This window comes from Streptomyces sp. NPDC021020 (assembly GCF_044333285.1).
Taxonomy (GTDB): domain Bacteria; phylum Actinomycetota; class Actinomycetes; order Streptomycetales; family Streptomycetaceae; genus Actinacidiphila.
The window spans coordinates 183892-298225 of sequence record NZ_JBIRQQ010000011.1 but is presented as its reverse complement, the minus strand read 5'-3'; the positions used below and the strand labels follow the sequence as shown (position 1 = coordinate 298225).

Annotated in this window: 97 protein-coding genes and 1 pseudogene (1 of these 98 cut by a window edge); 50 read left to right on the top strand and 48 right to left on the bottom strand. The window is 74.0% G+C overall.

Annotation, left to right across the window (positions count from 1 at the left end):
• Window positions 1-4: 4 nt before the first annotated feature.
• Window positions 5-418 carry a VOC family protein gene (locus ACH4SL_RS30400; RefSeq protein ID WP_398451375.1) on the bottom strand — a complete coding sequence of 138 codons (414 nt, stop codon included), beginning with the start codon at window positions 416-418 and terminating at the stop codon, window positions 5-7.
• Between the two features lie 5 nt (window positions 419-423).
• Window positions 424-849: a helix-turn-helix transcriptional regulator gene (locus tag ACH4SL_RS30395; protein ID WP_398451373.1), complete on the bottom strand. Its 426-nt coding sequence runs from the start codon at window positions 847-849 to the stop codon at window positions 424-426.
• Between the two features lie 152 nt (window positions 850-1001).
• Here ACH4SL_RS30395 and ACH4SL_RS30390 point away from each other — a divergent pair.
• A pseudogene (locus tag ACH4SL_RS30390) lies at window positions 1002-1598 on the top strand (helix-turn-helix transcriptional regulator); the annotation flags it as partial.
• Between the two features lie 161 nt (window positions 1599-1759).
• Here ACH4SL_RS30390 and ACH4SL_RS30385 read toward each other — a convergent pair.
• Complete coding sequence (locus tag ACH4SL_RS30385; RefSeq protein WP_398451371.1) at window positions 1760-2779, bottom strand: LacI family DNA-binding transcriptional regulator; 1020 nt, start codon at window positions 2777-2779, stop codon at window positions 1760-1762.
• A 234-nt stretch (window positions 2780-3013) separates the two neighbouring features.
• Between ACH4SL_RS30385 and ACH4SL_RS30380 the strand changes: the two genes are divergently transcribed.
• The 5 genes from ACH4SL_RS30380 to ACH4SL_RS30360 all read left to right on the top strand — a co-directional run bounded on the left by ACH4SL_RS30380 (window position 3014) and on the right by ACH4SL_RS30360 (window position 9368).
• Complete coding sequence (locus ACH4SL_RS30380; RefSeq protein WP_398451369.1) at window positions 3014-5299, top strand: glycoside hydrolase family 3 N-terminal domain-containing protein; 2286 nt, start codon at window positions 3014-3016, stop codon at window positions 5297-5299.
• A gap of 146 nt (window positions 5300-5445) precedes the next feature.
• Window positions 5446-6237 carry a pyridoxal 5'-phosphate synthase gene (locus tag ACH4SL_RS30375; RefSeq protein WP_398451367.1) on the top strand — a complete coding sequence of 264 codons (792 nt, stop codon included), beginning with the start codon at window positions 5446-5448 and terminating at the stop codon, window positions 6235-6237.
• A 99-nt stretch (window positions 6238-6336) separates the two neighbouring features.
• The gene (locus tag ACH4SL_RS30370; protein ID WP_398451365.1) at window positions 6337-6900 is read left to right on the top strand and encodes a Clp protease N-terminal domain-containing protein; all 564 of its coding nucleotides are present in this window, start codon (window positions 6337-6339) and stop codon (window positions 6898-6900) included.
• 12 nt (window positions 6901-6912) lie between these two features.
• Window positions 6913-7893: an EamA family transporter gene (locus ACH4SL_RS30365; protein WP_398451363.1), complete on the top strand. Its 981-nt coding sequence runs from the start codon at window positions 6913-6915 to the stop codon at window positions 7891-7893.
• A 425-nt stretch (window positions 7894-8318) separates the two neighbouring features.
• Complete coding sequence (locus ACH4SL_RS30360) at window positions 8319-9368, top strand: DMT family transporter (protein ID WP_398451361.1); 1050 nt, start codon at window positions 8319-8321, stop codon at window positions 9366-9368.
• Here ACH4SL_RS30360 and ACH4SL_RS30355 read toward each other — a convergent pair.
• On the bottom strand, window positions 9280-9996 hold the full coding sequence (locus ACH4SL_RS30355; RefSeq protein WP_398451359.1) for a pyridoxamine 5'-phosphate oxidase family protein: 717 nt from the start codon (window positions 9994-9996) through the stop codon (window positions 9280-9282). The genes ACH4SL_RS30360 and ACH4SL_RS30355 overlap by 89 nt on opposite strands.
• Window positions 9997-10031: 35 nt before the next feature.
• Here ACH4SL_RS30355 and ACH4SL_RS30350 point away from each other — a divergent pair, with 35 nt between their 5' ends.
• Window positions 10032-11369 carry an aminotransferase class I/II-fold pyridoxal phosphate-dependent enzyme gene (locus tag ACH4SL_RS30350; protein ID WP_398451357.1) on the top strand — a complete coding sequence of 446 codons (1338 nt, stop codon included), beginning with the start codon at window positions 10032-10034 and terminating at the stop codon, window positions 11367-11369.
• Here ACH4SL_RS30350 and ACH4SL_RS30345 read toward each other — a convergent pair.
• The gene (locus ACH4SL_RS30345) at window positions 11360-12343 is read right to left on the bottom strand and encodes a DMT family transporter (RefSeq protein WP_398451355.1); all 984 of its coding nucleotides are present in this window, start codon (window positions 12341-12343) and stop codon (window positions 11360-11362) included. The genes ACH4SL_RS30350 and ACH4SL_RS30345 overlap by 10 nt on opposite strands.
• Window positions 12344-12415: 72 nt before the next feature.
• Here ACH4SL_RS30345 and ACH4SL_RS30340 point away from each other — a divergent pair, with 72 nt between their 5' ends.
• Window positions 12416-13318 (top strand): LysR family transcriptional regulator, encoded by a 903-nt coding sequence (locus ACH4SL_RS30340; RefSeq protein ID WP_398451353.1) that lies wholly within the window; start codon window positions 12416-12418, stop codon window positions 13316-13318.
• Between the two features lie 27 nt (window positions 13319-13345).
• On the opposite strand, the gene ACH4SL_RS30335 is transcribed toward ACH4SL_RS30340, so the two are convergent.
• Window positions 13346-13837, bottom strand: coding sequence for a Rieske (2Fe-2S) protein (locus tag ACH4SL_RS30335; protein ID WP_398451351.1), 492 nt, complete (start codon window positions 13835-13837; stop codon window positions 13346-13348).
• A gap of 194 nt (window positions 13838-14031) precedes the next feature.
• Here ACH4SL_RS30335 and ACH4SL_RS30330 point away from each other — a divergent pair, with 194 nt between their 5' ends.
• The 5 genes from ACH4SL_RS30330 (at window position 14032) to ung (ending at window position 17813) form a co-directional block, all read left to right on the top strand.
• Entirely contained in the window at window positions 14032-14898 is an 867-nt protein-coding gene (locus ACH4SL_RS30330) for a HipA family kinase (RefSeq protein ID WP_398451349.1), read from the top strand.
• Window positions 14898-15281, top strand: a complete 384-nt coding sequence (locus ACH4SL_RS30325; protein WP_398451347.1) for a DUF3037 domain-containing protein — start codon at window positions 14898-14900, stop codon at window positions 15279-15281. Before ACH4SL_RS30330 ends, ACH4SL_RS30325 begins: the two co-directional genes overlap by 1 nt.
• 158 nt (window positions 15282-15439) lie before the next feature.
• Window positions 15440-16201 carry a 3-oxoacyl-ACP reductase FabG gene (gene fabG, locus ACH4SL_RS30320; RefSeq protein WP_398451345.1) on the top strand — a complete coding sequence of 254 codons (762 nt, stop codon included), beginning with the start codon at window positions 15440-15442 and terminating at the stop codon, window positions 16199-16201.
• Between the two features lie 22 nt (window positions 16202-16223).
• On the top strand, window positions 16224-16991 hold the full coding sequence (locus ACH4SL_RS30315; protein WP_398451343.1) for an SDR family oxidoreductase: 768 nt from the start codon (window positions 16224-16226) through the stop codon (window positions 16989-16991).
• A gap of 132 nt (window positions 16992-17123) precedes the next feature.
• Entirely contained in the window at window positions 17124-17813 is a 690-nt protein-coding gene (gene ung / locus ACH4SL_RS30310) for a uracil-DNA glycosylase (RefSeq protein WP_398451424.1), read from the top strand.
• A 63-nt stretch (window positions 17814-17876) separates the two neighbouring features.
• Here the strand turns inward: ung and ACH4SL_RS30305 are convergent, their stop codons facing one another.
• Window positions 17877-18263, bottom strand: a complete 387-nt coding sequence (locus ACH4SL_RS30305; RefSeq protein WP_398451341.1) for a hypothetical protein — start codon at window positions 18261-18263, stop codon at window positions 17877-17879.
• Window positions 18264-18453: 190 nt separating this feature from the next.
• On the opposite strand from ACH4SL_RS30305, the gene ACH4SL_RS30300 reads away from it, so the two are divergent.
• Window positions 18454-19359 carry a Gfo/Idh/MocA family protein gene (locus tag ACH4SL_RS30300; RefSeq protein WP_398451422.1) on the top strand — a complete coding sequence of 302 codons (906 nt, stop codon included), beginning with the start codon at window positions 18454-18456 and terminating at the stop codon, window positions 19357-19359.
• 157 nt (window positions 19360-19516) lie between these two features.
• Here the strand turns inward: ACH4SL_RS30300 and ACH4SL_RS30295 are convergent, their stop codons facing one another.
• Entirely contained in the window at window positions 19517-20113 is a 597-nt protein-coding gene (locus tag ACH4SL_RS30295) for a histidine phosphatase family protein (RefSeq protein ID WP_398451339.1), read from the bottom strand.
• Between the two features lie 287 nt (window positions 20114-20400).
• Between ACH4SL_RS30295 and ACH4SL_RS30290 the strand changes: the two genes are divergently transcribed.
• On the top strand, window positions 20401-21846 hold the full coding sequence (locus ACH4SL_RS30290) for a dihydrolipoyl dehydrogenase family protein (protein ID WP_398451337.1): 1446 nt from the start codon (window positions 20401-20403) through the stop codon (window positions 21844-21846).
• Between the two features lie 111 nt (window positions 21847-21957).
• Here ACH4SL_RS30290 and ACH4SL_RS30285 read toward each other — a convergent pair whose 3' ends face one another.
• The gene (locus tag ACH4SL_RS30285) at window positions 21958-23445 is read right to left on the bottom strand and encodes a DHA2 family efflux MFS transporter permease subunit (RefSeq protein WP_398451335.1); all 1488 of its coding nucleotides are present in this window, start codon (window positions 23443-23445) and stop codon (window positions 21958-21960) included.
• 109 nt (window positions 23446-23554) lie between these two features.
• Here ACH4SL_RS30285 and ACH4SL_RS30280 point away from each other — a divergent pair, with 109 nt between their 5' ends.
• The 9 genes from ACH4SL_RS30280 (at window position 23555) to ACH4SL_RS30240 (ending at window position 36051) form a co-directional block, all read left to right on the top strand.
• The gene (locus ACH4SL_RS30280; protein ID WP_398451333.1) at window positions 23555-24139 is read left to right on the top strand and encodes a TetR/AcrR family transcriptional regulator; all 585 of its coding nucleotides are present in this window, start codon (window positions 23555-23557) and stop codon (window positions 24137-24139) included.
• Between the two features lie 353 nt (window positions 24140-24492).
• The gene (locus tag ACH4SL_RS30275) at window positions 24493-25695 is read left to right on the top strand and encodes an ROK family protein (RefSeq protein WP_398451331.1); all 1203 of its coding nucleotides are present in this window, start codon (window positions 24493-24495) and stop codon (window positions 25693-25695) included.
• Between the two features lie 562 nt (window positions 25696-26257).
• Window positions 26258-26761 carry a flavin reductase family protein gene (locus ACH4SL_RS30270; protein ID WP_398451329.1) on the top strand — a complete coding sequence of 168 codons (504 nt, stop codon included), beginning with the start codon at window positions 26258-26260 and terminating at the stop codon, window positions 26759-26761.
• A 65-nt stretch (window positions 26762-26826) separates the two neighbouring features.
• Window positions 26827-27894, top strand: coding sequence for an ABC transporter substrate-binding protein (locus ACH4SL_RS30265; RefSeq protein ID WP_398451327.1), 1068 nt, complete (start codon window positions 26827-26829; stop codon window positions 27892-27894).
• Complete coding sequence (locus ACH4SL_RS30260) at window positions 27891-28799, top strand: ABC transporter permease (protein ID WP_398451325.1); 909 nt, start codon at window positions 27891-27893, stop codon at window positions 28797-28799. Before ACH4SL_RS30265 ends, ACH4SL_RS30260 begins: the two co-directional genes overlap by 4 nt.
• Window positions 28775-29710, top strand: coding sequence for an ABC transporter ATP-binding protein (locus ACH4SL_RS30255; RefSeq protein WP_398451323.1), 936 nt, complete (start codon window positions 28775-28777; stop codon window positions 29708-29710). The genes ACH4SL_RS30260 and ACH4SL_RS30255 overlap by 25 nt, the downstream gene beginning before the upstream one ends.
• Complete coding sequence (locus tag ACH4SL_RS30250; RefSeq protein ID WP_398451321.1) at window positions 29694-31088, top strand: LLM class flavin-dependent oxidoreductase; 1395 nt, start codon at window positions 29694-29696, stop codon at window positions 31086-31088. The genes ACH4SL_RS30255 and ACH4SL_RS30250 overlap by 17 nt, the downstream gene beginning before the upstream one ends.
• A complete protein-coding gene (locus ACH4SL_RS30245) occupies window positions 31085-35017 on the top strand; it encodes an ABC transporter ATP-binding protein (RefSeq protein ID WP_398451320.1) in 3933 nt (1310 codons plus the stop codon). Before ACH4SL_RS30250 ends, ACH4SL_RS30245 begins: the two co-directional genes overlap by 4 nt.
• A complete protein-coding gene (locus ACH4SL_RS30240; protein ID WP_398451318.1) occupies window positions 35014-36051 on the top strand; it encodes an aldo/keto reductase in 1038 nt (345 codons plus the stop codon). Before ACH4SL_RS30245 ends, ACH4SL_RS30240 begins: the two co-directional genes overlap by 4 nt.
• A 78-nt stretch (window positions 36052-36129) precedes the next feature.
• On the opposite strand, the gene ACH4SL_RS30235 is transcribed toward ACH4SL_RS30240, so the two are convergent.
• From ACH4SL_RS30235 to ACH4SL_RS30215, 5 genes are all read right to left on the bottom strand, one after another.
• Window positions 36130-37047 carry an NADP-dependent oxidoreductase gene (locus tag ACH4SL_RS30235; protein WP_398451316.1) on the bottom strand — a complete coding sequence of 306 codons (918 nt, stop codon included), beginning with the start codon at window positions 37045-37047 and terminating at the stop codon, window positions 36130-36132.
• Window positions 37048-37090: 43 nt separating this feature from the next.
• Window positions 37091-37825, bottom strand: coding sequence for a GNAT family N-acetyltransferase (locus ACH4SL_RS30230; RefSeq protein WP_398451314.1), 735 nt, complete (start codon window positions 37823-37825; stop codon window positions 37091-37093).
• A 130-nt stretch (window positions 37826-37955) separates the two neighbouring features.
• Window positions 37956-38567 (bottom strand): TetR family transcriptional regulator, encoded by a 612-nt coding sequence (locus ACH4SL_RS30225; protein ID WP_398451312.1) that lies wholly within the window; start codon window positions 38565-38567, stop codon window positions 37956-37958.
• Window positions 38564-40216, bottom strand: a complete 1653-nt coding sequence (locus tag ACH4SL_RS30220) for an MFS transporter (protein WP_398451310.1) — start codon at window positions 40214-40216, stop codon at window positions 38564-38566. Before ACH4SL_RS30220 ends, ACH4SL_RS30225 begins: the two co-directional genes overlap by 4 nt.
• A 97-nt stretch (window positions 40217-40313) precedes the next feature.
• Window positions 40314-41282, bottom strand: a complete 969-nt coding sequence (locus ACH4SL_RS30215; RefSeq protein WP_398451308.1) for a Ku protein — start codon at window positions 41280-41282, stop codon at window positions 40314-40316.
• 38 nt (window positions 41283-41320) lie between these two features.
• On the opposite strand from ACH4SL_RS30215, the gene ligD reads away from it, so the two are divergent.
• Window positions 41321-42205, top strand: a complete 885-nt coding sequence (gene ligD, locus ACH4SL_RS30210; protein ID WP_398451306.1) for a non-homologous end-joining DNA ligase — start codon at window positions 41321-41323, stop codon at window positions 42203-42205.
• Between the two features lie 7 nt (window positions 42206-42212).
• Here the strand turns inward: ligD and ACH4SL_RS30205 are convergent, their stop codons facing one another.
• A complete protein-coding gene (locus ACH4SL_RS30205; protein WP_398451304.1) occupies window positions 42213-42866 on the bottom strand; it encodes a hypothetical protein in 654 nt (217 codons plus the stop codon).
• Window positions 42867-42994: 128 nt separating this feature from the next.
• On the opposite strand from ACH4SL_RS30205, the gene ACH4SL_RS30200 reads away from it, so the two are divergent.
• From ACH4SL_RS30200 to ACH4SL_RS30180, 5 genes are all read left to right on the top strand, one after another.
• Window positions 42995-45175 carry an alpha-galactosidase gene (locus ACH4SL_RS30200; protein ID WP_398451302.1) on the top strand — a complete coding sequence of 727 codons (2181 nt, stop codon included), beginning with the start codon at window positions 42995-42997 and terminating at the stop codon, window positions 45173-45175.
• Window positions 45176-45296: 121 nt separating this feature from the next.
• Window positions 45297-46652 carry a M20/M25/M40 family metallo-hydrolase gene (locus tag ACH4SL_RS30195; protein WP_398451300.1) on the top strand — a complete coding sequence of 452 codons (1356 nt, stop codon included), beginning with the start codon at window positions 45297-45299 and terminating at the stop codon, window positions 46650-46652.
• Between the two features lie 119 nt (window positions 46653-46771).
• Entirely contained in the window at window positions 46772-48220 is a 1449-nt protein-coding gene (locus tag ACH4SL_RS30190) for a YfcC family protein (protein WP_398451420.1), read from the top strand.
• Window positions 48221-48378: 158 nt separating this feature from the next.
• Window positions 48379-48618 carry a DUF397 domain-containing protein gene (locus ACH4SL_RS30185; RefSeq protein WP_398451298.1) on the top strand — a complete coding sequence of 80 codons (240 nt, stop codon included), beginning with the start codon at window positions 48379-48381 and terminating at the stop codon, window positions 48616-48618.
• 83 nt (window positions 48619-48701) lie between these two features.
• A complete protein-coding gene (locus ACH4SL_RS30180) occupies window positions 48702-49604 on the top strand; it encodes a helix-turn-helix domain-containing protein (protein ID WP_398451296.1) in 903 nt (300 codons plus the stop codon).
• A gap of 64 nt (window positions 49605-49668) precedes the next feature.
• Here the strand turns inward: ACH4SL_RS30180 and ACH4SL_RS30175 are convergent, their stop codons facing one another.
• The 8 genes from ACH4SL_RS30175 to ACH4SL_RS30140 all read right to left on the bottom strand — a co-directional run bounded on the left by ACH4SL_RS30175 (window position 49669) and on the right by ACH4SL_RS30140 (window position 59621).
• The gene (locus ACH4SL_RS30175) at window positions 49669-50484 is read right to left on the bottom strand and encodes an SAM-dependent methyltransferase (protein WP_398451294.1); all 816 of its coding nucleotides are present in this window, start codon (window positions 50482-50484) and stop codon (window positions 49669-49671) included.
• A 145-nt stretch (window positions 50485-50629) separates the two neighbouring features.
• The gene (locus ACH4SL_RS30170; protein ID WP_398451292.1) at window positions 50630-52549 is read right to left on the bottom strand and encodes a coagulation factor 5/8 type domain-containing protein; all 1920 of its coding nucleotides are present in this window, start codon (window positions 52547-52549) and stop codon (window positions 50630-50632) included.
• 417 nt (window positions 52550-52966) lie between these two features.
• On the bottom strand, window positions 52967-53506 hold the full coding sequence (locus ACH4SL_RS30165; protein WP_398451290.1) for a GNAT family N-acetyltransferase: 540 nt from the start codon (window positions 53504-53506) through the stop codon (window positions 52967-52969).
• A gap of 555 nt (window positions 53507-54061) precedes the next feature.
• Complete coding sequence (locus tag ACH4SL_RS30160) at window positions 54062-55429, bottom strand: MFS transporter (protein ID WP_398451418.1); 1368 nt, start codon at window positions 55427-55429, stop codon at window positions 54062-54064.
• Between the two features lie 679 nt (window positions 55430-56108).
• Window positions 56109-56612 (bottom strand): GNAT family N-acetyltransferase, encoded by a 504-nt coding sequence (locus ACH4SL_RS30155; RefSeq protein ID WP_398451288.1) that lies wholly within the window; start codon window positions 56610-56612, stop codon window positions 56109-56111.
• 266 nt (window positions 56613-56878) lie between these two features.
• Window positions 56879-57850, bottom strand: a complete 972-nt coding sequence (locus tag ACH4SL_RS30150) for an SGNH/GDSL hydrolase family protein (protein ID WP_398451286.1) — start codon at window positions 57848-57850, stop codon at window positions 56879-56881.
• Window positions 57851-58004: 154 nt separating this feature from the next.
• A complete protein-coding gene (locus ACH4SL_RS30145) occupies window positions 58005-58430 on the bottom strand; it encodes an SRPBCC family protein (protein WP_398451284.1) in 426 nt (141 codons plus the stop codon).
• Between the two features lie 30 nt (window positions 58431-58460).
• Window positions 58461-59621 (bottom strand): AraC family transcriptional regulator, encoded by a 1161-nt coding sequence (locus ACH4SL_RS30140; protein ID WP_398451282.1) that lies wholly within the window; start codon window positions 59619-59621, stop codon window positions 58461-58463.
• Window positions 59622-59871: 250 nt separating this feature from the next.
• Between ACH4SL_RS30140 and ACH4SL_RS30135 the strand changes: the two genes are divergently transcribed.
• From ACH4SL_RS30135 to ACH4SL_RS30120, 4 genes are all read left to right on the top strand, one after another.
• The gene (locus ACH4SL_RS30135; protein ID WP_398451280.1) at window positions 59872-61491 is read left to right on the top strand and encodes a cellulose binding domain-containing protein; all 1620 of its coding nucleotides are present in this window, start codon (window positions 59872-59874) and stop codon (window positions 61489-61491) included.
• A 195-nt stretch (window positions 61492-61686) separates the two neighbouring features.
• Complete coding sequence (locus tag ACH4SL_RS30130; RefSeq protein WP_398451278.1) at window positions 61687-63060, top strand: cellulose binding domain-containing protein; 1374 nt, start codon at window positions 61687-61689, stop codon at window positions 63058-63060.
• 246 nt (window positions 63061-63306) lie between these two features.
• On the top strand, window positions 63307-64533 hold the full coding sequence (locus ACH4SL_RS30125) for a nitrous oxide reductase family maturation protein NosD (protein ID WP_398451276.1): 1227 nt from the start codon (window positions 63307-63309) through the stop codon (window positions 64531-64533).
• Between the two features lie 82 nt (window positions 64534-64615).
• On the top strand, window positions 64616-65710 hold the full coding sequence (locus tag ACH4SL_RS30120; protein WP_398451274.1) for a methyltransferase: 1095 nt from the start codon (window positions 64616-64618) through the stop codon (window positions 65708-65710).
• Between the two features lie 77 nt (window positions 65711-65787).
• Here the strand turns inward: ACH4SL_RS30120 and ACH4SL_RS30115 are convergent, their stop codons facing one another.
• The 9 genes from ACH4SL_RS30115 to ACH4SL_RS30075 form a co-directional block, all read right to left on the bottom strand.
• Complete coding sequence (locus tag ACH4SL_RS30115; protein ID WP_398451272.1) at window positions 65788-66498, bottom strand: class F sortase; 711 nt, start codon at window positions 66496-66498, stop codon at window positions 65788-65790.
• Between the two features lie 186 nt (window positions 66499-66684).
• Window positions 66685-67086, bottom strand: a complete 402-nt coding sequence (locus ACH4SL_RS30110; RefSeq protein WP_398451270.1) for a hypothetical protein — start codon at window positions 67084-67086, stop codon at window positions 66685-66687.
• A gap of 182 nt (window positions 67087-67268) precedes the next feature.
• On the bottom strand, window positions 67269-67610 hold the full coding sequence (locus tag ACH4SL_RS30105) for a TcmI family type II polyketide cyclase (RefSeq protein ID WP_398451268.1): 342 nt from the start codon (window positions 67608-67610) through the stop codon (window positions 67269-67271).
• A 78-nt stretch (window positions 67611-67688) separates the two neighbouring features.
• Window positions 67689-68159, bottom strand: coding sequence for an SRPBCC family protein (locus ACH4SL_RS30100; RefSeq protein WP_398451266.1), 471 nt, complete (start codon window positions 68157-68159; stop codon window positions 67689-67691).
• Between the two features lie 3 nt (window positions 68160-68162).
• A complete protein-coding gene (locus ACH4SL_RS30095; protein WP_398451264.1) occupies window positions 68163-68420 on the bottom strand; it encodes a phosphopantetheine-binding protein in 258 nt (85 codons plus the stop codon).
• Window positions 68421-68476: 56 nt separating this feature from the next.
• On the bottom strand, window positions 68477-69736 hold the full coding sequence (locus tag ACH4SL_RS30090; RefSeq protein WP_398451262.1) for a beta-ketoacyl synthase N-terminal-like domain-containing protein: 1260 nt from the start codon (window positions 69734-69736) through the stop codon (window positions 68477-68479).
• Window positions 69733-70998: a beta-ketoacyl-[acyl-carrier-protein] synthase family protein gene (locus ACH4SL_RS30085; RefSeq protein ID WP_398451260.1), complete on the bottom strand. Its 1266-nt coding sequence runs from the start codon at window positions 70996-70998 to the stop codon at window positions 69733-69735. Before ACH4SL_RS30085 ends, ACH4SL_RS30090 begins: the two co-directional genes overlap by 4 nt.
• On the bottom strand, window positions 70995-71447 hold the full coding sequence (locus tag ACH4SL_RS30080; RefSeq protein ID WP_398451258.1) for a cupin domain-containing protein: 453 nt from the start codon (window positions 71445-71447) through the stop codon (window positions 70995-70997). The genes ACH4SL_RS30085 and ACH4SL_RS30080 overlap by 4 nt, the downstream gene beginning before the upstream one ends.
• A 107-nt stretch (window positions 71448-71554) precedes the next feature.
• Window positions 71555-72682, bottom strand: a complete 1128-nt coding sequence (locus tag ACH4SL_RS30075; protein ID WP_398451256.1) for a SchA/CurD-like domain-containing protein — start codon at window positions 72680-72682, stop codon at window positions 71555-71557.
• A 314-nt stretch (window positions 72683-72996) separates the two neighbouring features.
• Here ACH4SL_RS30075 and ACH4SL_RS30070 point away from each other — a divergent pair, with 314 nt between their 5' ends.
• On the top strand, window positions 72997-74817 hold the full coding sequence (locus ACH4SL_RS30070; RefSeq protein ID WP_398451254.1) for an FAD-dependent oxidoreductase: 1821 nt from the start codon (window positions 72997-72999) through the stop codon (window positions 74815-74817).
• Window positions 74818-74921: 104 nt separating this feature from the next.
• On the opposite strand, the gene ACH4SL_RS30065 is transcribed toward ACH4SL_RS30070, so the two are convergent.
• The 4 genes from ACH4SL_RS30065 to ACH4SL_RS30050 are packed head-to-tail and all read right to left on the bottom strand — an operon-like array spanning window position 74922 to window position 80381.
• Complete coding sequence (locus ACH4SL_RS30065) at window positions 74922-77297, bottom strand: beta-glucosidase (RefSeq protein ID WP_398451252.1); 2376 nt, start codon at window positions 77295-77297, stop codon at window positions 74922-74924.
• Window positions 77294-78112, bottom strand: a complete 819-nt coding sequence (locus ACH4SL_RS30060; RefSeq protein ID WP_398451250.1) for a carbohydrate ABC transporter permease — start codon at window positions 78110-78112, stop codon at window positions 77294-77296. The genes ACH4SL_RS30065 and ACH4SL_RS30060 overlap by 4 nt, the downstream gene beginning before the upstream one ends.
• Window positions 78112-79068, bottom strand: coding sequence for a carbohydrate ABC transporter permease (locus tag ACH4SL_RS30055; RefSeq protein ID WP_398451248.1), 957 nt, complete (start codon window positions 79066-79068; stop codon window positions 78112-78114). The genes ACH4SL_RS30060 and ACH4SL_RS30055 overlap by 1 nt, the downstream gene beginning before the upstream one ends.
• 14 nt (window positions 79069-79082) lie before the next feature.
• Window positions 79083-80381 carry an ABC transporter substrate-binding protein gene (locus tag ACH4SL_RS30050; RefSeq protein WP_398451246.1) on the bottom strand — a complete coding sequence of 433 codons (1299 nt, stop codon included), beginning with the start codon at window positions 80379-80381 and terminating at the stop codon, window positions 79083-79085.
• Between the two features lie 142 nt (window positions 80382-80523).
• Between ACH4SL_RS30050 and ACH4SL_RS30045 the strand changes: the two genes are divergently transcribed.
• The 3 genes from ACH4SL_RS30045 to ACH4SL_RS30035 all read left to right on the top strand — a co-directional run bounded on the left by ACH4SL_RS30045 (window position 80524) and on the right by ACH4SL_RS30035 (window position 84439).
• Entirely contained in the window at window positions 80524-81549 is a 1026-nt protein-coding gene (locus ACH4SL_RS30045; protein WP_398451244.1) for a LacI family DNA-binding transcriptional regulator, read from the top strand.
• 60 nt (window positions 81550-81609) lie between these two features.
• Window positions 81610-82800 (top strand): PP2C family protein-serine/threonine phosphatase, encoded by a 1191-nt coding sequence (locus ACH4SL_RS30040; RefSeq protein ID WP_398451242.1) that lies wholly within the window; start codon window positions 81610-81612, stop codon window positions 82798-82800.
• Between the two features lie 310 nt (window positions 82801-83110).
• Entirely contained in the window at window positions 83111-84439 is a 1329-nt protein-coding gene (locus ACH4SL_RS30035; protein ID WP_398451240.1) for a chloride channel protein, read from the top strand.
• Window positions 84440-84451: 12 nt separating this feature from the next.
• On the opposite strand, the gene ACH4SL_RS30030 is transcribed toward ACH4SL_RS30035, so the two are convergent.
• Both ACH4SL_RS30030 and ACH4SL_RS30025 read right to left on the bottom strand, forming a co-directional pair.
• Window positions 84452-85153: a response regulator gene (locus ACH4SL_RS30030; protein ID WP_398451238.1), complete on the bottom strand. Its 702-nt coding sequence runs from the start codon at window positions 85151-85153 to the stop codon at window positions 84452-84454.
• A complete protein-coding gene (locus ACH4SL_RS30025; RefSeq protein WP_398451236.1) occupies window positions 85150-86382 on the bottom strand; it encodes a sensor histidine kinase in 1233 nt (410 codons plus the stop codon). The genes ACH4SL_RS30030 and ACH4SL_RS30025 overlap by 4 nt, the downstream gene beginning before the upstream one ends.
• Window positions 86383-86550: 168 nt before the next feature.
• Here ACH4SL_RS30025 and ACH4SL_RS30020 point away from each other — a divergent pair, with 168 nt between their 5' ends.
• From ACH4SL_RS30020 to ACH4SL_RS30010, 3 genes are read left to right on the top strand one after another with little or no spacing between them, the layout of a single operon-like run.
• Window positions 86551-87471 carry an ATP-binding cassette domain-containing protein gene (locus tag ACH4SL_RS30020; RefSeq protein WP_398451234.1) on the top strand — a complete coding sequence of 307 codons (921 nt, stop codon included), beginning with the start codon at window positions 86551-86553 and terminating at the stop codon, window positions 87469-87471.
• The gene (locus ACH4SL_RS30015) at window positions 87468-89072 is read left to right on the top strand and encodes an ABC transporter permease subunit (protein WP_398451232.1); all 1605 of its coding nucleotides are present in this window, start codon (window positions 87468-87470) and stop codon (window positions 89070-89072) included. The genes ACH4SL_RS30020 and ACH4SL_RS30015 overlap by 4 nt, the downstream gene beginning before the upstream one ends.
• Entirely contained in the window at window positions 89069-89845 is a 777-nt protein-coding gene (locus ACH4SL_RS30010; protein ID WP_398451230.1) for an ABC transporter permease, read from the top strand. The genes ACH4SL_RS30015 and ACH4SL_RS30010 overlap by 4 nt, the downstream gene beginning before the upstream one ends.
• A gap of 89 nt (window positions 89846-89934) precedes the next feature.
• On the opposite strand, the gene ACH4SL_RS30005 is transcribed toward ACH4SL_RS30010, so the two are convergent.
• Genes ACH4SL_RS30005 through ACH4SL_RS29995 form a run of 3 tightly spaced genes read right to left on the bottom strand, consistent with a single transcriptional unit; the run spans window position 89935 to window position 93406 of the window.
• Window positions 89935-90291: a UBP-type zinc finger domain-containing protein gene (locus ACH4SL_RS30005; RefSeq protein WP_398451228.1), complete on the bottom strand. Its 357-nt coding sequence runs from the start codon at window positions 90289-90291 to the stop codon at window positions 89935-89937.
• Window positions 90288-91733 carry an ATP-binding protein gene (locus ACH4SL_RS30000; RefSeq protein WP_398451226.1) on the bottom strand — a complete coding sequence of 482 codons (1446 nt, stop codon included), beginning with the start codon at window positions 91731-91733 and terminating at the stop codon, window positions 90288-90290. Before ACH4SL_RS30000 ends, ACH4SL_RS30005 begins: the two co-directional genes overlap by 4 nt.
• Window positions 91730-93406 carry an FAD-dependent oxidoreductase gene (locus tag ACH4SL_RS29995; RefSeq protein ID WP_398451224.1) on the bottom strand — a complete coding sequence of 559 codons (1677 nt, stop codon included), beginning with the start codon at window positions 93404-93406 and terminating at the stop codon, window positions 91730-91732. Before ACH4SL_RS29995 ends, ACH4SL_RS30000 begins: the two co-directional genes overlap by 4 nt.
• A gap of 159 nt (window positions 93407-93565) precedes the next feature.
• Between ACH4SL_RS29995 and ACH4SL_RS29990 the strand changes: the two genes are divergently transcribed.
• From ACH4SL_RS29990 to ACH4SL_RS29965, 6 genes are all read left to right on the top strand, one after another.
• The gene (locus ACH4SL_RS29990) at window positions 93566-94024 is read left to right on the top strand and encodes a hypothetical protein (protein WP_398451222.1); all 459 of its coding nucleotides are present in this window, start codon (window positions 93566-93568) and stop codon (window positions 94022-94024) included.
• Window positions 94025-94099: 75 nt separating this feature from the next.
• On the top strand, window positions 94100-95062 hold the full coding sequence (locus tag ACH4SL_RS29985; RefSeq protein WP_398451220.1) for an SDR family NAD(P)-dependent oxidoreductase: 963 nt from the start codon (window positions 94100-94102) through the stop codon (window positions 95060-95062).
• A gap of 179 nt (window positions 95063-95241) precedes the next feature.
• Complete coding sequence (locus ACH4SL_RS29980) at window positions 95242-96105, top strand: DMT family transporter (RefSeq protein ID WP_398451416.1); 864 nt, start codon at window positions 95242-95244, stop codon at window positions 96103-96105.
• A gap of 195 nt (window positions 96106-96300) precedes the next feature.
• Window positions 96301-97632, top strand: coding sequence for an ABC transporter substrate-binding protein (locus ACH4SL_RS29975; RefSeq protein WP_398451218.1), 1332 nt, complete (start codon window positions 96301-96303; stop codon window positions 97630-97632).
• Window positions 97629-98495 carry a carbohydrate ABC transporter permease gene (locus ACH4SL_RS29970; protein WP_398451216.1) on the top strand — a complete coding sequence of 289 codons (867 nt, stop codon included), beginning with the start codon at window positions 97629-97631 and terminating at the stop codon, window positions 98493-98495. Before ACH4SL_RS29975 ends, ACH4SL_RS29970 begins: the two co-directional genes overlap by 4 nt.
• Window positions 98496-98498: 3 nt before the next feature.
• Complete coding sequence (locus ACH4SL_RS29965; RefSeq protein ID WP_398451214.1) at window positions 98499-99377, top strand: carbohydrate ABC transporter permease; 879 nt, start codon at window positions 98499-98501, stop codon at window positions 99375-99377.
• Window positions 99378-99434: 57 nt separating this feature from the next.
• On the opposite strand, the gene ACH4SL_RS29960 is transcribed toward ACH4SL_RS29965, so the two are convergent.
• The 4 genes from ACH4SL_RS29960 to ACH4SL_RS29945 form a co-directional block, all read right to left on the bottom strand.
• The gene (locus tag ACH4SL_RS29960; protein ID WP_398451212.1) at window positions 99435-102485 is read right to left on the bottom strand and encodes an alpha-mannosidase; all 3051 of its coding nucleotides are present in this window, start codon (window positions 102483-102485) and stop codon (window positions 99435-99437) included.
• 88 nt (window positions 102486-102573) lie between these two features.
• Entirely contained in the window at window positions 102574-103470 is an 897-nt protein-coding gene (locus ACH4SL_RS29955) for a carbohydrate ABC transporter permease (RefSeq protein WP_398451210.1), read from the bottom strand.
• On the bottom strand, window positions 103470-104381 hold the full coding sequence (locus ACH4SL_RS29950; RefSeq protein WP_398451208.1) for a carbohydrate ABC transporter permease: 912 nt from the start codon (window positions 104379-104381) through the stop codon (window positions 103470-103472). Before ACH4SL_RS29950 ends, ACH4SL_RS29955 begins: the two co-directional genes overlap by 1 nt.
• Window positions 104378-105733 (bottom strand): extracellular solute-binding protein, encoded by a 1356-nt coding sequence (locus ACH4SL_RS29945; protein ID WP_398451414.1) that lies wholly within the window; start codon window positions 105731-105733, stop codon window positions 104378-104380. Before ACH4SL_RS29945 ends, ACH4SL_RS29950 begins: the two co-directional genes overlap by 4 nt.
• 244 nt (window positions 105734-105977) lie before the next feature.
• Between ACH4SL_RS29945 and ACH4SL_RS29940 the strand changes: the two genes are divergently transcribed.
• The 3 genes from ACH4SL_RS29940 (at window position 105978) to ACH4SL_RS29930 (ending at window position 111178) form a co-directional block, all read left to right on the top strand.
• Window positions 105978-107210, top strand: a complete 1233-nt coding sequence (locus ACH4SL_RS29940) for an ROK family protein (RefSeq protein WP_398451206.1) — start codon at window positions 105978-105980, stop codon at window positions 107208-107210.
• Window positions 107211-107708: 498 nt separating this feature from the next.
• Window positions 107709-109394 carry an ABC transporter ATP-binding protein gene (locus ACH4SL_RS29935; protein WP_398451204.1) on the top strand — a complete coding sequence of 562 codons (1686 nt, stop codon included), beginning with the start codon at window positions 107709-107711 and terminating at the stop codon, window positions 109392-109394.
• A complete protein-coding gene (locus tag ACH4SL_RS29930) occupies window positions 109391-111178 on the top strand; it encodes an ABC transporter ATP-binding protein (protein ID WP_398451202.1) in 1788 nt (595 codons plus the stop codon). Before ACH4SL_RS29935 ends, ACH4SL_RS29930 begins: the two co-directional genes overlap by 4 nt.
• On the opposite strand, the gene gndA is transcribed toward ACH4SL_RS29930, so the two are convergent.
• From gndA to ACH4SL_RS29915, 3 genes are all read right to left on the bottom strand, one after another.
• Window positions 111165-112661 (bottom strand): NADP-dependent phosphogluconate dehydrogenase, encoded by a 1497-nt coding sequence (gene gndA, locus ACH4SL_RS29925; RefSeq protein WP_398451200.1) that lies wholly within the window; start codon window positions 112659-112661, stop codon window positions 111165-111167. The genes ACH4SL_RS29930 and gndA overlap by 14 nt on opposite strands.
• Before the next feature lie 136 nt (window positions 112662-112797).
• Window positions 112798-113601, bottom strand: a complete 804-nt coding sequence (locus ACH4SL_RS29920; RefSeq protein WP_398451198.1) for a thioesterase family protein — start codon at window positions 113599-113601, stop codon at window positions 112798-112800.
• Window positions 113602-114075: 474 nt separating this feature from the next.
• Window positions 114076-114334: the end of an HpcH/HpaI aldolase/citrate lyase family protein gene (locus ACH4SL_RS29915; protein ID WP_398451412.1), read on the bottom strand. The gene runs 635 nt beyond the window's last position; the window shows 259 of its 894 coding nt (coding positions 636-894); its start codon lies beyond the right edge, outside the window; it ends in the stop codon at window positions 114076-114078.

The window sequence follows — 114334 nt, the reverse complement described above, 5'->3', positions numbered from 1 at the left end:
GGGATCAGCGCTTGGCCTGGTTGAAGCGGACCTCGTTGCCCGCCGGGTCGCGGAAGGCGCAGTCGCGCACGCCGTACTGCTGGTCGGTGGGCTCCTGGACGACGTCCGCGCCCGCCGCCGAGAGCTTCTCGAACGTCGCGTCGACGTCGTCGGACCAGAAGACGACGCGGCCGTAGACGCCCTTGGCCATGAGGTCGGCGACGGCCTCGCGGTCCGTGGGCGTCATGTTCGGATTCACGGCCGGGGGTTCGAGGACGATGTCGACCTCGGGCTGGGCGGGCGAGCCGATCGTGACCCAGCGCATGTCGTTGTAGCCCACCTCGTTGCGGACTTCCAGGCCGAGCATGTCGCGGTAGAACTCGATGGCCTTGTCGTGGTCGTCGACGGCCAGGAACGTGTGCGAGAGCTTGATGTCCATGCCGATCACGCTACGGCAGGGCCACCCGCCGGGACTTCTTTGATCCTGACCGGTCGGGTGACGACCCGGGCGACGCAGGACGGCAGCGCCGCCAGCTCGGAGTGGTTGCGCGCCCGGTAGGCGCTCGGGGACTCGCCCACCAGCTCGGTGAAGCGGGTGCTGAACGATCCGAGCGACGAGCAGCCCACCGCCATGCACACGTCGGTCACGGACATGTCGCCGCGCCGCAGCAGTGCCTTGGCGCGCTCTATGCGGCGCGTCATCAGGTAGGCGTAGGGCGTCTCGTCGAACGCCGCGCGGAAGCTGCGCGAGAAGTGCCCCGGCGACATCAGCGCGTCGCGCGCCAGCGCCGGGACGTCCAGCGGCTGCGCGTACTCCCGGTCCATGCGGTCGCGGGCCCGCCGCAGCCGGACCAGATCCGATCTGTCCATGCCTTCAGTGTGCCCGACCCCACTGACAGCGCCGGGCTCTGCGGGCCCGGCTTGGGTGCGCAGTCCCGGCCGGTCGGCGGAGGGGCTTGCCAGACGACAGTCACCGATATATCGTTGAGGCATCGCGAACGATCACGATAGGAGAAAACGTCATGCATGGACATCATCACGGACACGGACCCTGCGCGCACGGCGAGCACGGTCCCGGAGAGCGCGAAGGGCGCCGGTCGGCCTTCGGGGCGTTCGGGCCGCCCTTCGGCGGCGGCGGCCCCTGGGGCCCCGGTGGACGGGGGCGCGGCGGACCGCGCGGCAGGGCACGGCGCGGCGACGTAAGGGCGTCGATCCTGGCCCTCCTCAAGGACCGGCCGATGCACGGCTACGAGATGATCCAGGAGATCGCCGACCGCAGCGGCGGCGCGTGGAAGCCGAGCCCCGGCTCGGTCTACCCGACGCTCCAGCTGCTGGAGGACGAGGGCCTGATCAGCAGCACGAGCGAGGGCGGCAAGAAGCTCTTCACGCTCACCGACGAAGGCCGCACCGAGGCCGGGGCCGGACCCGAGGCGCCCTGGGAGGACGCCGGGCGCGGTGTCGACTGGGAGGCCATGAACGAGATAAGGAAGGCCGGCGGCGGTCTGGTCGAGGCCTTCCGCCAGGTGTGGGTCGCCGGCACCCCCGAGCAGCGCGACAAGGCGCTCACGGTGGTCAACGAGGCCCGCAAGCGGCTCTACCTCATCCTCGCCGACGAGGACGACGGCAGGGACGGCGGGACGGCCGGCGGCAGCTTCCGCAAGGACACCGGCCCGGCTTCGTGAGCCGCCGGCCGGCGGCCGGGAACGGGGGAGCGCAGGCCCCCGGGGGGTTCGTCCCCCGGGGGCCTGCGCTGCTGTCCGGGCGTTGTTTCGCGCCCCGGTCAGACGCCCGAGCGGCTCGACCCGCGGACCACCAGCCGGGTCTGGATGATGCGCGGCTGCACCGGCTCCACCGGGGCCGCGTCGATCAGCCCGCGCAGCGCCGCGACCGCGGCCTCGCCCAGACCGCGCTGGTCCTGGGCGACCGTGCTCAGCGCGGGGCGCACCAGCGAGGCCGCGTCGATGTCGTCGAAGCCGACCACGGCCAGGTCGCGCGGCACCGAGAGGCCCTCGTCGGCCGCCGCGTGCATCGCGCCGATCGCCATCTGGTCGCCGGCGGCGAAGACGGCGGTGGGCCGGTCCGGCAGCGCCAGCAGCCGCTTGCCCGCGCTCTGCCCGCTGGCCAGGAAGAAGTCGCCCTCGGTCACGTACTCCGGCGGCACGCTCAAACCCAGCCGGGCGCAGGCCCGCCGGTAGCCCGCGAGGCGTTCGGCGGCCGGCGGCAGGTGCAGCGGACCGGTGACGGTGGCGATCCGCCGGTGCCCCAGGTCGTACAGGTGCTGGACGGCCGCCTCCGCGCCCGCCGCGTTGTCGGAGCTGACCCGTACCGTACGCGGCCCGGTGAAGGCGGTGTCGATGCCCGCGCAGGGCACCCCGGAATCGGCGAGCGCCCGCAGGCAGCGGTCGTCCGGCGGCGTGGTCAGCACGATCACGCCCTCCAGGTTGTGCCGCCGCACGGCCTGCAGATGCGCGGTCTCCTGGTCCTCGGCGCCCGGTGTGGTGAGCAGCATCAGGTGGTAGTCCGCCTCGGACAGCGCGGTGCGCACCGCGCTCAGCAGCCCCAGCAGATACGGGTTGTGCAGGCCTATCGCCTCCTGGCCGCTGTCCCACACCAGGCCGACGGTGTCCGAGCGGCGCCGTACGAGGGTGCGGGCGGGCTCGTTGGGGGCGTAGCCCAGCTCGCTCGCGAGCGCGCGGATCTTGGCGCGGGTGGCCTCGCTCACCTCGGCCCTGTCGTTCAGGGCGCGGGAGACGGTGGCGGTCGACACCCCGCTGCGGCGGGCGAGTTCACGGATGTTCACGGCGGACCCGTTCTGCGCGAAAGGAATTGGCGGATGTGCTGGGCGGGATGTGCGGGACAGGGGCGGGACAGGGACGGACATATGAGAACGACATGAAAACGCGGCGAAAAGCGTGCTGCACACAGTCTTGACGATCAGTCGGGGCGAGGACAGACTTCCCGCCGATCGGAAACGTTTACGGCACGGTCGGCCCCGGAAACCCCGGGGATCCCCAACAGGAACGGGACGCCTGCGATGCCAACGAACGCTCGACGACTGCGCACAAGAACCCTTCTGACACTGGCCACCGCGGCCGCCTGCGTGGCGGCGGTGGCCTCCGTACCGGCCCAGGCCGGCGACAATCCCACCTACACCAACGCCAACGCCCCTGTCGACGTACGGGTCAAGGACCTGCTCAAACGCATGACGCTCGACGAGAAGATCGGCCAGATGGACCAGATCTCCGTGGTGCGCATGCAGGGCGACTGCGAATGGAGCGGCGGCGCCTTCACTGAATCGTGCATGAAGAACGTCCTGGTCGACAATGCCGCCGGGTCGGTTCTTTCGGGCGGCGGCGCGGGACCGGCGGTCAACACCCCGTCCAACTGGGCCGCGATGGTCAACGCGGTGCAGAAGTACGCGGTCGAGAACACCCGCCTGCACATCCCCGTCATCTACGGCGTCGACGCCGTGCACGGACACAACAACGTGCTGGGCGCGACGATCTTCCCGCAGGAGATCGGCCTCGGCTCCACCTGGGACCCGGCCGTCGTGGGCGACGCGGGCGCGGCCACCGCCAAGGCCGTCGCCGCGACCGGCATCGACTGGAATTTCGCCCCGGTCGCCGACATCGCCCGCGACCAGCGCTGGGGCCGCTACTACGAGACGTACGGCGAGGACCCGCTGCTGTCCGGCACGCTCGCGGCCGCCGCGGTCTCCGGCATCCAGGGCGCCGACGGCGCCAAGAAGGTCGCCGCGACCGTCAAGCACTTCGCGGGCTACGGCGAACCGGGCAACGGCCACGACCGCGTCCCCGGTGACGTCTCCCTGCGCTACCTCCAGGACACCCTGCTGCCCTCCTACAAGCAGGCCATCGACGCCGGTGCGATGTCGGTGATGGTCAACTCCGGCGCCATCAACGGCATCCCGGCCACCGGCTCGCATTACCTGCTCACCGATGTGCTGCGCAAGCAGTTCGGCTTCAAGGGGGTCGTGGTCAGCGACTGGGCGGACGTCAGCGCGCTCCAGACCAGCTACCACGTCGCCGCCGACTACCCGGCGGCCGTCGCCAAGGCCGTCAACGCCGGCCTGGACATGGCGATGGAGCCCTACGACGCGCAGGGCTTCACCGCCGCGCTCAGGACCGCCGTCCAACGCCACCTGGTCTCCACCAAGCGCATCGACGAGTCCGTGACGCGCATCCTCACCATGAAATTCCGGCTCGGACTCTTCGAGCACCCCTACGTGGACGCCTCGAAGGCCGACTCGCGCGTCATCGGCGCCGACACCGCGCTCGCCCGGCAGGCCGCCGACGAGTCGCAGGTCCTGCTGCGCAACGAGGGCGGTGTGCTGCCGATCTCCTCCGGCGCGAAGAAGATCGTGGTGGCCGGCTCCTACGCCGACGACATCAACGACCAGGCCGGAGGCTGGACCGTGGGCTGGCAGGGTGTGCCCGACGGGGTGACGCTGCCCGGCACCACCGTGCTGGAAGGGATCAAGGAGGCCGCGCCGTCGGGTACGTCGGTGGTCCGCGCGACCTCCGCGGACGACGCGGTGGCGCAGGCGAAGGACGCCGACCTGACCGTCGTCGTGGTCGGCGAGAAGGCCGCCGCCGAGGGCAGCGCCGACTCCCCGCGCCCCGAACTGAGCGCCGACCAGCAGGCGCTGGTCAAGTCGCTCAAGGCGACCGGCAAGCCGGTCGTCACCGTCGTACTGGCCGGCCGCCCGCTGGTGCTCGGCGACGCCGACGGCACGCAGGGCCTGCTGATGTCCTGGCTGCCCGGCAGCGAAGGCGGCCACGCGGTCGCCGACGTGCTGTTCGGCAAGGTCAACCCGAGCGGGCGGCTCAGCGCGTCCTGGCCCAAGGACATCGGCAACGAGCCGCTGTACTACCAGCAGCTCCCCGGCACCAACGCCGGGCCGGAATCCTCCTACGACGCGGCCTACCGCTTCGGCGCGGGCCTGTCCTACACCAGCTACTCCTTCGACACGCTCAAGGCCGGCTCCGCGACCGCCCGCACCCGCGACACCATCAGCCTCAAGGTCGGCGTGTCCAACACCGGTGACCGCGCGGGCGACCTCGTCGTGCCGGTCTACGTCTCCCAGCCGACCAGTGACGTCCTCGCACCGCCCACCAAGCTCGTCGCCTTCACCCGCGTCCACCTCGCGGCGGGCCGGAGCACGACGGTCACCCTCAAGGTGCCGCCGAACCGGCTCGCGGTGACCCAGGGCGACATCGACGGCTCGGGCCCGCAGCAGGTGGCGCCCGGCGCGTACGTCTTCACCGCGGGCAGCGTGACCACCACGGTGACCGTGCGCTGACGTCCGCGCACCGGTGCGGCGGGCCGTCAACGGGGGCTTTCCCCGCGGGCGGCCCGCCGTGCCGCCCGCCCCGGGCCGGGGCACGCCTGCGAGGCTGGGCGGGTACGGGTGCCCGCAGCGTGCCCGACGGAGGCAGGAGGCGGCGGATGAGGGACGGCGAGGAGCCGGCGGCGGAGAACTCCGGGGGTACGGGCCCGGACCCGGCCGCCGCAGACCCGGCGGCGGAGAACTCCCGGGATACGGCTCCGGACCCGGAGCCGGCGGAGGCGGACCGGCAGCTGCTGGCGCGGATCAGGGCCGCGCCGGTGCTCGCGGGGCCGCTGCCGCGCTTCGACCCGGAGCGGGCGCCCGCCGCGCCGGGCCCGCTGCTCGCCGGGTGGCTGGACCGGGCCCTCGCCGACGGGCTGACCGAACCCCACGTCATGACGCTGAGCACCGCCGCACCCGACGGCACGCCGAGCGCGCGGGTGCTGATGCTGCGCGGGGTGGACTCCGCCGACTGCGCCGTCCTCTTCACCGGTGACGCCCGCAGCGGCAAGGGCCGCGACCTCGCCGCCAACCCCGTCGCCGCCGCGACCTTCTACTGGCCCGCGCACGGCCGGCAGATCCGGCTGACCGGGCCGGTGACGGCGCTCGGCGCCGAGGCGGCCTGGCGGGACTTCCTCGGCCGCGGCCCCGGCTCCCGCGCCGCCGCCTTCACCGGCACCATCAGCGCGCCGCTCGCGAGCCCGGAGGAATACGCGCGCGAGAGGCTCGCCGCCGAGGCGCTGGTCTCCGCGGAGCCCGACCGGGTGCCCGAGTGGCACACCGTCTACCGGCTGCGCGCCGACGAGGCCGAGTTTTTCCAGGCCGACCCGGACCACGTCCACCGGCGGCTGCGCTACACCCGGCAGACCCGGGCGGAAGGCGGCTGGGCCCGCACCTTGCTGTGGCCATGACTCATCCCCGGGGAGGAGGGCGCGCCGGGTGCCCCCCTCCCCGGACGGATACGGAATGGACCGCTGAGCCGATGCGCCGGGCACGGGCGGCCTGCTGGGATGGGGGGTGTGTACAGCGACCAGGGGCCGTGGCAGGAGCCGGCCCGTCCCGCCGACGACGCCCACCTCACGCCCGGGGTGCGCGCCGTGATCGCCGACGCCCGCCGCCGTGCGGTCCGGGACGGCGACGCGCAGGCCGACACCGCCCACCTGCTGCACTCCCTGCTGGAGCACGACCCGCACGCCCGCGCCGCCTGCGACGCGCCGCCCGGCCGGTCCGCACAGGTGCTCGGCTACCTCGTCCAGCGCAGCATCGGCTACGGGCTGCGCTGGCGCGGCTCGGTGGAGGACTCCGGCGAGATACCCACCCTCACCCTGACCGCCCCCGGCTGGAGCCCCGCCGCCGCGGCCGCCCTGCGCGGCGCCGCGGAACTGGCGCGCCTGCGCGGGAGGGAGGAGGCCGACGGCATCGACCTGCTGCACGCCCTCACCGCCGACCCGGAGTGCCGGGCCGCCGACGTCCTGCGCGCCGCCGGGCTGGACCCGGACGAGCTGCACGAAACGCCCCTTCCGGGGCAGCGCGGTGTCAGGGATTGCGAGGATGACGGTCCTGTCGGCGGCTGACATGATGGCCGGATGCGCGGATCCGGTGTGAGGAGCAGGGGACTTGGGCTTGCCGTGCTGTCGGCGTGCGCGTTCGGCGGATCCGGGGTGGCGGCCAAACCGCTGATCGACCTCGGGCTCGACCCGCTCCAGGTGGTGTGGATGCGGGTGGTGGTCGCCGCGCTGGTGCTGGCGCCCGTCGCCCTGCGCTTCCGCACGCTGCCGCGCCAACGGCCCGCCCTGATCGCCGGTTTCGGACTGCTCGGCATCGTCGGCTGCCAGGCGCTCTACTTCGTGGCCATAGCCCGCATACCCGTGGGCGTCGCCATCCTCGTCGAATTCCTCGGCCCCGCGCTGCTGCTGGGCTGGATCCGGCTCGTGCAGCGCCGCCCGGTCACACGCGCGGCCGCGGTCGGCGTCGTGCTGGCGACCGGCGGCATGACGTGCGTCGTCGAGATCTGGTCCGGCCTCGCCTTCGACGCGCTCGGGCTGCTCTACGCGTTCGGGGCCGCGTGCTGCCAGGTGGCGTATTTCGTGCTCGCCGACCATGGGACGGACGGGGATGACGCGCCCGAGCCGGTGGCCGTGATCGCGCACGGCCTGCTCGTCGGGACAGCCGCTCTCACGCTCGTCGCGCACCCCTGGACCATGCAGTGGTCGGTGCTCGGGCACCAGGCCGCGCTCGGCGACCGCGACGTCCCCGCGGTGCTGCTCGTCGGCTGGATCGGCCTGGTGTCGACGGTGGTCGCCTACCTCGCCGGGGTCACCTCCGTCCGCACGCTCAGCCCGCAGGTTGCCGCCGTCGTGGGCGTCCTGGAGGCGGTCGTCGCCACGGTCCTCGCATGGGTGCTCATCGACGAGCACCTCGGGCCCGCGCAAATCGCCGGCGGCGCGCTTGTGCTGGCGGGGGCGTTCGTGGCCCAGACCTCCGCCGCCCGCCCCGCCGGGGGGCTCGCCGACGCCCTTGAGCCGCCCCCCGCGGCCCGCCCCGCGGCCCCCGAGCTTCTGCGCTGAGCGCTCCCGGGGGGGGGCGCCCCGGGCTGCCCCGTGTGGTGCTTTACGCGACCTTCCCCCGGTGGTGGGTTGCGCGCGCAGTTCCCCGCGCCCCCAAAAACGCTCACCCGCGCGCGAGATCCGGCCCCGCCAGGGGCGTGCATATGCCGCGCGAGGGCGACAACCAGGGGCGCGGGGAACTGCGCGGCCAGCCCCTACGCGCGGACGGTCGCGCAAAGCACCTTCCGGGGCCGCTCGGGGCGAAGACCCGCAGGGCTAGAGTGACCGCATGCACAAAACTGTTCTCCCGCCGCCCGTGGCGTAAGCGCGGGCAGCGGAGGGGTCTGAGGACGTAGACACGGTCCGGCGCGAGCGCCGGAGCGGTTTGTGCTGCCCGCGCGCAAGGACGAGTGATCCGACCACCCATCCTTTCGCGGGAGAAATCCGTGTCCTTCAGGCACTTCTTGAGGCATGCCTCCGCCCCGGCCACCCGGGGCCTGATCTACGTCGTCGTCGCCGCCACCGGCTGGGGGACGGCCGGGGCCGTCGCGGCCGCGCTGTACGGCCGCAGCGGGCTCGGGCCGCTGGCCCTCACGTTCTGGCGCGCCGCCGGCGGCTTCGTGCTGCTGCTCGGGGTGCGGCTGGTGCGCCGTCCGGCGCGGGGCGGGACGGCGGTGGGCCGGGTACTGGCGACGGGCGTCGGGCTGACGGTCTTCCAGGCCGGGTACTTCTGCGCCGTGCAGTCCACGGGCCTGGCGGTCGCGACCGTCGTCACGCTCGGCTCCGGCCCGGTGCTGATCGCGCTGGCCGCGCGGCCGGCGCTGGGCGAGCGGCTGGGCCGCGGCGGCGCCCTGGCGGTGGCGGGCGCCCTCGGCGGGCTCGCCGTGCTGGTGCTGGGCGGCGGTGGTGCCTCCGTACGCCCCGCGGGCGTCGCGCTCGCGGTGCTGTCCGCGGCGGGCTACGCGGCGATCACCGTGCTGACCCGCTGGTGGGGCCGCCGGGGCGAGGCGGGCGACCCGTTCGACACGTCGATGTGGGCGTTCGGGCTGTGCGCCGTCCTGATGCTCCCGGCGGCCTGGGCCGAGGGCCCGCTGCCGCACGCGGCGCACCTCGGGCGCACCCTGCTGCTCCTCGGCTACCTCGCCTCGGTGCCGACCGCTCTCGCGTACGGGCTGTACTTCGCGGGCGCCGCGGTGCTGCGCGCCGCGACGGTGTCGGTGATCGCGCTCATCGAGCCGCTGTCGGCGACGGTCCTCGCCGTCACGCTGTTCGGCGAGCGGCTGACCGGGACGACCGTGCTGGGCGGGCTGTGCCTGCTGGGCGCGGTCGCCGCGCTGGCGGGGGACGAGGCGCGCGCGGCGCGCCGCCTGCCGCGGCAGGCGGCAACGGTGGCCGGGGGAGCGGCGGTCAGCGCCGCACCGGCGGCAGATACTCCGGCAGCGGGGGCCCTGCCTGGCCCGGCAGCTGCGCCGGTTCGGGGGCGCCGTACGCGGTAGCGACCGGGACCACGCCCGACCAGTAGGGGAGCCCGAGGTCCTCGGGCTCCTCGTTGGGCCCGCCGGTGCGCGTCTTGGCCGAGACCTCGCCGAGGTCGAGGCGTATCACCGCGGTCGCCGCGAGCTCCTTCGCGTGGGGCCGCCGGGTGTCGGCGGAGCGGCCGGGCACCGCCTGGTCCACGATCGCGTCCAGCGCGGCGGCCCGCTCGTCCGGGTCGGTGACGTCGTACGCCGTGCCGTGCACCACCACCGAGCGGTAGTTGAGGGAGTGGTGGAAGGCGGACTTGGCGAGCACCAGGCCGTCCACGTGCGTCACGGTGAGGCAGACCGGGATGCCGCCGCCGGCCGCGCCCCGCAGCGGGCGGGAACCGGTGGACCCGTGCACGTACAGCCGCTCGCCGCTGCGGGCGTACAGCGTCGGCAGCACCACGGGCGCGCCGTCCCGCACGAAGCCGAGGTGGCAGACGTACCCCTCGTCGAGGATCGCGTGCACGGTCGCGCGGTCGTAGGCGGCCCGCTCCCGGGAACGGGTAGGGACGGTGCGGTCGGTGGCGGCGTACGTGCCGAGCTGCTCGGCGGGCTCGCCGGCGGAGGGGTCGGCGGGGGTGTCGGCCGTCGGGGTCGGCATGGCGCGATCCTTTGCACTAGTGCATAATGGGCTTTGTGCTAGGAGAGTACAGAATCACTGGTCGCGGCGCATCGGGTATTGCCGCCGACATCGAGCGGGCGGTCGGCGGCGGTGCGCTGCGCCCCGGCGACGCCCTGCCGCCGCTGCGGGAGCTGGCCGCCGAACTGGGGGTCAACTCCAACACGGTGGCTGCCGCCTACCGGCTGCTGCGCGACCGCGGCGTCATCGAGACCGCGGGGCGCCGCGGCAGCCGGGTGCGCGCGCGGCCCGCGACCACGCCGCGTGACCAGATCCGTATCGAGGTGCCCGCGGGCGTCCGCGACGTGTCCAAGGGCAATCCGGACGCCGCCCTGCTCCCGCCGCTCGGGGACGCGCTCGCCGCGGCCGCCGCCGACCACGCGCTGCACCCGGTGCTCTACGGCGGCCCGCCCGTGGACGCCGACCTCGCGCGGATGGCCCGTTCCGCGCTGGACGCCGACGGGGTGCCCGACGGGCCGATCGGCCTCAGCTCGGGGTCGCTCGACGCGATGGAGCGGGTGCTGACGGCGTATCTGCGCCCGGGTGACGCGGTGGCCGTCGAGGACCCGGGCTGGGGCAGCCTGCTGGACCTCGTCCCGGCACTGGGCCTGCGGACGGTGCCGGTCGCGGTGGACGACGAGGGGCCGGTCACCGCCGACGTGGCCCGCGCGGTGCGCGGTGGCGCCCGCGCCCTGATCGCGACCGCCCGCGGGCAGAATCCCACCGGCGCCGCCGTCTCCGCCGCCCGCGCCGCCGAACTGCGCGCCCTGCTGGCCGGGCACCGCGAGGTGCTGGTGATCGACGACGACCACATCCACGGCGCCGTCGACCTGCCGCTGCACAGCCTGTCAGGCGTCACCGACCACTGGGCGCTGATCCGCTCCGTCGCCAAGGCGTACGGCCCCGACCTGCGGCTCGCGCTCTACACCGGCGACCCCACCACCGTCGACCGGGTCCGCGGCCGGCACCGGCTCGGCGCGGGTTGGGTCAGCCACCTGCTCCAGCGCACGGTCGTCCACCTGTGGCAGGAGGGCGCCGTCGACCCTGCCGCGGTCGCCGCCTCGTACGGGCGGCGGCGCGACGCGCTGGTACGGGCCCTGGCCGAGCGCGGGGTGGCCGCCCACGGGCGCAGCGGGATGAACGTCTGGGTGCCGGTCAGCGACGAGACCGGCGCGGTGGCCGGACTGCTCCAGCGCGGCTGGGCCGCGACGCCCGGCGCCCGCTTCCGGGTGCGCTCGGCGCCCGCGGTCCGGCTGACCGTCTCGACGATGACGCCGGAGGATGTCGAGCCGCTGGCCGACGCCGTCGCGGCGGTGCTGCGCGACCCCGCGGCAGGCCAGGTCCGCTACGGCTGACGGCGGGAGCGGCCGGGGCGGCGCTGGGTGAGGGCGGCCCCGGCCAGGATGACGACGGCGCCGACCGGCTCGTTCCAGTGCAGCGCCTCGCCGAGCAGCAGCACACCCGCCGCGGTCGCGACGATGGGGATCAGGTACGTCACCATCGCCCCGATCGTCGGGCCCTTCTCGGCGACCAGCCCGTACTGGATCAGGAAGGCCACGCCCGTGCCGAGCGCCCCGAGCGCGAGCACGGACAGCACCGACTTCGCCGGCCAGCTGTCCGGCACGGAGGTGAAGAAGGGCGTGACGACGAGCAGTTGCAGCGTGCCGACCAGCAGCTGGCTCGCGGACACCGCCAGGTGCGAACCGCCGGTGCCGGTCAGGGTCCGCCGGACGTACGCCCAGCCCACCGCGTAGCTGACCGCCGCGGTCAGCGCCATCAGCGTGCCCTTCGGGTCCTGCCCGGAGAAGCCCTGCCATGCGCCGAGCACGGTGAGCACCCCGACGAAGCCGACGCCCACACCCACGAAGCGCTCGCGCGAGGGCCGGTCCTCGGACAGCGCGACCAGCGACACCAGCATCGAGAACAGCGGTGTCGCCGCGTTGCATATCCCGGCCAGCATCGACGGGATCGTCTGCTCCGCGGTGGCGAAGAGCGTGAAGGGCAGCGAGTTGAGCAGGAAGGCGGCCACGAACAGATGCAGCCAGACGCGCGGCGAGCGCGGCAGCCGGTCGCGCCGGACGGCCACGGCGGCGGCGAGCACCGCCGTACCGAAGACCATCCGCCCCAGCGTCACCTGGAGCGGCGCGAAGGCCTCGTTGCCGACCTTCATGAACAGGAAGCTGAAGCCCCACACCAGGCCGAGCGCGGCGAAGCGCAGCCGCCAGTCCAGTAGGGGCCGGCGGGCCGGAGTGGCGGGGGCGGCGGGGGTGGCGGGAGCGACGCGGACGGCGGGAGCGGTGGCGGGGCGGCTCTGGGCGGGTGCGGTCATGACCTCACGATGACGGGCCCGACCTCGTAGAACAAGCGAGTATTCGTACATCGTCCGCGTAGAATCTCTTACATGTTGAGTCTGGAACGTCTGCGCATCCTGCACGCGATCGACACCTACGGCTCGGTGAGCGCCGCCGCCGACGTACTGGGCGTGACGACCTCGGCCGTCTCCCAGCAGATGGCCAAGCTGGAGCGGGAGACCGGCCAGACGCTGCTGACCCGCAGCGGCCGCGGGGTGCGGCTCACCGACGCCGGACGGCTGCTGTCCGGGCACGCCGAGCGGATCCTGTCGCTCGTCGAGCTGGCGCACTCCGACCTGGAGGCGCACCGCGGCGCCGCGGTCGGCGACCTGACCGCGGGCGCCTTCCCGACCGCTGTCCGCGGGCTCTTCCCCGCCGCGCTGCGGGCGCTGCGCGCCGCCCACCCGCAGCTGCGCCCGACCGTGCACGAGCTGGAGCCGCACGACTCGCTGGCGCGGCTCACCCGCGGCGACATCGACCTCGCGGTCGTCCTGGACTGGTACAACAAGCCGCTGTCGCTGCCCGGGGGCCTGGCCAAGGCGCCGCTGTTCGACGACTTCGTGGACATCGCGCTGCCGGCCGGGCACCGGCTGGAGGACCGTGCGGAGATCGACCTCGGCGAGCTGGCAGACGACGACTGGATCGCCTGGCCGGACGGCGGCTTCTGCCACGAGTGGCTGCTGTTCACGCTGCGCGGCAAGGGCGTCGAGCCGCGGATCGCGCACCACGCGGAGGAGCACGCGACGGTGCTCGCGCTGGTCGCCGCAGGGCTGGGGGTCGCCGTCATCCCGCGGCTCGGCCGCGACCCGATGCCGGAGGGGGTGCGGGTGGTGCCGGTGCGGCACACCATGCGGCGGCACATCTACGCCGTCTGGCGCGCGGACGCCGACCGCCGCCCGGCGATTCGGGCGGCGGTGGACGCGCTGGGGGCAGCGGCGGGCGCGCTGGGCTGAGGCACCGGGCCCGCACCGGCGGCCGGGTCAGGCCAGCGTGATGCCGTCCCCGGAGACGGCGACCGCCTTCGCGGGCAGCGGCGAGGTGGCCGGGCCGTGCGCCACCGACCCGTCCTCGACCTTGAACTTGCTGCCGTGGCAAGGGCAGTTGATCGTGCCGCCGGACACATCGATGACCGTGCAGCCCTGGTGGGTGCACACCGCGGAGAAGCCCTTGAACTGGCCTGCGGTCGGCTGGGTGACGACCACTTTCTGGTCGGCGAAGACCTTGCCGCCGCCCACCGGGATGTCCGACGTTTTGGCCAGCACGTCGCCCCCGCCGCCCGAACCGCTGTCGGCCGGTGACGAGGCGGCGGCCGAGCCGCCGCCCGAGCCGTCCGAGGCCGGGGCGTCGGACGCCGAGCCCGAGTCCGCATCCGAACCGCACGCGGTCAGTACGGCGGCGAGCCCCGCGCCACCGGCTGCCGCCACGACGGCACGGCGGGTCGGGGTCAGGGGGAGTCCGGGCGTTTCGGGCATGAGCTGGTTCCTGTCCGCTGGTCGGACCGGGCGGCGGCGGGGCCGTCCGGCGGCGTGCTGTCCACGCGTGACCGTTGATACGGGCGATCACGGTCATCCGTTCAACGACACGCGTGCCGGTTTCGCCGTTCACCACATCGGTGACATCCGCCACGGCCCGCGGGGCGCCCGCGCGGCCCCGATAGCCTGGGGCAATGCTGAGAGAAGTGACGGGCATCCGCTATGTGACGCCGCTGCGCGAGGGCGGATCGGTGCCCGGGGTGGTGGAGGCCGACGACCTCGGCACGTACGTGGTCAAGTTCAGCGGCGCCGCGCAGGGCCGCAAGGCGCTGGTCGCCGAGGTGATCGCGGGCGAGCTGGGCCGCAGGCTGGGCCTGCGGGTGCCGGAGCTGGTCCGCTTCGACTTCGACCCGGTGATCGGCCTCGGCGAGCCCGACCAGGAGATCCAGGACCTGCTCAGGGCGAGCGGCGGGCTCAACCTCGGCATGGACTTTCTGCCCGGCTCGCTCGGCTTCGACCCGCTGGCCTTCGGTGTCGAGCCGGCCGAGGCGGGCCGCGTCGTCTGGTTCGACGCGCTGATCGGCAACGTCGACCGCTCCTGGCGCAACCCCAACCTGCTGGTCTGGCACCGCAACCTGTGGCTCATCGACCACGGCGCCTCGCTCATTTGGCACCACAGCTGGAAGAGCGCCGAGGCCTCGGCCGCCAAGCCCTACGACGCCTCCGACCACGCGCTGTCCCGCTTCTCGCCCGACCCCGCGGCCGCGGCGGCCGAACTCGCCCCGCTGGTCACCCCCGCCCTGCTCACCGAGGTCACCGCGCTCGTCCCGGACGAGTGGCTGGCCGACGAGCCGGGCTTCGCCGGGCCCGACGACGTACGCCGCGCGTACGTCGACCTGCTCGCCGCCCGCGCGCCCGGCATCCACGAGCGCATCACCCTGGCGCCGCGGCAGCGCGAGCGGCAGCCCCCGCCGGAGTGGCTGCGCACCTGGGTCGAGGGCAGGAACGCCGAGGCCGCCACGGCGGAGGACGGCCGCGAGAACGAGGAGAGGCACGTCTGATGGGCGGGCGGGACGTGTTCGAGTACGCGCTGGTGCGCGTGGTGCCGCGGATCGAGCGCGGCGAGATGATCAACGCCGGGGTGCTGGTCTACTGCCGGGCGAAGTCCTTCGTGGGCGCGCGGGTGCACCTGGACGAGACGCGGCTGCGGTGCCTGGACGCGGGCGTCGACGTGGCCGGGGTCAGGGCCGCGCTGCGCGGCTACCAGGACGTGTGCGCGGGCGGCGAGGATGCGGGCCAGGCGGGCGGCGACGACGCGGGCCGGCGCTTCCGCTGGCTGACGGCGCCGCGCAGCACCGTCGTCCAGCCCGGGCCCATCCACACCGGGCTCACCGCCGACCCGGCGGGCGAGGCCGACCGGCTGCTCGCGCTGCTGGTCCGCTGACGCCGCCGCACCGCGCTTCCGGTGCGCTGAGCCACATCGGCCGTGGTGGCGTTGACACTGGGTCACTGTCCTCCTACGGTTTCGGCATCGGAACCTACTAAGCGGTCGCTCATGCGTGGTCACGCGCCGGCGGCCGCGCCAAGGGCTGAGGAGAACAGATGTCCAGCACCGAGCAGCGCGTCGCGATCGTCACCGGCGCCGCCCGCGGTATCGGCGCCGCCACGGCGGTCCGGCTGGCGGCGGAGGGCCGCGCCGTCGCCGTACTCGACCTCGACGAGAGCGCCTGCAAGGACACCGTCGAGACGATCACGGCGGCCGGCGGCCGGGCCCTCGCGGTGGGCGCCGACGTCTCGGACGAGGCGCAGGTGCAGGCCGCCGTCGACCGGGTCGCCGCCGAGCTGGGGGCGCCCACGGTGCTGGTGAACAACGCCGGGGTGCTGCGCGACAACCTGCTGTTCAAGATGAGCGCCGCGGACTGGGACACCGTCCTCGGCGTCCACCTGCGCGGCGCCTTCCTGATGAGCCGCACCGTGCAGAAGCACATGGTCGACGCGGCCTTCGGCCGGATCGTCAACCTCTCCTCGTCCTCCGCCCTCGGCAACCGCGGCCAGGCCAACTACTCCGCCGCCAAGGCCGGCCTGCAGGGCTTCACCAAGACGCTGGCGATCGAACTGGGCAAGTTCGGCGTCACGGCCAACGCCGTCGCGCCCGGCTTCATCGCCACCGACATGACCGCCGCGACCGCGGCCCGGGTCGGCATGGGCTTCGAGGACTTCCAGGCCGCCGCCGCGTCCCAGATCCCGGTCCAGCGCGTCGGCCGGCCCGACGACGTGGCCAACGCCATCGCCTTCTTCACCGGCGACGACGCCGGCTTCGTCTCCGGCCAGGTGCTGTACGTGGCCGGCGGACCGCTCGACTGACCGCCCGGAGGGCGCACACACCATGACCCAGAATTCCACCACCCCCGACACCGGCAAGGCCGCGCTCGTCACCGGTGCCAGCCGCGGCATCGGCCTGGCCATCGCCGAGGCGCTCGTCGCCCGCGGCGACCGGGTGTGCATCACCGGGCGCACCGAGGACACCCTCAAGGAGGCCGTCGAGCGGCTCGGCCCCGACCGTGCCGTCTACGTCGTCGGCAAGGCCCACGACGAGGCGCACCAGGCCGCGGCCGTCGAACGCGCCATGGAGGCCTTCGGCCGGATCGACTACCTGGCCAACAACGCCGGCACCAACCCTGTCTACGGGCTGCTCGCCGATCTCGACCTCGGCGTCGCGCGCAAGGTCTACGAGACCAACGTGATCTCCGCGCTCGGCTTCGCGCAGCAGACCTGGAAGGCCTGGCAGAAGGACCACGGCGGTGCGATCCTCAACATCGCCTCGATCGCGGGCCTGGCGCCCTCGCCCTTCATCGGCGCCTACGGCATCAGCAAGGCCGCGATGGTCAACCTGACCGTGCAGCTCGCCGCCGAGATGGCGCCCGGCGTCCGCGTCAACTCGATCACGCCCGCGGTGGTCAAGACGAAGTTCGCCGCCGCGCTCTACGAGGGGCGCGAGGAGGAGGCCGCGGCCGGCTACCCGCTCGGGCGGCTCGGCATGCCGCAGGACATCGGCGGCGCCGCGGCCTTCCTGCTCGGCGACGAGGCCGGCTGGATCACCGGGCAGAACCTGGTGATCGACGGCGGGCTCTTCCTGCGCGCCGGGGGCGCCTGACCTGCGGCCCGTCCGGCGGCCCCGCTGCCGCCGGGCGGGCGTCCCACCCGCCGGGGCGCGGACTGTCAGTGCCTGCCGGTACGTTCTGACGCAGCAACTGATCGCGTACCGGAGGTTCCCGACGTGCCCACCATGCTCCCCGAGTCCTGGCAATCCGTCCTCGGCGAGGAGACGGACAAGCCCTACTTCCAGCAGCTCGGCGACTTCGTGGCGGCCGAGCGGAAGGAGCACCGCATCTTCCCGCCCGAGGACGAGGTGTTCGCCGCGCTGGAGGCGACGCCCTTCGACCGCGTCAAGGTGCTGATCCTCGGTCAGGACCCCTACCACGGCGCGGGCCAGGGCCACGGGCTGTGCTTCTCCGTCCGTCCCGGCGTGAGGACGCCCCCGTCGCTGCGCAACATCTTCAAGGAGATGCACGAGGAGCTCGGCCACCCGGTGCCGGACAACGGCTATCTGCTGCCGTGGGCCGAGCAGGGCGTGCTGCTGCTCAACGCGGTGCTGACGGTGCGCGAGGGCGAGGCCAACTCGCACAAGGGCAGGGGCTGGGAGAAGTTCACCGACGCGGTGATCCGCGCGGTCGCCGCCCGTCAGGACCCGGCGGTCTTCGTGCTGTGGGGGAATTACGCGAAGAAGAAGCTGCCGCTCATCGACACCGAGCGGCACACCGTCATCCAGGGCGCGCACCCCTCGCCGCTCTCGGCGAAGCTCTTCTTCGGTAGCCGCCCCTTCACGCAGATCGACGCCGCCGTCGCCGCGCAGGGCCACGAGCCGATCGACTGGCGCCTCCCGAACCTCGCCGTGAGCGCGGTCGCCGCGGGCTGACGGCCCGCACGACCGGCCGCCGACCGGGCCGGGCCGCACGCCGGGGGAGCGGCGCGGCACCGGTCAGCGGCCGTAGACGCCCTGGCAGATCGTGGCGGCCCTGCTGCCGGCGGCCCAGCGCCCGTAGGCCCGGCCCATCGCGCACAGCTGGTCGAGCTGCCTGTCGCTGCTGATGCCCGCGCCCGCGGCCGCCCCGTGCCGTACCGGCAGCGAGGGGCGCGGTAGCGCCGAGGCGGGCCTCTCGCCCGGCGCCGGGGCGGCGGACGGCCCGCCGGGATCCGGGCGTACGTCCGCGAGCAGCGGCGCGGCCGGTGACGGCGTGAGGGTCACGACGGCGGGCGAGCGGCCGGGCGGCGGGGTCGACGCGTCGGGCCGGGCGGGGGAGACGGTGGTGCATCCGGCCACGGCGCAGGCCGTGAGCAGGAGCACCGCAACGGGCAGCAGGCGCACCTGCTCCACTGTGCCCGGGTCCGCCCGCGTCCGGGAGTCCCCGCAGGAGTGAAAAGCGCGCCCGCCGTGCACCACGGATCACCCGTCCGAGTGGCGCCCACCTGCCCGTATGCTGCGGTGGCACCGCTCCCGCCCAGGGCGCGGGCGGCCGCACGGCGAGGAGCAGCGGATGGCAGCGGGCAACGCCCCACTGAAGGTCGGCGTCATCGGACTCGGCGACATCGCCCAGAAGGCGTACCTCCCGGTGCTCGCCGCCCAGCCGGGTCTCGACCTGCACCTGCACACCCGCACCCGCGCCACCCTCGACCGGGTCGGCGACACCTACCGGGTGCCGCACCGGCACACCACGCTGGACGACCTGCTCGGCCAGGGCCTGGACGCCGCCTTCGTGCACGCGCCCACCGCCGACCACATCCGTATCGCCGCCCGCGTCATCGAGGCGGGCGTCCCGGTCTACGTCGACAAGCCGCTCGCCCGCGACGCGGAGGGCGCGCGCACCCTGGTCGAACTCGCCGAACGCCACGGCGTCCCGCTCACCGCGGGCTTCAACCGCCGCTACGCGCCCGGCTACGCGCAGTGCCTGGACCACCCGCGGGACCTGGTCCTGATGCAGAAGAACCGGGTCGGGCTGGCCGACGACCCGCGCGAGGTCGTCTTCGACGACTTCATCCACGTCGTCGACACCCTGCGCTTCCTCGCCCCCGGCCCGGTCGAGCAGGTCCGCGTCTCGGCGAGGACCGTCGGCGGCCTGCTCCACCACGTCGTGCTGCACCTGTCCGGCGACGGCTTCACCGCGATCGGGTCGATGAACCGGATGAGCGGCTCGGTCGAGGAGAGCCTCGACGTCAGCGGCGGCGACCGGCGGCGCCAGGTGCTCAACCTCGCCGAGGTCGTCGACCACAAGGGCCAGCCCAGCGTGCGCCGCCGCGGCGACTGGGTGCCGGTCGCCCGGCAGCGCGGCATCGAGCAGATCACCCTGGCCTTCCTCGACGCGGTGCGGGCCGGCGCCGGCTCCCCGGTCGACGCGCGCGACGCGCTGGCCACCCACGAGCTGTGCGAACGCGTCGTCACCGAGGTACGGGAACAGGCCGCCTGACCAGGCGCGTCACCTCGTACGCGGCAGCGGAGAGCACCAGCAGCAGGGCCAGGACGACGCGGAAGACGTCCAGGCTCGCGCACCCGGACCGCCCGCCGGGCCGGGGGCGGGCTGCGGGAGCCCGTCGCGCGGGCCCGGAGGAGGGCGCGCCCGGGGTCTACGGCAGACGGTTCCAGGACGTCAGGACGTGGCGGCCGTGCTCGTTGCCGAGGCGGCTGACCGTGCCGGTGGCGAGTTGGAAGAGGGCGCCGTCGGCGGGCGGGAGGCCCAGCCGGCGGGCGGTCAGGACGCGCAGGAAGTGGGCGTGGGCGACCAGCACCACGTCGCCGCCGTCGCCGTTCGTGAAGGCCGCGTCGGCGCGGGCGAGCACCCGGTCGGCGCGGTCGCCGACCTGCTCCGGGGTTTCACCCGGATGGTCGTCGGGCCCCGGGGCCACACCGTCGGTCCACAGGTCCCAGCCCGGGCGGGTGCGGTGGATGTCACGGGTCGTCACGCCCTCGTAGCCGCCGTAATCCCACTCGTGCAGATCCGGGTCCACCATGCCGTGCTCCAGCCCGGCGAGCTTCGCGGTGTCCCTGGCCCGCTGCAGCGGGCTGGTCAGGACGCAGGAGACGTGGCGGGAGGCCAGCAGCGGCGCGAGGCTGCGTGCCTGCGCCTCGCCCTTCTCGGTGAGCGGCAGATCGGTGTAGCTGGTGTGCTGTCCCGATCGGCTCCACTCGGTCTCACCGTGCCGGATCAGCACGAGCTCGCCCATGGTGTACCTCCCGTGACGCCGTTCGGCGCCGCGATGTGATCATACGTCGCGGTACGGAACGGCGGCCGGGCCCGCCCGCGCGCCGCCGTGCCCCCACCGGGCTGTTCCCGCATGACACGCGGGCCACGGGGCAGACGCCCCGTCACCTCGCCTCAGTACGATGACCGCGCGTCCCCGGTTGCGGCATCAGCGTGACGCCGGAGCGAAGGCGGGTGTACGCCCGGTCCGTCACGCCTGTGCCGTCCGGCCTGCCCCTCCGCCCTCCGACCCGCAGCACAGGAGCCGCCGTGAACGACGCCCCCGACGCCCCCCGTACGTACGACGTCATCGTGATCGGCGCAGGGCCGGTCGGCGAGAACGTCGCCGACCGCACCCGCGCCGCCGGGCTCAGCACCGTCGTCGTGGAGAGCGAACTCGTCGGCGGCGAGTGCTCGTACTGGGCCTGCATGCCCAGCAAGGCGCTGCTGCGCCCGGCGCTCGCGCATGCCGACGCCCGCAAGCTGCCGGGCCTCAGCCGCGCCGCGCAGGGCCCGCTGGACGCGGCGGCGGTGCTCGCCCGGCGCGACGACTTCACCTCGCACTGGAAGGACGACGGGCAGGTCGACTGGCTGCGCTCGGTCGACGTCGAGCTGGTACGCGGCCACGGCCGGCTCGCCGGCGAGCGCCGGGTGGAGGTCGACACGCCCGACGGCGGCACGGTACGGCTGGAGGCCCGGCACGCGGTGGCCGTCTGCACGGGGACGACCGCGGCGCTGCCGCCGATGCCCGGCCTCGACGACATCCACCCGTGGACCAGCCGGGAGGCCACCAGCGCCAAGGAGGTGCCGGGGCGGCTCGCGGTCGTCGGCGGCGGCGTGGTGGCCGTCGAGATGGCGACGGCCTGGCAGGCGCTCGGCTCGCAGGTGACGCTGCTGGTGCGGGGGAACGCCCTGCTGGACCGGGTCGAGCCCTTCGCGGGCGAGATGGTCGCCGACGGGCTGCGCGAGGCGGGCGTCGACGTGCGCTTCGGCGCGAACGTCTCCCTGGTGGAGCGCGACGGCGCCGCGGGCGAGGTCAGGATCGGCCTGGAGGGCGGCGCACGGGTCGCCGCCGACGAGGTCCTCTTCGCCACCGGCCGCGCCCCGCACACCGGCGACGTGGGCCTGGAGACGGTGGGCCTGAAGCCCGGCGGCTGGCTGCCGGTCGACGACACGCTCCTCGTCACCGGCGTGGACGGCGGCTGGCTCTACGCCGTCGGCGACGTCAACCACCGGGTGCTGCTCACCCACGAGGGCAAGTACCAGGCGCGGATCGCGGGCGCGGTCATCGCGGCCCGCGCGAAGGGCGAGCCGGTCGACGACGCCGCCTGGGGCCGGCACGTCGCGACCGCCGACCACGCGGCGGTGCCGCAGGTCGTCTTCACCGACCCCGAGGTGGCCGCGGTGGGCCTGTCCGCCGCGGAGGCCGAACAGGCCGGGCTGCGCACGAAGGTGGTCGACTACGACCTCGCCCAGGTCGCGGGCGCGAGCCTCTACCGCGACGGCTACCGCGGCCGGGCCCGTATGGTCGTCGACCTCGACCGCGGCCATCTGGTCGGCGTCACCTTCGTCGGCCCCGGCGTCGGCGAGCTGCTGCACTCCGCGACGGTCGCGGTGGCGGCCGAGGTGCCCATGGAGCGGCTGTGGCACGCCGTCCCGTCCTACCCGACCATCAGCGAGATCTGGCTCCGCCTCCTGGAGGCGTACCGCGGCTGACCGCCGGGCGCGGTGCCCCTGCTCCGCAGAGGTGGGAGCAGGGGCACCGGGCCTAAGGCCGTCCGCACGTCTGCACAGGGGAGCGTCGGTGCGGACGGCGGCCTTGTGGGGTCACGCCGGGGCGCGGTCCGGGGTGTGCGGGGTCTGCGCGGGTGCGGCGGCCGCGCGTGCGGCCTTGCGCTCGGCGGAGGTCAGCAGCAGCGTAGGCAGCGTCGCGGCGATCGCCACGCCGAGGACCCACCAGAAGGCGGTGCCGAAGGCGGCGGCGGACCGGGAGACGTCGTGCGCGTCGTTCAGCCCGTTCTGCAGCACCACCGCGAAGATCGCGGTGCCCACCGAGCCGCCGACCCGTTGCAGCACGCTGAGCTGCACGGTCGCGTCACCGATCTTCGTCGGTGGGACGGCGCGGTAGGCGGCGGTCATGGCCGGCAGCGCGCAGATGCCGATGCCGAAGCCCCGTACGACCATCGCGACGCCGAGGTACCAGTAGTTCGTGTGGGCGCCGATGGCCACGAAGGGGACCGTCGCCACGATGCTGACGACACCGCCGAGGAAGGCGGTCGGGCCGCTGCCGAACCTGTCGATGAAGCGGGCACCCCTCCAGATGGCGATTGCCGCACCGCTGCCCTGCGGGACGAGCAGCAGGCCGGTGCGCACGGTGGTCTCGCCGCGCACGATCTGGAAGTAGAGCGGCATGAGGATGATGGCGCCGAAGACGGCCGCGCCGATCGTGAAGGTGGTGAGCGAGGAGGCGCTGTAGGCCGGGCTCCGGTAGAGCCGCAGGTCCACCAGCGGGTTGGCGACCTTGAGGGTGCGCAGGACGAACCCGGCGAGCAGCACCACCCCGGCGATCAGCGAGACGAGCACCCTGGGGGACGACGCGTCGCCGGTGGTGCCGATCTCGGCCAGTCCGTAGGTGAGGCCGACGCTGCCCAGGACGACGAGCGCCAGGCCGGTGAAGTCCAGCTTTCCGGCCTCCGCCCTGCCGCCGGTGTCCGCCGGGAGCAGCCGGACGGCCAGGTAGGCGGCGACGGCGCCGATCGGCAGGTTGACGAAGAAGATCCAGCGCCAGCCGATGTGATCCAGGATCAGGCCGCCCACGGTCGGGCCGATCACCGGCATCATGATGGTGGGGATGCCGATGGTGCTCATGACCTTGGCCATCAGCGCGGGCCCTGACCTGCGCATCAGGATCATCTGCCCGACGGGCGTGGTCAGCCCGCCCGCCGCGCCCTGGACCGCCCGGAAGGCGATCAGGGAGGCCGCGTTGGGGGCCAGACCGCAGGCCACCGAGGCGAGGGTGAACACGACGATCGAGCCGGTGTACACCCGGCGCGGCCCGAAGCGGGTGGCGAGCCAGCCGCTGGCGGGGATCACCGCGGCGAGCGCGAGCAGGTAGGCGGTGACGACCCACTGGATGGACGCGAGGGACGAGTCGAACGTGGTCGAGAGGGTGCGCAGCGCCACGTTGACGATCGTGGAATCCAGGAACGTCATCACGGAACCGAGGATCACGGCGGCGAGCACCCGCTTCAGCTCGGGCGGGAACGGCGCCGGCGGCGGTGCGCCGCCGGGGGCGGCGGTGGCTTCTGCGGACATGACCGGATCACTCCTTCGGGGGTGGCGGTGCGGGCGGGATACGATACGGAGCGCCGCTCCGGAAATATACGGAGCGGTGCTCCGATTCTCAAGTGCGCTGAGGGGTCCCATGGTTGACAAGGCTGCGGACGGGGAGCTGCGCGCCGACGCGCGGCGCAACCGCGACGGGCTGCTGACGGTGGCCAGGGAGGTGTTCGCGGAGCAGGGCACCGAGGCCTCGCTGCGGGACGTCGCCCGCCGCGCGGGTGTCGGTATCGGCACGCTCTACCGGCACTTCCCGACCCGTGAGGCGCTGCTGGAGGCCGTGCTGCGCAGCGGTTTCGAGGCCCTGCGTGCATCCGCCGACCAGTTGGCCGCCGCCGAGCCGCCGGGCCGGGCGCTGGTGCTGTGGCTGCGGGAGTTCACCACGCGCTCCGGCGCCTACCGGGGGCTGCCCGCCTCGGTCATGGCGGCGCTGCACGACGAGGGCTCCGAGCTGTACGGCGCCTGCGCCGCGATGCACCAGGCCGCCGCCCGGCTCCTCGGCGCGGCCCAGGAGGCGGGCGCCGTACGGCGGGACGTCGACCCGGAGGACCTGTTCACGGCGGCCGCCGCCGTCGGCTGGGCCGCGGAGCGGACCGACCCGGACCGGGCCTCCCGCATCCTCGCCCTCATCAGCGCCGGACTGGCGCCCGGAGCAGCCGAGTCGGCGTGAGGCCGGCGCGCCGCGGCTGCCCGCTCCGTGGTCGGGGCGCGTCCACGATGCGGTCAGGAGTTTGACCGCGTTCACCCGTTCCGGTTACGTTGCGCGGCATGCAGCGGACCACACACCTCACGACGCGGGGTCATGTCGACCTCAAGCGCGTGTGCTCCGCCGCGTGTCACCAGGTCTGACCGCACGAGCTCCGTACGGAGCCCCAACGGGGGTGCCCGCCCCGCCGGTTCGCCGCCGGCGCGCGTGCACGGGTGCGCCCCCGCCGCCGTCGACGACCTGGAAGGCCCACCGTGGTAGTCCTGCCGCCCGACCGTCCCGCCGCCCCGACCCCCCTGCGCCGCCCGGACGTTGCGGTGTCCGCGGCTCAGCCGCGCCGCCCCGCCGGATCCGCCGCGGTGCTGCGCGCGATCCTCGACCACGGGCCGGTGGCGCGCAGCACCGTCGCGCGGCTCACCGGGCTGTCGCCCGCGGCGGTGAGCGGGCACTGTACGCAGCTGCTGGCCCGCGGGTTGGTCGCCGAACGCCCGCAGGCGCCGGGCCCGCGCGGGCTGGGCCGCCCGCACATCCCGCTGGAGATCGACACCGGCCGCTACCTGGTGGCCGGCGCGCACATCGCCGTCGCCCACAGCACTCTCGCACTGATGGACCTGCGCGGCCGGATCGTCGCCGGCGACCGGCGGCCGCACCGCGGCACCGATCCGCAGCAGGTGCTCGGCGGGCTCGCCGCCCGGCTGCCGCAGCTGGTCGAGGCGCACGCGGGCGGCCGTACCGTCCTCGCCCTCGGCGTCGCGACCGGGCAGTGGGTCGATCCGGACGCGGGCGTGATCGTCGATCACCCGCGGCTGGGCTGGCGGGACGTGGCGGCCCGTGAGGTGCTGGCCGCCGCGACCGGGCTGCCCGTGCACGTCGACAGCCACTCGCGGGCACTGGCCCGCGCGGAGCAGCTGTTCGGCGCCGTGACGACCCGCAGCAGCGCCGTGCTGCTCTTCGTCGGCGCGGTCGTGGACGCCGCCTTCGCCACCGCGGGCGGGGTGCACCGCGGGCCGCGCTCGGCGGCGGGCAGCGTCGCGCACCTGCCGGTCGGACCGGAAGGACCGGGCGAGGCGCCCGGCGAGCCGTGCGGCTGCGGCACCCCGGGGTGCCTGCAGTCCGAGGTGTCCGAGCCCGCGCTCGTGCGCCAGGCCGCCGCCCGCGGCCTGGACGTCGCCGACTTCCGCGCGCTGCTCGACCTCGCGCTGGCCGGTGAGCAGCGGGCGGTGGCGCTCTTCCGGCGCCGGGCGGTGCTGGTGGGCCGGGCGGTGGCGCTGCTGCTCGACGTGTTCGACCCGGAAGTGGTGGTCGTCGTCGAGCCGGGCGCCGGGCGGCTGCCGGAGTGCCTGGACGTCATGCGCACCGAGGTCGCCGCCCGCTCCTGGGTGTGCGACGACCCCGAACGGGCGGTGCTGCCCAGCAGCTTCACCGGCTCGGTACTCCCGGTCGCGGGCGGCGCGGTGGCCCTCGGCGCGCTCTACGACAACCCGCTCGGACCCTGGCCGGCGCTGCCCGCCGTGAGCTGAACGCACACCGTCCGCGGCGGCCCCGAATTCTGACTTAATTCAGGCAGTTGCATTGTTGACCTGGCAGAACTCGCACGTGAGAATGGATTCATGAACGGCAATCAGCGGAATCCGGAGCGGGCGCCCAGCGCGGCGCACTCCTTCCGCGTGCCCTCCGCGCCGGGCCGCGAGTGCTGCGGGCGCGCGGCTCGCCGATGTGCGGACGACGCCGTTTCCCGCTGTCCGTACGGGAACTGTACCGGCGCTTGCCGCGCCGTGTGACGCACCGCGGGCAAGCGCGCAACGCATTCCTCCCGGCGCCGATTCTCCGCACCGGCCGCGCGGCCGTGAACGGCCGCGGCTGATTGCGTGAGTGGTGTACGGCAATTCCGTCGCCGTATTCCGTCCCGGTATTCCGTAATCCCGTAATTCCCTTCCCCGTCAGCTTTACCGCGCCCCGCCGCCCGATGCCGTGCGGCCCGCGGGCGCGGGGCTGTCCGCTGCCCGCGCACCGCCGGCCGCGCGGCCCCGTACGCCCGCCGCACCCTCCCGCACCCGCACCTCGACCCAACTGGGGGAGACGTTGACCATCACCGTGCCGTCACTACCCGCCTCGGGCATCGACCCCGAGCGCTTCAAGCAGATCTTCCGCAACCATCCCGCAGGCGTGGTGGTCGTCACCGTCGACGCCGGGCGCGGCCCCGCGGGCTTCACCGCGACCTCGCTCACCTCGCTGTCCCTGCACCCGCCGCTGGTGTCCTTCGGTATCGGCGTCACCGCGTCGTCCTGGCCGCACGTCGAGCAGGCGGGCAGCGCCGTCGTCAACTTCCTGGGCGCCGACCAGGAGCACGTCGCCAGGACCTTCGCCACCAGCGGTATCGACCGCTTCGCAGCGCCCACCGCGTGGCGGCGGCTGCCGCAGGGCGAGCCGGTGCTCGACGGGGTGAGCAGCTGGCTGCGCATCGAGTTCGAGCACATCGTGCCCGCCGGCGACCACCGGGTCGTGATCGGCCGCGTCCAGGAGGCCTGGACGGGCGGCACCCGCTCCCCGCTGCTCTTCCACGACGGCCGCTACCACACGCTCTGACCCGCCCCCACCTCCCGCCCACGCCGCGACCGGACCGCGTGTCCGGCCCTTCCCCAGGAATCGCCATGACTCACCGCCCCACCGCCGGAATCGTCCCGCGCCGGTCCTTCCTCGCCCTCGCCGGAGGCGCCGCGCTGCTCGCCGCCTGCTCGCGCAGCACGTCCGCCTCGATCGACTCGGTGCCGACCCGCGCACTTCCCTCGGGGGCGCCGCCGCCCGGCACCAAACTCGCGATATCCATCCACACCGCCCAGTTGCAGCTGGCCGAGTCCGGCCTGGACAAGCAACTGCCCTTCACGGTGTCCAGCTGGCCGAACCTGTCGGCGGGACCCGATGTGATCCAGGGGTTCCGGGCGCATTCCATCGACCTGGCGAGCAACGCCGGCATCCCGCCGATCCAGGCCGAGGCCATCAAGGTCGGCGCCCGTATCGTCGCCGTCCAGTCCCGCGACCACCCGATCTACACCTTCGCCACCGCGCCCGGCTCCGGCGACGCCATCGCCTCCGCCGCGGACTTCCGCGGCAGGAAGATCGCCTTCTCGCAGGGCCAGGCCCAGGGCGTGGTGGTGCTGCGCGCGCTGAAGGAGGCGGGCCTGAAGAACTCCGACGTCTCGCTCGTCCCGCTGCCCAGCACGCAGTTCCTCACCGCCCTGCAGTCCAAGCAGGTGGACGTCGCCCCGCTCGGCGAGCCGACGCTCACCAAATACCTGGGCCAGTACGGCAAGGACGGCGCGCGCGGCGTGAAGACCGATGTCGTCGACCTGCTCACGGTCCTGTGGGCGCCCACCGAGGTGCTCAACGACGACGCCAAGGTCGCCGCGATCCGCAGCTTCGTCCCGCTGTGGGCGCAGGGCGTGGTGTGGGCGTGGGAGCACACCGACCAGTGGATCCAGCGCTACTACGTCAAGGACCAGGGCGTGACGGCCGCGGACGGGCAGCGCATCGTCGCCTCCCAGTCGCAGCCGCAGTTCCCGCGCAGCTGGGACCGGGCCATCGCCTGGGAGCAGGAGACCGCCGACCTGATGGCCGCCGGCGGATTCGTCCCGAAGGTCACGGCGGAGAAGCTGTTCGACCGGCGCTTCGAGGCGCTGGCCTCGCAGGCCGTACCGGCGAAATACCAGGTGGCGTCATGACCGACATCCTCCCGACGCCCGTCGCGGCGCCGCCCGCCCCGGCCGGCGCCCGTCCCCTCCCCGACGCCGGGCAGGCCGCGCCCGCGCCCGTGTCCGCGCCCGTCAGGGCCGCCAAGGCCCCGGCCCGGCGCCGCCGGCTCGGACCCGGCAAGGCGATCCCCTTCGCACGGCTGACCGGACCGGCGCTGCTGGTGCTGGTCTGGTGGGCCTCGTCCGCGTCCGGCTACCTCGACCCGCGCATCCTGTCCGGCCCCGGCACCGTCGCCTCCACCTTCGTCGACCTGGTCAGGAGCGGGCGGCTCCAGGACAACGTGCTGGTCTCGCTGCAGCGCGCGGGCCTCGGGCTGCTCTTCGGCGTCCTCGCCGGGGTGGCGCTCGCGGTCGCCGCGGGCCTCAGCCGGGTCGGCGAGTACCTGCTCGACGGCACGCTCCAGGTCAAGCGGGCCATCCCGTCGCTCGCGCTGCTGCCGCTGATGATCCTGTGGCTCGGCATCGGCGAGGAGATGAAGGTCGTCGTGATCGCCGTCGGCGTCGCGGTGGTCGTCTACATCAACACGTACGCCTCGCTCACCGGCATCGACCGCAAGTACGTCGAGCTGGCCGAGAGCCTGGACCTGACGCGGCCGCAGTTCATCGGCCGGGTCGTCATCCCCGGCGCGCTGCCCGGCTTCTTCGTCGGGCTGCGGCTCGCCGTCACCGCGTCCTGGCTCGGCCTGGTCGTGGTCGAGCAGGTCAACGCCACCAAGGGCCTCGGCTACATGATGTTCCAGGCCCAGCAGTACGCCCAGTCCGACGTCATCATCGTGGGCCTCGTGGTCTACGGGGTGTTCGGCTTCGTCTCCGACGCGGTCGTGCGTGCCGCAGAACGGAAGGTGCTGTCATGGCGCCGCACGCTGGCGGACTGACCGCCGAGCGCCCCGCCGCGGGCGACGCGGCCCCCGCCGTCCGCACCGCCGGGCTGGTCCGCTCCTTCGGCGACCGGGACGTGCTGCGGGAGCTGGACCTGACGGTGGGCCAGGGCGAGTTCATCGCACTGCTGGGGCGCAGCGGCTCGGGCAAGTCCACGCTGCTGCGGGCGGTCGCCCGGCTCGACCACGGCGTGGCCGGGTCCGGCGAGCTGAGCGTGCCCGAGCGGGTCTCGCTGTCCTTCCAGGACTCCCGGCTGCTGCCCTGGCTGCGGGTGCTGGACAACGTGGTGCTCGGCATCCGCGGCAAGCAGGCCAGGGAGCGCGGCCGCACCGCGCTCGCCGAGGTCGGCCTCGAAGGGCGCGAGCGGTCCTGGCCGCACGAGCTGTCCGGCGGCGAGCAGCAGCGCGCCGCACTGGCCCGCGCACTCGTCCGCGAGCCCCAACTGCTGCTCGCCGACGAGCCGTTCGGGGCGCTGGACGCGCTGACCCGGCTGCGCATGCACGGACTGCTGCGCGAGCTGTACGAGCGGCACCGCCCGGCGGTGCTGCTGGTCACGCACGACGTGGACGAGGCCGTCGAACTCGCCGACCGGGTCCTCGTGCTGGAGGACGGCCGGATCGCGGTGGACATCGCCGTCGACCTGGCCGGCCCGCGCAGCCGCCGCGACCCGCGCTTCCAGGAATACCGCGACACCCTGCTCGCCGCGCTCGGCGTCGAGCTGCCGGACCCCGTACACGAGGCCGCCGCGCACGCCCGCGCCGCCGCGCAGGAGGCCCCCGCGCACGCCGCCGCACCCGTCCACCCCGACCCGGTGCACCCCCACCCCGTCCCCCTCGCCGCCTCCGCCGCCCCCGCCCGCGCGCTCGGCCACGACCAGGAGAAGAAGGACCATGACCCCCAGGACTGACCGCAAGCCGCTGCACCTCAACGCCTTCCTGATGTCCGTCGGGCACCACGAGGCCGCCTGGCGCCTCCCGGAGAGCCCGGCCTCCGGCGGCACCGACATCGACCACTACCGCAACCTCGCCCGTATCGCCGAGCGCGGCAGGCTCGACTCGCTCTTCCTCGCCGACAGCCCCGTGCTCATGGGCGACCCCGGCCGCCGCCCCGGCAGCAAGCTGGAGCCCACCGTGCTGCTCACCGCGCTCGCCGCGGCCACCGAGCACATCGGCCTCATCGCGACGGCCTCCACCAGCTACAACGAGCCCTACAACCTGGCCCGCCGCTTCGCCTCTGTCGACCACGTCTCCGGCGGCCGGGCGGGCTGGAACATCGTGACCACCGCGGGCGCCGACGCGGCCCGCAACTTCGGCCTCGACGACACCCCGCTGCACCGCGACCGCTACCTGCGCGCCGCCGAGTTCGTGGACGTCGCGACGAAGCTGTGGGACAGCTGGTCGGACGACGCGGTCGTGGCCGACAAGGAGTCCGGCGTCCACGCGCGGGCGGACAAGGTGCGTAAGGTCGACCACCGGGGTACGTATTTCCGGGTGGACGGACCGCTCAACGTGCAGCGCTCCCCGCAGGGCTACCCGCTCCTGGTGCAGGCCGGCTCCAGCGAGGACGGCAAGGACTTCGCGGCCCGCTACGCCGAGGCCGTCTTCACCGCCCAGCAGACCCTCGAAGAGGCCGTCGCCTTCTACAAGGACGTCAAGCAGCGCGCCGCCGCCATCGGCCGCGACCCCGAGGGCATCAAGATCCTGCCCGGCATCGTGCCCGTCATCGGCGACACCGAGGAGCAGGCGCACGCCCTCGACGACGAGCTGGACCGGCTGATCCGCCCGGAGTACGCCGTGCGCCAGCTGTCCAGGACGCTGCGCATCGAGCCCGAGCGCCTGGAGCTGGACAAGGAACTGCCCGCGGACATCCCCGGCGAGGACGAGATCGAGGGCGCCAAGAGCCGCTTCACGCTCATCGTGGAGCTGGCCCGGCGCGAGCGGCTGACCGTCCGCCAGCTCATCGGCCGGCTCGGCGGCGGCCGCGGCCACCGCACCTTCGCCGGCACCGCCGTGCAGGTCGCCGACACCATCGAGGAGTGGTACGACGCGGGCGCCGCCGACGGCTTCAACATCATGCCCGCGGTGCTGCCCTCCGGCCTGGAGCTGTTCGTCGACCGCGTCGTGCCGATCCTCCAGGAGCGCGGCCTCTTCCGCACCGAGTACACCGGCCGCACGCTGCGCGAGCACTACGGGCTGCCGCGCCCCGCCAACCGCCTGTTCGACCCCGCCGGCACCGGCGCCCGCGGCGACGGGCACCTCGGCATCGCACTCCCGGAGGTTTCGTGACGGACTGTACGAGTACCGCACCCGGGCCGGCCGCCGCGGCGGCCGGCCCGGCCGCGCCGCGACCCGGCTGGATCCGCCGGCTCGCCGGCTACTGCCTGCGCCACCGCACCGACCTCGTCACCGCCTTCGGCGGCGCGGTCGTCGCGGCGACCGCCACCGCCGTCCTGCCGCTGGTGCTGCGGCACGTGGTGGACGCCGTCGCCTCCGGCGCGGACAGCCCGCTCGGCTGGTGGATCGGGCTGCTCGCCGGGCTCGGCGCGGCCCGCTTCCTGGGCGGCTTCACCCGCCGCTACCGGGCGGGGCGGCTGTCCCTGGGGGTGCAGTACGACCTGCGCAACGACGCCTTCGCCGCGCTGCTGCGGCTCGGCGGCCGGCAGCAGGACTCCTTGCGCACCGGCCAGATCGTCAGCCGGTCCATCTCCGACATCACCCTGATCCAGACGCTGCTGCAGTTCCTGCCGAACATGACGGGCAACGCCCTGATGTTCGTCGTCTCGCTGTGCTTCATGGCGTGGCTCTCGCCGCTGCTGACGCTCGTCGCGCTGGTCGTCGGCCCGCTGCTGTGGCTCATCGTGCGCAGCAGCCGCCGGCACCTCTTCCCCGCGAACTGGCACGCCCAGCAGGAGGCCGCCGAGGTCGCCTCCACCGTCGAGGCCGCGGTCACCGGCGTACGCGTCGTCAAAGGCTTCGGGCAGGAGGGGCGCGAGCTGACCGCGCTGGAGGGGCGCGCCCGGCGGCTGTTCGCCTCCCGGCTGCGGGTGGTGCGCTACACCAGCCGCTACACGCCCGCGCTCCAGGCGGTGCCCGCGCTCGGCCAGGTCGCCGTCCTCGCGCTCGGCGGCTGGCTCGCGCTGCACGACCGGATCTCGCTCGGCACCTTCCTCGCCTTCACCAGCTACCTCGGCTCGTTCGTCACCCCGGTCCGCCAGGTCGCGACGCTGCTGACGGTCTGGCAGCAGGCCCGCGCCGGCACCGAACGCGTCCTGGAGGTCATCGACGAGGCCCCCGCGATCACCGACGCCCCCGGCGCCACCGACCTGCCGCCCGGACCGCCCGCCCTGAGCTGGCAGGACGTCACCTTCGGCTACGGCGACGGCAGCCGCCCGCTGCTGCGCGGCTTCAGCCTCGACATCGCCCCCGGCGAGACCGTCGCCCTCATCGGCCCGGCCGGCTCCGGCAAGTCCACCGCCGCGGCCCTGCTGCCGCGCTTCTACGACGTCGCGTCCGGCGCGGTGAAGGTCGGCGGCACGGACGTGCGCGAGCTGCGGACGGCCTCGCTGCGCTCCGCGATCGGCTACGTCTTCGAGGAGAGCCTGCTGCTGTCCGACACCGTGCGGGCCAACATCGCCTACGGTGCCCCCGACGTGCCGCAGGAGCGGGTCCGCGAGGCGGCCGCGATCGCCCGCGCCGACGAGTTCGCCCAGCGGCTGCCGCAGGGCTACGACACCGTCGTCGGCGAGCAGGGACTGACCCTGTCCGGCGGGCAGCGGCAGCGCATCGCGCTCGCCCGCGCGCTGCTGAGCGACCCCGCCGTGCTGGTGCTCGACGACGCGACCTCGGCGATCGACGCGCGCGTGGAGTCCGAGATCCACGACCGGCTGCGGGCCGCGACCCGCCGCCCCACCACGCTGATCATCGCGCACCGCCGCTCCACGCTCGAACTCGCCGACCGCATCGCCGTGCTGGACGGCGGCCGGGTCGTCGACACCGGCACCATGGACGAGCTGCGCTCGCGCTCCGCGCTCTTCCGCAGCCTGCTGTCCGCGACCGACTCCGGCGACGGCGACGCCCCCGCCGGGCCGCCGCACGACCGCCCCGCCGAGGACGTCCCGGCGACGGAGGACGACACCGCGGCGCCCGCCGTTACCGCCCACCTGTGGCGGCGCGCGGAGGCACCCGCCGACTCCCGTACCGGCAGCGCCGACCTCAAGGCAGCCCAGGCGCTGTCGCTCAGCGCGGCCACCGCCGGCCCCGGCCGCGGTCCCGGCGGCGGTGTCCTGGGCGCCGCGCCGCCCACCCCGGAACTCCTCGCCGGGCTCGCCCGGATGCCGCTGCCGCCCGCCGACCCGGACGTGCCCGCCGCCCGGGCCCGGGCCGCCGACCCGCACCTGGGCCTGCGCGCGCTCATCGGCCCCTTCCGGTGGGCGCTGCTGCTCGGGCTGCTGCTGGTGGCCGCCGACGCGGTCGCGCAGATCGCGGTGCCGATCCTGGTACGGCACGGCGTCGACAGCGGCGTGGCCCGGCATTCGGTCGCCGCGCTGGTGACCGCGGTGGTCGCCGCGGCCGCGGTGGTCTGCGCGGACTGGGCCGTCGGCGTCGTCCAGACCCGCGTCACCGGCCGTACCGGCGAACGGCTGCTCTACACGCTGCGGGTGAAGACGTACGCCCAGCTCCAGCGGCTCGGCCTGGACTACTACGAGCGCGAGCCGGCCGGGCGGATCATGACCCGGATGACCACCGACGTGGACGCGCTGTCGAGCTTCCTGCAGACGGGCCTGATCACCGCCGTTGTCAGCCTGCTGACCGTCCTCGGCGTGCTGGTCACCCTGCTGGTGATCGACGCGGGGCTCGCCGTGGTGCTGCTGTGCGCGCTGCCGCTGCTGATCTGCGGCACCGCAGTCTTCCGCCGCTTCTCCGTCCCCGCCTACCACGAGGCCCGGGAGCGGGTCAGCGCCGTCAACGCGTGCCTCCAGGAGAACGTCAGCGCCATCCGCGTCACCCAGGCCTTCCGCCGCGAGGAGCGCAACGCCCGCGACTTCGCCGCGCTGGCCTGGGCCTTCCGCGACTCCCGGCTGCGCGCGCAGCGCAACATCGCCGTCTTCTTCCCCTTCGTCGAACTCCTCGGCGTCCTGTCCACCGCCGCCGTGCTCGCGGTCGGCGCCGGGCAGGTGCGCTCCGGGGCGCTCACCGCGGGCACCCTGATCGCCTTCCTGCTCTACGTCGACCTCTTCTTCTCGCCGATCCAGCAGCTCTCCCAGGTCTTCGACGGCTACCAGCAGGCCGTCGTCGGCCTGTCGCGGCTGCGCACCCTGATGCGCACCCCGACCGGCACCCCGGCCGCCGCCGACCCGGAGCCGGTCGGCGCGCTGCGCGGCGAACTCGCCTTCGACGGCGTGTCCTTCGGCTACGCGGGCGGCGGCGGCCAGGAAGTGCTGCACGGCCTGACGCTGCGCATCGCCCCCGGCGAGACCGTCGCCCTGGTCGGCGCGACCGGCGCCGGGAAATCCACCGTCATGAAGCTCCTCGCCCGCTTCTACGACCCGACCACCGGTGTCGTACGGGCCGACGGGCGCGACCTGCGCGACCTCGACCTCGGCGGCTATCGGGCCCGGCTCGGCCTCGTGCCCCAGGAGGCGCACCTGTTCAGCGGCACCGTGCGGGACGCCATCGCGTACGGCCGCCCCGGTGCGGGTGACGCCGAGGTGGAGGCGGCCGCCCGCGCGGTCGGGGCGCACGAGATGGTCGCCGCGCTGCCGCTGGGCTACCTCCAGCCGGTCGGCGAGCGCGGCCGGAACCTGTCCGCGGGCCAGCGCCAGCTGCTCGCCCTGGCCCGCGCCGAACTCGTCGACCCCGACGTGCTGCTGCTCGACGAGGCCACCGCCTCGCTGGACCTGGCCGCCGAGGCCCGGGTCACCGCCGCGACCGAGGCGCTGACCCGGCGGCGCACCACCCTGGTCGTCGCGCACCGGCTGACCACCGCCGCGCGCGCCGACCGGATCGTGGTCCTGGACCACGGCCGCGTCGTCGAGACCGGCACCCACACCGCCCTGCTCGCGGCCGGCGGCCCCTACCGCCGGCTCTGGGACGCCTTCCGGCAGGCGGGCGCGTCCGCGACCGTCGACCAGCTGGCCTCCGCCGGGCCGGAAACCCGCCCGGGGACCGCTCCGGCCCCCGTCCACGACAAGCTCCTCGACAAAGGACAACGATGACCGAGTACCGCCCCTTCGGACGCACCGGCGTCAAGGTCAGCCCGCTGTGCCTGGGCGCCATGATGTTCGGCCCGCGCGGCAACCCCGACCACGACGACGCCGTGCGGATCATCCACCACGCCCTGGACTCCGGTATCAACTTCGTCGACACCGCCGACGTCTACTCGGCCGGCGAGTCCGAGACGATCGTCGGCAAGGCGCTGGCCGGCGGCCGCCGCGACAACGTCGTGCTGGCCACGAAATTCCACGGCAGCCTCGGCGACGACCCCAACGAGCAGGGCAACAGCCGCCGCTGGATCGTCCGCGAGGTCGAGAACAGCCTGCGCCGGCTCGGCACCGACTGGATCGACCTCTACCAGGTGCACCGCCCCGAGCCCGGCACCGACTTCGACGAGACGCTCGGCGCGCTGTCCGACCTCGTCCACCAGGGCAAGATCCGCTACATCGGCACCTCCACCTTCGAGCCGTCGGCGATCGTCGAGGGCCAGTGGATCGCCGAGCGCCGCGGCCGCGAGCGGGTGGTGGCCGAGCAGCCGCCGTACTCGCTGCTCGCGCGCGGCATCGAGCGCGAGGTGCTGCCGGTCGCGCAGCGCTACGGTCTCGCGGTGCTGTCCTGGAGCCCGCTGGCCGGCGGCTGGCTGTCCGGCCGCTACCGCAAGGGCGCCGAGCAGCCCGTCTCCAGCCGCGCCGACCGGCAGACCGCCCGCTTCGACATCGGCTCGGCGGAGAACGCCGCCAAGCTCGCCGCGGCCGACGCGCTGGCCGCCCTCGCCGACGAGGCCGGGCTCACGCTCGTGCAGCTCGCCCTCGCCTTCGTGCTGGAGCACCCCGGCATCACCTCGGCGATCATCGGCCCGCGCACCTTCGAGCAGCTGGCCGGCCAGCTCGGCGCCGACAAGATCACGCTGGACCGCGAGGTGCTGGACCGGATCGACGAGATCGTGCCGCCCGGCGTCAACCTCTCCGCCCGCGACGCCGGATACGTCCCGCCCGCCCTCTCCGACCCCGCCCTGCGCCGCCGCTCGCACGCCTGAGCCGCCGCCCGGATCCCGCCGCCGCGCCACAGCGGCCCCGGCGCGGGATCCGGGCCGGGGGCCGCACGGTGCAGGCGCTCAGCCGACCGTGAGGACGATCTTGCCGCGGGTGTGGCCCTCCTCCACCGCCCGCAGCGCCGCGCCCGCCTCGGCGAGCGGGAAGGTCTGCGTGACGTACGGGTCCAGGGCGCCTGCCACCACGAGCGCGGCCACCGCGTCCAGCACCGCCGCGGTGCGCTCGCGGACGATCGCCGACCCGCCCAGCTCGGTGGCGCCCTCCTTGTCGGCGCCGCTGACCAGCCGGGAGCGGTCGTCGAGCAGCGCCGCGACCTCGCGCAGCGGCTCGCCGCCGACCAGGTCGAGGACGGCGTCCACCCCGCCGGGCGCCGCCGCGCGGACGCGGTCGACGACACCGGGGCCGGAGGCGACGTGCACCGCGCCCAGCGACTCGACGAAGGCCCGCTTGCCCTCGCTCGCGGTCCCGACGACCTTCAGGCCGCGGTGCCGGGCGATCTGCGCCGCGGCCGTCCCGACCCCGCCGCCGACACCGTTGACCAGCACGGTGGCGCCCGGCGGCAGCGCGAGCTGGACGAGCGCGTCGTACGCGGTCGCGGCGGCGACCGGCAGCGCGGCCGCGTCCGTCCACTCCAGACCGGCGGGTTTGTGCGCGGTGCCGGCCGCGGGCAGCAGCGTCAGCTCGGCGTAGCCGCCGTTGTCGGCGTGGCCGAAGACCTCGTCGCCGGGCGCGAAGCCCTCGACGTCCGGCCCCACCTCGACGACGACGCCCGCGGCCTCGCTGCCGAACACCGCGGGCAGCTCGGTCGCCGGGCCGCCCGCCCGCCGGTAGCCGGTGCGCCGCTTCCAGTCCACGGGGTTGACCCCCGCGGCGCACACGGCGACCAGCAGCCGCCCCGGCCCGGGTACGGGCCGCGGCAGGTCGGCGAGGGACTCGGTCTCGGGGCCGCCGAAGGCGGTGTGGACGTACGCGGTGGGCATCCGGTGCTCTCCTGTGCTCGGTGGTGGCGGTGCCGTTCGGCGGTCAGCGGGCGGGGCCGGCGGCCGGGATCTTCGAGAAGTGGAAGTGCACGTCCCGGCGCCGGGAGAAGCCCAGCGACTCGTACAGCCTGATGGCCCCGGTGTTCACCGCGGCCGCGTGCAGGAACGGCGTGTCGCCGCGGGCCGCGATGCCCGCCGCGGTGTGCAGCACCAGCCGGGAGGCCAGCCCCTGGCCCTGGTGCTCGGGGTCGGTGCAGACGGCGCTGATCTCCGTCCAGCCCGGCGGCCGCATCCGCTCACCGGCCATCGCGACGAGCCGGCCCTCCCGGCGGATGCCGTGGTACGCGCCCATCTCGACCGTACGGGCCGCGAACGGGCCCGGCCTGGTCCGCGCCACCAGCTCCAGCATCTCGGGGACGTCCGCGGGGCCGAGCAGCTCCGCCTCGTCGTCGGTCAGCGCGGTGACGGCGGACCCGACCATCTGCACGCCCTGCCCCGCGCTGCCGGCGTCCCAGCCACCGGGCAGCGCGTCGGCCCCGGTGAGCGCGAAGGCGTTGCCCGCGCCGACGAGCGCGGCCAGATCCGCCCAGCCCCGCGGGTCGTCCGGGTCGGCGACGGCCACGAAGGGCGACACCTCCGGGTGGAAGCGGGCCGCGGACCCGGCGGCGACGGCGAGGGAGGCCTGCGGGCCGGTCAGCGCGGCCCACACCGGGTTGTCCAGCGGGTGCGCGGGCTGTGCGGGGCGGGCCGGCTGGGCGGCTTCGAGGCTGGTCGACATGGTCGGGCTGCTGCTCCGTTTCTGCGCCGGCCTGGTCGGCGCTCACCGGTGGTGCAACCCGATCAGGCCGCACGATCTTCCGCGCCGCGCCGGTGTCCCGTATCGCGGACACGTACGGGCCGCTCCCGGGTCACAGGCGCAGGCCTGCGGACAGCAGCGCGAACTGCCGGTCGTACAGCGGCACCAGGTCCACCTCGCCGTCGTGCTCCACCCAGTGCCGCCCCACCGCCGTGGCGACCGCCATGAGGGCCGCGGCGGTGCAGCGCACGTCCAGGTCGTCGGCGGGGCGGCCGGTGCGCTCGGCGATCACCTCGGCCACCGAGTCCTGGCTGCGGATGAACTCGTCCCAGGAACGGGCCCGCAGCGCCGGGTCGGTGAAGCCCAGCCGGGTGCGCAGCAGCAGTTCGTCGCGGTCGGCCTCCATCAGCCGGCCGAGCGAGTCGGTGAGCGCGATCCGCAGGCTGTCCAGGACCGGTTCGCCCGGCGGGCGGGCCCGCAGCGCGTCGGCGAGCGCGGAGTCGTAGTCGTCGTCGAGGACGACGTCCTCCTTGGTGGGGAAGTAGCGGAAGAACGTGCTGGGGGAGACCTCGGCCGCGGCGGCGATCTGCTCCACGGTGGTGCCCTCGTAGCCCTGGGCGGCGAAGAGGCGGAAGGCCTCGCGGCGGATGGTCGCCAGCGTGCGCTGCTTCTTGCGCTCCCGCAGGCTCGGCTCGGGCGGGGCCGGGGTCTCCTTGGCGTTCATGCCGGCGATTCTCCGCGCTCGGGCACCGCGCCCGCCAACCCGGCCCCTGCCGCGCCCGCCTGCCCTGCCGTCCCCGCCGGTTCCGGTACGGCGCCGCGCCCGGCCGGGGCGTCCGCCGCCGAGGACTGCCCCGGGGCGGGCCGCCCGGGCAGGAAGAGCGCCGCGAGCACCGCCCCGGCCACCGCGATGGCGCAGCACACCAGCAGCGCCAGGCCCATGCCGTGCAGGAAGGCGCGGTGCGCGGTGTCCGCGAGCCCCGGGTCGCCCAGCCGGGCCGCGACCTCGTCGGCGCCGCTGACCGAGTCGCGGACCTGCCCGGCGTCCGCGGGGGAGAGGCCCGACACGTGCAGCCGGGCCAGATAGCCCGCGCTCAGCAGGCTGCCGAGCCCCGCCACGCCCAGCACCCCGCCGACCTGCTGCACGGTCTCCAGCAGGCTGGTGCCCCGCCCGGAGGCCCCGGCGGGCAGCGACGCCATGACCAGGCTGGTCGCGGGCACGGTGGCGAGCCCGAAGCCCAGCCCGGTCAGCGTCAGCCACAGCGCCGCGTAGCCGTACCCGGCGCCGCTGCCGGTGGCCGCGCCCAGCAGCGTGCCCGCCGCCAGCATCAGCAGCCCGGCGGGCACCACGACCCGGGTGCCCAGCCGCGGCACGAGCTGCTCGCTCAGCGCGGCGGCCGCCATCAGCCCGGCGATCAGCGGCAGCACCCGCAGCCCGGTGCCGAGCGCGTCGTGTCCCAGCACCGCCTGGAGGTACTGCGGGACGACGAACAGGATGCCCATCACGGCGAAGTTCACGAAGACCGCGACGAGCGTGCCCCAGCGGAACCGCGGGTCGGTGAAGAGCCCGGTGTCCACCAGCGGGAAGGGGTGGCGGCGCTGCTGCAGGACGAAGGCCGCGAGCAGTACGGCCCCGCCGGCGATCCCGGCCAGCACCTTGGCGCTGCCCCACCCGTCGTCGGGCACCAGGATCGTGCCGTAGACGAGGCCGGTGATGCCCAGTCCGCTCAGCAGCGTGCCGGCCAGGTCGAGGGGGGTGGCCGCGGCGCGGTCGCGGCGCGGCTCGGCGGGCAGCAGCAGGAGGCAGGCGGCGAGCGCGACCGCGAACAGCGGCACGTTGAAGAGGAAGACCGAGCCCCACCAGAAGTGGTTCAGCAGCCATCCGCCGACCAGCGGCCCGACCGGCAGCCCCAGCGCGGTGGCCGCCGTCCACACGCCGATCGCCTTGGGCACCTCGTCCGGCCCGAAGACCTTGGGCAGCACCGCCATCGACACCGGCATGATCATCGCGGCGGCCAGCCCGAGCACGGCGCGTATCGCGATGAGCTGCCCGGGGCTGTCCGCCTGGGTCCCGGCGAGCGAGGCCAGGCCGAAGAGCGTGACGCCGGCGATCAGGATCCTGCGGTGCCCGTAGCGGTCGCCGAGCAGTCCGACCGGGAGCATGCCCACCGAGAGCGCCAGCAGGTAGCCGCCGTTGATCCACTGCAACTGGGCGCTGTCGGCGCCGAGTTCACCGGCCAGCGTGGGCAGCGCCACGGTGACGACGGTGCCGTCGAGCGCGACGGTCAGCACGCTCAGCGTCAGGGCCGCCAGGACCCACCAGCGGCGAGGCGAGGCGGCGAGCGACGGGGGAGGAGCGGCGGGCGCGGACATGGCGGCCTCCGAGGGAGTCGGCTACACGACGACAGTGGACTCCCATATGGAAGCATCATCTCAAATGAAAGTCGACTCTCATATTTTCCCGGGTCGCTCAGTTCGCCTTCCGGCGGCTCGCCGCCTTCTTCGCGGGGGCCTTCTTCGCCGACTTCCCGGCCGTGGTCTTCTTCGCCGCGGCCTTCTTGGCGGGGCGCTTGCCCGTACCGCCGCCCTTGCCGGAGCGGCCGCCGATGTCCGTCACGGTCGCGTCCTTCCCGCCGCCGCCCTTGCCGCCCTTGTCGCCGCTCGTGCGGCCCTCGTGGGCCTGGTCGACCGAGGCCTGGAGCGCGGCCATGAGGTCGACGACCTTGCCGCCGCCGGCCTCGCCCTCGACCGTGGGCAGTTCCGCGCCCTCCAGCTTCGCCGTGACCAGCGCCTCGACCGCCGCCGCGTACTCGTCGTGGTAGGCGGTGAGGTCGGCCTCGCCCAGGGCGTCGATCAGCGTGTCGGCGAGCTTCAGCTCGTTGTCCGAGATGGTGACCTTGCCGCGCGGTGCCGCGTCGGCTGCCGAATTCAGCTCGTCGGGCCAGCGCAGCGTCTGGAGCAGCAGGATGTCGTCGCGCGCGGTGATCAGCGCCAGGTGCTCGGAGTTGCGCATCGCGAACTTGCCGACCGCCGCCTTGCCCGAGCGGGAGAGCGCCTCGCGCATCAGGACGTAGGGCTTGTTGGCGGTGGGGGAGGAGGGAGCGAGGAAGTAGGGCGTGTCCAGCTGCATGCGGTCGATCCGGGAGGTGTCGACGAAGCCGCTCACCTCGATGGTCTTGGCGGTGGGCAGCGGCAGCGCCTGGAGTTCGGCGTCGCTGACCTCGACGAGCTGGTCGTCGGGGGTCTCGAAGGCGCGGCCGATCTCGGCGGCGGACAGCACCTCCTCGTCCAGCTCGCAGGTCTTCTGGTAGCGCACCCGGCCCTGGTCGGCCAGATGGATCTGCCGGAAGCTGAGCTTGTGGCTGGACACCGCGGATCCGAGCTTCACCGGGATGGAGACCAGGCCGAAGGCGAGGGTCCCGCTCCAGACGCTGCGCATAGCATGTCCCTTTGATCCGGATATGGGATCTTTAGGATATGCCGATCACCGAGGTCGGGGGCCGCCGGATCACCCTCAGCCACCTCGACCGGGTCCTGTGGCCGGACACCGGCACCACCAAGGGCGAGCTGCTGCACTACTACGCCACCGTGGCCGACGCCCTGATCCCGCACTGCGCCGGGCGCCCGGTGAGCTTCGTACGCACCCCTGACGGCGTCCAAGGGCAGCGCTTCTTCCAGAAACGCCCGCCCGCCGGTACGCCCGACTGGGTGACGACGTCCGAGACTCTGCGCAAGAGCGGCGAGCTGATGCCCCAGGTCCAGATCACCGACCTGGCCACGCTGATGTGGGCGGCGAACCTGGCGTGCGTGGAGATCCACACCCCGCAGTGGCGCTCGGCGGCGCCCGGCACCGCCGACCGCCTGGTCGTCGACCTCGACCCCGGCCCCGGCCGCACCGTCGTCGACTGCTGCGAGGTCGCCCTGCTGCTGCGCGACCGGCTCGCCGCCGACGGGCTGCGCGCGTGGGCCAAGACCAGCGGCTCCAAGGGCCTGCACCTCTACGCGGCCCTGCGCGACGCGGACGCCGGGCAGGCCTCGGACTACGCGCACGCCGTCGCCCGCGAGCTGGAACGCGCCCACCCCGACCGGGTCGTCTCCCGGATGTCCAAGGCCGACCGCGCCGGACGCGTCTTCCTCGACTGGTCGCAGAACTCCCGCAAGAAGACCACCGCGACCCCCTACACCGTCCGCGCCCGCCCCGAGCCCACCGTCTCCACGCCGCTGTCCTGGGACGAGGTGGCGTCCGCGGCCTCGCCCGCCGACCTGGCCTTCACCATCGCCGACGTCCCCGCGCGCCTGGCCGCCCACGGCGACCTGCTGGCCCCGCTGCTCGCCCCCGCCTCGGCGGCGCGGCTGCCCTGAGGGGCGGTCAGCCGCGCGGCTCCCCGTACCAGCGCCACTGCTCCTGGCGCGGGCGGCCCGGCAGGGCGGTGCGGCCGGTCGACCACAGCAGCGCGGGCCACGGGGCGGTGTCCGCGGGGGCGTCGGGGAAGAGGCGGTGCAGGGTGCGGGCGCACAGGGCGGGCGGCGGGGTGAAGGGCGGCAGGCCGAGCCCGGCGGCGATGTCGTGGACGTGCACCAGGGTCTCGACGACGCCCATCGCCGCGAAGCCCTCGGGATCGGCGGCGCCGAAGCCGTGGTGGGCGCGCACCTCCGGCGGGGTGACCCGCACCATCGCCGCCAGCAGCGCACCGCAGCCGTCCAGTACCTGGAGCAGGCCGTCGACGCCCGCGGCGCGGTCCACGAAGACCGTGCTCATCGGCCCGCCGGGGAATTCGCTGCGGTAGACCACCGGCACCAGCCCCGTCAGCGGCGGCCGCTCGGGCCCGATCTGCAGGGCGTACGAGAACAGGTCGTCGGCCAGGTGCTCGGCGGTCTGCCAGCACGTCCACGTCAGGCCGCCCGCCGGGGCGTCCCAGCCGTCCCCGGGCGCTTCGCGCAGGGCGGCGATCGACAGGCGGACGGCCTCGGTGACGTCGTCGGCGGTCACCGGGCCGGGAGTGCGGGCTGCGGCTGAGGTCATGACCGGCACCGTACCGCGTGGTGGGCCCGGGCCGAGCGCCCTTTTGTCGCGTTGGAATCTGTTGACCATGGGAGGAAAAACACCCTAGATTCACCATGATCGAACGCGAGGACTGGAAAGGACCCCCTATGCCGACACCCCCCGCCCGAGTCCTCGCCCTGCGGGCCGCGGGCACCGCGCTGGTCGTCGAACTGACCGAGCCGGTGCCCCGCGTGCTGCACTGGGGCGCCGACCTCGGCGCGCTGCCGGACGCGGACGCCGCCGCGCTCGCCCTGACCGCCGACCAGGCGGTGCTGAACAACGCCCTCGATGTGCCGCGCCGGCTGACCGTCTGGCCCACCGAGGCCGACGGCTGGTCCGGCACCCCCGCGCAGGAGGGCCACGCGGCGGGCGGCGCGGCCGCGCCGGGGCCGGTGCTCACCGGCAGCACGCACGAGGAGTACGCGGCCGGCGGCGGCGAGATCGCCCTGTCGTTCACCGACACCGCGACCGGCCTCGACACCGAACTGACCTACCGCCTCGACCCCTCCGGTGTGCTCGCCGCCTTCGCCACCCTCACGCGCCGCGCCGACGCCGGACCCGAGCCCTACGACCTCGCGCGCGTCACCACCCTGCTGCCGCTGCCCGGGCGGGCCACCGAACTGCTGGACTTCACCGGCAAGTGGAGCCGCGAGCGGGTGCCGCAGCGCCGCCCCCTCGGCTACGGGAGCCACGTCCGCGAGGCGCGGCGCGGCAAGCCCGGCGCGGACTCGCCGTACCTGCTCACCGCCGGGGTGCCCGGCTTCGGCTTCCGCGGCGGCGAGGTGTGGGGCGTGCACATCGCCTGGAGCGGCGACCAGCGCTACCTCGCCGAGCGGCTGCCCGAGGGCGCGGGTGTGCACGGCGGTGTCCTCGGCGGCGGCGAGCTGCTGCGGCCCGGCGAGATCCGCCTCGCGCCCGGCGACACCTACCGCACCCCCGTCTGCCACTTCGCCTGGTCCGGCGCCGGGCTCGACGGCCTCGCCGACCGCTTCCACACCCTGCTGCGCGCCCGCCCCGGCCACCCGCGCACCCCCCGGCCCGTCGTCCTCAACAGCTGGGAGGCCGTCTACTTCGACCACGACCTCGACCGGCTGCGCCGCCTCGCCGACCGGGCCGCGGAGGCCGGCGTCGAACGCTTCGTGCTCGACGACGGCTGGTTCACCGGCCGCCGCGCCGACACCGCGGGCCTCGGCGACTGGTACGTCGACCCCGCCGTGTGGCCGGACGGCCTCGGCCCGCTCGCCGACCACGTCCGCGCGCTCGGCATGGACTTCGGGCTGTGGTTCGAACCGGAGATGGTCAACCCCGACTCCGAGCTGGCCCGCGCCCACCCGGACTGGATCCTCGGCCCCGCCCGCGGCCTCGGCCCCACCTCCCGCCACCAGTACGTGCTCGACATCGCCCACCCCGACGCGTGGGCGTACCTGCTGGAGCGCATCGGCACCCTCGTCGGCGAGTACGGCATCGGCTACCTCAAGTGGGACCACAACCGGGATCTGCACGAAGCCGTGCACGGCCCCGGCGACCGGCCCGCGGGCCACGCCCAGGTCGACGCGCTCTACCGGCTGCTCGACACGCTGCGGGCCCGGCACCCCGGGCTGGAGATCGAGAGCTGCGCCTCCGGCGGCGCCCGGATCGACCTCGGCATCCTCGCCCGCACCGACCGGGTCTGGACCTCCGACTGCAACGACCCCGTCGAACGCCAGGCGATCCAGCGCTGGACCGGGCAGCTGCTGCCGCCCGAGCTGGTGGGCTCGCACGTCGGGGCCGCCGAGAGCCACACCACCGGACGCGTCACCGCCGCCTCCTTCCGGCTCGTGACCAGCCTCTTCGGCCACCCCGGCATCGAGCAGGACCTCACCGCCTGCGAGCCCGCCGAACTCGCGCTCATCACCGCCTGGACGGCGCTCTACCGCGAGCTGCGCCCGCTGCTGCACAGCGGCCGGCAGGTCCGCGCCGACCTCCCGGACGACGCGGTGCTGCTGCACGGCACGGTCGCGCCCGACGCCTCCGCCGCGCTCTACTGCTGGGCCCGCACCGCGACCTCGGCCGATGGGCAGTCCGGGCGGGTGCCGCTGCCGGGCCTCGACCCCGACACCGCCTACCGGGTGCGGATCCGCACCGAACCGGGGCTGCCGTCGCTGCACCAGGACGCCGGGCCCGCGTGGTTCACCGCCGCGCTGGAGGGGTGGGTGCCGCTGCCCGGGGCGGTCGCGGTGCACGCCGGGCTGCCGATGCCGACGCTGAACCCCGGTCAGGCGCTGCTGCTGGAGGTGCGCGCGGCCTGAGCCGCGGGCCGCCGCCCGTTCGGCCCACCCCGGCTGCACGGGCGGCGCGGCGTACGCCAGGGTCTGAGGTGGACAGCCGCGCCCGGGCCCGGGCGCGGACCAGCCGGACCGGGGAGCGCCGATGGACCTCAGCAGCACGGTGGACAGCCTGATGGAGGGCCTGACCGCCGACCTCGTCCGGCTCGCCGCGATCCCGTCGATCGCCTTCCCCGGCTACCCCCGCGCCGAGGTGGAGCGCGCGCACGACCTGCTGGTGGAGCTGCTGCGGGACGCCGGGGTCGAGCACATCGAGCGCATCGACCTGCCCGACACCGCGCCGGTGATCTACGCCGAGGTCCCGCCGCCGTCCCCGGACGCCCCGACCGTGCTGCTCTACGGCCACTACGACGTCCAGCCGCCCGGCGACGAGTCGCTGTGGCTCTCCCCGCCGTTCGAGCCGACCCCCGTCGACGGGGGACTGCGGGCGCGCGGGATCGCCGACGACAAGTCCAACGTCATGGCCCACATCGGGGTGCTCCGCGCGTACGGCGGCCGCCCGCCCACCGGGCTGAAGATCGTCCTGGAGGGCCAGGAGGAGTACGGCAGCGCCTTCGACGACTACCCGCCGACCGACCCCGCGCGCTTCGCGTGCGACGCGATGGTCATCGCCGACATGGGCAACCTGCGCCCCGGCACCCCCACCCTGACCACCGGGCTGCGCGGTGTCGCCGAGGTCGTGGTCGAGGTCCGCACCCTCGCCGAGGCCCGGCACAGCGGGGAGTTCGGCGGCGCCGCCCCCGACGCGCTGCTCGCGCTGCTGCGCGCGCTCGCCGGGCTGCACGACGAGCGCGGCGACGTCGCCGTCGAGGGGCTGCGCCGCGAGGAGTGGCAGGGGGCGTCCTACACCGAGGAGGAGTTTCGCGACCTGGCCACCGTCGCCGACGGGATGCCGCTGACCGGCAGCGGAAGCCTCGGCGAGCGGCTGTGGAGCGGCCCGGCGATCACCGTGATCGGCCTGGACGCGCCCGCCGTCGACGGCGCCGCCTCGGCCGTCGTCCCGTACGCGCGCGCCAAGCTCAACCTGCGCGTGCACCCGCAGCAGGACCCGCGGGAGGCCACCGACGCGCTGGTGCGGCATCTGCGCGAGCACCGCCCGTACGGCATCGAACTGACCGTCACCCCGAGCGACGCGGGACCGGGCTTCGAACCGGCCACCGACGGGCCCGCCTACCGGGCCGCCCGCGCCGCGCTGCGCGAGGGCTGGGGGAGCGAGGCCCAACTGGCGGCCAGCGGCGGCTCCATCCCGCTGGTCAACGGGCTCGCCAGGGCCGTGCCCGACGCGGAGGTGCTGCTGTTCGGCGCGCAGGACAGCATGTGCAACCTGCACGCGCCCAACGAGCGGGTGCTCTTCTCCGAACTGCGCGGCGCGGTCGTCGCCGAGGCGGCCTTCCTGCGCGAGTACGCCGCGGACTTCAAGGCGGCGGGCGGCCGGCGGTGAGCGCCGAGGCGGCCGGTCCCGGCACCGACGCCGGCAGCGCCGGGCCGCCGCCCGGCGACGCGGGGGGCGGCGACGGCGGCAGCGGGAAGCACCGCTTCACCTTCCCCAGCGCGCTCACCATCCTCGCCCTCGTCACGGTCGCGGTGTGGGCGCTGGCCTTCGCGATCCCGTCCGGCGAATACCGCCGCAACGCCGACGGCAAGCCGATCCAGGGCACCTACCACCACGTCCCGTCCGGGCTGAGCTTCGGCGGCCACCTCAAGGACCTCTTCCTCTCGCCGGTCAACGGCCTCTACGGCATCCAGGACGCGAAGACCGGCGCGGTCGGCCCGGACAACACCGGCGACCTGTACGGCAGCGCGGGCGTCTTCCTCTTCGTGCTCGCGATCGGCGCCTTCATCACCGTGGTCTTCGCGACCGGCGCGCTGGACCGCGGCATCGCCCGGCTCGCGCACGCCCTGCGCACCCGTGGCGCGCTGCTGATCGCCGGCATCATGGTCGTCTTCTCGGTGCTCGGCACGGTCGAGGGCTTCGCCGAGGAGACCCTGGGCTTCTACGGGCTGATCGTGCCGCTCATGCTCGCGCTCGGCTACGACCGGATGGTGGCCACCGGCACGATCATCCTCGGCGCGGGCGTCGGCGTGCTGTGCTCCACCGTCAACCCGTTCGCGACCGGCGTCGCCTCCTCGGCCGCCGACATCTCGCTCGGCGACGGCATCGTGCTGCGCTTCCTGATGTGGATCGTGCTGACCGCCGTGACGGTGGCCTACGTCGTCCGCTACGGCCGCCGGGTGCAGCGCCGCCCCGAGCGATCGATCAGCGGCTTCCTGCCCGGCGACCGCGAGCACGGCGAGCAGAGCACGCAGGAGCCGCCGGAGCTGACCGGACGCCACAAGGCCGTGCTCGCCGGGGTGGCGCTGGTCTTCACCTTCATGATCTTCTCGGTGGTCCCCTGGTCGAGCGCCCTCACCGGCAAGGCCGACGCCGTGCCGTACGGCTGGGAGCTGGACTGGTCCTTCGCCGAACTCGCCGCGCTCTTCATCGTGGCGGCCGTGCTCGTCGGGCTGCTCGCACGGATGGGGGAGCAGAAGCTCAGCTCCACGATCGTGCAGGGCGCCGCGGACTTCATCTCGCCCGCGCTGGTCATCATGCTGGCCCGCGGCGTCACGGTCATCATGAACAACGCCAAGGTGACCGACACCGTGCTGCACGCCATCGAGGGCGTGGTCTCCGGGTCCTCGAACGCGGTCTTCGCGATCATCGTCTTCGTCGTCAACCTGCCGCTGGCCTTTCTCATCCCCTCCACGTCCGGGCACGCCACCCTCGCGATGCCGATCCTCGCGCCGCTCGCCGACTTCGCGGGCGTCTCCCGCTCGGTCGTCGTCACCGCCTGGCAGTCCGCGAGCGGCTGGATGAACCTGTGGGTGCCCACCACGGCCGTGACGATCGGCGGTGTCTCGCTCGCCAAGGTCCGCTACGACCAGTACCTGCGCTTCATCTGGCCGCTGCTGGCCATCCTCTTCGTGCTGATCTGCGGATTCGTCTCGCTCGGCGCCGTCGCCACCTGACGCGGGCGGCCTCCGGTCCGCCGGGCACGGCAAAGTATGCAATTGCATCGGGAATTGCAGCCGCACTTGCGGGGTAGACCCACCGTGCGGACACCGTGCCTGACGGTGCCCGTGCGGCGGACGAGCCGGCGGAAGCGAGCCCGAGAGGCGGTACGGCCATGACCGAGCAGTTCGGCAACGGCGTCCAGGCCAGCAGCATTTCCGGAGTGGAATGGATCAAGAGCGCCCGCAGCAACCCGAGCGGAAACTGCGTGGAGTTCGCCCGACTTCCCGACGGAGGGGTGGCGGTTCGCAATTCCCGCTATCCCGACGGGCCGGCTCTGGTATACACGCAGGAGGAGATAACCGCATTCGTCGGAGGCGCCAAGGACGGCGACTTCGACACCTTCACGGCGTGAAGCCTGCGGTGTGACGCCCGCAGGGGCGGGTCGCGGGCTTCGCGGAGCAGTACCGGCCGTCCGGTACCACTCGGGGAGCCCGCATGTCCGTACAGCCGCAGCCCGCCTCGCCCTTACCCCTGTTCGAGCGCCGCCCCGAGATGGGCGCCCGGGCCATGTCCCGGGTGCTCGGCACCTACCTGCGCACCCTGCGGGAGAGCCGAGGCTGCTCCCCGGCGGCGGCCGGCGCGCACATCCGCGCCCACGCCTCGAAGATCAGCCGTATGGAGACCGCCCACGTCTCGCTCAAGGCCCGCGACGTCGACGAACTCCTGCACCTCTACGGTGTCGGTGAGGCCGAGCGCGCCGAGATCGGCCGCCTGGTGCAGCGCGCCACCGGCCCCGACTGGTGGCAGCCCTACGGCGAGATCGTGCCCGACTGGCTCCAGCAGCTCATCGGCCTGGAGCGGGACGCCCATCTGGTGCGCAGCTACGAGACGCAGTTCGTGCCCGGCCTGCTCCAGACCGAGCGGTACGCGCGGGCCGTCGTGCAGAGCGGCCACCGCCTCGCACCCGCCGCGGAGAACGCCCGGCGCGTCGACCTGCGCCTGGAGCGGCAGCGCCGGATGACCGAGCCGGGCGCCCCCGTGCTGTGGGCGCTCGTCGACGAGGGCGTGCTGCACCGCCCGGTCGGCGGCGCCGACGTGATGCGCGAGCAGCTCATGTACCTGCTGGAGGTGCTGCGGCAGCCCGGCGTACGGCTGCAGATCGCCTCCTACGCCGCGAGCGCCGCGGCGACCCCGGGCACATCCGTGACCTACCTGCGCTTCGCCCAGGGCTTCCTGCCGGACATGGTCTACCTGGAGCACATGACCAGCGCGCTCTACCTCGACCGGCTCGCCGACGTCGACCACTACCGGGCCGCGCTGGACGAGCTGAGCGCGCTCGCCGCGACCCCGGCGGCCAGCCGGGTGCTCCTGGAGCAGGCCCTGCAGCGCTACCGCTGACCCGCGGACGGGGGAGTCGCGGGCGGCGCGGCCAGCCGGTGGAGGAAGGCGCGGGCGGCGGCCGTCAGCCGATCCGGCCGACGCCGCCGTACTCGATCCACTCCATGCTCGGCTGCCGCGGCACCAGGTCGGAGTCCGGGCGCCACATCGACACCTCGACCAGCCCCGGCTCCAGCAGCCGGGTGCCCGCGAGGAAGTGCCGGACGTCCGCCTCCCGCCGCACCTCGCCCCAATTCCCGTCCGTGGTGCGGTCCATGAACTCGGTGACGCCGCGCCGCGTCTCCTCGTCCTCGCTCACCAGCTGGCACACCACCAGGAAGCTGCCGGGCGGCACCTTGGCCGCCGCGCGGCGCACCACCCCCGCCGGGTCGTCGCGGTCCGGGATGCAGTGCAGCACCGACACGAAGAGCACCGCGACCGGCTGCTCGGTGTCGATCAGCCGCTCGACCTCGGGGTGCGACCACACGGCCTCGGTGTCGCGCATGTCCGCCTGGATCACGGCGGTGTTCTCGTTCTGCTCCAGCAGCGCCCGGCCGTGGGCGAGCACGATCGGGTCGTTGTCGATGTAGACCACCCGGCACTCCGGGTCGACCCGCTGGGCCACCTCGTGGACGTTGTCCTGCGTCGGCAGGCCCGAGCCGTGGTCGACGAACTGCCGGATGCCGTAGTCCTCGGCGAGCCGCCGTACCACCCGGCGCAGGAACGACCGGTTGTTCACCGCCAGCACCTTGGTGCTCGGGACCTGCTCCAGCAGCTCCTCGGTCGCCGCCCGGTCGGCCGGGTAGTTGTCCTTGCCGCCCATCAGGTAGTCGTACATCCGCGCCACACTGGGCACGGTGACGTCGATGCGGTCCGTGAGCGGGACATACGCGTCGTCCATCGGGTCCTCGCGGCATCTCCGGCCCGGCACAGCCGAGGTGAAAGTGAGCTGGAACACTTCCATCCTAGGCACCCGCGGGCCGTCGGGCGACATCAACTGCCCCACAGGGCACGCCTCGTGACGTCCCGTGGCATTCAACCGGCGTTCAGCGCGCCGGGTATTGCACCACCGTCACCGGCACGGTGGCGGTGCCCTCCGCCGCGCCACCGTGGTCGTTGACGACGTGCTCGATGACCCCGGCGCCGTTCAGCGACACCGTCAGCAGGTCGTGCAGGCGCACGCCGTCCGCCACCGGCGCCTCGAAACCGCTCCGCACCCGGATCTCCGGGTCGACGGTGAAGAAGCAGTAGCAGCCGAGCCCCCACGCCTCGTGCTGCCGCACCTGCTCCGCGACCTTGTAGGCCGGGTAGCCGTCGGCGCCCGGACGGCGGTAGGCGGCCTGGTGCGGCGGGTCGTAGGGCAGCTCGCTCTGGAACATCACCGTACGGCCGTGCTCGCCGTTCCAGAGCACGTTCTCCCGCTGGAAGTGCTCCACGAACAGCCCCGTCGCCAGCACGTTGTCGCCGTTGACGACGACGCCGTGCTCCGCGGTGTTCACCGTCCAGCCCACCCCGCTGCCGTGGTCGGCCCGCCACGCCCAGACGTGGTCGATCAGCACGTCGTCGCTGCCCACCACCAGCGCGGTGCCGGTACGCCCCGGGCCCGCGCCGCCGACCCGGAAGAACACGTCCTGCACCGACGTCGGGTCCTGCGGGTCACTGCGCCGCCCGCGGCCGCCGCCGATCTCCAGCAGCGCCCGCGACTCGGCCTCGGCCGCGTCGAAGAGCAGCCCGGCGATGCGCACCCCGCGGACGTTCTCCACCCGCATCGCCACCGCGCCGGTGACCGGGGTCAGCGTCGCGAAGCCGAGGCCGAGCACCACCGTGCCCGCCCACTTGACCCGGATCGTGCCGGTCAGCCGGTAGATGCCGGGGGTCAGCAGCAGGTGCTTGCCCTGCGCCAGCGCCTTGTTGATGGTGCGCACCGAATCCGTCGGCCGTGCGACGAAGAACTGCTCGATCGGGATCGAGCTGCCCGGTGTGTGCCCCGCGCTCCACGTCGCGCCCGCCGTGTCGTGCCGCAGCGCGGGCAGGAACACCCGGTAGCCACCGGTCGCGTCGACGTAGAGGAAGGGCTTCTCGCGGCTGACCGGGGTGGTCGGCACGGTGGTGTACGGCGGCTGCGGGAAGGACTGCTCCGGTGCGCCCGTGACGCCGCAGAAGACCTGGTTCCAGACGCCGTTGGACCAGCCGCCGACCGTGCTGTTGCGGGTCAGCCACTGCTGCTGCGAGGCGTTGACGACCTCGCCGTCGACCACCGAGTCCGCGATGTAGCCGCCGCTCGCGAAGCCGCCCTGGCGCGGGGAGAGGTGGAGCTGCCCGCGGATGTGCACCCGGCGCAGCGGCGCCGCCTGCGAGACCGCCCAGCGGTTGGCTCCGCCCGCGGGGTTGACGGCCAGATTCTCCGCCGAGCGCCAGAAGTTGGTGAGCGCGCTGTCCCCGCCGCCCGGCTGCGGCCGGCCCTCGACGCGCACGGCGCCGTTGATCGTCACGTCGTCGGGCGACAGGCCCAGGCCCGCCACCGAGGTGTAGTAGCCGAGTTGGGCGTCCACGTCGTAACTGCCGGGCTTGAAGAGGAAGGCGAAGCGGGCGGTGCCGAATTCGCCCACGACCTGCTGCTGGGCGGCGGCGTCCAGCGCGGCCTGGATCTCGGCGGCCGGTGTGGCCGGGTCGAAGACCCGCACGTTCGGCCCGAAGTCCGGCTCCGGGGGCGCCGGTCGGCGCTCCTGCCCGCGGGCGGCGGCGGGCGCGGCGGCGGCCCCGACCGGCACCGCGGAGGCGAGTGCGGCGGTCGCGAGGAAGGAGCGGCGGCTCAGCCCGCCGGCGTCGGGGTCGAGATACGGGTCGACCGCCGCGCCGGTGCGGAAGCCGGTGCCCGGGGTGGTGGCCGACGTGGTGGTGGTGCCGGTGGCGGTGCCCGTGACGGAGTCGGTGAGTTCACTGCCCGCAACCCTGAACGACGACATGACGACGACCACCTTCCGCGACTGTCTGCGACCTTCGTACGACCCGGGACCGGCAGCCCCACGGACCGCGGGCGCGTGAGAGCGCTCTCTTGCGACGTACCCTGCGGGCTGCGGGAAGCCGGTGTCAAGATCCGGTGAGAGCGCTCTCGGGCAGGTGTGACACCGCTGCTCACAGCCGTACCAGCCGCCCCGCGGCGCCGTGTCCGGGCGCCTGCCGCGCCGCTGGCGGCTTCGCTCGCGGCGCGCCGGTCCATCGTCGGGAAAACGGCTGTGACCTGCGGTTTCACACCGATCGGCACGATCTGCCGACGGCGCCGGGGACGCGGGCGCGGAGCGTGCCGAAGCGGACGCGGGGCGCCATTACGGTGTCGTAACTGTTACGTGTGCGTCAGGTCGCGGGCTTCTGCTGCCGGGTCGTCAGCGGGCGGTCGCGACGGGGTGCCGCAGGCCGAGCCACTGCTCGGCGTCCCAGGCCGTGAACCGCTCCACCTCCGTGAAGCCCAGCCGCGCCGCGAGGCGCATCGAGGCGGAGTTGGCGGTCTGGGTGGCGAGCACGACCGGCTCGCCGGGGAGTTCGGCGTCCAGCCAGCCGAGTGCCGCGTGGCACGCCTCGGCGGCGTACCCGGACCCCCACGCGCGCGGCAGGAACAGGTAGCCGAGATCGGCCTTCCCGGCGGCGGCCGGGCGGCGTTCGGCGGGGGCCCTCCTGAGCAGGATGTGCCCGATCATCGACCCGTCGAGCGTGACGACGAAGCTCCCGGGCCACTGCTCGGGCACCTCGGGCAGCTCGTTCTCGAGGTCGGCCCGCGGCCGGGGGCCGCCGAGGTAGGTGTGCACCTCGGGCGACGAGAGCAGTTCGACGAAGGCCGCGCGGTCCCGCGCCTCGGGCGCGCGCAGCACCAGCCGCTCGGTGGTGATCGGTGCGGGTGGCCATGCGGCCGGCTGCAGATGGTCCATCAGCGCACGCTAACAGTGGGGCCGTTCGGCCTGGATGGGAAATCCGGTACCTCTCCGAGCGGTGGGCGGGCCGCCGCGTCGAGGGGCTCGCCGGTACGGGCCGGGCTCCGGCTCCGGGCGGCTGGCGGGGCGTGCGCGGCCGAGCGGGGTTGTCGGGGTGCTTCACGCGGATGTGCAGCCCGGCGCCGCGGTGCGGGCGGGGCCCGGTGCTCGTACGCGCCGCGCCGAGGCCCCCTTGCCGGCGGTCCACGCCGCGCGGGAAAGCCGGTGTGGCCAGGGCCCCTGGCTCTGTGCGGGGGGCGTGGTCAGGCCCCCGATCCTGCCGGTTGCCGGGCTCCGGCCCCGCGCGGGTGGCAGGTCATGTGCGGCCTGCCCGGCTGGGGGCCTTCACGCGGACGGGCAGCCCGGCGCGCCGCGGTGCGGGCTCTGCGCGCGTTCGCGCCGTGCTGACGCTCTCCTGTTGGCGTACCGCGCCGGGCGGGCCCTGCGCGCGGATGCGCCGGTCGACGTGAGCGCCTTCTCCAGGCGGAGCGTTGCGTGGCCGCCGTCCCGGGCTCAGCCCTTCGACGCCTCCGCGGTGCCGGGCGCCGGTTCGGGCGCGGGGGGCCGCCCGCCGTCCGGGGTACGGGAGTGGGCGCGGGTGCGGGACGCGAGGGCTGCCGCGGCCAGAGCCGGGACGACGAGCAGCCCGAACGCGCAGGCGAACGGCGGAAGTTGCCCGCCCGCCACCGCCGAGACCGCGCTGAACAGCGCCGAGGCGAGCGCCAGGACGACCGTCTGGCCGAGGTTCTGGGACGTCTGCATGGCCCCGCTCGCGTAGCCCTGGCCGCCCGCCGGGGCGTGGCGGAGGGAGAGCAGGGTCAGGGACGGCGCCGCGAGCCCCATGCCCGCGGCGGCGAGCACCATCGAGGACACCGCCGCGGCCGCGGGCACCGCGGGGAGCGTGCACAGCCCGGCCAGCGCCACCGCGGCCGCCATCACCCCCGAGCCGAAGGCCACGAGCCGGTGCCGCGCCACCCGCCCCTGCGCGCGGCCCTGCACCCAGGACGCCCCGGCCCAGGCCAGCGCCGCCCCGGTGAACGCGAGCCCCGTCACCACGCCCGGCACCCGGCGGGCCGTGCTGAGCATGAGGGGCACGAACGCCTCCAGGGTGAAATACGCACCGGATGTCAGCGCCCGCAGCAGCACCGTCGCGGGCAGCCCGCGCCCGGCCCGCCAGGTGTGCGCGGGCAGCAGGCGCGGGGCGAAGGCCACGAGCAGCGCCAGGCCGGCGGCCGCGCAGACCGCGTGCGGGACGTCCCAGGCGGAGACGCCGTACTGGGTGAGCGCCGCCGCCGCGCTCACCGCGGCGGCGGCGGGCAGGGCGGGCCGGCGTACGGGCACCTGCGCGTCCGCTCCCGTGGCCGGATCGACCGTTGCCCCGCGCAGCAGGAGCACCGCGGCCGCCGCCGGGAGCACCGTGAGCCCGGCGAGGCCGAAGAACACCGCCCGCCAGGACCACCACGCCGCCACCAGCCCCGCGAGCGGCGGACCGGCCAGCGAGGGCACGATCCAGCACGCGCTCATCAGCGCCAGCGCGCGGGCGCGCAGCCGGTCGGGGTACGACTGGCCGACGGCCGCGTTGACCGACACCGCCACCAGTCCCGCCGCGACACCGTCCGCGAAGCGGCCGAGGGCCAGTTGCCAGATGTTCGGACTCGTCGCCGAGACGAGCAGCGTGAGGACGGTCAGGACCACGCCGGCGGTCAGCGGCCGCCGTGCTCCCGCGCGGTCCGCCCACGTCCCGCCGAGCACCCCGCCGAGCAGGCTCGCGGCGACGAACGCCCCCGCCACCAGCGGATAGAGGGCGACCCCGTCCAGATCCCGCGCGGCCAGCGGCAGCATCGGCATCACCGCGAGCGCGGCGAAGCCGGTCAGGAACATCACCGCCGCGAAGCTCGCCGTGGCGGCGAGGTGAGCGCGGTCGAACAGCCCGGCGGGCGCGGTGGACGCGGTGCGCGCGGCGAGCGCGCGGGATGCGGGACGGCGGCGGATCACCCGGGCACGGTAGGCGGGGGCCTGTGGTCCAGGCCAATGCTTTTGGCGCGTGCGCGGCTTTGGCGTGATCCTCGCGGGTCCCGCGGGCGGCTTTCGTGCGGGCCCCGCATGGCGGGTGCGTGGCTCTGGCGTGGTCTTCGCGGGTCCCGCGGGCGGCTTTCGTGCGGGCCCCGCGTGGCGGGTGCGTGGCTCTGGCCTGATCCTCGCGGGGCCCGCGGGCGGCTTTCGTGCGGTCCTCGCGTGGCGGGTGCGCGGCTCCGACGTGGTCCGCACACGGACCGTGCGGCTTTGGTGTGGCCTGCGCGTGGCTTTGGCGCAGGCCGTACGTGGCGCGTGCGCGGCTTTCGTGCGGGCCCCGCGGTGCCCGCGTGGTTCTCGGGTTGCGCTGCGGTGGCCGGTTGCCGCCCGTCCGTATGCGGGGCGCCGCGGTCGTGTGCCGAGGAGGCGGCCGCCGCCTTCGACCTGCTCGGAGCGAGGCCCCCGGCGGGACGCCGTCGCGCGGCAGCCGCCGGATGCGGCGCCGCCCCTGCGGGCGGGGGCGCGCGGCCGTCCCGCCCGGGCAGGGCTACGGCGCCAGCTGCCGCTCCATGCACACCAGCTCGTCCCGCTCGTCCCAGGAGGTCACCACGGCGAAGCCGAGCCGCTGGTAGAGGGCGATCGCGCCCTCCCGCCAGCTCCACACCGACAGCCGCACGCTCGTCGCGCCGGCCGCCGCGGAGTGGGCGAAGGCCGCGGCGAGCAGGGCCGATGCGATGCCGCGGCCGCGGAATGCGGGGTCGGTCCAGAGGCGCTTGACCTCCGAGCGGCCGGCCTCGGGGGCGGTCACGACGACGCAGCCGGCGGCGGTGCCGGCGCTCATGGCCACCAGCACGGTGTCGCCCGCGAAGGCCGCGCGCGGGGCCTCGACCTCGGCCCGGTAGCGGGACGGCAGGCCTTCCACGTCCGCGACAGGCGCGCCCTTCTCGGACTCCGTCCGCAGGTGGTAGGCGGCGAGCAGCGCGGACAGCGCCTCGTCGGAGGGGCCCTCCGCGGGCCAGCGGACGAGGGTCGTGCCGTGCGCTTCGCTCATGCCGTCAGCATGCCATGTCGCAGGTCAGGGCCCTCGCGGGGCTCTGACGCTGCCTTCGCGGGGGCTGACCGCGCTCACGCGGCGGCGGCTCGGCAGGTGGGTCGGGTGCCACTCCGGGGGTACCTCCTCGGAATGCGCGTTGATCCTCTTCCGTGTCCGGTGCCGGACCGGGAAGCGCATTCCTGCGGGGGCACCCCGGATCGTCACCCTCCCCAGGTCTCGTCGGCGGCCGTCTGCCGGTGGGGGGTGACGTTTCGGGGGCCTCCTCACTCGACGGCGTTGAGCATCGCCGTTGCGATGTGGTCCGCGGCGTTGCGGTGGCCACGGGCGTTGGGGTGGACGAGGGCGATCTGGTCGGGGACGCGGGTGAAGATGCCGTCCACCCACTTGCCGGTGTCGCAGACGCTGTGGTTGGCGGAGGAGTCGTAGAGGTTGACGAAGCTCGTCGCGTCCTGGGTGGCGGTGGACTTCTCGATGGCCCGGTTGAGGGGTTCCACGACATCCTGGCGCAGCCAGTCGAGGTCGCCGCGGGTGATGGAGCCGAACTGCTCCAGGTCGTTGTACCGGCACTTGGAGGTGTCCTGGGGGATGACGGTGGGGTAGCCGACAGCCAGGATCTTCGCCTTGGGAGCACGCTCGTGCAGCACGGTGAGCATCTCGTCGTACTGGCTGCTCACCTTGGCCAGGCCGGCGGGGATGCCGGCGGCCAGGGCGTCCTTGCACGGTGTGCCCGACCCGCCGCTTTCCGCGCCCAGTTGCAGGCACTTGAGCAGGATTCCGTCGAAGCCGAGGGTGTTGCCGCCTACGCCGACGGTGATCACGTCGGTGCCGGGGCCCACGGCGGCGGACTGCGGCGGGACCGGCGGGAAGGGGTAGTCCGGGTCCTCGGAGAAGGGCGGCAGGTGGCGGCCGATCGGCTGCTGGGCCCGGGAGGTGACGTCCTCGATGGTGGCCGCGCCGCAGCTGACGTTGGTGAGGTCGAACAGCGAACCGAGGTCGCGGTCGATGACCTGGGGGTAGGACCGGTCGGTGCGCTCGCAGCCATCGCGCGGGATTTCGAAGGTGTTCCCCGCGGCCGGGATGACCCCGGCGGTGTAGGAGTCGCCCAGGGCCACCCACTGGTAGGCGGCGGCAGCGGCGGCCGGGCCCGCGGCGGCGAGCTGGGCGGGTGCGAGGGCGGTGGCGGCGAGTGCGACGGCGGAGCCCAGCAGAGCGAGGGGCTTGCGGAGACGGAGCATGGTTCCTCCAAAGCGAAAAGTTACCGTCCGCAGTTAATTGCCTTCGGAGAGTAACTGTCGCTCGACACGCCAGAGTTTCCACGCGTAGGTCATGGACGGCGCCGCGCCGGGCTCGTTGTTGCGTGCCGCGGGTGGTGACCGACGCCGGGGACGCTCAGGACGGTTGCTCGGCGCGGCTCTTGATGCCGTCGCCCTCAAGGGCGAGGTAGCGGCGGATGGTGGAGCCGAGGAGGAAGGCGAGGGGCCAGGAGAGGGCGCCGGACTGGTCGAGGGTCAGGGAGAGGCGGGTGGCGGTGCCGTCCGGTTCGAGGACATGGCCGCCGCGGGAGGCGGCGCCGGGCGCGCGGGTCTCCCAGGTGAAGGACGTGCCCTCGTCGAGAGCCGTGACCTGCCAGATCGCCTCGCGCAGCCGGGGCTGGCGTACGGCGAAGCGGGCGCCGAGCGTGAGGTCGGGGCCGGCGAGGCCGCGTACGGAGGTCATGGACGGTGTCAGCTCCGGCCACTTCTCCGGGGCGGAGAGCACCTGCCAGACCCGGGCGGCGGGTGCGGCGATCGTGACGGCGTACGCGTAACTGGGCAACGGGGCTCCTTCCGGCCGGACCCGGCCAGGTTACCGACGCGCCGTCGGCTCGTGAACGGGCCGCTGCCGGGCCGTCCTGCGGTAGCGGCCGGGCGCCTCGCCGTACCAGCGCCTGAAGGCGTGCGCGAAGGCGAATTCCGAGGAGTAGCCCACCCGGACCGCGACCGCCGCGAGCGGCTCCGCCGACTCCGCGAGCCGACGGGCGGCGAGCGTCATCCGCCACCACGTCAGGTACGCCAGCGGGGGGCGCCCGGTGAGGCCCGCGAAGCGGCGGGCGAAGGCGGCGCGCGACAGGCCCGCCTCGCGCGCGAGGCGTTCGACGGTCCAGGGGGCCTCCGGGGCGCGGTGCATCGCGCGCAGCGCGGCGGCGACCGGCGGGTCGGTCAGTGCCGCGCCCCAGCCGGGCTCCGGCGGGTCCTGCTGCGCGCGGTCGGCGATCCATGCGCGCAGCGCGTAGAGCAGGAGGGCGTCGAGCAGCGGGGGGATGAGCGCGTCCGTGCCGAGCCGCGGGCGGTCCAGCTCCCCGGCGAGCAGCCGGACCGCGGCCGTGACGTCCGGGTGCCGCGCGGGGCTCGCGGGCAGGTGCAGCACCGCGGGGAGCCCGTGGAGGAGCGGGTGGACGTACCGCGGGTCGAGCCGGTAGCCGCCGCTGAGCAGTACGGACGCGGGTCCGTCGCCGGGTGCGGCGTCCGGCGGGGTGCGCTCGCCGCCGCGGGGGCCGGGGACGTGGGCGCCGCGCCGGGGCTGTGCGGGTGGGCCGCCGCGCGCCGGGCGGGGTGCCTCGGGGCTCGCGCCGTCGCCGTAAGGGGTGGTCGCGGCGCCGGGGGGCAGGGGCCGGGCGAGCGGGTCGGCGAGCAGGTGGCCGGAGCCGTGCGGGACGAGCAGGACGTCGCCGGGGCCGGCGCGTGCGGCGGTCGGGGTCCGTACCGGCGCGGGCGGGAGCGGGGGCGGCCGGCCGGCGGGGTGCGGGCCGCCGAAGGCCGCCACCGCGGTGCGGGCGCCGCCGTCCGGGACGGCGCCCGCCTCCTCCGCGGACCCGCGCAGCACGCACGCGCCGTGCAGCACCACGTGGACTGCCACCGTGTCCGGCGCGGGCGCGAACTCCCGTGCCCAGGGAGCGGAGTAGCGCACCAGCGACGACCGCGGCCGCCCGGTCCGGGCCGCCGCGACCACGTCGCTCAGCACATCCACTCCGGGACGCTACCCCGCATCGAGACGCCCACGCAGATTGCCGGTACGCGCCCGTACGCGCCGTCTTCCGGAGGCGCCGGCTCCGGGGCCGCGCGTCCCGCGGGCGAGTGCGGGCGGATCCCTTGACTTTCCGTCATGCCTCAGTACCGTCATCTTGCTTAACCGGTACAGACGAGAGTCGCCATCCGGCTCCGCTGTCACCCGAACAGCCTTCCTGTCAGGGAACGTCCGGACATTCCGAGGAGAATGCATGACACTCCCAGCACGACGCTTCTGGCTGGCGGCCCTCGCCGCGGTGACGACGGCACTGATGGCCGCGCTCCTCGCCGTCGCCGCACCGGGCCCCGCCCGCGCCGCCACCACCGGCTTCGTCCAGCGGTGCGGTACGCACTTCTGTGTCGACGGCAAGACCGCCTACTTCGCCGGCGCCAACTCCTACGACCTCTTCACCTTCGGCAGCGGCTCGGGCGACACCGAGACGCAGTACATGGACAAGGCCGCGATCGACAGCGAGATGGCGAACATGGCCGCGGACGGCGTCACCGTTGTCCGCACCTGGATGTTCGACCACGAGCAGTGGCACGGCTTCGAGCCGGCCAAGAACACCATGAACGAGCAGGAGTGGGCGGAGTTCGACTACATCCTCTACTCCGCCGCGCAGCACGGCCTGCGGGTCGTCCCGGCGTTGGAGAACTACTGGACGGCCTACGGCGGCGTCAACGCCGTCCTGGGCTGGGAGGGCGTCTCCACCGCCAACTCCGGCTACTTCTTCGACTCGTCGAAGTGCCCGGGATGCCTCGCCGACTACGAGTTCTACGTCGACTACGCGCTGAACCGGGTCAACCACTACACGGGTGTGGCCTACAAGGACGACCCGACCATCTTCTCCTGGGAGCTGATGAACGAGCCCCGTTACCAGGACGTCAACCCGGCCGACAATACGGTCGGCGCGACCTTCCGGGCCTGGGAGGACAAGGTCGGCGCCCACATCAGGGGCATCGACCCGAACCACATGATCGACAACGGCATCGAGGGGCAGGGCAGCGCGTACGGCTACGGCAGCGACAACGGCGTGCCGTACACGTACGAATGCCAGTCGGCGTACATCGACTTCTGTTCGGCGCACATCTACCCGACCGAGGGCTGGGCGAACCTCTCGGTGAGCGCGACGCAGGCGCTCGTCGCGAAATACATCACCGACGCGCACACCGGCGCCGGAAAGCCCTTCTTCCTGGGCGAGTTCAACACCTCGGCGAGCACCCGCAGCACGTACTGGCCGGCCATCTACAGCACGATGGAGTCGGGCAACGGCGACGCCGACGCCTTCTGGTGGTACATGAACAGCAGCAAGGACGGCAACTACGGGGTGATGCACGGTGACGCGGTGCTGAGCTACTTCACCGCGCACTCCAACGCCGACAAGGCCAAGAGCGGCGGCGCCACGACCCCGCCGACGACACCCCCGACCACACCTCCCACCACCCCGCCCACCACGCCGCCGACGACACCCCCCACCACGCCGCCGACCACGCCTCCGACGACCCCGCCCACGGGCTCCTGCGCGGTGAACTACCACATCGACGACTGGGGGAGCGCCTTCAACGCCAGCGTGACCGTCACCAACGGCGGTTCGGCGCTCAGCAGTTGGAGCCTGGTCTTCTCCTTCCCCGGCGGTCAGAAGATCACCAACATCTGGAACGGCGTGGCCACCCAGAGCGGCAAGCAGGTCACCGTGGCCAACGCGTCCTACAACGGCACCCTCCCCGCGGGCGGCAGCGTCGCCTTCGGCTTCAGCGCGTCCTCGACGTCCGGCACCAACGGCGTCCCGGCCGCCTTCACCCTCAACGGCAAGGCCTGCACGGTCTCCTGAGGCCGGTCCGCGCATCCGTACGGTCCCCCGCCGCGCAACCCGCGGCGGGGGACCGTATGCGTCCGGCGACCCTACTTACCCGGTTCAGCGCGCCGCCTCCGCGCCATGTGCCGCCGCTCCGTGGACCGTTGACGGCGCCGGGCCGCGCGGTGACTATGGGAGCGCTCCCATTCCCCCCACGTCAAGGAGCCGTCCATGCGCGTACCCGCGCACCACCGCCGCCGGCCGCACCGCAGACTGGTCGCGGCGCTCGCCGCCGCCGTCACCGCGGCGCTGGTGTCCGTCCTGACGATGCTGCCCGCCCCCGCGGCCACGCCCGCCGCCGCCCAGGCCGACGTCACCGGCAACGCCACCCACTTCGACGGCCTCGGCCAACCCTACGGCGGCTGCGGCATGCCCCAGTCGGCGCTCGACATCCCGGACTTCGTCGCGCTCAACGTCTTCGACACCCCGGGCGACTACACGATGTACCAGCGCCCGGTGCCCGCCTCGCAGAGCTCGATCATCGGCGCCTGGGACAACGGCCACAACTGCGGCCGCTACGTGCAGGTGTCCATCGGCGACTACTGCACGGGCACCAACGACGGCGCCGCCGGACAGCCCTTCTGCCGGGGCGGCAACTGGACCTCGGACCAGTACGACGGCGCCACCCTCACGATGCTGGTCGCCGACAGCTGCGCCGACCCCAACGCGTGGTGCCGCGACGACCCGAACCACCTGGACCTCGACACGGCCTCGCTCGGCCACTTCACGAAGAACGGCAGCGCGGTCAGCGGTCTGGCCGACCACTGGAACAACCGCCAGGTGTCCTGGCACTACGTCGAGGCGCCCGGCTACACCGGCGACATCAAGATCGGCTTCCTGCAGGGCGCCCAGCGCTACTGGGGCGCGGTCTCCGTCTCGCACCTGCCCAACGGCATCCACGGCGTCGAGTTCTACTCCGCGGGTGCCTGGCACGACGCCCAGATGAACGGCGACATGGGCCAGTCCTTCATCCTCGACCCGATCACCGAGGGCGGCACAGACTTCCGCATCCGGGTGCGCGACGTCACCGACTCCTACGTCTTCGGCGGCCGGACGTACGACTTCTCGCTGCCCGCGTCCTGCTCCGGGCAGTGCTCGGCGGCGTACACGGCCACCGACTACACCACCGGCGGCGGCGACGGCTCGACCCCGCCGACCACGCCGCCCACCACGCCGCCCACCACCCCGCCGACGACGCCCCCGACCACGCCGCCGACGACCCCGCCCACCTCGCCGCCCGCCTCCGGCGGCTGCGCCGCGGCCGTGCACGTCAGCAACTCCTGGTCCGGCGGCTTCCAGGCCGACGTGACGGTGCAGAACACCGGCACCCGGCAGATCGGCGGCTGGGCCGTACGGCTGACGCTGCCCTCCGGCGTCCAGGTCGCGAGCGTCTGGAACGCCGCCGTGGACGCGTCGGCGCCCGCGACGACGCTGCGCAACGTCTCCTACAACGGCACCCTCGCGCCGTCCGCGAGCACCTCGTGGGGCATGACCCTGAACGGATCCGCCGCGGATCTCGGCACCCCGGTCTGCACCGCCTCGTGACGGCGCCCGCGGCCGGCTGACGGACCGGCACCGGAGGGCCGCCGTGCGCACCGCGCGCACGGCGGCCCTCCGGCGTCCCCGGATGCCCGCGCACAAATGGCGGGCCGACCAGGGCGCCCATAGCTTCGAAGCGCGTCCGCGCCGCCCACCCCCGAGGGGGCGAGACGGCGGGCACCATCCGAAGAAGGCCCTGGGACCTTGCGCAGCGCTGTCGCTCTGCCGGGTCGAGAAAGGCAGGTCGAAGCGATGCTCGTACGGCACAGCACATACCTGGCGGGAGTCATGGCGGCCGCGGCGCTCGGCGCCGGCGTCATGACGGCGCCCGCCGCGCACGCGGCGGGAAGCCTCCACGTGGTGCGCGCGGGCCAGTCTGTCCAGGAGGCGGTCGACGCGGCCGCCGACGGGGACACCGTGCTGGTGATGCCCGGCACCTACCGGGAGAGCGTGCAGATCACGCGGAACGTAACGCTGATGGGCGCCGCTCCGGGCCAGGTCACGATCACCGCCCCGGCCGGCCAGGGCGCCGGGTCCGCGCCCGCGGCGCCGCCGAAGAGCACCGCGGCCGCGGCCGCCGGCCACATGGACACCACGACCTCCACCACCGGCGCCGACACCGGCAAGCAGGCCCCCGCGCCCGCCCAGCCGCAGGAGGGCACCGCCGTCAGCGGCACCACGACCCAGGCCGCGTGCGCCGCCGCCGGGCACGGCGTGTGCGTGACCGGCGCCGCCGGGAAGCCGCTCACCGCCGTCCGCATCGAGGCGCTCGACATCACCGGCTTCCGCGCCAACGGCATCGACGCCTCCGGTACCGACCGCATGGTCGTCCGGCACGTCCTGGTGCAGGGCAACGGCGCCCAGGGCATCAGCCAGGAGCGGTCCACCCGCGCGGTGCTGAGCGACAACCGGGCGGTCGACAACGGCCAGTCCGGCATCTTCGTCGCCAACCTCGTCAGCGAGGAGGGCGGCGCGCTCGACACCCGCGGCACCGTCATCTCCGGCAACACGCTGACCGGCAACCGCATCGGCGTCACCGTCCGCCGGGCGCGCGTCCTCACCGTCGAGGACAACACGGTCTCCGGCAACTGCGGCGGTGTCTTCGTCGTCGGCGACGAGAACAACCCCAAGGCCGGCGACCTCGACATCCGCGCCAACCGGATCACCGAGAACAACAAGTTCTGCGCCGCCAGCGGCCGGCTCCCCGCCATCCAGGGCACCGGCGTGCTGCTCACCGGCGCCGAGGACACCCGCGTCACCGGCAACACCATCAGCGGCAACTCCGGCGCCTCGCCCATGTCCGGCGGCGTGGTGCTCTTCCCGAGCGAGGTCGGTGTCGCCAACCTGCGCGACCAGGTCAACGACAACACCCTGACCGGCAACGTCCCCGCCGACATCGCCGACCGCGACACCAAGGGCTCGGGCAACACCTTCAGCGCGAACTCCTGCGCCGTCTCCCAGCCGGCCGGCCGGTGCTGACCGTACGCCACGCCGGTCCGCCGCGCGCACCGCGGCCGCGTCCGATCCCGCCCCCGACCCGGCACGACCGAAAGGGCCGACCATGACCATGACCCGACCGGCCGCCGCGACCCCGGCCACCGCCGCGGCGCCGCAGGCCCCGCCCGCACCGCCGCAGCACGCCCCCGACCAGTCCGTGATGCGCATGCGCGAGCTGGTCTTCGGCGCCGCCTGCGCCGCGGCCATCCGGGCCGCCGCCCGGCTCGGCGTCGCCGACGCGCTCGGCGACGAGCCCGCCACCGCCGAGGAACTGGCCGCGGCCGTACGCACCGAGGCCCGGCCGCTGGGCCGGCTGCTGCGGGCGCTGGGCAGCTACGGCGTCTTCGCCGAGCAGGGCGACGGCCGCTTCGCGCACACCGCGATGTCGCGGATGCTGCGCGAGGACGCGCCCGACTCGCTGCGCAACATCGCCCTGTGGTGCACCGAGCCGTGGACGTGGGAGGCCTGGCCGCGGCTCGACGACGCCGTGCGCACCGGCCAGGACGTCGTCACCGACCTGTACGGCAAGCGCTTCTTCGAGTACCTGCACGAGGACGCGCCCGACTCCGCCGCGGTGTTCAACAAGGCGATGACCCGCTCCAGCATGCAGTCGGCCCGCGACGTGGTGGACAGCCTCGACCTGACCGGCATCGCCTCCGTCGCCGACATCGGCGGCGGCCAGGGCCATGTGCTGGCCGGGCTGCTGGAGCGCTACCCGCAGTTGCGCGGCACCCTGCTCGACCTGCCCAAGGTCGTCGCGGGAGCCGACCCGCGGCTGCGCGAGGGCGGCACCCTCGCCGACCGCGCCACCCTGCTGCCGGGCGACTGCCGCACCGAGGTCCCGGTGCAGGCCGATCTCTACGTCATCAAGAACATCCTCGAATGGGACGACGACAGCACCCGCAGGACGCTGCGCAACGTCGTGGCGGCCGCCCGCCCCGGAGCCCGGGTGCTGGTGATCGAGAACCTGGTGGACGACAGCGCCTCCATGCGGTTCACCACCGCCATGGACCTGCTGCTGCTGCTCAACGTCGGCGGCCAGAAGCACACCAGGGAGAGCCTGGTCACGCGGATGACCGAGGCCGGTCTGCAGGTCGGCGAGGTGCGCCCGGTGGGCCCGTACCTGCACGCCTTCGACAGCGTGGTCCGCGACGCCTGACCCCCGCCCCGCGACCGTGCGGGAACGACGGCGGCCGGCCCGGAAGTTCACGGGCCGGCCGCCGCCGTTCGGGGGAGTCAGGCCTTGCGCGAGGACGTCAGGTGCGCGAAGACCACGACGTTGTCGGTGTAGTCGCGTTTGCTGCGGTCGTAGCTGCCCCCGCAGGTGATCAGGCGCAGTTGCGGATCGGGGGTGTCGCCGTAGACCCGCTGGTCGGGGAAGTCGCCCTTGGAGAACTGCTCGACGGAGTCGACGGTGAAGACCGCCACCGTCTTGTCCGCCCGGGTGATCTCCACCGGGTCGCCGGGCTTGACCATGCGCAGCATCAGGAAGACGGCGGGACCGGTCTTGGTGTCGACGTGCCCCGCCACGATCGCCGGGCCGCGCTCGCCCGGGCTGGGGCCGTCGGCGTACCACCCGACGAGGTTCTTGTCGTTCGCCGGGGGCGCGCCGAGATTGCCCGCGGAGTCCAGGTGCAAGGTGGTGAAGGGCGCGTTCACCCCGATGCCCTTGACGACCAGCCGGGTCGGGGCGGACGCCGGCAGCGGCGGCACGGTGACCATGGGCACCGGCGCGATGGCGCTCTGGCCGCTCGCGGAGGCGCTGGGCGGCGCCGCGGCCGAGGCGGGCGGGGCGGGCAGGCCGCGGCCCGCGGAGTCGACCGAGTTGTAGATCATCAGGGCGCCGATCGCCGCCGAGGCGAGCGCCCACCGCATCGTGCGGGAGCGCGCGCGGGGCGGCCGGGCGTCCGCCGTGCCCGCGGGCGGCGGCGGGTACTGCTGGTCCATGGGGTTGGGTGCCTTTCCTCGGGCCTTCCCCGGGCTTCCTCGGGGCCTTGCCGCGGCCCGCGGGCGGAGGCTTCCGCGAAGCGGGGCCGGATATGCCGTGGCCACCGCCGCGGGGAGCGGCGGTGGCCACGGCAGGAGACAGCTGAGGAGCGTCAGCCGGTGATCAGCCGTTCACCGGAGGGCGGTTCAGACCAGGCCGCCGACCGGGGTGCGGCGACGGCGCAGCGCGACCGCACCGGCACCGAGGCCGCCGAGCAGCAGCACCGAGCCGGCCGCCATGCCGCCACCGGACAGCGCCATGCCGCCGCCGCCGGTGTGCACGCCGCCGTGCGGGTGCTTGCCGTGCCACGAGCCGGCGTCGCCCTGCTGGGCGGCGTCGTCCGAGGTGGCGTTGTCGGAGCCGGTCGCGGCGGAGTCGCTGCTGTTCTCCGTCGTCGACTGGGAGTTGTCGTGGGCGGTGGAGTGCGACGAACCGTGGCTGCTCGGGTCGTACGCGTTGAGGGCACCCGTCGCGTGGGCGGCCGGGGCGGCGATGGCGAGGACTGCAGAGAGTGCAGCTCCGGCGAAGAGGGTGCGGGCAGTGCGCATGTGAGGTGTTCCTTCCGTCACGTCTGCGCCGGCCGACAGGCGGTCGGCCGAAGCGAATCGCAGGTGCGACGTGTTCACCGTCAGCCCCACGCGCCCCACGCGCCACCGGAGAGGGCCGCAACGGGGTGGTGCTTGGGCCCTCCGGGTGGCGAATTGGGCCGTCCGGACGACGAGTCCGGCGGTCAGGCCCGCTCGGCGACCGCGGCGCGGTCCCAGCGGTAGAACTCCCGGGCCATCGCGTCCGCGGGGGACCGCCAGGTCTCCGGGTCGTACGCGCTGACGTGGGAGGACAGCCGGCGGCTCACGTCCTGGAAGTCGGGGTGCGAGGCGTGCTCGGCCACCTTGGGCCCGGGCGGTCCGTCCGCCTCGATCAGATGGAAGTAAAGGTCGCCGAACTGGAAGAGGCTGCGGCTGCTCACCCCGATGAGCCGCGGCAGGTCGCCGCGGTCGGAGGAGCGGAAGACCTCGGCGATGTCGTCCGCGGAGCCGGGGGCCATCCGGGCGACGATCAGGGCGCGGTGCACGGCGGTACGTCCTTTCCTGGGCGTGGGGGAGCGAGGGGACCTACGTGCCCGGGCGGGACGGCCCGCCCGGGCACGGCGTCAGTTGGCGACCGGGACCTCCTCGCGGGCGCGCTTCTCGATGGTGTCCCTGATGAGTTCGAGCTGGACCACCGAGTTGGCGTTGATCCGGGCTGTCATCCCGGCGTCGTCCACCGGCGCCTCCGGCTTCATCGCGAAGTCCTGCACCCAGCGCATCCGGGTGCCGCCGGGGACCTCGTGGTAGCTCCAGAAGATCTCCATGAAGTCGAAGGGCCCGGTCTCCACCCGGCGGGCGGTCACGGTGCGGGTCTCGGGCACCGGCTCGCGCTCGGACACCCAGCTCCAGACCTTGCCGTTCTCGTCCGGGTGCATCGTGAGCCGGAAGGTGGTCTTGCGGCCCTCGCGCTTGAGGACCTCCACCGACGCGTACTCGCTGAACAGCCGCGGCCAGTGCTCCAGGTCGTTCGTCATGTCCCAGACGAGGTCCAGCGGGGCGCCGATGACGATCTCGTTCTCGGTGTGTGCGGCCATGGCTCAAGCCCTCGCCTTCAGCACGTCGTTGACGACGTCCAGCAGCTCGCGCGGCGTGCGGCAGGCGTCGGCGTCGGCCGGGATGGTGGCGCCGTGCTCGTTCTCCAGCGCGCCCACGATGCCGAGCAGGCCCAGCGAGTCCAGGCCGAGGTCGGCGAACGGGGTGTCGGACTGGAGCTCCAGGTCGGCGGGGTCGACGACGACGCCGGCCCGGCGCTCCATCAGCGCGGCCAGTTCCGCGTAGGTGATCACGGTGTGCATGTGCGGCTCCTTGCGTGAGGGGTTTCTGTTCGGGATCGGGGGAGTGGGGGCGGCGGTCACAGCCGGGCGTCCGCGCCGTGCCGCAGCACCAGCGCCGAGTTGGAGCCGAGCAGGCCGCGGCTGAGCACCAGGGCGGTGCGCAGGTCGGCGGGCCGGGCGTGGCCGGTGACCAGGTCGAGGCCGCCCGTGACGTCGGTGACGTTCGGGGTGGGCGGCACGACCGCGTGCTCCATGGCCAGCACCGCGCAGGCCACGTCCAGCGCCGCGGCGCCGCAGAAGGCGCGCCCGGTACCGGTCTTGGGGGCGGTGACCGGCACGCTGGCCGCGTGCGGGCCCAGTACGTCGGCCAGCGCCAGGGCCTCGGCGTGGTCGGCGGCGGGCACGCCGAGCGCGTCCGCGAAGACCACGTCGACCTCCTCGGGCGCCGCGCCCGCCTCGGCCAGCGCGCCGCGGATCGCGTGCGCCAGGCCCTCGCGGGAGGCGGCCCAGTCCGCGGAGCCGGTGAAGGTCGCGGCGTGCCCGGCGACCACCGCCCGCGCGGTGACGCCGCGTTCACGGGCCGCGTCCTCCTCCTCGGCGACGAACATCGCGCCGCCCTCGGCGGGGACGAAGCCGCACGCCCGGTCGGTGAAGGGCAGGTACGCCTGCTGCGGGTCGACCGCCCGGCTCAACTCCGGGTAGCCGAGCTGGCAGACGACCGAGTACGGCGCGAGCGGCGCCTCGGTCGCGCCCACCACCATGGCGGCGGCGCCGCCGCGGATGCTGCGCGCGGCGTGCGCGAAGGCGTCGAGCCCGCCCGCCTCGTCGCTCGCGACCACCCCGCAGGGGCCCTTGAAGCCGCCGCGGATGGATATCTGGCCGGTGCTCGCGGCGTAGAACCAGGCGATCGACTGGTACGGGCCGACGAACCGCGGCCCGCGGCCCCACAGTTGCTGGAGCTCGCGCTGGCCGAACTCGCCGCCGCCGGAACCGGCCGCGGTCACCACGCCGATGCCGTACTCCCCGGCGGCCGCCGCGTCCATCACCGCGTCGCGCAGGGCCATGTCGGCGGCGGCCATCGCGAAGTGGCTGAAGCGGTCGGTCTGCACCAGGAAGCGCTCCTCGACGAGCGAGGACGGGTCAAAGCCCGGCACCTCGCCCGCGACGGCCAGCGGCAGCGCCTCGCAGCCCTCCCGGGTGACCGGGCCGAGCGCGCTCACGCCCTCCTTGGTCGCCTTCCAGTACGCGTCGGCGCCCACTCCGGTGGGGGCGACGACACCCAGCCCGGTGATCACCGTACGGCGCCGCCGGCCGGTCCTTCCCGTCGTGCCGGTCATCGGCCCGCCTCCTCCCGGTTGAGGACCACGGCGGACTGGAAGCCGCCGAAGCCGCTGCCGACGGACAGCACCGTCCGCAGCCGGCGCTCGCGCGCGACCTTCGGCACGTAGTCGAGGTCGCACTCGGGGTCCGGGGTCTCGTAGTTGGCGGTGGGCGGCACCACGCCGTGCTCCATCGCCAGCGCGCAGGCGGCGAGTTCGATCGCGCCGATCGCGCCGAGGGAATGCCCGACCATGGACTTGATCGAGCTCATCGGGGTCCTGCGGGCGTGCTCGCCCAGCGACCGCTTGACCGCGGCCGTCTCGTGCCGGTCGTTCTGCTTGGTGCCCGACCCGTGCGCGTTGACGTAGTCGACGGCGGTGCGGTCGGTCCTGCCGTGCGCGAGCGCGTGGTCGATGGCCCGCGACATCTCCAGGCCCTCGCGGGTGAGGCCGGTCATGTGGTGGGCGTTGCCGAACGAGGCGTAGCCCGTGACCTCGCAGTAGACGTGTGCGCCGCGGGCCCGCGCGTGCTCCAGCTCCTCCAGGACCAGCACCGCGCCGCCCTCGCCGAGGACGAAGCCGTCCCGGTCGGCGTCGAAGGGGCGCGAGGCGTGCGCCGGGTCGTCGTTGTTCGGCGAGGTGGCCTTGATGGCGTCGAAGCAGGCCACCGTGATCGGGGAGATCGGCGAGTCCGACGCGCCGGCTATGCAGATGTCGGCGCGTCCCTCCTCGATGGTCTGGAAGGCGTAGCCGACCGCGTCCAGGCCCGAGGTGCAGCCGGTGGAGACCGTCTGGACCGGGCCGCGCGCGCCGACCTGCTCGGCGACCTCGGCGGTCAGCGCGCTGGGGGTGAAGGCCCGGTGCAGATGCGCCTCGGCCTTCGCCGGGTCCACGTCCCAGCGGTCACCGCCCGCGCTCACCAGGGCGTAGTCGTGCTCAAGCCGGGTCGTGCCGCCCACGGCGGTGCCCAGCGACACCGCGATCCGCCAGGGGTCCTCGGCCTGCGGGTCCATCCCCGCGTCGTGCAGCGCCTCGTCCGCCGCGGCCATCGCGAACTGCACGTAGCGGTCGGCGCGTGCCAGCCGTACCGGGTCGAGGCCGACGCCGGCCGGGTCGAAGTCGCACTCGGCGGCTATTCGGGAGCGGAAGCCCGTCGCGTCGAACCGTGAGATCCGCCGGGTCGCCGTCCGCCCCGAGGACAGCAGGTCCCAGAAGGCCGGTACGCCCACCCCGCCCGGGGCGACCACTCCGATGCCGGTGACCGCGACACGCCTGGTCACTTGACCGCTCCCGCCGCCTCGGCAGGTCGCCCGGCGCCGTCGGCGGGCAGCAGCGGGTTGCCCTCGGCGTCCTCGGTGTCGACGTGGCCCAGCTCCGGGCGCGGCGCGAGCGGGCCGAGGTGGAAGACCATCCGGGCCGTGCCGGTGCCGACGTTGCGGAAGCGGTGCCGCACGTCCTTGGGGATCAGCAGCCCGTGGTCGGGCGAGAGCGCGTACGCCGTCCCGTCCAGGTCGACCTCCAGCTCGCCCTCGACGACGAAGACGAACTCCTCGGAGTAGGGGTGGTAGTGCTCCGCGATGCGCTCGCCGCGCCCGATGATCGCGACGCCCATGAAACCGCTCGTCGAGCCGCTGACGGTCGGGGTGAGCAGGGCGCGCAGATCACCGCCGCGGCGCCGGTTGGGCTGGACGTCGTCGATGTGCACGATCCGGTGGGGCTGAGCGGTCATGACGGGTGCCTCCAGTGGTGTCACGGCGGCCGGCCGCGGGGAGATCCGCGGCCGTGCCGCCTGCGGTGGTGCGGTGCTGCGGGACTGCCGGGCCGTGCGGCCGGCCGTCACACGTCCTGCGAGTGGCGGTCGGTGAGCAGGGTCATCCGGCAGTGCGCGAGCAGTTGCGCGCGCCCCTGGTCCGTACCGAGGTCGCGGACGGCGCCGGGCAGTTCGAGCTGCCGGCCCAGCTCCGCGGCCAGGTCGCGGTCCGCGGTGCCGGTGGTCAGCGCCAGGTCCGCGTCCGCCGTGTCGGCGAGGTCGACGACCCGCACGACGACGTCGTCACGCTGGAAGACCGTGCTGCGCACCAGCGAGCCGGTCGGGTCGGCCGCCGCCAGCTCGTCGGACCGCGCCAGCACCCGGGCCGCCGCGGCGCCACCGCCGCCGCGCACCGGGTACTGCAGCGCGTACCGCCGCACCGTGCCGGGGCGCTCGGCCTCGGCCACGGCCTCGTGCACCGCCGGCAGCGCCGCCCGGCCGAAGAACGCGCGCGCCGACTCGGCGGAGGTCAGGTCGCGCTCCTCCTCCAGATACGGGTTGATGGCCTCCTCGACCGCGCGCACCTCGGGCTGCTGGGCGACGTGCCGCAGCGCCGCGGACAGGCTGCCGCGCACCTCCACCGCCCGCACCACCCGGTTGCCCTGCATGAACAGCGACGTCCGGCACAGCCGGGTCGCCGAGTCGACACGGGCCGAGGGCGAGGCGTAGTCGCTCAGCAGCTTCGCGACGACCTCCTCGCTGCCGGGCCGGACGGTGAAGGTGATCGCGTGCCGGATCCGGCCGTCGCCCGCCCGCTCCGGGCGCGGCGCGCGGCTGCCCGTGTGGCCGGCCGCCGACGTCTCGCGCAGCACCTCGTAGCGCAGCGACCGGGTGTCGTTGACGCAGTCGTGCATCGGCTTGACCATCTCGCGGTGCTCGGCGCTCTCCACCCAGGTCAGGAAGGGCGTGGCGCTCTCCCACTCGCTGGTGATGAGCCACTGCGACGGGTCCTCGATGGACTGGCACAGCTGGTCGCTGACGTGGCCGGGCACCGAGGCGACCTGGTCGCGCAGCAGCTGGTACGCGTCCAGGAAGGCCTGCTGCGCGCCCTTCCTGACGTCCAGCATCAGCACCACACGCAGCGTCGCGGACTCGGTGTCGCCGGCGGCGACGGCAGTGCCCGCCGTTCCCGGTTCTCCGGACAGGGTCGTCATCTTCCACTTCTCCTCACGGTGCCGCCCTCGGGCGGCGGGTCTCGCGTGCGGGCTTGTCGCGGGTGGGCTGCCGCGCGGCCGTGTCCGACTGCCGATCTGCCGTCCCCTGGTTTTCCGATCGTGCGTCGATGCCGCCAACGCCGCGAGATGTGCGGTCCATGCGGGCGAATGCGCCGCCTCCGCAACCCCGCGGGCCGCCGACCGGGCAAGGAGAGAGACGGGACCGGACGACGGCGTGCCGGGCCCCGGCAGCACCGGCAGCGCCGGCGGCCCACCGCCGTCGTGCCCCGCGCCCGTACAGGCAGGAGCAACAGATGCAACCGATGTCCACCGACCGCGGCGACGGCACCGAGCACGTACCGGTCCTCGTCGTCGGCGGGTCCCTGGTGGGGCTGTCCGCCTCCCTCTTCCTCGGCCGGCTCGGCGTGCGCCACCTGCTCGTGGAGAAGCACGCGGCGACCTCGCACCACCCGCGCGGCCGCGGCAACAACGTGCGCACCATGGAGATCTACCGGACCGCGGGCGTCGAACCGGCGATCCGCGAGGCCGCCTCCGTACTCGCCCGCAACCACGGCATCCTGCAGGCCGAGTCGCTCACCGGCGACAACCAGCGCTGGCTCTTCCGGGAGATCGACCCCGGCGGCGGCCTGGCCGCGCTCAGCCCGTCGGGCTGGTGCCTGTGCAGCCAGAACGACCTGGAGCCGGTGCTGCTGCGGCACGCCCGCGACCTCGGCGGCGACCTGCGCTTCGGCACCGAGCTGACGTCCTTCATGCAGGACGCGGACGGGGTGACCGCGGAGATCCTGGACCGGGAGAGCGGCACGACCCGCACCGTCCGCGCCGACTACCTCGTCGCCGCGGACGGGCCGCGCAGCCCTGTGCGGAGCGCGCTGGGCATCGGCCAGACCGGCGCGGGCGAGCTGTTCCACAACGTCAGCGTCACCTTCACCGCCAAGCGCCTCGCCGAGGTCGTCGGCGACCGGCACTTCATCGCCTGCTACCTCACCAACCCCGACGCGGACGGCGCGCTGCTGCCCGTCGACAACCAGGACGAGTGGGTCTTCCACCTGCCCTGGCACCCCGAGGACGGCGAGCCGCTGGAGGCCTTCACCGACGAGCGGTGCGCCGCGCACATCCGCACCGCGGTCGGGGCGCCCGGCCTGGAGATCGAGATCACCGGCAAGGCTCCCTGGCACGCCGCCGAGCGGGTCGCCGAGAGCTACGGGCAGGGCAGGGTGCTGCTGGCCGGCGACTCGGCCCACGAGATGTCGCCGACCGGCGCGTTCGGCTCCAACACCGGCATCCAGGACGCCCACAACCTGGCCTGGAAGCTCGCCGCGGTGCTGGACGGCTGGGCCGGCCCGGGCCTGCTGGAGACCTACGGGCAGGAGCGGCGGCCGGTCGCCGTCGCGACCAGCGCCCGCGCCTCCGAGCGCTCCGCCGAGCACAGCCACCCCGGCTACGACGCGCTGCCCACCGGGGGCAACCGGCAGAGCGGCGTGCTGACCGTGGCGCTCGGCTACCGCTACCCGGCGGGCGCGGTCGTCGGCGTCGACCCGGACCGCCCGGTGGTGCCGCAGCCGCCCGCACCGGCCACGCCGCCCGCGGGCCCCGGCGGCCCGGTCGCCCCGCACCTCCCCGCCCACCCCGGCGAGCAGCCGCCCCCCGGCGGACCGGTCCTGCCGCCGTACGGCCAGGCCGCCGGCCGCCCCGGGCCGCAGGCTCCCGGCGGGCCGGGCGGCAAGGGCCCGCGGCTGTGGACCGGCGACCCGGGCACCCGCGCCCCGCACCTGTGGGTCACCCGCGGCGGCGAGCGGCTGTCCACGCTCGACCTCTACGAGAAGGTGCCGGTGCTGCTCAGCGGCGCCGCCGCGGACGCGGGCTGGCACGCCGCCGCCGAACGCGCCGCGCGCGGCCTCGGGGTGCCGCTGGACCGCTACCGCGTCGGCGGCGGACCGGGCGCGGACCTCGTCACCGAGCCGGGCGCGGACTGGGCCGCGGCGCACACCACGGGCGAGGACGGCGCGGTACTCGTCCGCCCCGACGGCTTCGTGGCCTGGCGCTCCCCGGCGGCCTCCCCCGACCCGGAGGCGGAACTGACGGCGGCGCTGCGGGAGGTGCTGAAGTTGGCGTGAGGGCACGCACCAACGCATGCGGCGGCGGCCGCCGGTGGGAGCCGGCGGCCGCCGCCGCTGATGCGTACGCCGTACGCCGTACGCCGTACGCGGGAGTCTGGCCGTCAGGCCGTCGTCGTGCTGAACTGCGCGTGCAGCCTGCGCGTGTGGTCGACCTCGCGCACCTGACCGGTGAGGGTCGCGACCACCGTCAACCGGAGGTCCGTGGAGGACGCGCCGAGCCGCAGCTCCAGCTCGCCGGGCTCCACGACGCGGCGGCCGTCGCGCCCGGTGAAGGACGCCAGGTCGGCGGGCACGGTGACCTCGACCCGGGCGGACTGCCCCGGCTCCAGGTCGACCCGGCGGTAGCCGATCAGCCGCTGCACCGGCTGCACCACGGAGGCGACCGGGTCGTGCAGGTAGAGCTGCACGATCTCGGTGCCCGCGCGCTCACCGGTGTTGCGGACGGAGAACGACAGACCGATCTCGCCGTCGGTGCCGGCTTCCAGCTCCGGCACCTCCAGGTCGCCCCACTGGAAGCTGGTGTACGTCAGACCGTGGCCGAAGCCGTAGGCCGGCGTCGGGTCGATGTTCGACGACTCGCTCGCGTGCGAGAGCTTGGCCACCAGGTACGTCGACGGCTGGGTGCCGGGGCTGCGCGGGATGCTGACCGGCAGCTTTCCGGACGGCGCGACGCGGCCGGACAGCACACCGGCGACCGCCCGCGTGCCCTCCTCGCCGGGGAAGAACGTCTGCACGATGGCCGCGGCCTCGTCCACCGCGCGGCCCAGCACGTACGGCCGGCCCGCGAGCAGGGTGACGACGACCGGGGTGCCGGCGTCCAGAAGCGTGTCGAGCAGCTGCTGCTGCACACCGGGCAGGGTGAGCGACTCGCTGTCGCAGCCCTCGCCGCTGGTGCCGCGGCCGAAGAGCCCGGCACGGTCGCCCAGCGCGAGGACAACGATGTCCGCCTCGGCGGCCAGCCGCGCCGCCTCGGCGAAGCCGCTGGTGTCGTCGGTGTCGATGTCCGAGCCGCGCGCCGTGGTGATCTCGCTGCCGGGGAATTCCTCGGCCAGCGCCTCGCGCAGGGTGGGCAGCTCGATGCCGACCGGCATCTCGGGGTGCTGGCTGCCGACGTGGACGGGGAAGGAGTAGCAGCCCAGCACCGCGGTCGGGACCTCGGCGTTGGGGCCGATGACCGCGATCTTCGCGGGGCGGGCGAGCGGCAGCGTGCCGCCCTCGTTGCGCAGCAGCACCACGGCCTGCTCGGCGATCTCGCGGGCGACCGCCCGGTTCTCCGCCGAGTCGAGGTCCACGGCGCCGCGCAGCGCGGCGGTGTCGGTGGTGTCCACGCCGGCCAGCGCGGCGGGCACCGGGTCCCAGTCCGGGTCCAGCAGGCCGAGTTCGACCTTCTGCACCAGGACGCGGCGCAGCGCGCGGTCGATGTGCGTCTCGGGCACCTGGCCGTCGGCGATCGCCTTGAGCAGCGGCTCGCCGAACGCCTTGACGGTCGGCAGCTCGACGTCCACGCCGGCGTTGAGGGCGGCGCCGGCCGCCTCGCCGAGGTCGCCGGCCACACCGTGCAGCAGCTGGAGGAAGGCGATGCCGAAGTAGTCCGCGACGACCGTGCCGGTGAAGCCCCACGTGTCGCGGAGCAGCCCGGTCAGCAGGTCGGCGTCGGCGGCCGCGGGCACACCGTCGATGTCGGTGTAGGCGTGCATGACCGAGCGGACGCCGCTCTCCCGGATCGCCATCTCGAACGGCGCCAGCATGACGTCGGCGCGCTCCCGGGTGCCCATGCTGACCGGCGCGAGGTTGCGCCCGGCGCGCGAGGCCGAGTAGCCGACGAAGTGCTTGAGCGTCGCCACGATGCCGGTGGACTCCAGGCCCTGGACGTACGCGGTGGCCACCGTGCCGATGAGATACGGGTCCTCGCCGATCGTCTCCTCGACCCGGCCCCAGCGGGCGTCGCGCACCACGTCGAGCACCGGGGCCAGGCCCTGGTGCACGCCGACGGCGCGCATGTCCTGCCCGATCCGGGCCGCCATCGTGCGGACCAGCTCCGGGTTGAAGCTGGCGCCCCACGACAGCGGTACGGGGTAGGCGGTCGCGCCCCAGGTCGCGAAGCCGGCCAGGCACTCCTCGTGCGCGACGGCCGGGATGCCGAAACGGTTCGCCGCCGCGATGCTCCGCTGCGTGCGCAGCAGCGACAGCGCGCCGAGCGCCGGGTCGACCGGCGCGGTCCCGTACGACCTGGTCAGCTGGCCGAGACCCTGCGGCAGCAGGCTCTCCAGGGTGACCGGTTCCTCCATCTCGTGCTGGTACGGGGCGACCTCGCCGCCCTCGTCGGACGCACCCACCCAGATCCCGAACAGCTGCGCGACCTTCTCCTGCACGGTCATCGCCGCGATCAGCGCATCGGCCCGGGCTTCCGGGGCGAGGGAGGTGTTCCTCCAGGGGGGAGTAGCGGACTTAGTCTCTTCGGCCACGGTGCCGGTCACTTTCCTCCGACGCCCATGAGTCCCTGGACCAGGGCACGGCGGGCGAACAGGTAGACGATGAAGATGGGCAGCATCGACAGCACGACCGCGGCCAGCAGGCCGGGGACGTCGATGCCGTGCTCGGTCTGGAAGTTGAAGAGGCCCAGGGTGATGACCTTCGACGGTTCGTTCTGGGTGAGCACCAGGGGGAACAGGAAGCCGTTCCACGCCTGGAGGGCCGAGAAGACCACGATCGTCGACAGGCCGCTCTTGGACAGCGGCAGCACCAGCTGGAAGAACGTCCTGGTCGGTGTGGCGCCGTCCATGGCCATGGCCTCGTACAGCTCGGAGTTGATCTCCCGCATCACACCGGTGAGGACCAGCGCGCAGACCGGCAGCGAGAACGCCGCGGTCGGCAGGATGACACCGACGAGGTTGTCGTACAGGCCGGCCTTGGTGATGAGGTAGAACATCGGCACGATGACGGCCTGCGACGGGATCGCGAGGCCCAGCAGGAACAGCCGGAAGACACCGGTGGTGGTCCTGCCCTGGCTGCGCACGATCGCGTACGACAGCGGCGGGATCAGGATCAGCACGATCGCCACCACGGCGGCCGTGACCAGGACGGTGTTCAGGAAGTAATGCCCGAACCCGTTGGAGAAATCCTGGGTGTAGTTGGACAGCGTGAAGTGCTTCGGCCACGACAGCGGCCCGCTGGACGAGTAGTCCGAACGGCTCTGCAAGGTGGCGGCGAGCATCACGTAGAGCGGCAGGCCGATCAGGACCAGCCAGACGAGAGAGCCGAGACCGGCCAGGTAATTGGGACGGCGCTTCATCACAGTCCCTCCGACGAGCTGCGCATCTTGTCGTAACCGGAGAACTTGACGATGACGAGCGAGATGATCGTGGCGATGACCACCAGGATCAGGGCGATGGCCGAGGCATAGCCGAACTGGAAGTCCTTGAAGCCCTTGACGTACGAGTAGTACGGCGTCGTCGTCGTGTCCGTGCCGGGACCGCCCTGGGTCAGGATCAGCACGGTGTCGAACACGGTCATGCCGCCCACCACCATGAGGATCATCGAGGTGACCATGGTGGTGCGCAGCTGCGGCAGCGTGATGGACCAGAACTGCCGGATCCGGCCGGCGCCGTCGATCGCCGCGGCCTGGTAGAGCACCTGCGGGATCGCGCGGGTGGCGCCCTGGTAGATCAGGGTGTGGAAGGGCGTGTACTGCCACGCGCCCACAAAGATCAGCACGCCGATGGCCGTGCTCTGGTGGCCGAACAGGTTGCCGTCGCCGAACAGCCACCTGGCCTGGGAGGGCACGCCGAAGTTCGGGTCGAGCAGGGCGCGCCACAGGATGGAGATCGCGGTCGCCGACAGCAGCAGCGGGATGAAGTAGATCGCGGACAGGACTGCCCGGTTGCGCTGCTTGCCCGCCGCCCACACGCCCAGCAGGATGCTCAGCGGGGTCTGGACGACGACGCCGAGCACCGTGGTCAGCAGCGTGAGCCAGATGCTCTGCAGCATGACGTGGTCGTGGAAGAGGGTCTTCCAGTTGTCCAGGCCGGTGAAGGACAGCGCGTCGACGCCGTCCCACTCGGCGAACGACAGCACCGCGACCATGATCAGCGGCACGACGGCGAAAAGGGCGAAGAACAGAGTGGCGGGCGCCGCCCAGGCAAAGCCTGGGCGGGCCACGGAGGCGCCGGACTTGCGGCCCGGCCGGCCGGCGCCGGCCCGGAGTACGGGCCGGCGCTTCTCCACCCTGGGTGAGTCAGTGGTGGTCATTTCTGGATCCCGGTTCAGGATGTGGGCAGGGCCTGCATGGCCTTGATGAAGCCGTCGGCGTCGAGCTTGCCGTCGAAGAACTGCTGCACCGCGGTGTGCATCGCGTTGCTGGCCGACTGCGGGTAGGCCTGGTCCCACGAGAGCTGGAACGACGGAGCGGCCTTCACCAGGTCGTACTGGTACTGCGAGTAGTCCGGGGACGCGGCGGTGGAGATGAAGTTCGCCGTGTTGGTGGTGGTCGGCAGGTTGCCGATCGCCATCTGGGCCTTCACGAACTCGTCGCTGTACTGCAGCTTCAGGAACTGCGCGATGGCGTCCGGGTACTTGGTCTTCTTCAGGACCGAGTAGTAGTTGTTCGTGTTGCCGACGATGTCGGTCTGGTCACCCTTGCCGTCCGAGACGGTCGGGAAGCTGCTGTAGCCCAGGTCGGACTTCGCGAAGTCCGGGTTGTCCTGCTGCTGCTGCGAGTAGTACCAGGAGCCCATGAGCTCGAAGCCGGCCTTGCCCTGCGCGACGAGCGCGACCGAGCCGCCGTCGGTGTACTTGACCGAGTCGTAGTTGGTGCCGAAGGCACCGGCGTCGATGAGCTCCTTGAGCTTGCCCAGCGCCGCGCGGCTGTCCGCGGAGTCCCACGCCGACTTGTCGCCGCCGAGGGCCTTGTCGAACAGGCTCGGGCCGGCCATGCGGTCGTACATGTACTCGTACCACATGAGGGTCGGCCACTGGTCGCCGCCGCCGAGCGCGATCGGGGTGATGTGCTTGTCCTTGAGGACCTTGACCGCGTTGAGCAGGTCGTCCCAGGTCTTCGGCGCGGTCAGACCGTTGTCGGCCAGGACCTTCTTGTTGTTGAACAGCATGACCGGCTGGGTGCCGCGCATCGGGATGCCGTAGGACTTGCCGTCGATCACGGCGCCGTTGAACACCGAAGGCAGGAACTGCGACTTCAGGTTCGGGTCCTTGGTGATCATGTCGTCGAGCGGCAGGAGGAGGCCGGCCTTGACGAAGGGCGCGATGCTGCCGCCGCCCCAGTTGAAGAAGACGTCGGGCGCCTGCTTGGTGTTGATGATCGTCTGGAGCTTGGTCTGGTAGTCCGCACCAGGGATCGTCTGCAGCTTCGCCTTGACCTTCGACGTCTTGTTGAAGGTGTCGACGATCTGCTTCTCGACCTTGTTGCTCGCGTCACCGTAGACGAGCACCGTGAAGCTGCCAGAGCCGTTGCTGCTGGAGCTGCCACCGCCGCACGCGGCCAGCGTCAGCCCGAGGGCGAGTACCACGCTGCCGGCCACAGCACGGGGAAGCCATCTCTTCTTCATCGTCCAGCCTTTCGAAATGTTTCGGCATCCTCGCCGAAAATTGCTGCGCGATGTGACGCTAAGGTGCGGCCGCGAAACGGTCAACCCTCGGGCTCCGGGTTATCAAAGCGTTACGCGCAGATGTGTCGTACGCTGCGCTCTTATGGATGAAGAGGTGGACGAGAGTCGGGTCACGCTCGCCCAGGTCGCCGAAACTGCCGGGGTCTCCGTCTCGACAGTTTCGAAAGTGCTGAACGGGCGTCAGGACGTCTCGGCGCTGACGAGGTTGAAAGTTGAACGACTCCTGGAGCTGCACGGATACCGCCGGACGACCCGCGGCGGATCCGAGGCGCCCCTGATCGAGATCGTCTTCCACGAGCTGGACGCCATCTGGGCCATGGAGCTGATCCTGGGCGTCGAGAAGGTCGCCAAGGAGATCGGCGGCAGCGTGGTGCTCACCGAGAGCGGCACCCGCCACTCACCGGACAACGAGTGGATCGAGGGGGTCCTGCGGCGCCGCCCGATGGGCGTCATCCTGGTCTTCTCGGCGCTGCCCCACGAGTTCAAGCAGCAGCTCAGGAGCCGTTCGATCCCTTTTGTGATCATCGATCCGGCCGGCGACCCGGAGCCCGACGTGCCCTCGGTGGGCTCGGCGAACTGGTCCGGCGGCCTCGCCGCGACCCGGCATCTGATCGAACTCGGACACCGCCGTGTCGGAATAATCACAGGTCCCGAGGACATGATGTGCTCGCTGGCCCGGCTGGACGGCTTCCGCTCGGCCATGACGACCGCCGGCCTCGACATCGACCCCGACCTCATCGCCTTCGGTGACTTCCACGTCGAGGGCGGCTACGAGCAGGCCGTGCGGATGCTGGACCGCCCCGACCGGCCCACCGCGATCTTCGCCGGCAGCGACCTGCAGGCGATCGGCGTCCTGGAGGCCGCGGGCGTGCACGGCCTGCGCACCCCCGCCGACCTCTCGGTGGTCGGCTACGACGACGTCGCCGTCGCCCAGTGGTCCCGCCCGGCCCTGACCACCGTGCGCCAGCCGCTGCGGCGGATGGCCGAGGAGGCCTCGCGGATGATGCTGCGGCTGCGGGCGGCGCCGGGCAGCACCTCGACCACCCGGATGGAACTCGCCACCAGCCTGGTCATCCGGCGCAGCACCGCGCCGCCGCCGTCGGCCTGACCGCGAGGTCACCCGCCCGGAGGCGGATGCCCTGGGGCCTACGGCGGTACTTTTGGACATATGACCCTGAACGGGGCGTCCGACGACACGCATCTGCCGAGGGTTGCCTACTCGACGACCGCCCGGCTGGTGGCCGGGTTCGTGCTGCTCGCCCTGCTGCTGGTCATCGACGTCGTCGGCGGGACGCGGATCAGGATCGGCGGGCTCATGGTGGGGGTGCCCGCGCTGTCGGCGGTCTTCCTCGCCCCGTGGGCCGTTCTGGTGCTGGTCGCCGCCACCTTCCCGTGTCTGGTGATCGCGGCGTGGAACAACGGCCAGCTCGACGCCGTGAACTTCCCCGTCGTCATGGCCACCACCACCCTCATCGGCGGCGCGTCCGTGCTGGCCGCTGCCGTCCGACAGCGCCGTGAGCGCGAGCTGGCCCAGGCCAGATGGGTCGCCGCCGTCACCCAGCGGGCCCTGCTGCGCCCGCTGCCGACCCGGCTCGGCCCGCTCGCCATCGCCTCCACCTACCTCGCCGCCGACCGCGAGGCGGCCATCGGCGGCGACCTCTACGCCGCCGTGGACCTCGGCGGCGGCCGCATCCGGGTGATGGTCGGCGACGTCCAGGGCAAGGGCATGGCCGCCGTGGAGGTCACCGGCATGCTGCTGGCCGCCTTCCGCCGCACCGCGCGCCGCGGCACATCGCTGCGCGCGCTGCCCGCGGCCCTCGACGAGAGCCTGCGCGACGACCTCGCCGACCTCACCGACCCCGTGCTCCAGCCGCTGCTGCCGCCTCCGCCCCGCCCGCCGTCCGCGCACGAGTCCGAGCCCGTGCCGACCCCCGTCACCAGCGGTTTCCTGGAGCGCTTCGTGACCGCCGTGATGGTCGACGTCGCCCCCGGCGGTGACCGGATCAGCATCGCGAACTGCGGCCACCCGCCGCCGATCCTGCTGCACCGCGGCGAGGTCCGGCCGCTGGAGTCCGCGCACCCCGCGGTACCGCTGGGCCTCGGCGACCTCACGCCGGAGACCCAGCACCTGGACACGTACGACCTGGCGGTCGGCGACGTGCTGCTCCTCTACACCGACGGCGTGATCGAGGCCAGGGACTGCGACGGCGCCTTCTACCCGCTGGCCGAGCGGCTCGCCGACTGGCGCGACCTCGCCCCCGCCGACCTGCTCACCGCCCTGACCGCCGACCTGACCCGGCACGTCGGCAGCCGCCTCGGCGACGACGTCGCGGTCGTGGCTCTGCAACGGACGGCGTGACCGGTACGGATCCGCCCCCGGCCGGGCCCCGCGCGACGAGGTTCCTCCGGGCGGTTTTCGGCGCGCTGCCGCGTGCCACGGGCGGCACCCGGCGGCCCCCCGGTTAGTGTGCGCTGACCGCCCGGCGGGGGGGCGACGTACCGCTCCGCGCGGCCCGACCGTGCCCGTGGTCCGCCGTCGTTCGTATACGGTCCGGGCGTGCCGCGGGCGCAGAGCCAGGAGGCGACCCATCAGCGAGCAGACCCCGGTCGCCCCCGCTGCGGGCGCCCCGCCCGGCAGCCAGCCGAAGGAGGCCGACGCGCTGCGGGACATGCTGCGCCGGCCGCAGTACCGGCGGGCGCTGGTCTTCAGCGGGCTGATCGGCATCCCGGTGTCGCTCGTCGCCTTCTGGTTCCTGGCCGCCCTGCACGAGCTCCAGCGCCTCGTCTGGACCGACTGGCCGCACGACCTCGGCTACGGCAGGGCGCCGTGGTGGTGGTCGCTCGCCGGGGCGGTCGTCGCGGGCGCGGGCACGGCCCTGGTGGTACTGCGCTTCCCCGGCCGCGGCGGGCACGTCCCGGTGGCCGGGCTGCACTCCGGCGCCGCCACCGCGGCATCGCTGCCGGGCGTGGTCCTCGCCGCGCTGTGCTGCCTGCCCTTCGGCGTCGTGCTCGGGCCCGAGGCACCGCTCATCGCGCTCGGCGGCGGCCTGGCGCTGCTCTTCCGCGACCTCGCCCGCGCCCCCGCCACGCAGGCGAGCACCGCGCTGGTCGGCGCGTCGGGCGCCGCCGCGGCCATCGCCGCGATCTTCGGCAACCCGCTGGTGGCCGCCGTCATGCTGATGGAGGTCGCCGGGGTCGGCGGGCCGCAGCTCTTCGCCGTCATGCTGCCCGCGCTGCTGTCCAGCGGCGTCGGCGCGATCGTCTTCACCGGCTTCGGCCACTGGACCGGGCTGAAGACCGGCAGCCTGGAGATCGGACTGCCGGCGCCGCCGCTGCTGGACGCCGGCGACGTGGTGTGGTCGGTGCTGATGGCCGCGCTCATCGCGGTGGTGATCCACTACGTCATGCTGGCCGGCCGCCGCACCGCGATCCTGGTCGTCGCCCACCCGCTGCGCAACACGCTCCTCGCCGCACTCGCGATGGGGTGCTGCGCCGCGGCGTACACCGGTATCACCGGGCGGTCGCCGACGGATGTCGCGCTGTCCGGGCAGTCCACGCTGCCGGACCTGGCCGCGCACCCGCACGCATGGTCGGTGGGCGCGCTGGTCGCGGTGCTGGCCTTCAAGTCCGCGGGCTACGCGCTGAGCCTCGGCAGCCTGCGCGGCGGGCCGATCTTTCCCTCGCTCTTCCTCGGCGCGGCCTTCGGGGTGCTGCTCGCACCGCTGCCCGGCTTCGGCGTCGTGCCCGCGACGGCGGCGGGGATGGCCGCCGCCGCGGCCGCCGCGATGCGGCTGCCGGTGAGCACGGTGGTGCTGGTGGCGCTGCTGCTCGGCCACACCGGCTCGCTGCCGGTGGTGGTGCTGGCGGCCGTGACCGCCTTCGTGATCGTCGAACTGCTCCCCGAGGGCCCGCCCGTCCCGCCCTTCCGCGACCGCGCCGGCCCCGGTCCGGCGTCCGGTGCGCCGTCCGGCCCCGCGTCCGGCCCCGCCTCCGGCTGAGCCGTCCGTCCCTCACCGGCCCGACGGCGTGACCAGGCCCGTCTCGTACGCCGTCACGACCGCCTGGGTGCGGTCGCGCAGCCCCAGCTTGGCCAGGATCCGGCTCACATGCGTCTTCACGGTCTCCTCCGTGACCGTCAGCTGCGCGGCGATCTCCGCGTTGGACAGGCCCTGCGCGACCAGCCGCAGCACCTGCGTCTCGCGCGGGGTCAGCGCGGACAGCTCGGCGGAAGGCCGGGCGGCGGGGGAGTCGGGGGCGGCGGCCGGGCGGAGGCGGGCGAACTCGGCGATCAGCCGGCGCGTCACGCCCGGCGCGAGCAGCGCCTCGCCCGCCGCGACGACCCGCACCGCCTCGAAGAGGCGCTCCGCCGTGACGTCCTTGAGTAGGAAGCCGCTCGCCCCGGCGCACAGCGCGTCGTAGACGTAGGAATCCAGGTCGAACGTGGTGAGGATGAGCACCCGCGGTGCGGCGCCCTCCCCGGACGTCAGCCGCCGGGTGGCCTCGATGCCGTCCAGCACCGGCATCCGGACGTCCATCAGCACGACGTCGGGCGCCAGCTCGCCGCACGCGGCCACGGCCTCGGCCCCGTCGCACGCCGTGCCGACGACGGTGAAGTCCTGCTGGGTGTCCAGCAGCGCGGCGAAGCCCGTCCGCACCACCTGGTGGTCGTCCGCGACGAGGACCCGCACCGGCGGCGGGGGAGCGGCGCTCACCGCAGCACCTCCGTGTCCACCGGGAGCGTGGCCTCGACCACGAAGCCGCCGCCCGGCGCCCGCCCGCACTCCAGCGAGCCGCCCGCCGCCGCGGCACGCTCCCGCATCCCGGGCAGGCCGTGCCCGCCGGAAACCCCGCCGGAAACCCCGCCGGAAACCCCGGCAGCCCGCGCCGTGCCGGGGCCCGGCCCGTTGTCGCGCACCCGCACCCGCAACGCGTCCTCCGCGTAGTGCAGTTCCACGTCCACCGCCGCGCCCCTGGCGTGCCGCCGTACGTTGGTCAGCGCCTCCTGGACGATACGGAAGGCCGCCAGCTCCACTCCCGGGTCCAGCGCCGCGGCCGGGCCGGACACGATCAGCCGCACGCCCGCGCCCGAGGCGCCCCTGGCCTCGTCGACCAGCTCGGTGAGTTGCTGCAGGCCCGGCTGCGGGCGGCGCTCGGGGGTGTCCGCCTCGGCGTCCTGGCGCAGCACTCCGAGCAGCCGGCGCATCTCGGTCAGCCCGGCGCGGGCGGTGTCGCCGATGTCCGACAGCCGCTGCGCACCCATGGGCGGCATCCCGGGCGTGGTCAGCCGCGCGGTCTCCGCCTGGACCGCGATCATCGATATGTGGTGCGCCACCACGTCGTGCAGCTCCCGGGCTATTCGCGCCCGCTCGCCGCGCGCGCTGTGCTCCAGCAGGCTGCGCGCGCTGACCTGCCGGGCCGCGCTGTGCACCCTGGCCTCGGCCCGCGCCGCCCGCGCGGCCCCCGCCCACGCCGCGGCCGGTGCGGCGGACGCCGCCAGCAGCGCCAGCACCCGCGCCTCTCCCGCGAGCCGCGGATCGCACAGCGCGGCCACCGGGAAGGCCACGGCCAGGCCCACCGCGAGCACCACCCGCGCACCGCCCCCCGCCTGCGCCCCCGCGGCCAGCCGGTGCAGGGCCAGCGGCACCGCCACCGCCCCGGCCGCCGTGAGCGTGCCGAACGCGGTGAGGGAGAGCACCGCCGCCGCCACCCCCGCGACCGCGGCCGGCGGCGCGGACAGGAACACCGGCGGCACCGTCGTCGCGAGCGCCAGCAGCGCCACCACCAGCAGCGCGAACGCCGGCGAGCGACCCTGCCCGCCCGTCACCGCGACCCGCACCGCCGCCTCCGTGACCGCGGCAGCGGCGAGCAGCGCCGCCACCACCGCCAACGCCCGTGGCGACGCCGCGAACTCCCCGACCCACGTGGTGTCCTTCGGCCTCACACCGGCATTCTCCCCGCAGGCCCGCACCCGGCGCGTCCTCCTGGCCAGGGACCCCGCCGTACATCTCAGGGGGGACACCACCCGTCCGGCGTACCCCTGCGACGGTACGCCGAGGACCGCTCCGCCGCGTGACGCGCCGCGGCCCCCCGCTTCCTAGCCTCGTCTGTCATGGAAGCAACCATCGAAGTCCGCGACCTGCACAAGCGGTTCGGGACGGCAGCGGCACTGGACGGGATGACCTTCACCGTCACCCCCGGGCGGATCACCGGCTTCGTCGGGCCGAACGGCGCCGGCAAGTCCACCACCATGCGCGTGGTCCTCGGCCTGGACGCCGCCGACTCCGGCACCGCGCTGATCGGCGGCCGCCCCTACCGCGAGCTGCGCAACCCGCTCTCCCACGTCGGCTCGCTGCTGGACGCCGGCGCGCTCCAGCCCGGCCGCAGCGCCCGCGGCCACCTGCTGTGGCTCGCGCACTCGCAGGGACTGCCCGCGCGCCGCGTCGACGAGGTCGTCGAGCAGGCGGGCCTGCGGGAGGCGGCCCGCCGCAAGGCCGGCGGCTTCTCGCTGGGCATGCGCCAGCGGCTCGGCATCGCTGCCGCGCTGCTCGGCGACCCGCCGGTGCTCGTCATGGACGAGCCCTTCAACGGCATGGACCCCGAAGGCATCGTGTGGATACGCGGCCTGCTGCGGTCGCTCGCCGTCGAGGGCCGCGCAGTCCTGGTCTCCAGCCACCTGATGAGCGAACTCCAGGACACCGCCCACCACCTGGTGGTCGTCGGCCGCGGCAGGGTCATCGCCGACACCGGGGTCGCCGAGCTGATCGCGGCGGCCTCCGGCGACCGGGTCGAGCTGCGCACGACCGAGCGGGTCCGCGCCATGACCCTGCTCGCGCAGGCCGGCGCCACCGTCGCGGCCACCGGCGGCGACACCCTCACCGTCGCCGGTCTGGCTGCCGAGCAGGTCACCGCGCTGCTCGGGCGCGCGGACCTGCCCTTCTCCGAAGTGAGCGCGCACCGCGCCACGCTGGAGGAGGCGTACATGGAACTGACCCGCGACGCCGTCGAATTCCGGTCCGGAGGTGCGCTGTGACCGCGCCTGCGCCCGCCCCCGGGACCACCACCCCCTACCGCTCCCCGCACGCCCCCGGCCGGGACGGCTTCCTGCCGCTGCTGCACGCGGAGTTCACCAAATTCCGGACGGTACGCGGCTGGGTCGCCGGCCTGCTCGTCGCCGCCGTCGTCACCGTCGCCGTGGGCCTGCTCGGCGCGGCGGGCAGCAGCATCGTGTGCAGCGGCCCCGACGGCGGCCGCTGCGACCCCACCACGCTCACCGGCCCCGGCGGCGTGGAGGTCCGCGACGCCCTGACGTTCGTGCACCGCCCGCTCACCGGCGACGGCTCCGTCACCGCCCGGATCACCTCGCTCACCGGCCACTACGCGCCCGAGGGCGACGCCGGACCGGGCTCCGGCGGCAGCGGGCTCGCCACCGGCGTGCAGCCCTGGTCCAAGGCCGGTGTGATCGTCAAGGACGGGACGAAGCCGGGTTCGGCGTACGCCGCGGTCGCCCTCACCGGCGCGCACGGCGTGCGGATGCAGTACGACTTCACCCACGACGTGGCCGGCCTGCCGGGCAAGGCCACCGCCGCCGCCCCGCGCTGGCTGCGGCTGACCCGCAGCGGCGACACCCTCACCGGCTACGACTCGGCCGACGGCGCCCACTGGACGCGGATCGGCACCGCCCGGCTGACCGGGCTCCCCGCCACCGTGCAGATCGGGCTGTTCAGCACCTCGCCCGAACACCTCGTCACCAGCCGCTCCCTGACCGGCACCTCGGTGGACGGCGGCCCCAGCACCGCCGTCGCCGCCTTCGACTCGGTCACCGTGCGGGGCGCCGCGGGCGGCGGCTGGACCGGCGACATGGTCGGTGCCGAGGGCGGTCCGGACAAGGACCCCGACCTCGGCTACCGGCAGTCCGGCGGCACGTACACGCTCACCGGCAGCGGCGACGTGGCACCGCTGGTGCGCGGCCGCGACGAACCGGGCAAGTCCGTCGAGGACAGCCTCATCGGGGCGTTCGCCGGGCTCGTCGTGGTGACGGTCGTCGCCGCGATGTCCGTCACCGCCGAATACCGCCGCGGTCTGATCCGCACCACCTTCGCCGCCGCGCCCCGGCGCGGGCGGGTGCTCGCCGCCAAGGCCGTCGTGACCGGCGGGCTGTGCTTCGCCACCGGGCTGGCCGCCGCACTGGTGGCCGTACCGCTCGTCGAGGCGGTCGAGAGGCACAAGCACTTCGCGATCCACCACCTGTCCGCGGGCACCGAGCTGCGGGTGATCCTCGGCACCGCCGGGCTCTTCGCCGTCACCGGCGTCCTGGCCCTGGCCGTCGGCACGCTGCTGCGGCGCAGCGCGGGCGCGGTCACCGCGGTCGTGGTCGCCATCGTGCTGCCGTACATCCTCGCGGTCTCCGGGATGCTGCCCGCGGGCCCCTCCCGGTGGCTCACCCGGATCACCCCGGCCGCGGCCTTCGCCGTCCAGCAGAGCGCCCACCAGTACGCACAGGTCGCCGCGGACTACACACCCGGTGACGGGTACTTCCCGCTGGCACCGTGGGCCGGCTTCGCCGTGCTGTGCGGCTACGCCGCGGCCGCGGTCGCGCTCGCCGCCGTGGCGCTGCGCCGGAGGGACGCGTGAGCGCGCTGCGGCAGGCGGTGCACGCTGAGTGGACGAAGGTCCGCACACTGCCCGGCCTGCTGTGGCTGGCCGCGGCGGTCGCCGTCGGCACCGTGGCCGTCGGCGCGGCGAGCGCGGCCGCGGTGCACTGCGCGGCCCCGCCCGGGGCGGTGTGCGGGCAGGACCCGGCGAAGGCCGCCCTGGCGGGGGTGCAGGCCGGTCAGGCCGGGGTCGCGGTGCTCGCTGTACTGCTCATCGGATCGGAGTACGGCACCGGCATGATCCGGGTGACGCTGGCCGCGGTGCCGCGCCGGGGCACCGTCCTCACTGCGAAGGCGGCGGTGCTCGGCGCCCTGGTGCTGGCCGCCGGGACGGTGGCCGTGGCCGGCTCGCTGCTCGCCGGCCGGCTCATCCTGCCCGGGCACGGCTTCACCGGCTTCCCGGCCGCGCACGGCCCGGTGCTCAGGGCGGCCGCGGGCTCGGTGGCCTACCTGGTGCTCGTCGGCCTGCTCGCCCTGGGCGTGGCCACCGCGGTACGGGACTCCGCCGCCGCGGTGGGGGCCGTGCTCGGGCTGCTCTACCTCTTCCCGATCGTCGCGTCCGTGGTGTCGGACCCGCAGTGGTACGAGCGCCTGCAGCGAGTGGGGCCCATGACGGCGGGGCTCGCGGTCCAGAGCACGCTCCCCGGCGCCGGGGCCCCGATAGGCCCGTACGCCGGGCTCGGCGTCCTCGCGGCCTGGGCCGCGGCGGGGCTGGCCGCGGCGGCGGTGTCCCTCGCGGGACGCGACGCGTGACCCGCCGCCCTGCTCCTTGAGCTGCATTGCGGGACCTTGCGCCGGTGGGGGTTACTCGCGCAGTTCCCCGCGCCCCTTCGGGGCCCGCCTCAGTGCAGCTGGGAGCGCCAGCCCTGCGGGACGCGGTCGGCGGGACCGGGGGTGGGCTGGGTCGCGGGGTGGCTCAGGGGCGGGGCGAGGTCGGGGCCGTCCTCGACGTAGCTCTCGGTGCGGTAGTTCCAGTACCAGTCCTCGCCGGGCTCGTACGAGCGGATCACGTCGTGGCCCGTGGCCGCCGCGTGCGCGGACGCGTGCTGCGCCGGGGAGCTGTCGCAGCAGCCGATGTGGCCGCAGGACGCGCACCTGCGCAGATGCAGCCACCAGCCGCCGGCCTGGTCGCAGTCCGCGCAGCCGTCACCGCTCGGCGGGACCGAGGGGTCGATGCCCGGAGTGGGTGGGGTGGTCATGAGGGGGTCTCCTCGCCGTCGGGGGACTGGGCGGTGAGCGGCAGCCGCACCCGGAAGCGGGTGCGGCCCGGCTCGGACTCGACGTCCAGGTCGCCGTGGTGCTTGTTGACCACGATCCGCCAGGAGATGTCGAGCCCGAGCCCGGTGCCCTGGCCCACCGGTTTGGTGGTGAAGAACGGCTCGAAGATCCGCTGCCGGATCTCGGCCGGGACCCCGGGACCGGTGTCCTGGAAGTCCACCACCAGCCTGCCGTGGTCCCGCGAGGTGCGCACGGTGAGCGTGCCCGAGCCGTCCATCGCGGAGACCGCGTTGTCGATCAGGTTCGTCCAGACCTGGTTGAGCTCGCCGGGGTAGGCGGGGATCCGCGGCAGCGAGTGGTCGAACTCCCGGACCACCCGCACCTCGGTCCCGATCTTCCCGGCGAGCATCTGCAGCGTGCTGTCCAGCAGCTCGTGGATGTCGACCACCTGGAAGGGCGCCCGGTCCAGCTGCGAATACTGCCGGGCCGCGTTGACCAGCCCGGACACCCGGGTCGTGGAGTCCTCGATCTCGTTCATCAGCAGCTCGGTCTCGACGGTGTAGTTGAGCCACCGCACCGCGCTCTCCAGCAGTTCGGCGTCCACGGCCGCCGCGACCTGCTCCAGCCACTCCTCGTCGAGCCCGGCCTGGACGAAGACCGGCGCGAGGTCCCAGCCGCCGCCGATGCCGTGCGCGTCCAGCCAGTCGGCGACCGCGTCCTCCTGGTCGGAGGTCTCCAGCGGGCTCAGCTCCTGCGCCTTGGCGATCCGCTCGACGGCCCGTTCCTGCACCTGGATCAGGGTGTCCAGGTCGGACTGCCGGTAGGGGCCGCCGGCCAGGACCTTGAGCTTGTGGCGCATGCCGGCCACCCGGTCGCGCAGCGCGGAGGTGGCACGCAGCGCGGCGGCCGCCGGGTTGTTCAGCTCGTGCGTCAGGCCCGCCGACAGCGAGCCCAGCGCGAGCAGCCGCTCGCGCTGGCTGACGACCTGCTGGAAGGTCTGGTTGCCGAAGAAGAGCCCTTCCAGCAGATGCACCGCCATCGGGAACCACTCCCGGACGATGCCGGCGAACTCGTCGGCGGCCAGCACGAAGAAGCGGGACGGCTCGGTCACCCGCAGCGAGTTGGTGTAGAGCTGCGGCACCCGGTCGCCCAGATATGCCTGGAAGGCCCCCGCGTAGACGCCCCGCATCGACGTGCGGTTGACCTCCACGTCGTCCGCGCCGACCCGCCGCGACGTCACCACCGTGCCCTCCAGCAGCACGTAGAAGCACGTGGCGGGGTCGCCCTCGGCGTAGACCGGGCCGGGCCCGACGGAGTCGATGCGGCCCGAGGCGCACAGCCGGTCCAGCTGCTCGTCCGACAGGTGCTCGAAGAGGAAGAGCGAGCGCAGCTCCTCCGGGTTGCACGGCAGCGTCGCGGTCACAGCCCCTCCAGATAGCGGTGTACGAGCATGACGGCCATCGCGCCCTCGCCGACCGCGGACGCGACGCGCTTGGCGGACTCCGCGCGGACGTCGCCGGCCGCGAAGACCCCCGGCACGCTGGTCTCCAGGTGGTACGGGGGCCGGTCCGGCTCCCACCCGGCCGGGCGCTCGCCCTCGGCGGCGAGGTCCGGGCCGGTCAGGACGAAGCCGTGGGTGTCCCGGCGGACGATGCCGTCCAGCCAGTCGGTGCGCGGCGCGGCCCCGATGAAGACGAACAACCGCTGGGCGTCGACCATTTCCGTGCCGCCGGTGGCGGTGTCACGCAGCGTCAGGCCCTCCAGGTGGTCCTCGCCGTGCGCGGCCTCCACCACGGTGCCGGTGCGCACCGAGATGGTGGGGATCGCGGCGATCTGCTGGATCAGGTAGTGCGACATGGACGCCTCCAGCGAGGGCCCGCGCACCAGCAGCGTCACCGACTTGGCGCCGCGCGAGAGGTAGACGGCCGCCTGGCCCGCGGAGTTGGCGCCGCCGACGATGTAGACGTCCTGGTCCTCGCAGCCCGCGGCCTCGGTCAGCGCCGAGCCGTAGTAGATGCCGCGGCCGGTCAGTTCGGCGATGCCCGGGACGTCCAGCATCCGGTAGGCGACGCCCGTGGTGAGGATGACGCTCTGCGCGGAGACCGCCGAGCCGTCGGCGAACCGCACGGTGCGCGTCGGCCCGCTCACCTCAAGGCCGGTGACCTCGCACGCCGTGAGCAGCTCGGCCCCGAACCTGCTGGCCTGGCGGCGGGCCCGGTCGGTGAGCTGGGCGCCGGAGACCCCGTCGGGGAAGCCCAGGTAGTTCTCGATCCTGGCGCTCTGCCCGGCCTGCCCGCCGGTCGCGGTGCGCTCCACCAGCACCGTGTTGAGGCCCTCCGACGCCCCGTAGACCGCCGCGCCCAGGCCCGCGGGCCCGGCGCCGATCACGACCAGGTCGTAGAACTCCTCGGCGGGCGTCGTCGCGAGCCCCACCTGGGAGGCGAGGTCCTGGTCCGACGGCTCCACCAGTACGTCGCCGCCGGGCGCGATGACCAGCGGCAGCCGCATCCCGTCGTGCCCCGCGGCGTCCAGCAGCCGCCGCCCCTCGGCCTGGTCGGAGAGATACCAGCGGTACGGGATCTGGTTGCGGGCCAGGAATTCGCGCACCCCGGAGGAGCGCGCCGACCAGCGGTGGCCGACCACCTTGGTCTCCGGCACCGGGCGGTGGTCGGAGGTCAGCCAGCTCTCCAGCAGGTCGTCGACCACCGGGTAGAGCTTCTCCTCCGGCGGGTCCCACGGCTTGAGCAGGTAGTGGTCCAGGTCGACGACGTTGATCGCGTCGATCGCCGCGCCCGTGTCGGCGTAGGCGGTGAGCAGGATCCGCCGGGCACCGGGGTAGACGTCCATGGCCTGTTCGAGGAATTCGATGCCGTTCATCTGCGGCATGCGGTAGTCCGCGAGGATCACCGCGACCAGGTCGCCGCGCAGCTTCATCTGCCGCAGCGCGTCGAGCGCCGAATCGCCCGACTCGGCCCGCACCACCCGGTAGCGCTCGCCGTAGCGCCGCCGGAGGTCGCGCGCGACCGCCCGGGAGACCCCGGGATCGTCGTCGACGGTCAGCAGTACGGATCGGCGTGTGCTCTCCGGCGTTGTCATGGTCGTCCCCGTCCCCGTCCGCGGCCTGCGCGTTTCGCTCCGCACAGCTCCGCCATTCAGCCTAGTGTGATCATCGGGCCCCCGCAGTGCGTGACCGTCCGGCGTGCGAAGTGATCGCCGAGCGCGTAATCTTCCCTGCCTGACGTCAGGGGGGACGCGATGCGAGCGGGAAGCGCGGCGGCGGCCGCGGCGGTGGTGCTGTGCGCCGCGGTCACGGCGGCGGACGGTGCGGGCGCGGTGGCGGCGGGGCCGCCGCTGGCGAAGGGCGAGGTACAGGCGGAGGTCGACGCGGCGCTCCGCGCGGCGGACATCCACGACGACGGCACCATACGCGTCGTCGTGCTCTACGCCGAGAACTGGAGCGGTCACGTGCCGCCGCCGGAGTGCGTTCTCGACCGCCGGCAGCCGCTGCCCGCCTCGGCCGCGCAGGTGGACCGGCTGCTGGACGCGCTGGACCGGGACGGCTGGCGCCCCGCGGCGGCCCCGGAGACCGCCGGCAGCATCCGCAGTACGCCGCTCCACCGGGGCGGCTGGCGTCTGACGGTCTCCCGGGAGGGCGTCTTCGGCGCGGGGGACCCCGGCCGCGTCACCGTCGGCGCCTACCGCCCGGGCTGCTGAGCCGTACGGGCGCGCGCGCCGCGCCGTACGGCCGGGCTTGCGCTGTAGCGCACTCCAACTCCTAGCCTCGACGGCATGACTACACCGCAGAAACCGATCGGCTCGGGCTTCGGCGCCCACAGCACCGCGGACGAGGTCCTGGACGGCATCGACCTGACCGGCAAGCTCGCCCTGGTCACCGGCGGCTACTCCGGTATCGGACTGGAGACCACCCGCTCGCTCGTCAAGGCCGGCGCGAACGTCGTGGTGCCCGCGCGCCGCCCGGAGACCGCCCGCGAGGCGCTCGCCGGACTGCCGGGCGTGGAGTTCGACGAGCTGGACCTCGCCGACCTCGACAGCGTCCGGGCCTTCGCGGACCGCTTCCTGGCCACCGGCCGCGACCTCGACATCGTCATCGACAGCGCGGGCATCATGGCCTGCCCCGAGACCCGGGTCGGCCCCGGCTGGGAGCTGCAGTTCGCCACCAACCACCTCGGCCACTTCGCCCTGGTCAACCGGCTGTGGCCGGCCATCGAGCGGGGCCGCGGCCGGGTCGTCTCCGTCTCCTCCGGCGGTCACCACAACTCGCCGATCCGCTGGGACGACCTGTGGTTCGAGCAGGGCTACGACAAGTGGCAGGCCTACGGGCAGGCCAAGACCGCCAACGTGCTCTTCGCGGTGCAGCTCGACGCGCTGGCCCGCGACCGCGGGGTACGCGCCTTCGCCCTGCACCCCGGCGGCATCCTCACCCCGCTCCAGCGGCACCTGGAGAAGTCCGAGATGATCGAGCGCGGCTGGATCGACGAGGACGGCAAGGTGCTCAACCCGGGCATGTTCAAGTCGCCCCAGGAGGGCGCGGCCACCCAGGTGTGGGCGGCGACGTCGCCGCAGCTCGACGGCCTCGGCGGGGTCTACCTGGAGGACTGCGACATCGCCGAGCCCGCCCGCGCCGACGGCCCCCGCGGCGGCGTCCGGGACTACGCCGTCGACTCCGAGCAGGCCGCCCGGCTGTGGGCGCTGTCCGCGGAGCTGACCGGCGTGGACGCCTTCGCCGCCTGATCCGCCCCGCCCCTGCCGCGCCGAACGGGTGAAGGACCCGCCCGTCGGCCCGGCCGGTGGCGGCCGCGGGGGCCGGCAGGCGGGATGCTGGGGCCGACAGACGTCCGCGCCGGGTCGCGGATCCGCCCGCCGCCCGGGCGGCGCCCCCGCGCCGGGCCCGAGGCCACCGGAGGCCGACCCTGCTGGTGCTCTGCGTGCTCTTCGCGCTCGTCGGGGCGGCCAGCAACGCCACCGGGACGGTCTTCCAGCGCAAGGCCGCGCTGGCGGTCCCGGCGGGGGACGCGCTCAAGCCCCGGCTGATGATGGACCTGGTGCGCCAGCCGGTGTGGCTGCTGGGCATCGGCGGTGTGGTCGGGGCCGCGCTCTTCCAGGCGCTCGCCCTGGTCACGGGCCCGCTGGCGCTCGCGCAGCCGGTCTTCATCCTGGAACTGCCCTTCGCGCTGCTGATCGCGCTGCCCGTGCTGCACCGCACGCTGCCCAGGGCGGGCTGGGCCTCGGTGGCGTGCATGGTCGCCGGGCTGGTGATCGCGCTGGCGAGCGCGGCGCCGGACGGCGGGCGCCCGCAGGCGTCGATGGCGCGCTGGATCCCGGCCCTGGCGCTGTGCCTCGCGGCCATCGGCTGCGCGGTCGGGGCCGCGCGGCACCGGCGCTCGGGCGCGGCGCGTGCCGCGCTGCTCGGCTCGGCGGCCGCGGTCGGCAACGCGCTGACGGCGGCGCTCATGAAGTCGGCCGCCAACACCTTCTCCGACGACGGCTTCGGCGCGTTCCTGACGGCCTGGCAGACGTACGGTTTCGCGGTGTGCGGGGTGGCCGCGGTCTTCCTGCTGGAGAACGCGCTGCAGGCCGGTTCGATCGCCGCCTCGCAGCCCGCGCTGACGCTCGGCGACGCGACCGTCAGCCTGCTGCTGGGGATCCTGGTCTACGCCGAGCACATCCGCACCGGCTGGTGGATCCTGCCCGAGCTGGCCGGCGTCGCACTGGTCACCACCGGCACCTTCCACCTCTCCAGGGCGGTCCCGCTGACCGGCGAGCTGAACGCCTGAGGGATTCACAGCCGTGAACCGGAGATGCGGTGATGAACTCCGGTACGGCCTCCGGTGACGGTCGGCTCATGCCCCGTCGCGATCACGCACTTCACTGCGACCTTGTTCAAGGCCTTGACCACTGGCGGTAGCGGGCTTAGTGTCACGCCATTCTTGAACATGGACGCAGTTCTCATGTGTGAACGGAGTTTGATCGTGAGCAAGTTCCGCGGCAGCCGCCGCCGTCACGTCCAGGCGGCTGCCCTCGCCGTCACCCTCGTCACCGCGTCCCTCGCCCTGACCGCGTGCGGGGGCGGCGGCTCCGGCTCGGGCAAGGCCTCCGGCCCGCTGAAGGTCTGGGTGCGCGGCGCGGGCGACTCGCAGAAGGCGTACCAGATGGTCTTCGACGCCTACACGAAGAAGACCGGCGTCAAGGTCGAGCTGTTCATGACCAACACCGACTTCGAGACCAAGCTCAACGCGGCCGCCGCCGCCCACAAGCTGCCCGACGTGGTCATAGACGACGGCTCGCAGCTCGGCACGTTCAAGAAGCAGGGCATCATCACCGAGGTCGACAAGTCGAAGATCACCGGTGCCGACCAGGTCAGCGCCACCGCGTGGAAGTCGGTCGCCGACGACAAGGGCGCCACCTACGGCGTGCCCTTCTCCGCCCAGGCCAGCGTGCTGCTGATCCGCTCCGACTGGCTGAAGAAGGTCGGCATGCAGGCGCCCACCACCTGGGACCAGATGGAGGCCGTCGCCAAGGCCTTCACCACCCAGGACCCGGACGGCAACGGCAAGAACGACACCTACGGCCTCGACGTCCCCGGCTCCACCCAGCGCGGCTACCTGTCCTGGTACTGGTCCAACTTCCTCTACCAGGCCGGCGGCGACTTCCTCACCGCCACCGGATCGGGCGGCTTCACCTCCGCCATCGGCTCCGACCAGGCCGTCACCGCCGCCGACTACCTCAAGAAGCTGTACTGCACCGACAAGGCCGTCCAGCCCGGCGCCCTCAACCAGGTCACCAGCGACACCAACAAGGCCTTCCAGACCGGCGTCGCCGGGATGTACCTGACCGGCCCCTACGCCTACGCCACCACCGACGCCACCGCCGTCAAGGGCAAGTACGACGTCGTCGCCCCGCCCGCCGGGCCCAAGGGCGTCGGCGCGCTCGCCGAGGGCACCACGATCTACGCCATGGCCGGCTCCAGCCGCTCCGCCGACTTCGCGACCCTGGCCTCGTACATGGTCTCGCCCGAGGCGCAGACCACCGGTATGACCGGCGTGCCCACCGCGACCATCGTGCGGCTGCCGATCAACACCACGGTGGACGCCGCCAAGGTGCACGGCGACGACCCGCGCTGGCAGGTCGCCCAGCAGGTCTACGACAAGAACGCGACGTACGAGCCGGTGAGCGCCCCGGACTGGCAGACCTACCGCAACGACGCCTCGGAGACGCTGAACAAGCTGCTGTCCTCCTGCGGCGACAGCAAGCAGGCCCTGACCTCCCTCGACGGCACGTACCAGTCCCTGCTGAAGAAGTGACCAGATTCCGCTGGGCCACCCCGTGGCTCTTCCTCGCACCCGTCCTCGTCCTCTTCGGGGTGTTCAAGTTCTGGCCGACCCTGTGGGGGATGTACCTCAGCTTCTTCGAGGTACGCCCCTACCTGGGCAACCGCTGGATCGGCTGGGAGAACTTCACCACCGCCTTCCACGACCCGCTGCTGCGCTCGGCCGTCGGCCACACCCTGCTGGACGCCGGCGTGACCGTCGCCGCGTCCGCGCTGCTCGGCTTCGGCCTGGCCCTGCTGCTCGAAGGCCCCGCCCGCCATCTGCGGCTGCTGCGCACCGCGGCCTTCCTGCCGGTGGTCACCGCCATGGTCGCGGTCGCCGAGCTGTGGAACACGCTGCTCTACCCGGGCAGCTTCGGCACCGTCAACACCCTGCTGTCCCATCTGGGCCTGGGCGCCCAGCCGTTCCTGTCCTCCCCGCACTCCTCGCTCGCCTCGGTGATGCTGGTGCAGGTCTGGAAGAGCGCCCCGTACGACATGGTGATCTTCGTCGCGGGCCTGGCCGGCATCGACCGGCAGCTCTACGAGGCCGCCGCCCTCGACGGCTGCGGCGCCTGGCACCGGCTGCGGCACGTCACGCTGCCCGCGCTGCGGCCGGTCACCACGATCGTGCTGACCCTCGGCGTCATCCGCGGCCTGCGGGTCTTCACCGAGATCTACGTGCTCACCGCGGGCGGCCCGGCCAACTCGACCGAGACCATCGTCACCTACACCTACAAGGAGGGCATCCAGAACAACAGCCTCGGCCTGGCCTCCGCCGTGTCGACCGTGCTGTTCCTGGTGACCGTCCTGCTCACCTGCCTCACCCTGTGGTGGCGCAGGCGGAAGGAGGCCTGAGCCATGAGCGCCCCCACCACCGCGCTGGGCCTGCGCATGCCGGACCGGGCCGTCTGGCGGATCACCGTCCGGGTGCTGCTGTACGCCCTGGTGCTGTTCGTCTTCTTCATGCCGCTGTGGACGATGGCCGCCACCGTCTTCAGCGGCGGCCAGCCCAAGAGCGGCCAGATGTCGGTGCTGCCGCACCACTTCACGCTCGACAACATCCGCACCGCCTTCCGGTTCGGCGTCGGCCGCGGCCTGCTGAACTCGGTGATCGTCACCGGCGTCGGACTCTTCCTCCAGGTCACCGTGAGCGCCTTCGCGGCGTACGCGCTCGCCCGGAAGAAGTTCCGCGGCCAGGCGCTGGTGATGCTGGCGATCCTGTCGACGATGATGATGCCCGAAGAGGTCATCGCGATCCCGCTCTACCTCGTGCTCGGCAAGGTGCCCGACCCGCTGGGCGGCGGCAGCGGCCTGCTCGACTCGTACTCGGGCCTGATCCTGCCCGTCGTCGGATGGGCCCTGCCGATCTACGTGCTGACCGGCTTCATGAAGACCATCCCGGTGGAGCTGGAGGAGGCCGCCCGGATGGACGGCGCGGGCGACCTGCGGATCTTCTTCCAGATCATCCTGCCGCTGTGCCGCGCCGCGCTCGGCACCTGCGCGGTCTTCGGCTTCCTGATGATCTGGGACCAGTACCTGCTGCCGCTGCTGGTCGCGCAGAGCCCGCACATGTACACCATGACCCTGGTGGTCACGAGCCTGTCGTCCAGTCAGGAGCAGACCGAGGGGGTGCGGCTGGCCGCGTCGCTCATGCTGATGATCCCCAGCGTGCTGGTCTACCTCGGCCTGCAGCGGCTCTTCGAGCGCGGCATGCTCAACGGTTCGGTCAAGGGCTGACCCCCCGCCCGCGGGCGGCGCCGGGCCCCCTCCGCCCGGCGCCGCCCGCGGCCGGTCTCACGGCCGCCGCACCGCCAGGCGCAGCGTGACGATCTGGAAGGGCCGCAGCCGCAGCCGCACGCCCGAACCCGCGACCTCGTGGCTGCCGTCGTCCGGCAGCGGCCGCTCCAGCAGGTCGGTCACCACCGCGGAGCCGAGCGCGAAGGACGGCGTGAGCACCGCGGCCACCCGCCGGCCGCGCGCCTCGTAGAGCCGTACGACCACGTCGCCGGAGCCGTCGTCGGCGAGCTTGACCGCGGAGACCACCACGCCCTCCTCGTCGAGGGCGACCAGCGGCGCGACCACCGCGCTGCCCGGCACCGCCCGCTCCGGCAGGTTCAGGTGGTAGCCCTCGCGCACCGCGTCGCCCGGCTCCACACCCACCACCAGGGCGTACCGCAGGGTGTGGACGCCCTGGTCGGCGTCCGGGTCGGGGAAGCGGGCCGCGCGCAGCAGGGTGAGCCGCACCGTGGTCGTCGTGCCGCCGTCCGCGCGCACGTCGCGGGTGATGTCGTGGCCGTACGTCGAGTCGTTGACCAGCGCGGCGCCCCAGCCCGGCTCACCGACGTGCAGGTAGCGGTGCGCGCACACCTCGAACTTGGCGGCGTCCCAGCTGGTGTTGGTGTGCGTGGGGCGCTCCACCTGGCCGAAGGGGATCTCCGCGGTCGAATGCGCGGCCCGTACGTCCAGCGGGAAGGCCGCCTTGAGCACCTTCTCCCGCTCCCGCCAGTCCACGACCGTCGCCACGTCCAGCCGCCGCGCGCCCCGCTCCAGCGTCAGCAGCTGCTCGATCCGCGACGCGCCGAACGTGCGGACCACCCGCACCCCGCCGTCCACCGCCGCGACCTCGTCGGCCTCGGTCAGGTCCCGCACGGTGTTGCGGTAGAAGGCGTCCAGATCCCAGGCGTCCCACCGGTTGGGGAAGTCCTGGTGCAGCTGCAGCAGGTTGGCCGGGGCGCCCGGGGCCAGTGCCTCGCGGCCGGCCGCGATGTCGTGGACCGAGGTGACCAGGCCGCGCGCGTCGACCGTGACCCGGATCAGGCCGTTGTCCAGGACGAAGCCGTCGCCGTCCGCGACCGGCGGGGTGCGCCCGGGCGGCGCGGACCGGGGCGCCGCGCCCAGCGCGGGCACCCCGCCACGGGCGTGCGGGGCGGCGTTGAAGACGACCTCGCCGCCCTCGTCGGGCCCGGCCAGCGCGCCCAGGGCCCGTCCGACCAGGCCCTCCAGCGCGGCCGCGACCTCCCGGTGCGTCTGCTCGGCCTCCCGGTGCACCCAGGCGATCGACGTGCCCGGCAGGATGTCGTGGAACTGGTGCAGCAGCAGCGTCTTCCACAGCCGGTCCAGCTCCTGGTACGGGTACGCGGCCCCGGTGCGCACCGCGGCCGTCGCCGCCCACAGCTCCGCCTCACGCAGCAGGTGCTCGTTCCGGCGGTTGCCCTGCTTGGTGGCGAGCTGGCTGGTCAGTGTGCCGCGGTGGAATTCCAGATAAAGCTCGCCCACCCACACGGGGGCGTCGGTGTGCTCGGCGAACGCCTTCGCGAAGAAGTCCGCGGGCGCCTCGACCGCCACCTTCGGCGAGCCCTCCAGGTCCGCCAGCCGGTCGGCGCGCGCCATCATCTCCCGGGTCGGCCCGCCGCCGCCGTCGCCGTAGCCGAACGGGACGAGCGAGCGGTCGGTGCACGCCTTCTCCCGGAAGTTGCGTTCGCTGCGCGCCACCTCGGCGCCCGACAGGTCGCTGTTGTAGGTGTCGACGGGCGGGAAGTGGCTGAAGATCCGGGTGCCGTCGATGCCTTCCCACCAGAAGGTGTGGTGCGGGAAGACGTTGGTGGTGTTCCAGGAGATCTTCTGGGTCAGGAACCAGCGCACCCCGGCGAGTTTCATCAGCTGGGGGAGGGCGGCGTTGTAGCCGAAGGTGTCCGGCAGCCACATCTCCTCGGTCTCGACGCCGAACTCCTCCAGGTAGAAGCGCTTGCCGTGGACGAACTGCCGCACCAGCGACTCGCCGCCGGTGATGTTGGTGTCCGGCTCCACCCACAGGCTGCCGACCGGCAGGAACTGCCCGGACTTCGTCTTCTCCACCGCCCTGGCGAAGACGTCGGGACGGTGCTCCTTGAGCCAGGCGAGCTGCTGCGCCTGCGACATCACGAAGCGGAAGCCCGGGTGGTCGTCCATCAGCTGGGTGGCGTTGGAGACCGTACGGGCCACCTTGCGCACCGTCTCGCGCAGCGGCCACAGCCACGCGGAGTCGATGTGGCTGTGCCCGACCGCCGAGATACGGTGCGCGGCCGGGCCCGCGGGCGACGCCAGCGCAGGGGCCAGCACCGCGCGCGCCGCGGCCGCCGTGCCGGAGACGTCCTGGAGGTCGATCGCGTCCAGCGCCCGCTCGACCGTGCGCAGCACCTGCCAGCGCCGGGTCGCCTGCTCCGGCAGCTCCGCCGCGAGCTGGCCGAGCACCTCCAGGTCGTGCACCAGCTCGAAGACCTCGCGGTCGAAGACCGCCAGATCCGCCCGGCGCACCTGGTAGAGCGGCTCACCGGCCGGACCGTCCGCACCGGTCAGCCACGGCGCCCGTGCACCGACCTGCGTCGGGTGGAAGGTCAGCAGCTCCGGCCCGGACTGCATCACCAGCGGGTTGGCGGCGGCCTCGATGTAGTACGCCACCTGCTCGCCGCCCGCCGCGGCGGCCGTGACCGGGACATGGCTGTTGCGCGGGTTGAGCGCCTTGACCGCGGTGCCGTCCGCGCGGTGGACCAGGCCCTCGGCGGAGAAGCCGGGGTCGGTGAAGCCGAAGCCCAGGTCGACGACCGCCTCCACCGGCAGCCCCGCCCACTCGTCCGGGATCCGGCCGCTGACGCGGAACCAGCTGGTCGACCAGGCGGGCCCCCAGCGCTCGCCGACCCGCGCGGGTGTGTAGTCCGCGGCGAGGCCTTCGGCGACCGTGACCGGTTCGCCGGGTACGTGCCACACCTCGACGGCCAGCGGCACGCACCGGGCGTGCACCGCGGGCCGCAGCCGCTGGCTCAGCACGCGGTCCAGCCGCTGCTCGATGATGGTGGGGTCGGTGTGCATGGCGGAGCCTTCCCGTGCGTCGGGCGAGTCGGAGGTCGTACGGGCAGGTGCTGCGGTGCGGGTCGGCAGCGGAGGGGGCGGCGCCGGGTCAGCCCTTGAGGGCGCCGCCCAGGGCGAAGCCGCCGCCGAGCTTGCGGGCCAGGACGAGGTAGAGCATCACGACGGGTATCGAGTAGACGATGGAGAACGCGGACAGCTGGCCGTACTGCGTCTGATCGTGCGCGCTCAGGAAGGTGAAGACGCTCACCGACGCGGGCAGCTTCTCCGGGGAGAGCAGCAGGATGAAGGGGACGAAGAAGTTGCCCCACATACCGATGAAGGTGAAGATCGTCACCACGATCACGCCGGGCCACATGAGCGGCAGCACGATCCGCCACAGCACCTGGAGGGTGCCCGCCCCGTCGATCCGGGCGGCCTCCTCCAGTACCAGCGGCACGCCGTCCATGAAGTTCTTCATCAGCCAGATCCCGAACGGCAGCGCGGCCGACGCCAGGAACAGCGTCGTGCCCGGCATCGAGTCGATCAGGTCGACCTGCACGAACATGCTGTAGACCGGGATCATCACCGCGGTGATCGGCAGCCCGGTGCTGAAGAGGACGGTGTAGAGGAAGGGCCGCCGCATCCTCGACCGGTAGCGCGACAGCGGGTAGGCCGCCAGCACCGAGCACACCACGCACAGCAGGGTGCCGCCGCCGCACAGCAGCAGGCCGTTGAGCATCGGCCGGTAGGTGATGTCGTTGTCGAGGATCCGGTGGAAGTTCTCCCCGGTGGGCGTCGGCACCGACAGCCGGAAGTCGGCGTGCGCGTCGACCGAGGCCAGCAGCATCCACAGCAGCGGCACCAGGTAGAGCGCCGAGAAGACCAGCAGGCCGGTGTTGACGGCGACCCGGCCGGTGCGGCGGCGCCGCGCGCGGGTGCGCTCCGCCGTGCCGCGGCCGGCGACGGGCCGGACCCGTACCGTCCGCAGGCGTTCGGTGACGGCCATCAGTCCTCCTCGACCTTCAGCATGCGGATGTAGACCACCGAGAACAGCGCGCCCACCACCAGCAGCACCAGCGCGACCGCGGTGCCGTAGCCGATCAGGCTGCTGGTGAAGGCCTGCTGGTACATGAACACCGGGAGCGTCTCGGTCTTGTTGCCCGGGCCGCCGCGGGTCATGGTCCAGATGAGTCCGAAGACCGACAGCGTCTGCAGGGTGATCAGCATCAGGTTGGTCATCACCGAGCGGCGGATCACCGGCAGCGTCACCCGCCACAGCCGCTGCCAGGGCCCGGCGCCGTCCACCTCGGCCGCCTCGACCAGCTCCTGCGGCACATCGTCGAGCGCAGCGGAGTACACCAGCAGGGAGAAGGCGGTGCCGCGCCAGACGTTGGCCAGGCACACCGCCAGGATCGGCAGCGTGTACAGCCAGTTCTGCCGCGGCAGGCCGAGGCCGTGCAGGATCGCGTTGAGCGAGCCCTGCTGGAAGAAGAACGCGTACATCAGATAGCCCGCCACCACCTCCGGCAGCACCCACGCGGAGATCACCACCGTGCTGGTGATCGTGCGCACCGGCCGGGAGGCCTTCCGCATCAGCACCGCGAGCGCCAGCCCCAGCGTGTTCTGCCCGATGACGGCCGAGCCGATCACGAAGACCAGCGTCAGCCGCACGGCGTTGGCGAAATCCGGGTCGTGGAAGGCGCGGCTGAAGTTGTCGAAGCCGATGAAGTGCGTGCCCGAGGAGCCGGTCAGCTGCATGTCGGTGAAGGCGTAGTAGACGCAGTACGCGACCGGCCCGGCCAGGAACACCGCGAGCAGCACCAGCGCGGGCAGCAGCGGCATGCCGCGCAGCAGGCCGGACACCGCCCGGCCGCGACGCGGCCGGGCGGCGGGGGCGGTGGTGGCGGTGGCGGTCACTGCGCGCCCTTGACGGTCTTGTCGCCGCCGACCGCTGCCTTCACGTCGCTGTCGTAGGTGGACGCGGCCTTGTCGACCGAGGCCTGGCCCGTCGTCACCGACTCCATGGCCTTCTGGATCGCGCTGGAGACCTGGGTGTACGCGGGCACGCCGGGCCGGTAGTACGTGTCGGGGACCAGCGCGGTGAAGAACCCGTTGCTGGACAGCGACTTGAGGTAGGCCGGGTCGGAGGCGACGTCGGTGCGCACCGCGATGGTGGCGTTGACGCTGTTCCACTGCGCCGAATTCGCCCTGGTCTCCAGGAACTGCGTGAACTTCCAGGCCAGATCGGGGTTCTTGGCCTTCGCCGGTATCGACCAGGCCCAGCCGCCGGACATGCTGACCTTGCCGCTGCCCTGGCCGTTCTGCGTCGGCATGTAGGCCATGCCCATCGTGCTCTCCCACTGCGGCCAGGGCTTCGGGCCGGTGCGGATCCAGCTGTTGGGCATCCACGAGCCGTCGAGGTCGATCGCGAGCTTGCCCGCGGGGATCATCTCGGTGGCCACCGTCGCCTGGATGTTGGCGCCCAGCGCCTGCTGCGGGGAGGGGCCGAGGCCCTCGCCGTACACGGTGTGCAGGAAGTCCAGCGCGTCCGTGAAGCCCTTGCTGCCGACCACCCACTTGCCCTGCTTGCCGTCGTACAGCGCGTCGTTCGCCGCCGGGGTGCCGTACAGCAGCATCTCGAACCCCTGCATCGAGGACGCCTCGCCCGCCGCGACACCGGTGTAGACGTTCAGCGGCGTCACGCCGGGCAGCTTGGCCTTGACCGTACGGGCCGCGGTCAGCACGTCCGCCCACGTCTTCGGCTGCCACGGCACGGGGATGCCGGCCTGGGTGAAGAGCTGCTTGTTGTACCAGAGGCCGCGGGTGTCGGTGTTGTCCGGCACCCCGTAGGTCTTGCCGTCCGAATACTTCATCGCGGCCTTGGCGGGGGCGGCGAAGGCGCTCCAGTCCTGCCAGGTCTTCAGATAGTCGTCCAGCGGCCGGAGATAGCCGCTCGCCACGTCGGAGTTGATCGTCGCGGTGTCCTCGTAGACCATGTCGGGCGCCGTCGCGGGGGAGCGCATCATCAGCTGGATCTTGGTGTAGTAGTCGTTCTCGCTCGCGGTCACCGGGACGAGCTTGACGGTGGTGCCGGGGTTGGCCTTCTCGAACTGCTTGACCATCGGGCCCAGGAAATCCGCCTGGATGTGATTGCTGTTGTTGAGCTGCTGCTGGTAGACGACCTTGATCGTCTTTCCCGACGCCCCGGAGCCGGAGCCGCACCCTGACAACGTTGCCGCGCTCACGGTGGTGAGGACCGCGGCGGCAATCACCGCTCGACGTCTCGTTCGCACGCTTGACCTCCGGTGAAGGGCCCGAATCGGCCCGCGGCGCGGCGGACCGCACCGGGGGCCGCCCGGTGGGCCCGCCCCCGATCAGCAGGGTCACATGCCCTGGCATGACGGCGAAGCTAAATCCAATGGATGGAGTAAGTCAACGGATCCGGCAGGTAAACTTCGCCGCGACCGCCCCGGGGACGGCGGTGCCGGGGGGCGTGGCGAAAGGCGGGGAGCAGTGACACAGGGGACGAATCTTCCGCGGGTCGGCGGTTACAACCAGGCCGTGGTGCTCGACGCGATCCGCACCGCGGGGCCCGTCAGCCGCGTCGAACTCGCCCCGCTCACCGGTCTGACCAGCCAGACCGTCTCCAACGTGGTCCGCCGGCTGCTCGACGCCGGGCTGGTCTCCGAATCCGGCTACGCCCCCTCCAGCGGGGGCAAGCGCCGCACCCTGCTCTCGCCGCGGCCGGACGGCGCGTACGCGGTCGGCGTGCAACTCGACCCGGACGCCGCGGTGGTCGTCGTCGTCGACCTCGCCGGGGAGGTCCTCGCCAACCGCCGGGTGGGCCTGCCCGACGGGGCCGCGCCGGAGGAGGTCGTGCCGCGGGTCGCCGCCGCCGCCCACCGGCTCACCGCCAAGGCGCAGGTCGACCCGGCGCGGCTGCTCGGCACCGGCATCGCCGCGCCCGGCCCGATCGACGGCCCCGCCGGCGCCGTCGTCTCCCCGCCCAACTTCGCCGGCTGGGGCCGGGTGCCGCTGCGCGCGATGTTCGAGGACGCCACCGGCATGCCCGTCGCCATGGACAACGACGCCACCGCCGCGGCCATAGGCGAGCGCTGGATAGGCGGCCGCAGGCGCGCCGGAAGCTTTCTCTTCCTCTACCTCGGCACCGGGGTCGGCGCCGGGATCGTCCTCAACGACACGGTGCTGCACGGCGACTCGGGCAACGCGGGCGAGTTCGGCCACATCGCCATCGCCGCGGACGGGCTGCCCTGCGACTGCGGCGGCAGCAACTGCGTCGGCCCGTACGTCAGCCCCGCCGGCGTCATCGGCGACCTCGTGCAGCGGCACGGGCCGGAGGCGGCCGCGCGGATCGGCGTCACCGGCGCGGCGGACGCGGTGCACCGCGACTGGAAGCTGCTGCGGCAGGCGGCGAGGGCCGCCGACCCCGCGGCCCTCGACGCCGTACGCCGCGCCGGGCGCCGCTTCGGGCAGGCCACCCGGGGGGCGGTCGCGCTGCTGGACGTCTCGCGCGTCGTGCTGGGCGGGGAGTCGATCCGCGGGATCGAGCACATCCTCTGCGAGGAGATCGACGCGGCGGTCAACGCGACATGCGTCGCACGGGTGATCCGGCGGATCGAGGTCGAGAAGAGCGTGATCGGCGACGCGGTGGGGGCGGTGGGAGCGGCGTCGCTCATCCTGCACGGGAACTACGCGCCGGGGTGGGGCATGCTCACCCGGCCGTAGGCCGGGGGAGGCGGGGGTTGCCCCTGCGCGGGGCGGGCGGTGGTTCTCGCGGGACCTTCCGCGGGTGGGGGTGCCCCCGGGGCCCCGAGGGGTGCCGCGTTGTGCCGTTGCGGGACCGTCCGCCGGTGGTGGGTTTGTCGCACAGTTCCTCGCGCCCGTGAGCCCCGAGGGGTGCCGGGCCTTGCTGTCGCGGGACCTTCTGCCGGTGGGGGAGGTGCCCCCACGCGCCCCGTGCGCTTTTTGGGGCGCCGTGTAGCGTGAGGTGGTTGCTGGTGGCTGAACGGCTAGGAGGAAAGGGGGTGTTGGCGATGGCTGGAGTGACGGCGTGGTGCGTGCAGGCAGTCGTACGACACATCCCGCTCATCGTCTGAGGCGCCGGATCGGCGTGGCGGTGGGCCGCTTTTTTCGGAGACCACCGTGTTCAGTCGTGAACGTTCTGTGTCAACCGCGCGCTCGCTTGCGCGCTTGTGGCCGTATGTGCGGCCGTATCGCTGGAGGTTGCCGGCCGCTACGGGGCTGGCGGCGGTGGCCGCAGTGCTCGCGCTGGGCGTGCCGCAGTTGCTGAGGGGGATCGTCGACGGGCCGGTGGCGCGGCGTGAGCCGGGCGGGGTGGTGGCCGGCGGGGTGGCGCTGCTGGTAGTCGGGGCCGCGGAGGCGGCGGTCTTCGGGGTGCGGCGCTGGGTGGCCGCAGGGGCGCTCGCCGACATCGAGGCGGGGATGCGGGCCGACTTCCACCGGCATGCGCAGCGTCTGCCGATCGCCGTGCACGACGGCTGGTCCAGCGGGCAGTTGCTGTCGCGGGGCACATCGGATCCGCAGGCCGTCCAGATGGTCGTCGCCGGGCCGCTGACGTTCCTGCCGGTGCACGCCGCAACCCTCGTCACCGGCGCGGCGATCCTGATCCGCGAGCAGTGGGTGCTCGCGGCCGTCCTGCTGGCGCCCGTTCCGCTGCTGGTCCTCCTGTCCTACCGCTTCGAGTCCGGGTACGCGGCCGCGACCCGGCGGGCGCGGGATCTGTCGGGCGACCTGACGACGTCGGTGCTGGAGTCGGTGGCGGGCATCCGCGTGATCAAGGGCTTCGGGCGTGGCGACCACCGCGTCGCCCGCTTCCGCGACGAGGTCGGGAAGGTGCGCGAGGCGGAGCTGCACAAGGCGCGGCTGGTCGGCGGCATCGCGGTGCCGCTCACCGTGCTTCCCGGGCTGGCCGTGACGGGCGCGCTGGTGATCGGCGCGGTCCAGGTGGCGCACGGGCAGCTGTCGACCGGGACACTGGTGGCGGTCATGGGGACGGCCGCCGCGCTGCGGCCGGCGGTCGAGCAGACCGGGGGGCTGCTGGCCGCGTGCCACGACGGGGCGGCCGCCGTGGACCGGTACGTCGAGGTGCTCGATCAGCCGGCCGACGTGGCGGAGGAAGAGGCCGGTGGGCCGGCCGGGGACCGGGGGCCGGGTGAGCTGGTGTTCGCCGGGGTCTGCTTCCGCCACCCGGACGCGGCCGCCGATGACCCGCCCGCGGTGCGGGACGTCAGCCTGCGCGTTGCCGCGGGGGAGACGCTGGCCGTGGTCGGGGCCACCGGGAGCGGGAAGTCCACGCTCGCCGCACTGGCGGCGCGGCTGTACGAGCCCACCGCCGGTCGCGTGCTGCTCGACGGGGTCGACATGTCGACCCTCACCCGGGCCGAGGCGACCTCCGCGGTGGCCGTCGCCTTCGACGCGCCGGTGCTGTTCTCCGGCACGGTCGCCGACAACGTCCTCATGGGGGTGGCCGCCGGTCCTGACGAGCTCGACCGGGCGCTGCGGGCCACCTGCGCCGGCGAATTCGTCGGCGGGCTCGCCGGCGGCGTGCGGACCCTGGTCGGGGAGAACGGGATGTCGCTGTCCGGCGGCCAGCGGCAGCGGATCGCGCTGGCGCGGGTCATGGTCCGGCGGCCCCGGGTCGCCGTCCTGGACGATCCGCTGTCGGCCCTGGACATGGACACCGAGGCCCGTATCCACGACGCGCTGCGGGAGGTGCTGGCCTCGACGACGGCCCTGGTGGTCGCCCACCGGCCGGCGACCGTACTGCTGGCCGACCGGGTCGCGATGCTGGACGGCGGACGGGTGGTCGCGGTGGGCACGCACGACGAGCTGCTGCGTACCAGCGCCGCCTACCGCGCCCTCATGACGCCGGTCGGGGAGGGGCGGTGACGCCTCCTCGGCCGGCCGGCCTGCTGGAGGCGGTGCCACCGCGCAGGGCGGCATGGCGCCTGCTCCGCTCCGCCGCGGGGCCGGACGTGCGGCTGTGGCCCGCCGTGGTGGTCGTGCTGCTCCAGCAGGCGGCGGCGCTCGCCGGGCCGGTGTTCGTCGCGCTGGCCGTCGACCGGGCGATCCCGGCGCTGCGGGGCGGCGACGCGGCACCGCTCGTCGCCGTCGCCGCCGGATCCGCGGGCTGCGCGGTGGCCGCCGGGCCGCTGCGCAGGCTGTTCGTCCGGCTGTCCGCCGGAGCCGGGCAGGACGTCGTCGCCGAACTCCGCACGCGGCTCTTCACCCACCTCCAGGCGCAGAGCGTGGCCTTCCACGACGAGCACGCGGCCGGCACGCTCGCCTCCCGGGCGTCCGGTGACGTCGAGACCGTCCGCGAGCTGTTCGACAGCGGCGTCGACCAGATCGTCACCGCGGCGGTCTCCCTGGTCTACGTCTCCGTGGCGCTGCTGGTGCTGGACTGGCGGCTCGGCGCCGCCGCGCTGGCCGCGCTGATCCCCGTCCACTGGACCATGCGCTCCTTCCGCAGGCGTTCGCTCGACGTCTACCACCGGCGGTCGACCGCGGCCGGTGCGGTGGCGGCCGACATGAGCGAGACCTTCGCAGGTATCCGCACCGTCCGCGCGTTCGGCCGCGAGACTGCCAACGACCGCCGGTTCGCGGTGCTCAACCAGCGGCACCGGGCGGAGAACCGCCGGGCCCAACTGGAGATGGCGCGCTACGTGACGTCCTCGCGCCTGGTCGCGAACACCGCCGTCGCGGGGCTCGCGCTGTGGGGCGGCTACCGGGTGGCCGCCGGCACCCTGGAGCTCGGCAGTTACGCCGGTGCCGTGCTCTACCTGCGCGATCTCTACGACCGGCCGCTCCGGCTCGGCGGCGTCCTCGACGCCTACCAGGCCGCGGCGGCCTCGCTGGGCAAGATCGCCGCGCTGCTCGCGGTCCGCCCGGACGTCGCAGAACCGGCCGAGCCCGTCCCGCTCCCCGCGCTCCCCGCGCACCGGACCGGGCGTCATGTCCGCTTCGACGGCGTCTCCTTCGCCTACCTCGGCGGGCCCGAGGTGCTGAGCGGCTGCACGCTCGACATCCCCGCCGGGCAGACGGTCGCGCTGGTCGGCGCCTCGGGCGGGGGGAAGTCCACACTGGCCAAGCTGCTGGCGCGCTTTCACGACCCGACCGGTGGCCGGGTCCTCCTCGACGGCGTCGACCTGCGGTCCCTCGGGACGTCCGAGCTGCGCCGCGGGGTGGTCATGATCCCGCAGGAGGGCTTCCTCTTCTCCGGCACGGTCGCCGACAACATCGCGCTGGCCTGCCCCGAGGCCACTGCCGAGGAGATCCGGCGCGCCGCGGAGGCGGCCGGGGCCGACCGCTTCGTCGCCGCCCTCCCGGACGGCTACCTGACCGGGGTCGGCGAGCGCGGCGGGCGCTTCTCGTCGGGGGAGCGCCAACTGATCGCCCTGGCCCGCGTCTTCCTGGTAAACCCCGGTGTCATCGTGCTGGACGAGGCCACCGCGGCCCTCGACATCCCGGGGGAGCGCGCCGTGCAGGACGCGATGCGCGCGGCTTTCCGCGGACGGACCGCGCTGGTCGTCGCCCACCGGCCGTCGACGGTACGGGTCGCCGACCGGGTCGTGGTGCTGGCGGGCGGCCGGGTGGTCGAGGACTGCGCCCCGGCCGAGCTGCGGGGATGGCCCGACCGGTCCGCCGGGGATCCGGGGGTCAGGAAGGGGTGACCTCCTGGCGGTCCTCGGTGGCCCAGAGGGTGTGGAAGGTGCCGGGGCGGTCGACCCGGTGGTAGGTGTGGGCGCCGAAGAAGTCGCGCTGGCCCTGGACGAGCGCCGCGGGCAGCCGCTCCGCCCGCAGGCTGTCGTAGTACGCGAGCGCGGCGGCGAAACCCGGCGTGGGCACGCCGAGTTCGGCGGCGGTGCTCACGACCCGCCGCCACGCGCTCTGGGCGCCGCGCAGGGCGTCGGAGAAGTGTTCGTCGACGAGCAGCGTCGGCAGGTCGGGGCGGCCGTCGAACGCCGCGCGGATCCGGTCGAGGAAGGCCGCCCGGATGATGCACCCCGCCCGCCAGATCGCGGCCACCCGGCCCTGGTCGATGTCCCAGCCGTACTCCGCGCTGCCCACCGCGATCTGGTGGAAGCCCTGCGCGTACGCGATGATCTTCGACGCGTACAGCGCCTGCTCGACGTCCTCCGCGAAGCGGTCGTACGCGGCGCTGTCCAGCAGCGTCGGCGTGGGCCCGGGCAGTTCGCGCGCGGCGGCCCGCAGGTCGGCGTGGCCGGAGACGGAACGCGCGAAGACGGCCTCGGCGATGCCGCTGACCGGCACGCCGAGGTCGAGCGCGGTCTGCACCGTCCAGCGCCCGGTGCCCTTCTGCTCCGCCTGGTCCAGCACGATGTCGACGAACGGCCTGCCGGTGTCCGCGTCGTTGTGCGCGAGCACCTGCGCGGTGATCTCGATGAGGTAGGAGTCCAGGCGGCCCTGGTTCCAGCCGCGGAAGACCTCGGCGATACGGGCGGGCGGCAGGTCGAGGGCGTGCCGCAGCAGGTCGTAGGACTCCGCGATGAGCTGCATGTCGGCGTACTCGATGCCGTTGTGCACCATCTTCACGAAGTGCCCGGCGCCGTCCGGGCCGATGTGGGCGACGCAGGGCGAGCCGTCGTCGGCCTTCGCGGCGATGGCCTCCAGCATGGGGGAGAGCACCGCGTAGGACTCGGCGGAGCCGCCGGGCATGATGCTCGGGCCGTGCAGCGCGCCCTCCTCGCCGCCCGACACGCCGCTGCCGACGAAGTGGATGCCGCGCTCGCGGAGCGCCCGCTCGCGGCGGCGGGTGTCCTCGAAGTGCGCGTTGCCCGCGTCCACGATGATGTCGCCGGGCTCCAGCAGCGCGGCGAACTCCTCGATCACCGCGTCCGTGGGGGCGCCCGCCTTGACCATGGCGATGACGCGCCGCGGGCGCTCCAGCGAGGCGACGAACTCCTCGGGCGTCTCGGCGGGGACGAAGCTGCCCTCGTCGCCGAACTCCTCCACGAGCGCGCGGGTACGGGACGCGGTGCGGTTGTGGACCGCGGTGACGTAGCCGTGCCGGGCGAGGTTGCGCGCGAGGTTGCGGCCCATCACGGCGAGGCCCGTCACCCCGATCTGCGCGCTGCCCTTGCGCTCGCCCTTGCCGGGCGTGCCGCCGCCCGCCGCCTGGTCCGTGGAGGCCATGGGTCCACCCTCTGCCGTCGTGCCCGATCCGCCCGGGTCGCCGTCCGCCGTGTCACTTACGTGCTCCTGTTCGCGATTATGGCGGACAAACCCTCCCGAACCGGAAAGGCTCGGCCGGGGACCGGGGCCGTACGGCTCAGCGCGCGGCGACCAGCAGGGTCTGCGCGATACGGCCGCAGTCGCCCGAGGCGTCGTGCAACTCGCCCTGCGCGAGGCCCGATCCGCCGGGCGCGGCGGCCGTCGCCGAGCGCAGGCACAGCCACTCGCCGACCGGGTCGCGGTGCAGCAGCAGCGTGACGTCGGTGTTGATCACCAGGTCCTTGCGGTGGTCCAGCTCGAAGGCGACGGCCCAGCTGCTGTCCGCGAGCGTGAGCGCGCGCGTCAGCGGGGTGTCCTCCTCGCCCGCGACGAGCGGCACGCGCTGCCGCGCCCAGACCGTGCCCGGCCCGGGCGTGTCGAAGCTCGGCTCCGGCGCGCCGGGCGCGCCCGGCGGGAAGCGCCACTCCATTGCCGAGACGTAGCCGTCGAGATACGCCCCCGCCATCACCTGCTTCGGCTGCGGCCCCGGCACCGGCGGCACGGACGGCACCGGGCTCAGCGCCGGGGTGTCCGCGGGAGCGGCCACCAGCCGCCACGCCCTGGCCAGCAGCACGGTCCTGCCGTCGGCGCTGATCCGCCCCTCCAACAGCTCCGCCCGCCCACCGGCGCGCACCGTCCGCACCTCGACGTCCAGCTCGCCGACCGGTACGGGCCGGGGCAGATCGATCGTCACGCGCGCGATCCGCGTCCCCGGCCGCGCCTCGTGCCGCTCGAACGCCCGCCCGATCAACGCGGAGGGCGGCCCCGCGTGCTGGGCCTTCGGGCTCCAGGGCCCGGCGGTCCACGAGCTGCTCTCGAACCGGCTGCCGCCGAGGTTTCGATAGAACGCCTCGCCGTCCATCCCCGCTCCCTCCCACTGGCGTGGAGCCGATCGTACTCAGCGGGCCCCTCCGCCTTGCCGGGCGAGCCTGCTTCAGGCTGCGCCTGCGCTGGGGGCGCGCCCGGGGGCGCGGGGAACTGCGCGCTCGGCCCGCTACCGGCCGGTGGTCCGGATCGGACCGTACTGCCCCGTTGGGTCGGTGACGACCCGCGCGAGCTTCGCCTGGGAGGCGTTCCCACGCGCCGCTAGAACCCGCGTGCGGCGTGCGACGAGCTTGCGGTTGCGGCGCCGGGCAACCATCAGGGGTGCGGGGAACTGCGCGAGCAACCCACCACCGGCCGGTGGTCCGGTACGGACCGAACTGCCCCTTCGGGCCGGTGACGACGTGACGGCACGTCCTGGCTGGCCGCGCAGTTCCCCGCGCCCCTAAAAACGCTCACCCGGCGCCGCAGCCGGAGGGCGCCTCGCGCGGCAGCGCACGGCGGGGGACGCGGGTCAGTCCGCCGTGTGGGGGCGGGTGGAGAGGAGGCGGGTGCGGTGGGCGACGGCGACGACCGCGGGGTCGACGAAGCGGCCGTCGGGGAGGGCGAGAGCACCGGGGGACGCGGCGGCGGCCGCGAGGATCTCGTGGGCCGCCGCGACCTCCTGCGCGGAAGGCGCATACGCGCGCTCGATGACGGGCAACTGGCGCGGGTGGATCGCCGCGCGGCCGAGGAAGCCGAGGGCGCGGCCCCGGCGGCAGGATTCGCCGAGG

Excerpts from the sequence above, each read along its gene's own strand:
- ACH4SL_RS30400 (WP_398451375.1), bottom strand. The coding sequence starts at position 418 with ATGGACATCAAGCTCTCGCACACGTTCCTGGCCGTCGACGACCACGAC.
- ACH4SL_RS30395 (WP_398451373.1), bottom strand. The coding sequence starts at position 849 with ATGGACAGATCGGATCTGGTCCGGCTGCGGCGGGCCCGCGACCGCATG.
- ACH4SL_RS30380 (WP_398451369.1), top strand. The coding sequence starts at position 3,014 with ATGCCAACGAACGCTCGACGACTGCGCACAAGAACCCTTCTGACACTG.
- ACH4SL_RS30375 (WP_398451367.1), top strand. The coding sequence starts at position 5,446 with ATGAGGGACGGCGAGGAGCCGGCGGCGGAGAACTCCGGGGGTACGGGC.
- ACH4SL_RS30370 (WP_398451365.1), top strand. The coding sequence starts at position 6,337 with ATGGGGGGTGTGTACAGCGACCAGGGGCCGTGGCAGGAGCCGGCCCGT.
- ACH4SL_RS30365 (WP_398451363.1), top strand. The coding sequence starts at position 6,913 with ATGCGCGGATCCGGTGTGAGGAGCAGGGGACTTGGGCTTGCCGTGCTG.
- ACH4SL_RS30355 (WP_398451359.1), bottom strand. The coding sequence starts at position 9,996 with ATGCCGACCCCGACGGCCGACACCCCCGCCGACCCCTCCGCCGGCGAG.
- ACH4SL_RS30345 (WP_398451355.1), bottom strand. The coding sequence starts at position 12,343 with ATGACCGCACCCGCCCAGAGCCGCCCCGCCACCGCTCCCGCCGTCCGC.
- ACH4SL_RS30340 (WP_398451353.1), top strand. The coding sequence starts at position 12,416 with ATGTTGAGTCTGGAACGTCTGCGCATCCTGCACGCGATCGACACCTAC.
- ACH4SL_RS30335 (WP_398451351.1), bottom strand. The coding sequence starts at position 13,837 with ATGCCCGAAACGCCCGGACTCCCCCTGACCCCGACCCGCCGTGCCGTC.
- ACH4SL_RS30330 (WP_398451349.1), top strand. The coding sequence starts at position 14,032 with ATGCTGAGAGAAGTGACGGGCATCCGCTATGTGACGCCGCTGCGCGAG.
- ACH4SL_RS30325 (WP_398451347.1), top strand. The coding sequence starts at position 14,898 with ATGGGCGGGCGGGACGTGTTCGAGTACGCGCTGGTGCGCGTGGTGCCG.
- fabG (WP_398451345.1), top strand. The coding sequence starts at position 15,440 with ATGTCCAGCACCGAGCAGCGCGTCGCGATCGTCACCGGCGCCGCCCGC.
- ACH4SL_RS30315 (WP_398451343.1), top strand. The coding sequence starts at position 16,224 with ATGACCCAGAATTCCACCACCCCCGACACCGGCAAGGCCGCGCTCGTC.
- ung (WP_398451424.1), top strand. The coding sequence starts at position 17,124 with ATGCTCCCCGAGTCCTGGCAATCCGTCCTCGGCGAGGAGACGGACAAG.
- ACH4SL_RS30295 (WP_398451339.1), bottom strand. The coding sequence starts at position 20,113 with ATGGGCGAGCTCGTGCTGATCCGGCACGGTGAGACCGAGTGGAGCCGA.
- ACH4SL_RS30285 (WP_398451335.1), bottom strand. The coding sequence starts at position 23,445 with ATGTCCGCAGAAGCCACCGCCGCCCCCGGCGGCGCACCGCCGCCGGCG.
- ACH4SL_RS30280 (WP_398451333.1), top strand. The coding sequence starts at position 23,555 with ATGGTTGACAAGGCTGCGGACGGGGAGCTGCGCGCCGACGCGCGGCGC.
- ACH4SL_RS30265 (WP_398451327.1), top strand. The coding sequence starts at position 26,827 with ATGACTCACCGCCCCACCGCCGGAATCGTCCCGCGCCGGTCCTTCCTC.
- ACH4SL_RS30260 (WP_398451325.1), top strand. The coding sequence starts at position 27,891 with ATGACCGACATCCTCCCGACGCCCGTCGCGGCGCCGCCCGCCCCGGCC.
- ACH4SL_RS30255 (WP_398451323.1), top strand. The coding sequence starts at position 28,775 with ATGGCGCCGCACGCTGGCGGACTGACCGCCGAGCGCCCCGCCGCGGGC.
- ACH4SL_RS30250 (WP_398451321.1), top strand. The coding sequence starts at position 29,694 with ATGACCCCCAGGACTGACCGCAAGCCGCTGCACCTCAACGCCTTCCTG.
- ACH4SL_RS30240 (WP_398451318.1), top strand. The coding sequence starts at position 35,014 with ATGACCGAGTACCGCCCCTTCGGACGCACCGGCGTCAAGGTCAGCCCG.
- ACH4SL_RS30235 (WP_398451316.1), bottom strand. The coding sequence starts at position 37,047 with ATGCCCACCGCGTACGTCCACACCGCCTTCGGCGGCCCCGAGACCGAG.
- ACH4SL_RS30230 (WP_398451314.1), bottom strand. The coding sequence starts at position 37,825 with ATGTCGACCAGCCTCGAAGCCGCCCAGCCGGCCCGCCCCGCACAGCCC.
- ACH4SL_RS30225 (WP_398451312.1), bottom strand. The coding sequence starts at position 38,567 with ATGAACGCCAAGGAGACCCCGGCCCCGCCCGAGCCGAGCCTGCGGGAG.
- ACH4SL_RS30220 (WP_398451310.1), bottom strand. The coding sequence starts at position 40,216 with ATGTCCGCGCCCGCCGCTCCTCCCCCGTCGCTCGCCGCCTCGCCTCGC.
- ACH4SL_RS30215 (WP_398451308.1), bottom strand. The coding sequence starts at position 41,282 with ATGCGCAGCGTCTGGAGCGGGACCCTCGCCTTCGGCCTGGTCTCCATC.
- ligD (WP_398451306.1), top strand. The coding sequence starts at position 41,321 with ATGCCGATCACCGAGGTCGGGGGCCGCCGGATCACCCTCAGCCACCTC.
- ACH4SL_RS30205 (WP_398451304.1), bottom strand. The coding sequence starts at position 42,866 with ATGACCTCAGCCGCAGCCCGCACTCCCGGCCCGGTGACCGCCGACGAC.
- ACH4SL_RS30200 (WP_398451302.1), top strand. The coding sequence starts at position 42,995 with ATGCCGACACCCCCCGCCCGAGTCCTCGCCCTGCGGGCCGCGGGCACC.
- ACH4SL_RS30195 (WP_398451300.1), top strand. The coding sequence starts at position 45,297 with ATGGACCTCAGCAGCACGGTGGACAGCCTGATGGAGGGCCTGACCGCC.
- ACH4SL_RS30185 (WP_398451298.1), top strand. The coding sequence starts at position 48,379 with ATGACCGAGCAGTTCGGCAACGGCGTCCAGGCCAGCAGCATTTCCGGA.
- ACH4SL_RS30180 (WP_398451296.1), top strand. The coding sequence starts at position 48,702 with ATGTCCGTACAGCCGCAGCCCGCCTCGCCCTTACCCCTGTTCGAGCGC.
- ACH4SL_RS30175 (WP_398451294.1), bottom strand. The coding sequence starts at position 50,484 with ATGGACGACGCGTATGTCCCGCTCACGGACCGCATCGACGTCACCGTG.
- ACH4SL_RS30170 (WP_398451292.1), bottom strand. The coding sequence starts at position 52,549 with ATGTCGTCGTTCAGGGTTGCGGGCAGTGAACTCACCGACTCCGTCACG.
- ACH4SL_RS30165 (WP_398451290.1), bottom strand. The coding sequence starts at position 53,506 with ATGGACCATCTGCAGCCGGCCGCATGGCCACCCGCACCGATCACCACC.
- ACH4SL_RS30160 (WP_398451418.1), bottom strand. The coding sequence starts at position 55,429 with ATGTTCCTGACCGGCTTCGCCGCGCTCGCGGTGATGCCGATGCTGCCG.
- ACH4SL_RS30155 (WP_398451288.1), bottom strand. The coding sequence starts at position 56,612 with ATGAGCGAAGCGCACGGCACGACCCTCGTCCGCTGGCCCGCGGAGGGC.
- ACH4SL_RS30150 (WP_398451286.1), bottom strand. The coding sequence starts at position 57,850 with ATGCTCCGTCTCCGCAAGCCCCTCGCTCTGCTGGGCTCCGCCGTCGCA.
- ACH4SL_RS30135 (WP_398451280.1), top strand. The coding sequence starts at position 59,872 with ATGACACTCCCAGCACGACGCTTCTGGCTGGCGGCCCTCGCCGCGGTG.
- ACH4SL_RS30130 (WP_398451278.1), top strand. The coding sequence starts at position 61,687 with ATGCGCGTACCCGCGCACCACCGCCGCCGGCCGCACCGCAGACTGGTC.
- ACH4SL_RS30125 (WP_398451276.1), top strand. The coding sequence starts at position 63,307 with ATGCTCGTACGGCACAGCACATACCTGGCGGGAGTCATGGCGGCCGCG.
- ACH4SL_RS30120 (WP_398451274.1), top strand. The coding sequence starts at position 64,616 with ATGACCATGACCCGACCGGCCGCCGCGACCCCGGCCACCGCCGCGGCG.
- ACH4SL_RS30115 (WP_398451272.1), bottom strand. The coding sequence starts at position 66,498 with ATGGACCAGCAGTACCCGCCGCCGCCCGCGGGCACGGCGGACGCCCGG.
- ACH4SL_RS30110 (WP_398451270.1), bottom strand. The coding sequence starts at position 67,086 with ATGCGCACTGCCCGCACCCTCTTCGCCGGAGCTGCACTCTCTGCAGTC.
- ACH4SL_RS30100 (WP_398451266.1), bottom strand. The coding sequence starts at position 68,159 with ATGGCCGCACACACCGAGAACGAGATCGTCATCGGCGCCCCGCTGGAC.
- ACH4SL_RS30095 (WP_398451264.1), bottom strand. The coding sequence starts at position 68,420 with ATGCACACCGTGATCACCTACGCGGAACTGGCCGCGCTGATGGAGCGC.
- ACH4SL_RS30090 (WP_398451262.1), bottom strand. The coding sequence starts at position 69,736 with ATGACCGGCACGACGGGAAGGACCGGCCGGCGGCGCCGTACGGTGATC.
- ACH4SL_RS30080 (WP_398451258.1), bottom strand. The coding sequence starts at position 71,447 with ATGACCGCTCAGCCCCACCGGATCGTGCACATCGACGACGTCCAGCCC.
- ACH4SL_RS30075 (WP_398451256.1), bottom strand. The coding sequence starts at position 72,682 with ATGACGACCCTGTCCGGAGAACCGGGAACGGCGGGCACTGCCGTCGCC.
- ACH4SL_RS30070 (WP_398451254.1), top strand. The coding sequence starts at position 72,997 with ATGCAACCGATGTCCACCGACCGCGGCGACGGCACCGAGCACGTACCG.
- ACH4SL_RS30060 (WP_398451250.1), bottom strand. The coding sequence starts at position 78,112 with ATGAAGCGCCGTCCCAATTACCTGGCCGGTCTCGGCTCTCTCGTCTGG.
- ACH4SL_RS30055 (WP_398451248.1), bottom strand. The coding sequence starts at position 79,068 with ATGACCACCACTGACTCACCCAGGGTGGAGAAGCGCCGGCCCGTACTC.
- ACH4SL_RS30050 (WP_398451246.1), bottom strand. The coding sequence starts at position 80,381 with ATGAAGAAGAGATGGCTTCCCCGTGCTGTGGCCGGCAGCGTGGTACTC.
- ACH4SL_RS30045 (WP_398451244.1), top strand. The coding sequence starts at position 80,524 with ATGGATGAAGAGGTGGACGAGAGTCGGGTCACGCTCGCCCAGGTCGCC.
- ACH4SL_RS30040 (WP_398451242.1), top strand. The coding sequence starts at position 81,610 with ATGACCCTGAACGGGGCGTCCGACGACACGCATCTGCCGAGGGTTGCC.
- ACH4SL_RS30035 (WP_398451240.1), top strand. The coding sequence starts at position 83,111 with ATGCTGCGCCGGCCGCAGTACCGGCGGGCGCTGGTCTTCAGCGGGCTG.
- ACH4SL_RS30020 (WP_398451234.1), top strand. The coding sequence starts at position 86,551 with ATGGAAGCAACCATCGAAGTCCGCGACCTGCACAAGCGGTTCGGGACG.
- ACH4SL_RS30005 (WP_398451228.1), bottom strand. The coding sequence starts at position 90,291 with ATGACCACCCCACCCACTCCGGGCATCGACCCCTCGGTCCCGCCGAGC.
- ACH4SL_RS29995 (WP_398451224.1), bottom strand. The coding sequence starts at position 93,406 with ATGACAACGCCGGAGAGCACACGCCGATCCGTACTGCTGACCGTCGAC.
- ACH4SL_RS29990 (WP_398451222.1), top strand. The coding sequence starts at position 93,566 with ATGCGAGCGGGAAGCGCGGCGGCGGCCGCGGCGGTGGTGCTGTGCGCC.
- ACH4SL_RS29985 (WP_398451220.1), top strand. The coding sequence starts at position 94,100 with ATGACTACACCGCAGAAACCGATCGGCTCGGGCTTCGGCGCCCACAGC.
- ACH4SL_RS29965 (WP_398451214.1), top strand. The coding sequence starts at position 98,499 with ATGAGCGCCCCCACCACCGCGCTGGGCCTGCGCATGCCGGACCGGGCC.
- ACH4SL_RS29960 (WP_398451212.1), bottom strand. The coding sequence starts at position 102,485 with ATGCACACCGACCCCACCATCATCGAGCAGCGGCTGGACCGCGTGCTG.
- ACH4SL_RS29955 (WP_398451210.1), bottom strand. The coding sequence starts at position 103,470 with ATGGCCGTCACCGAACGCCTGCGGACGGTACGGGTCCGGCCCGTCGCC.
- gndA (WP_398451200.1), bottom strand. The coding sequence starts at position 112,661 with ATGGCCTCCACGGACCAGGCGGCGGGCGGCGGCACGCCCGGCAAGGGC.
- ACH4SL_RS29920 (WP_398451198.1), bottom strand. The coding sequence starts at position 113,601 with ATGGACGGCGAGGCGTTCTATCGAAACCTCGGCGGCAGCCGGTTCGAG.